Source organism: Streptomyces sp. NPDC127100, assembly GCF_042724095.1.
In the GTDB taxonomy this organism is placed as follows: Bacteria; Actinomycetota; Actinomycetes; order Streptomycetales; family Streptomycetaceae; genus Streptomyces.
Map to the genome: position 1 here is coordinate 1 of NZ_JBHXFL010000033.1, position 80,979 is coordinate 80,979.

Annotated in this window: 70 protein-coding genes, 1 tRNA gene and 1 pseudogene; 29 read left to right on the top strand and 43 right to left on the bottom strand. The window is 72.2% G+C overall.

From position 1 onward, the window contains the following. A partial coding sequence (polA, locus tag ACFWJB_RS25455; protein ID WP_386925068.1) for a DNA polymerase I occupies window positions 1-2,716 on the bottom strand: 2,716 nt, incomplete at its 3' end. Window positions 2,717-2,966: 250 nt separating this feature from the next. Between polA and ACFWJB_RS25460 the strand changes: the two genes are divergently transcribed. From ACFWJB_RS25460 to ACFWJB_RS25500, 9 genes are all read left to right on the top strand, one after another. Beyond that, complete coding sequence (locus tag ACFWJB_RS25460) at window positions 2,967-5,246, top strand: FdhF/YdeP family oxidoreductase (protein ID WP_385462120.1); 2,280 nt, start codon at window positions 2,967-2,969, stop codon at window positions 5,244-5,246. Window positions 5,247-5,312: 66 nt separating this feature from the next. Continuing rightward, a complete protein-coding gene (locus ACFWJB_RS25465) occupies window positions 5,313-5,801 on the top strand; it encodes a hotdog fold thioesterase (RefSeq protein ID WP_385462117.1) in 489 nt (162 codons plus the stop codon). A 65-nt stretch (window positions 5,802-5,866) separates the two neighbouring features. Further along, window positions 5,867-6,298 carry a hypothetical protein gene (locus ACFWJB_RS25470; protein ID WP_386925071.1) on the top strand — a complete coding sequence of 144 codons (432 nt, stop codon included), beginning with the start codon at window positions 5,867-5,869 and terminating at the stop codon, window positions 6,296-6,298. Beyond that, a complete protein-coding gene (locus ACFWJB_RS25475) occupies window positions 6,295-6,918 on the top strand; it encodes a Tat pathway signal sequence domain protein (protein ID WP_386925073.1) in 624 nt (207 codons plus the stop codon). The genes ACFWJB_RS25470 and ACFWJB_RS25475 overlap by 4 nt, the downstream gene beginning before the upstream one ends. Window positions 6,919-7,205: 287 nt before the next feature. Further along, window positions 7,206-8,447, top strand: a complete 1,242-nt coding sequence (locus tag ACFWJB_RS25480) for a branched-chain amino acid ABC transporter substrate-binding protein (protein ID WP_386925075.1) — start codon at window positions 7,206-7,208, stop codon at window positions 8,445-8,447. Window positions 8,448-8,565: 118 nt separating this feature from the next. Further along, window positions 8,566-9,498, top strand: a complete 933-nt coding sequence (locus tag ACFWJB_RS25485) for a branched-chain amino acid ABC transporter permease (protein WP_385462106.1) — start codon at window positions 8,566-8,568, stop codon at window positions 9,496-9,498. Window positions 9,499-9,503: 5 nt separating this feature from the next. Further along, complete coding sequence (locus tag ACFWJB_RS25490; protein ID WP_385462103.1) at window positions 9,504-11,330, top strand: branched-chain amino acid ABC transporter permease; 1,827 nt, start codon at window positions 9,504-9,506, stop codon at window positions 11,328-11,330. 5 nt (window positions 11,331-11,335) lie between these two features. Then, a complete protein-coding gene (locus ACFWJB_RS25495; protein ID WP_385462100.1) occupies window positions 11,336-12,250 on the top strand; it encodes an ABC transporter ATP-binding protein in 915 nt (304 codons plus the stop codon). After that, window positions 12,247-12,963 carry an ABC transporter ATP-binding protein gene (locus ACFWJB_RS25500; protein ID WP_386925078.1) on the top strand — a complete coding sequence of 239 codons (717 nt, stop codon included), beginning with the start codon at window positions 12,247-12,249 and terminating at the stop codon, window positions 12,961-12,963. The genes ACFWJB_RS25495 and ACFWJB_RS25500 overlap by 4 nt, the downstream gene beginning before the upstream one ends. A 137-nt stretch (window positions 12,964-13,100) precedes the next feature. Here the strand turns inward: ACFWJB_RS25500 and ACFWJB_RS25505 are convergent, their stop codons facing one another. From ACFWJB_RS25505 to ACFWJB_RS25545, 9 genes are all read right to left on the bottom strand, one after another. Next, complete coding sequence (locus tag ACFWJB_RS25505; protein ID WP_385462094.1) at window positions 13,101-13,226, bottom strand: hypothetical protein; 126 nt, start codon at window positions 13,224-13,226, stop codon at window positions 13,101-13,103. Between the two features lie 104 nt (window positions 13,227-13,330). Then, the gene (locus tag ACFWJB_RS25510; protein WP_385462091.1) at window positions 13,331-13,627 is read right to left on the bottom strand and encodes a hypothetical protein; all 297 of its coding nucleotides are present in this window, start codon (window positions 13,625-13,627) and stop codon (window positions 13,331-13,333) included. A 141-nt stretch (window positions 13,628-13,768) separates the two neighbouring features. Next, window positions 13,769-14,089: a hypothetical protein gene (locus ACFWJB_RS25515; RefSeq protein ID WP_385462088.1), complete on the bottom strand. Its 321-nt coding sequence runs from the start codon at window positions 14,087-14,089 to the stop codon at window positions 13,769-13,771. A 38-nt stretch (window positions 14,090-14,127) separates the two neighbouring features. Continuing rightward, window positions 14,128-14,361: a hypothetical protein gene (locus ACFWJB_RS25520; RefSeq protein WP_386925081.1), complete on the bottom strand. Its 234-nt coding sequence runs from the start codon at window positions 14,359-14,361 to the stop codon at window positions 14,128-14,130. Beyond that, the gene (locus ACFWJB_RS25525; RefSeq protein ID WP_386925083.1) at window positions 14,358-14,714 is read right to left on the bottom strand and encodes a hypothetical protein; all 357 of its coding nucleotides are present in this window, start codon (window positions 14,712-14,714) and stop codon (window positions 14,358-14,360) included. The genes ACFWJB_RS25520 and ACFWJB_RS25525 overlap by 4 nt, the downstream gene beginning before the upstream one ends. 12 nt (window positions 14,715-14,726) lie before the next feature. Continuing rightward, the gene (locus ACFWJB_RS25530; protein WP_386925085.1) at window positions 14,727-19,484 is read right to left on the bottom strand and encodes a putative T7SS-secreted protein; all 4,758 of its coding nucleotides are present in this window, start codon (window positions 19,482-19,484) and stop codon (window positions 14,727-14,729) included. Window positions 19,485-19,486: 2 nt separating this feature from the next. After that, on the bottom strand, window positions 19,487-20,143 hold the full coding sequence (locus ACFWJB_RS25535) for a hypothetical protein (RefSeq protein WP_385462076.1): 657 nt from the start codon (window positions 20,141-20,143) through the stop codon (window positions 19,487-19,489). Beyond that, window positions 20,140-20,547 (bottom strand): hypothetical protein, encoded by a 408-nt coding sequence (locus ACFWJB_RS25540; protein ID WP_385462073.1) that lies wholly within the window; start codon window positions 20,545-20,547, stop codon window positions 20,140-20,142. Before ACFWJB_RS25540 ends, ACFWJB_RS25535 begins: the two co-directional genes overlap by 4 nt. A 152-nt stretch (window positions 20,548-20,699) precedes the next feature. Then, window positions 20,700-21,356, bottom strand: a complete 657-nt coding sequence (locus ACFWJB_RS25545) for an ANTAR domain-containing response regulator (RefSeq protein WP_385462070.1) — start codon at window positions 21,354-21,356, stop codon at window positions 20,700-20,702. A gap of 102 nt (window positions 21,357-21,458) precedes the next feature. Here ACFWJB_RS25545 and ACFWJB_RS25550 point away from each other — a divergent pair. After that, window positions 21,459-21,542: transfer RNA gene (locus tag ACFWJB_RS25550), tRNA-Leu, on the top strand. A gap of 82 nt (window positions 21,543-21,624) precedes the next feature. Further along, a complete protein-coding gene (locus ACFWJB_RS25555; protein WP_386925088.1) occupies window positions 21,625-22,413 on the top strand; it encodes a helix-turn-helix domain-containing protein in 789 nt (262 codons plus the stop codon). A gap of 1 nt (window position 22,414) precedes the next feature. Here the strand turns inward: ACFWJB_RS25555 and pyk are convergent, their stop codons facing one another. Next, window positions 22,415-23,851 carry a pyruvate kinase gene (gene pyk / locus ACFWJB_RS25560; protein WP_385462064.1) on the bottom strand — a complete coding sequence of 479 codons (1,437 nt, stop codon included), beginning with the start codon at window positions 23,849-23,851 and terminating at the stop codon, window positions 22,415-22,417. A 213-nt stretch (window positions 23,852-24,064) separates the two neighbouring features. Here pyk and ACFWJB_RS25565 point away from each other — a divergent pair, with 213 nt between their 5' ends. Then, window positions 24,065-25,870, top strand: coding sequence for a bifunctional metallophosphatase/5'-nucleotidase (locus ACFWJB_RS25565; protein ID WP_386925091.1), 1,806 nt, complete (start codon window positions 24,065-24,067; stop codon window positions 25,868-25,870). A gap of 23 nt (window positions 25,871-25,893) precedes the next feature. Here the strand turns inward: ACFWJB_RS25565 and ACFWJB_RS25570 are convergent, their stop codons facing one another. From ACFWJB_RS25570 to ACFWJB_RS25585, 4 genes are all read right to left on the bottom strand, one after another. Further along, window positions 25,894-27,306, bottom strand: a complete 1,413-nt coding sequence (locus ACFWJB_RS25570) for a lysine N(6)-hydroxylase/L-ornithine N(5)-oxygenase family protein (protein WP_386925093.1) — start codon at window positions 27,304-27,306, stop codon at window positions 25,894-25,896. Then, complete coding sequence (locus tag ACFWJB_RS25575; protein WP_385462055.1) at window positions 27,303-28,661, bottom strand: pyridoxal phosphate-dependent decarboxylase family protein; 1,359 nt, start codon at window positions 28,659-28,661, stop codon at window positions 27,303-27,305. Before ACFWJB_RS25575 ends, ACFWJB_RS25570 begins: the two co-directional genes overlap by 4 nt. Window positions 28,662-28,834: 173 nt before the next feature. Beyond that, window positions 28,835-31,363 (bottom strand): aminopeptidase N, encoded by a 2,529-nt coding sequence (pepN, locus tag ACFWJB_RS25580; RefSeq protein ID WP_385462053.1) that lies wholly within the window; start codon window positions 31,361-31,363, stop codon window positions 28,835-28,837. 175 nt (window positions 31,364-31,538) lie between these two features. Then, window positions 31,539-31,877 carry a chorismate mutase gene (locus ACFWJB_RS25585; protein WP_385462050.1) on the bottom strand — a complete coding sequence of 113 codons (339 nt, stop codon included), beginning with the start codon at window positions 31,875-31,877 and terminating at the stop codon, window positions 31,539-31,541. Between the two features lie 115 nt (window positions 31,878-31,992). Here ACFWJB_RS25585 and ACFWJB_RS25590 point away from each other — a divergent pair, with 115 nt between their 5' ends. The 3 genes from ACFWJB_RS25590 (at window position 31,993) to ACFWJB_RS25600 (ending at window position 34,900) form a co-directional block, all read left to right on the top strand. Continuing rightward, window positions 31,993-32,886 carry a hypothetical protein gene (locus ACFWJB_RS25590; protein WP_385462047.1) on the top strand — a complete coding sequence of 298 codons (894 nt, stop codon included), beginning with the start codon at window positions 31,993-31,995 and terminating at the stop codon, window positions 32,884-32,886. Between the two features lie 185 nt (window positions 32,887-33,071). Continuing rightward, window positions 33,072-34,001, top strand: coding sequence for a rhomboid family intramembrane serine protease (locus ACFWJB_RS25595; protein ID WP_386925096.1), 930 nt, complete (start codon window positions 33,072-33,074; stop codon window positions 33,999-34,001). Further along, window positions 33,998-34,900, top strand: a complete 903-nt coding sequence (locus ACFWJB_RS25600) for a chitosanase (protein WP_385462041.1) — start codon at window positions 33,998-34,000, stop codon at window positions 34,898-34,900. Before ACFWJB_RS25595 ends, ACFWJB_RS25600 begins: the two co-directional genes overlap by 4 nt. A 100-nt stretch (window positions 34,901-35,000) precedes the next feature. Here ACFWJB_RS25600 and ACFWJB_RS25605 read toward each other — a convergent pair whose 3' ends face one another. The 3 genes from ACFWJB_RS25605 to ACFWJB_RS25615 form a co-directional block, all read right to left on the bottom strand. Continuing rightward, the gene (locus ACFWJB_RS25605; protein ID WP_385462038.1) at window positions 35,001-36,464 is read right to left on the bottom strand and encodes a glutamate synthase subunit beta; all 1,464 of its coding nucleotides are present in this window, start codon (window positions 36,462-36,464) and stop codon (window positions 35,001-35,003) included. Then, window positions 36,457-41,001, bottom strand: a complete 4,545-nt coding sequence (gltB, locus tag ACFWJB_RS25610) for a glutamate synthase large subunit (RefSeq protein WP_386925128.1) — start codon at window positions 40,999-41,001, stop codon at window positions 36,457-36,459. Before gltB ends, ACFWJB_RS25605 begins: the two co-directional genes overlap by 8 nt. A 436-nt stretch (window positions 41,002-41,437) precedes the next feature. Then, window positions 41,438-42,169: a VIT1/CCC1 transporter family protein gene (locus tag ACFWJB_RS25615; RefSeq protein WP_386925099.1), complete on the bottom strand. Its 732-nt coding sequence runs from the start codon at window positions 42,167-42,169 to the stop codon at window positions 41,438-41,440. 256 nt (window positions 42,170-42,425) lie between these two features. Between ACFWJB_RS25615 and ACFWJB_RS25620 the strand changes: the two genes are divergently transcribed. From ACFWJB_RS25620 to ACFWJB_RS25645, 6 genes are all read left to right on the top strand, one after another. Then, window positions 42,426-43,550, top strand: coding sequence for an ADP-ribosylglycohydrolase family protein (locus tag ACFWJB_RS25620; RefSeq protein WP_385462031.1), 1,125 nt, complete (start codon window positions 42,426-42,428; stop codon window positions 43,548-43,550). Between the two features lie 158 nt (window positions 43,551-43,708). Next, window positions 43,709-44,815: an ADP-ribosylglycohydrolase family protein gene (locus ACFWJB_RS25625; RefSeq protein WP_386925130.1), complete on the top strand. Its 1,107-nt coding sequence runs from the start codon at window positions 43,709-43,711 to the stop codon at window positions 44,813-44,815. Then, the gene (locus ACFWJB_RS25630) at window positions 44,812-45,987 is read left to right on the top strand and encodes an ADP-ribosylglycohydrolase family protein (RefSeq protein ID WP_385462025.1); all 1,176 of its coding nucleotides are present in this window, start codon (window positions 44,812-44,814) and stop codon (window positions 45,985-45,987) included. Before ACFWJB_RS25625 ends, ACFWJB_RS25630 begins: the two co-directional genes overlap by 4 nt. After that, a complete protein-coding gene (locus tag ACFWJB_RS25635; protein ID WP_386925101.1) occupies window positions 45,975-47,357 on the top strand; it encodes an ADP-ribosylglycohydrolase family protein in 1,383 nt (460 codons plus the stop codon). The genes ACFWJB_RS25630 and ACFWJB_RS25635 overlap by 13 nt, the downstream gene beginning before the upstream one ends. Further along, complete coding sequence (locus tag ACFWJB_RS25640; RefSeq protein WP_385462019.1) at window positions 47,339-48,565, top strand: CaiB/BaiF CoA transferase family protein; 1,227 nt, start codon at window positions 47,339-47,341, stop codon at window positions 48,563-48,565. Before ACFWJB_RS25635 ends, ACFWJB_RS25640 begins: the two co-directional genes overlap by 19 nt. After that, complete coding sequence (locus ACFWJB_RS25645) at window positions 48,562-49,386, top strand: HpcH/HpaI aldolase/citrate lyase family protein (RefSeq protein WP_386925104.1); 825 nt, start codon at window positions 48,562-48,564, stop codon at window positions 49,384-49,386. Before ACFWJB_RS25640 ends, ACFWJB_RS25645 begins: the two co-directional genes overlap by 4 nt. Before the next feature lie 57 nt (window positions 49,387-49,443). Here the strand turns inward: ACFWJB_RS25645 and lgt are convergent, their stop codons facing one another. The 11 genes from lgt to hisI all read right to left on the bottom strand — a co-directional run bounded on the left by lgt (window position 49,444) and on the right by hisI (window position 58,396). Then, window positions 49,444-50,508 carry a prolipoprotein diacylglyceryl transferase gene (gene lgt / locus ACFWJB_RS25650; protein WP_386925106.1) on the bottom strand — a complete coding sequence of 355 codons (1,065 nt, stop codon included), beginning with the start codon at window positions 50,506-50,508 and terminating at the stop codon, window positions 49,444-49,446. An 85-nt stretch (window positions 50,509-50,593) separates the two neighbouring features. Continuing rightward, a complete protein-coding gene (locus ACFWJB_RS25655; protein WP_385462010.1) occupies window positions 50,594-51,367 on the bottom strand; it encodes a DsbA family protein in 774 nt (257 codons plus the stop codon). An 87-nt stretch (window positions 51,368-51,454) separates the two neighbouring features. Further along, the gene (trpA, locus tag ACFWJB_RS25660; protein WP_386925109.1) at window positions 51,455-52,270 is read right to left on the bottom strand and encodes a tryptophan synthase subunit alpha; all 816 of its coding nucleotides are present in this window, start codon (window positions 52,268-52,270) and stop codon (window positions 51,455-51,457) included. Further along, window positions 52,267-53,553 (bottom strand): tryptophan synthase subunit beta, encoded by a 1,287-nt coding sequence (gene trpB / locus ACFWJB_RS25665; protein ID WP_386925111.1) that lies wholly within the window; start codon window positions 53,551-53,553, stop codon window positions 52,267-52,269. The genes trpA and trpB overlap by 4 nt, the downstream gene beginning before the upstream one ends. A gap of 106 nt (window positions 53,554-53,659) precedes the next feature. Then, window positions 53,660-53,833 carry a tryptophan biosynthesis modulator TrpM gene (gene trpM / locus ACFWJB_RS25670; RefSeq protein WP_385467688.1) on the bottom strand — a complete coding sequence of 58 codons (174 nt, stop codon included), beginning with the start codon at window positions 53,831-53,833 and terminating at the stop codon, window positions 53,660-53,662. Between the two features lie 21 nt (window positions 53,834-53,854). Beyond that, window positions 53,855-54,664 carry an indole-3-glycerol phosphate synthase TrpC gene (gene trpC, locus ACFWJB_RS25675; protein WP_385467691.1) on the bottom strand — a complete coding sequence of 270 codons (810 nt, stop codon included), beginning with the start codon at window positions 54,662-54,664 and terminating at the stop codon, window positions 53,855-53,857. 117 nt (window positions 54,665-54,781) lie between these two features. Continuing rightward, a complete protein-coding gene (locus ACFWJB_RS25680) occupies window positions 54,782-55,243 on the bottom strand; it encodes a DUF2752 domain-containing protein (protein ID WP_385467764.1) in 462 nt (153 codons plus the stop codon). Between the two features lie 93 nt (window positions 55,244-55,336). Next, entirely contained in the window at window positions 55,337-55,582 is a 246-nt protein-coding gene (locus ACFWJB_RS25685; protein ID WP_385467694.1) for an HGxxPAAW family protein, read from the bottom strand. A 197-nt stretch (window positions 55,583-55,779) separates the two neighbouring features. Beyond that, a complete protein-coding gene (locus ACFWJB_RS25690; protein ID WP_385467697.1) occupies window positions 55,780-56,421 on the bottom strand; it encodes a TIGR02234 family membrane protein in 642 nt (213 codons plus the stop codon). A gap of 62 nt (window positions 56,422-56,483) precedes the next feature. Next, entirely contained in the window at window positions 56,484-57,974 is a 1,491-nt protein-coding gene (locus ACFWJB_RS25695) for an anthranilate synthase component I (protein ID WP_385467766.1), read from the bottom strand. 20 nt (window positions 57,975-57,994) lie between these two features. Beyond that, complete coding sequence (hisI, locus tag ACFWJB_RS25700) at window positions 57,995-58,396, bottom strand: phosphoribosyl-AMP cyclohydrolase (RefSeq protein WP_385467700.1); 402 nt, start codon at window positions 58,394-58,396, stop codon at window positions 57,995-57,997. A gap of 81 nt (window positions 58,397-58,477) precedes the next feature. On the opposite strand from hisI, the gene ACFWJB_RS25705 reads away from it, so the two are divergent. Further along, window positions 58,478-59,113, top strand: a complete 636-nt coding sequence (locus ACFWJB_RS25705) for a TIGR03085 family metal-binding protein (RefSeq protein ID WP_385467703.1) — start codon at window positions 58,478-58,480, stop codon at window positions 59,111-59,113. 11 nt (window positions 59,114-59,124) lie between these two features. Here ACFWJB_RS25705 and ACFWJB_RS25710 read toward each other — a convergent pair whose 3' ends face one another. From ACFWJB_RS25710 to hisD, 9 genes are all read right to left on the bottom strand, one after another. Continuing rightward, window positions 59,125-60,378 (bottom strand): MFS transporter, encoded by a 1,254-nt coding sequence (locus ACFWJB_RS25710; protein ID WP_385467706.1) that lies wholly within the window; start codon window positions 60,376-60,378, stop codon window positions 59,125-59,127. Between the two features lie 135 nt (window positions 60,379-60,513). Continuing rightward, window positions 60,514-61,269: an imidazole glycerol phosphate synthase subunit HisF gene (gene hisF / locus ACFWJB_RS25715; RefSeq protein WP_385467709.1), complete on the bottom strand. Its 756-nt coding sequence runs from the start codon at window positions 61,267-61,269 to the stop codon at window positions 60,514-60,516. 25 nt (window positions 61,270-61,294) lie between these two features. Then, entirely contained in the window at window positions 61,295-61,690 is a 396-nt protein-coding gene (locus tag ACFWJB_RS25720) for a RidA family protein (protein WP_385467713.1), read from the bottom strand. After that, entirely contained in the window at window positions 61,687-62,412 is a 726-nt protein-coding gene (gene priA, locus ACFWJB_RS25725; RefSeq protein WP_385467716.1) for a bifunctional 1-(5-phosphoribosyl)-5-((5-phosphoribosylamino)methylideneamino)imidazole-4-carboxamide isomerase/phosphoribosylanthranilate isomerase PriA, read from the bottom strand. The genes ACFWJB_RS25720 and priA overlap by 4 nt, the downstream gene beginning before the upstream one ends. A gap of 2 nt (window positions 62,413-62,414) precedes the next feature. Next, window positions 62,415-63,059 (bottom strand): imidazole glycerol phosphate synthase subunit HisH, encoded by a 645-nt coding sequence (gene hisH / locus ACFWJB_RS25730; RefSeq protein WP_385467719.1) that lies wholly within the window; start codon window positions 63,057-63,059, stop codon window positions 62,415-62,417. Next, on the bottom strand, window positions 63,056-63,220 hold the full coding sequence (locus ACFWJB_RS25735; RefSeq protein ID WP_385467722.1) for a hypothetical protein: 165 nt from the start codon (window positions 63,218-63,220) through the stop codon (window positions 63,056-63,058). The genes hisH and ACFWJB_RS25735 overlap by 4 nt, the downstream gene beginning before the upstream one ends. Then, window positions 63,217-63,810: an imidazoleglycerol-phosphate dehydratase HisB gene (gene hisB / locus ACFWJB_RS25740; RefSeq protein WP_386925117.1), complete on the bottom strand. Its 594-nt coding sequence runs from the start codon at window positions 63,808-63,810 to the stop codon at window positions 63,217-63,219. The genes ACFWJB_RS25735 and hisB overlap by 4 nt, the downstream gene beginning before the upstream one ends. Next, the gene (locus ACFWJB_RS25745) at window positions 63,807-64,919 is read right to left on the bottom strand and encodes a histidinol-phosphate transaminase (RefSeq protein WP_385467727.1); all 1,113 of its coding nucleotides are present in this window, start codon (window positions 64,917-64,919) and stop codon (window positions 63,807-63,809) included. Before ACFWJB_RS25745 ends, hisB begins: the two co-directional genes overlap by 4 nt. Next, the gene (gene hisD, locus ACFWJB_RS25750) at window positions 64,916-66,268 is read right to left on the bottom strand and encodes a histidinol dehydrogenase (protein ID WP_385467730.1); all 1,353 of its coding nucleotides are present in this window, start codon (window positions 66,266-66,268) and stop codon (window positions 64,916-64,918) included. The genes ACFWJB_RS25745 and hisD overlap by 4 nt, the downstream gene beginning before the upstream one ends. 199 nt (window positions 66,269-66,467) lie before the next feature. Here hisD and ACFWJB_RS25755 point away from each other — a divergent pair, with 199 nt between their 5' ends. The 4 genes and pseudogenes from ACFWJB_RS25755 (at window position 66,468) to ybaK (ending at window position 70,563) form a co-directional block, all read left to right on the top strand. Then, on the top strand, window positions 66,468-68,045 hold the full coding sequence (locus ACFWJB_RS25755) for an oxidoreductase (protein WP_385467733.1): 1,578 nt from the start codon (window positions 66,468-66,470) through the stop codon (window positions 68,043-68,045). A 212-nt stretch (window positions 68,046-68,257) separates the two neighbouring features. Then, window positions 68,258-69,297, top strand: a pseudogene (locus tag ACFWJB_RS25760) (hypothetical protein). 11 nt (window positions 69,298-69,308) lie between these two features. Beyond that, entirely contained in the window at window positions 69,309-70,049 is a 741-nt protein-coding gene (locus ACFWJB_RS25765; protein WP_385467736.1) for an LON peptidase substrate-binding domain-containing protein, read from the top strand. Window positions 70,050-70,062: 13 nt separating this feature from the next. Beyond that, entirely contained in the window at window positions 70,063-70,563 is a 501-nt protein-coding gene (gene ybaK, locus ACFWJB_RS25770) for a Cys-tRNA(Pro) deacylase (protein WP_385467740.1), read from the top strand. 79 nt (window positions 70,564-70,642) lie between these two features. On the opposite strand, the gene ACFWJB_RS25775 is transcribed toward ybaK, so the two are convergent. From ACFWJB_RS25775 to ACFWJB_RS25790, 4 genes are all read right to left on the bottom strand, one after another. Next, entirely contained in the window at window positions 70,643-71,341 is a 699-nt protein-coding gene (locus ACFWJB_RS25775) for an AAA family ATPase (RefSeq protein WP_386925121.1), read from the bottom strand. Window positions 71,342-71,375: 34 nt separating this feature from the next. Then, on the bottom strand, window positions 71,376-72,191 hold the full coding sequence (locus ACFWJB_RS25780; RefSeq protein WP_385467746.1) for an ABC transporter permease: 816 nt from the start codon (window positions 72,189-72,191) through the stop codon (window positions 71,376-71,378). Window positions 72,192-72,310: 119 nt separating this feature from the next. Beyond that, window positions 72,311-73,285 carry an ABC transporter ATP-binding protein gene (locus tag ACFWJB_RS25785; protein ID WP_386925132.1) on the bottom strand — a complete coding sequence of 325 codons (975 nt, stop codon included), beginning with the start codon at window positions 73,283-73,285 and terminating at the stop codon, window positions 72,311-72,313. Window positions 73,286-73,405: 120 nt separating this feature from the next. Next, window positions 73,406-74,620 carry an NYN domain-containing protein gene (locus tag ACFWJB_RS25790; protein ID WP_385467749.1) on the bottom strand — a complete coding sequence of 405 codons (1,215 nt, stop codon included), beginning with the start codon at window positions 74,618-74,620 and terminating at the stop codon, window positions 73,406-73,408. Between the two features lie 225 nt (window positions 74,621-74,845). On the opposite strand from ACFWJB_RS25790, the gene ACFWJB_RS25795 reads away from it, so the two are divergent. Then, window positions 74,846-75,010 (top strand): hypothetical protein, encoded by a 165-nt coding sequence (locus ACFWJB_RS25795; protein ID WP_385467752.1) that lies wholly within the window; start codon window positions 74,846-74,848, stop codon window positions 75,008-75,010. Window positions 75,011-75,094: 84 nt separating this feature from the next. Here the strand turns inward: ACFWJB_RS25795 and dnaE are convergent, their stop codons facing one another. Then, window positions 75,095-78,634, bottom strand: a complete 3,540-nt coding sequence (gene dnaE, locus ACFWJB_RS25800) for a DNA polymerase III subunit alpha (protein ID WP_385467755.1) — start codon at window positions 78,632-78,634, stop codon at window positions 75,095-75,097. Window positions 78,635-78,869: 235 nt separating this feature from the next. Here dnaE and ACFWJB_RS25805 point away from each other — a divergent pair, with 235 nt between their 5' ends. Both ACFWJB_RS25805 and ACFWJB_RS25810 read left to right on the top strand, forming a co-directional pair. Next, a complete protein-coding gene (locus ACFWJB_RS25805) occupies window positions 78,870-80,231 on the top strand; it encodes a DUF2252 domain-containing protein (protein WP_386925124.1) in 1,362 nt (453 codons plus the stop codon). A 69-nt stretch (window positions 80,232-80,300) separates the two neighbouring features. Then, window positions 80,301-80,978, top strand: coding sequence for a hypothetical protein (locus ACFWJB_RS25810; RefSeq protein ID WP_386925126.1), 678 nt, complete (start codon window positions 80,301-80,303; stop codon window positions 80,976-80,978). The last annotated feature ends 1 nt before the right edge of the window (window position 80,979 follow it).

The following is an 80,979-nucleotide window of genomic DNA, read 5'->3' on the forward strand; positions in this document are numbered from 1 at the left end:
CCGATTCCCAGTCCGCGCCCGAGCCGACCGAGACGCCCAGGGGAACCCTGAGGTCCACGGCGTTCGCCATCTCGCGGCGGACCAGTTCCTCCGCCGCGGCCCGCTCGCCGGGGGCGATCTCCAGGACGATTTCGTCATGGACCTGGAGCAGCATGCGGGACGCGAGGCCGGCCTCGCGCAGCGCCCGGTCCACGTTGAGCATGGCGATCTTGACGATGTCGGCCGCCGTGCCCTGGATCGGGGCGTTCAGCGCCATCCGCTCGGCCGCCTCGCGGCGCTGGCGGTTGTCGCTGTTGAGGTCGGGCAGGTAGCGGCGGCGGCCGAAGATCGTCGCCGTGTAGCCGGTGGCCCGGGCCTCGTCGACGACCCGGCGCAGATAGTCGCGGACACCGCCGAACCGCTCGAAGTAGGCGTCCATCAGGCCCCGGGCCTCGGCCGCCTCGATGTTCAGCTGCTGGGAGAGACCGAAGGCAGACAGCCCGTACGCCAGGCCGTAGGACATCGCCTTGATCTTGCGGCGCATCTCCGCGTCCACCGCGGACCGCTCGACGGAGAACACCTGCGCGGCGGCGGTGGTGTGCAGGTCCTCGCCGGAGGTGAACGCCTCGATCAGACCCGCGTCCTCGGACAGGTGGGCCATCACGCGCAGTTCGATCTGGCTGTAGTCCGCCGTCATCAGGGACTCGAAGCCCTCGCCGACGACGAAGCCGCGGCGGATCGCCCGGCCCTCGTCGGTGCGGACCGGGATGTTCTGCAGGTTCGGGTCGGTCGAGGACAGACGCCCGGTCGCGGCGACCGTCTGGTTGAACGTGGTGTGGATGCGGCCGTCCGCGGCGATCGTCTTGATCAGGCCCTCGACGGTGACGCGCAGCTTGGCCTGCTCGCGGTGGCGGAGCATGATCACCGGCAGTTCGTTGTCCGTCTGCGTCGCGAGCCACGCCAGCGCGTCGGCGTCCGTGGTGTAGCCGGTCTTGGTCTTCTTCGTCTTGGGCAGGTTCAGCTCGCCGAAGAGGACTTCCTGGAGCTGCTTGGGCGAGCCCAGGTTGAACTCGCGTCCGGCCGCCTCGTGGGCCTCCTTCACGGCCTGCTGGACCGCGCCCGCGAACATCTGCTCCATGGCCCGCAGGTGGTCGCGGTCGGCCGCGATGCCGTGCCGCTCCATGCGGGCCAGCAGGGCGGACGTGGGCAGTTCCATGTCGCGCAGCAGGTCCGCGGCGCCGACCTCCGCCAGGCGGCCCTCGAAGGCCTCGCCCAGGTCGAGGATCGCGCGGGCCTGCACCATGAGCGCCTCGGCCTCGGCGGCGTCGTCCGCGCCGAAGGCCAGCTGTCCGTCGGCCGCCGCGGCCGGGGCCAGCTCGCGGTGCAGGTACTCCAGGGAGAGCGCGTCCAGGTCGAAGGAGCGGCGGCCGGGCTTGACCAGGTAGGCGGCGAGCGCGGTGTCCATGCCGACGCCGGCGACGCTCCAGCCGTGCTCGGCGAGGACGCGCATCGCGCTCTTGGCGTTGTGCAGGACCTTCGGCCGGTCCGGGTCGGACAGCCAGGCGGCGAACGCCGTCTCGTCGGCCTCGTCCAGCTGGGACGGGTCGAACCAGGCGGCCTTCCCGTCGGACGCGGACAGCGCGACCTCGGCGACCGAGCCGGTGCCCAGCGCCCAGGTGCCCACCGTCGCGACGCCGAGGGGACTGGTGCCGTGCTCGCCGAGCCAGCCGGCCAGCTCACCGGTGCCCAGTACCGTGCCGTCCAGCTCCACGCCGTCCGTGACGACCGGCGTCGCCTCGGCCTCCTCGGCTCCGGGGTCGACGGCGAAGAGCCGCTCGCGCAGCGAGGGGTTGCGGATCTCCAGGGTGTCCAGCAGCATCGCGACGCCCTTGCGGTCGTACGCCGGGCGCTCCAGGTCGGTGACCGTGCCGGGCAGTTCGACCCGCCGCTCCAGCTCGGTGAGCCGGCGGTTGAGCTTCACGGACTCCAGGTGGTCGCGCAGATTCTGCCCGGCCTTGCCCTTGACCTCGTCGACGCGCTCGACCAGTTCGGCGAAGGACCCGAACTGGTTGATCCACTTCGCGGCCGTCTTCTCGCCGACGCCCGGGATGCCCGGCAGGTTGTCCGACGGGTCGCCGCGCAGGGCCGCGAAGTCGGGGTACTGGGCGGGCGTCAGTCCGTACTTCTCGACGACCTTCTCCGGGGTGAACCGGGTGAGCTCGGAGACGCCCTTGGTCGGATACAGCACCGTGGTGTGCTCGCTGACCAGCTGGAACGAGTCCCGGTCGCCGGTGACGATCAGTACCTCGAAGCCCTCGGCCTCGGCCTGGGTGGCGAGCGTGGCGATCACGTCGTCCGCCTCGAAGCCCTCGACGGCGAAGCGGGTCACGTGCATCGCGTCGAGCAGCTCGCCGATCAGCTGGACCTGGCCCTTGAACTCGTCCGGCGTCTTGGAGCGGTTCGCCTTGTACTCCGTGAACTCCTCGGAGCGCCAGGTCTTGCGGGAGACGTCGAACGCCACCGCGAAGTGCGTGGGCGCCTCGTCACGCAGCGTGTTGGCCAGCATCGACGCGAAACCGTAGATCGCGTTGGTCGGCTGGCCCGTCGCGGTCGTGAAGTTCTCCGCGGGCAGCGCGAAGAACGCGCGGTACGCCAGCGAGTGCCCGTCCATGAGCATCAGGCGCGGGCGGCTGCCGCCGGTGGGGGTCTCGGTCTTCTTCGATGCTGTGTCTGCCACGTTCACGATCCTGCCACGTGCCACTGACAGCCCGCTCCGCGCTTCGCCGGTGCCGGGCGCGCGCCGACGCAACCGCGCGGCCGGCCGCGCGGTTGCCGGTACCCCTCGTGCGCACCGCGGCGGCGGTGGAGGAGCCGCGGCCACCGCAGCCGTCGCTCCCTCCATCCGTTCCCGCCCGGCCTCCCTCGGTGCCGGTGGCGCATGCGAGGATCGGAGACGTACCTCACACGTGCAGGCGAAGGAGCGCGCGATGGCCACGAAGCCGCCCAAGGGTGATCCGGTTCAGGACGCGCCGCAGGTCACCGGACCCCAGCATGCGGCGGCGGGCATTCCGGCCATCGGCCACACCCTGCGCATCGCGCAGCGGCAGATGGGGGTGCGGCGGACCGCGCTGACGCTGCTGAGCGTCAACCAGAAGGACGGCTTCGACTGCCCGGGCTGCGCCTGGCCGGAGCCGGACCACCGGCACAGGGCCGAGTTCTGCGAGAACGGCGCGAAGGCCGTGGCCGAGGAGGCGACCCTGCGCCGGGTCACCCCGGAGTTCTTCGCCGCGCACTCCGTGGCCGACCTGGCGACCCGCAGCGGCTACTGGCTGGGCCAGCAGGGGCGGCTCACCCGTCCCGTGTACCTCCCGGAGGGCGGCGAGCACTACGAGCCGGTCACCTGGGAGCGCGCCTTCGGCATCGTCGCCGAGGAGATCGCCGCCCTGGACTCGCCCGACGAGGCGGTCTTCTACACCTCGGGGCGCACCAGCAACGAGGCGGCGTTCCTCTACCAGCTCTTCGCGCGCGAGCTGGGCACCAACAACCTGCCGGACTGCTCCAACATGTGCCACGAGTCGTCCGGCTCGGCCCTGTCCGAGACCATCGGGGTCGGCAAGGGCAGCGTGCTGCTGGAGGACCTCCACAAGGCCGACCTGATCATCGTGGCCGGCCAGAATCCGGGCACCAACCACCCGCGCATGCTCACCGCCCTGGAGAAGGCCAAGGCGAACGGCGCGAGGATCATCAGCGTCAATCCGCTGCCCGAGGCGGGCCTGGAGCGCTTCAAGAACCCGCAGACGCCGAAGGGGCTCACCACCGGGGCCGCGCTGACCGACCTGTTCCTCCAGATCCGCCTCGGCGGCGACCAGGCGCTGTTCCGGCTCCTCAACAAGCTGATCCTCGAGACCGAGGGCGCGGTCGACGAGGCGTTCGTCGCCGAACACACGCACGGCTTCGAGGAGTTCGCGGAGGCCGCGCGGGCCGCCGACTGGGCGGAGACGCTCGCGGCGACCGGGCTGACCCGCGCGGAGATCGAGGAGGCGCTGCGCCTGGTCCTCGCCTCGGAGCGCACCATCGTGTGCTGGGCGATGGGCCTGACCCAGCACAAGCACTCGGTGCCCACCATCCGCGAGGTCGTCAACTTCCTCCTGCTGCGCGGCAACATCGGCCGGCCGGGCGCCGGCGTCTGCCCGGTGCGCGGCCACTCCAACGTGCAGGGCGACCGCACGATGGGCATCTTCGAACGTCCGGCGCCCGCGTTCCTGGACGCCCTGGAGAAGGAGTTCGGCTTCGCCCCGCCCCGCGAGCACGGCTACGACGTCGTGCGGGCCATCCGCGCGCTGCGCGACGGCGAGGCGAAGGTCTTCTTCGCCATGGGCGGCAACTTCGTCTCCGCGTCCCCCGACACCGAGGTGACCGAGGCGGCGATGCGCCGCGCCCGCCTCACCGTGCACGTGTCGACGAAGCTGAACCGCTCGCACGCCGTCACGGGCGCGCGGGCCCTGATCCTGCCGACGCTGGGGCGCACCGAGCGCGATCTCCAGGCCGGCGGCGAGCAGTTCGTCACCGTCGAGGACTCGATGGGCATGGTGCACGCCTCGCGGGGACGGCTCGAGCCCGCGAGCCGCCACCTGCTGTCCGAGCCCGCCATCGTGTGCCGGCTGGCGCGCCGGGTGCTCGGGGAGGACAGCAGGGTGCCGTGGGAGGAGTTCGAGAAGGACTACGCGGCGATCCGCGACCGCATCGGGCGGGTGATCCCCGGCTTCGAGGACTTCAACGCGCGCGTGGCGGCCCCGGGCGGCTTCGCCCTCCCCCACGCCCCGCGCGACGAGCGCCGCTTCCCGACGGCCACCGGGAAGGCCAACTTCACCGCCGCGCCCGTCGAGTACCCCGAACTGCCCGAGGGCCGGCTGCTGCTGCAGACGCTGCGCTCGCACGACCAGTACAACACCACGATCTACGGCCTGGACGACCGCTACCGCGGCATCAGGAACGGCCGCCGGGTGGTCCTCGTCAACCCGGAGGACGCCGAGAGGCTGAACGTCGCGGACGGCTCCTACGTCGACCTGGTCGGCGAGTGGTCGGACGGCGTGGAGCGCCGGGCACCCGGTTTCCGTGTCGTGCACTACCCGACGGCCCGTGGCTGCGCCGCCGCCTACTACCCGGAGACCAACGTCCTGGTGCCGCTGGACGCCACGGCGGACACCAGCAACACCCCGGCCAGCAAGTCGGTCGTCGTCCGTCTGGAACAATCGGCGACCGACTGAGCGTTCGCTCAGCCGAGCCGACAGGCGCATCGGACCGACGGATCGCGACGAACGGAGCAGGGCCCCATGGGTGAGCAGCAGCAGGTGCGGTTCCCGCAGGAGATCATCGACGAGTACGCCGCCATGGGCGTCGACCTTCCCGCGCTGTTCTCCGCGGGGCACCTGGGGGCGCGGATGGGCGTCCAGGTCCTGGAGGCGGCGCCCGAGCGGGTCGTCGGCACCATGCCGGTGGAGGGCAACACCCAGCCGTACGGGCTGCTGCACGGCGGCGCCTCGGCGGTGCTGGCCGAGACGCTGGGGTCGGTGGGCTCGATGCTGCACGGCGGCAGCTCCAAGATCGCCGTCGGCGTCGACCTGAACTGCACCCACCACCGCGGGGTCCGCTCCGGACTGGTCACCGGTGTGGCCACGCCCGTGCACCGGGGCCGGACGACGGCGACGTACGAGATCGTGATCAGCGACGAGCAGGAGCGGCGGGTGTGCACCGCCCGTCTGACCTGCCTGCTGCGCGACGTGGACCCCGGCGAGGGCGCCCGGGCGGGCGCGGCGGCCTGAGCGAGGCGGACCGGACTGCCGTCGTCCCCGTTGTCCCCCTCGCCCCGGCGCCTTAGCGTCGGGGCATGGAACGGGGCGGGGGCGGAGTCCCCAGGCCGGCGGCCGCCGGGGGCGGGATCCGGCGTGCGGTCCCCCTGGCGCTGCTGACGGCCGTACTGACGACCGCGTGTGGCGGCGGATCCGGCACCGGTGGGGCGCATCCGGCCACCGCCGTCCCGCCGCCGTCGCCGACGCCCGTGTCCGATGCCGAGTTGTGCGTGCGCGTCGTCGCCCACTGGTCGCGCGAGGTGCTGGACGGCGGCACCTACGGCGACTACCAGTCGATGGGGCTGTCGAACCGGCAGTACGACATCCTGCGGGAGGTCGTGGCCGCCGCGCGGCCCGTCCTGCGCACACAGGGCGCCCTCGCCGCAGCCGAGTTGATCGACCGCCGGACGCGGGCCCGGTGCGCCGGACGCCCACCCGGCGGGGACGCGGACGGGGGGCCGTGGCGGTGAGCGGCACCGGCCCCGTCGAGCCGGGCGAGGGCACGCACGTGCGGGAGACCACGCCGCGCGCCCGCCGTCGCCCCGGCCGGCCGCGCGGACGCCTGGGCCGCCTCCACGCACGCCACCGCCGGGCGGTCCGCGCGACGGTCGCGGCCCTCGCCGTCCTGGCGGTCGGCGGCTATCTGTACGCCGGCCGGCCGCAGGAGCAGCCGCCGCCTCCGGCGCCTGCGCCGCCCTATCCCTCCCAGGCCGTCGACCTGGTCTATCTGGACCCGGTGGCCGGTCCCGGCGACGCCCCGGCCGGCGACTTCAGCTTCGCGGTGCTGCTCAGCGTGCGGTCCGGACCACCCGTCACGGTGACGCGGGTGACCCAGCCCTACGCCGGGCTTTCGGCGACCTCGGCCCCCGCGCCACCTTTCCAGACAAAGCCGCATTCCGCCCTCAAGATCATCGTCACTCTGCGGGTGACGGAATGCGAAAAAGCACCACGGAACCCCGGACTCCCTTTCCTGGATGTAACGCTGCGTAATACGCGCGCAATAGAGGAGCACAGTTTCATCCTCGGGACGCGCTATGCGGGGCACCTCTCGCAGGCGCTGCAGGTCGCCTGCGGCAACGTTTCCCGGTAATCACCAAAACGACTTACACGCCTGAACCAGCCCCGTCGGTCCTGCGGGTTCTCAGCATGCGGACGGAGCAAACCGGCCTGAATTCCGCCCTTCTTCCCAGCCAGTACCGCTCTGCATTACCGCGTGTCATAACAAGAGCGTCACAGCATGAGTCAGACCCTCCTCCACGTTCCCCACACACGCTTAGAGTCACGGCCAGTCACCGCGCCGTCGGATTGTCACTTCGGCCCAGCGCTCGACTCGGCCGTCTCCACAGGGAAACGGCTGCGCCAGGGAAAGGACTGATCGTGCGTCAACGTTCGCTCATCGCCATCACCGCCGCTCTGGCGGCGGGAGCGCTCACCCTCACCGCCTGCGGCTCGCGCGACGACGACGGCGGCTCCGACTCCGGGAACGGCGGCAGCGGTGGCGGCACCACCGTCGTCATCGGTGTCGACGCCCCGCTGACCGGCGACCTGTCCGCGCTCGGCCTCGGCATCAAGAACTCGGTGGACCTCGCGGCGAAGACCGCCAACAAGCAGAAGACCGTCGACGGCGTCACCTTCAAGGTCGAGGCCCTCGACGACCAGGGCCAGCCCTCCGTCGGCCAGCAGAACGCCACCAAGTTCGTCGCCGACAAGGACGTCCTCGGCGTCGTCGGCCCGCTGAACTCCTCCGTCGGCGAGTCGATGCAGAAGGTGTTCGACACGGCCAAGCTGGTCGAGGTCTCCCCGGCCAACACCAACCCGTCGCTCACCCAGGGCGTGGACTGGCAGACCAAGAAGGTCCGGTCCTACAAGTCGTACTTCCGCACCGCGACCACGGACGCCGTCCAGGGCCCGTTCGCCGCGCAGTACGTCTACAACGACTCCAAGAAGAAGAAGGTCTTCGTCATCGACGACAAGAAGACCTACGGCGCCGGCCTCGCCGGCACCTTCACCGAGGAGTTCAAGAAGCTCGGCGGCCAGGTGGTCGGCACCGAGCACATCAACCCGGACACCAAGGACTTCAACGCGGTCGCCACCAAGGTCAAGAACTCCGGCGCCGACGTCGTCTACTACGGCGGCGAATACCCGCAGGCCGGCCCGCTCAGCAAGCAGATCAAGGAAGCGGGCGCCAAGATTCCGGTCGTCGGCGGCGACGGCATCTACAGCGCCGACTTCATCAAGCTCGCCGGCGCCAGCGGCACCGGCGACCTCGCCACCTCCGTCGGCGCGCCGGTCGAGGAGCTCCCCTCCGCCAAGGAGTTCGTCGCCAACTACAAGGCCGAGGGTTACAAGGAGGCCTACGAGGCGTACGGCGGCTACTCCTACGACTCCGCCTGGGCGATCATCGAGGCCGTCAAGAAGGTCGTCGAGGACAACGGCGGCAAGCTGCCCTCCGACGCCCGCGCCAAGGTCGTGGACGCCATGCAGAACGTCTCCTTCGACGGTGTGACCGGCAAGGTCTCCTTCGACGAGTTCGGTGACGCCACCAACAAGCAGCTCACCGTGTACGCCGTCGAGAACGGTGCGTGGAAGGCCGTGAAGTCCGGCACCTACACCGGCTGACCCACCCGCACCACACCACTGCCCACGAGCCGCGCGGGGCGCTGTTCCACAGGCGCCCCGCGCGGACTCGCATCCGGGCCACATCCGTCGAACATCCGAAAGTCTCGGAGGACATGCGGTGAACGAACTGCCGCAGCAGCTGGTCAACGGCCTGCTACTGGGATCCATGTACGGGCTGATCGCCATCGGCTACACAATGGTCTACGGCATTGTCCAGCTCATCAACTTCGCCCACGGCGAGATCTTCATGGTCGGCGCCTTCGGCGCGCTCACGGTCCACTTGTACATCCTGCCCGACGGCACCACCATGTGGGTCGCCCTGCCTCTGATGCTGCTCGGTGCCGTGATCGTCTCCGTCGCCGTCGCCATCGGGGCGGAACGGTTCGCCTACCGCCCGCTGCGCGGCGCCCCCCGCCTCGCGCCGCTCATCACCGCCATCGGCCTCTCCCTCGCCCTCCAGCAGGCCGTGTGGGCGCTGTACCCGAACGCCAAGTCGAAGCTCCCCTTCCCCCAGATCGAGGGCGGGCCCTTCCACATCGGCAGCGCCACCATCCAGACCGGCGACATCTTCCTCCTCGTCGCCGCACCGGTCAGCATGGCCATCCTCGCCTTCTTCGTGATGCGCACCCGCACCGGACGGGGCATGCAGGCGACCGCCCAGGACCCGGACACGGCCAAGCTCATGGGCATCAACACCGACCGCATCATCGTGGTCGCCTTCGCCCTCGGTGCCGTCTTCGCCGCCGTCGGCGCCGTCGCCAACGGCCTCAAGTACGGCCAGATCGACTTCAAGATGGGCTTCATCCTCGGCCTGAAGGCCTTCACCGCGGCGGTGCTGGGCGGCATCGGCAACATCTACGGCGCCATGATCGGCGGCGTCGTCCTCGGCGTCGCCGAGACCCTGGCCACCGCCTACATCGCCGACATCCCCGGCCTGGACAAGTTCGGCAGCCAGTCCTGGGCCGACGTCTGGGCGTTCATCCTCCTCATCCTCGTGCTGCTGTTCAGGCCACAGGGCCTGCTCGGCGAACGCGTTGCGGACAGGGCGTGACACCGATGACCACACAGACCACCGCTCCGAAGACCCCGGACACCCCCACCACGGGTGCCCCCACCGGCCTCATCGGCATACCCGCGCACATCGGACGAGCCCTCGCCACCGGCGGCGGCGTCCTCACCGTCCTGTCCACCTTCCTCGCCTGGACCTGGACCGCCGAGTTCCCCGGCGACCTCACCGTCTACGGCTACCCGGGCGGCCTGCAGGTCCTGGTGCTGATCGGCGGCGCCCTCACCGCCCTCTTCGGCCTCGCCTCGTACGGCGTCAGGGGACTGGGCTGGCTCGCACCCGCCGGCGCCGACGCGGCCGTCAAGGTCGCCGCGCTCGCCACCTTCGCCACCGCCTGGTACACGGTCGTCGCGATCAGTACCCAGCTCGGCGGCGTGGTGAACCTGGAGCCCGGCGGCTACGTCGTGGCGGCCGCCACCCTGATCGCCCTGCTCGGCTCGCTCGCCCTGCCGTTCGAGCGTCCGGAACCGGACCCGGTCGACCCCGACGACACCGGCTGGGAGCAGTTCAAGCACACCAGCGCCCACAACTGGCAGATCGTCAGGGCCGCCTTCGCCTCCGGCACCCCGCGCCCCCTGCGCCCGCTGCCCTCCTACGCCGAGCTCCTGATCATCGTCGCCGTCCTCGCCGTCGCCCTGCTCGTCTTCACCTACGGCATCGGCACCGAGTACGACGAACTGTTCGTCGGCTTCCTGATCATGGCCGGCTTCGGTTTCGCCGCCCTCAACAAGTCCGGACTGATCGGCCACATCACGCAGATCACCGCCCGGCACCAGAACATCACCGTCTGCGGCGCCTTCGTCGCGGCGGCCTGCTTCCCCTTCACGCAGACCGACGACCAGTACGCCACCCTCGGCGTCTACATCCTCATCTTCGCCACGGTCGCCCTCGGCCTGAACATCGTCGTCGGCCTCGCCGGCCTGCTCGACCTCGGCTACGTCGCCTTCCTCGGCGTCGGCGCCTACGCCGCGGCCCTGGTCTCCGGCTCGCCCAGCTCGCCCTTCGGCGTCCACTTCCCCTTCTGGGCAGCGGTGCTCGTCGGCGCCGCCGCCTCCCTGGTCTTCGGCGTCCTCATCGGCGCCCCGACCCTGCGGCTGCGCGGCGACTACCTCGCCATCGTCACCCTGGGCTTCGGAGAGATCTTCCGCATCGCGGCCAACAACACCGACGGCACGTCGGGCCCGGACCTCACCAACGGCTCCAACGGCGTCTCGTCGATCCCCGACCTCAAGATCCTCGGCTTCGACCTCGGCATCCAGCACGACATCGCCGGCTTCACCATCGGCCGGTTCGCCAACTACTTCTTCCTGATGCTGATCATCACGGCCGTCGTCGTCCTCGTCTTCCGGCGCAGCGGCGACTCCCGCATCGGCCGTGCCTGGGTCGCCATCCGCGAGGACGAGACCGCCGCGCTCGCCATGGGCATCAACGGCTTCCGCGTCAAGCTCATCGCCTTCGCCGTCGGCGCCACCCTCGCCGGCCTCGCCGGCACGGTGCAGGCACACGTCACCTACACCGTCACCCCCGAGCAGTACCTCTTCGCCGGCACCACGCCGCCCAACTCCGCCTTCCTGCTCGCCGCGGTCGTCCTCGGCGGCATGGGCACCATCGCCGGTCCGCTCATCGGCGCCGCACTGCTCTTCCTCATCCCCAACAAGCTCCAGTTCCTCGGCGACTACCAGCTCCTCGCCTTCGGACTCGCACTCGTGCTGCTGATGCGCTTCCGCCCCGAGGGCCTCATCCCCAACCGGCGCCGCCAGCTGGAGTTCCACGAAGAGGCCGAAGCGCCCGCAGTCCTGAGCAAGACAGGGGCCTGACCACCATGACCACCGACACCACCACCAAGGACACCACCGCGGGCGCCCCCGCCCCCGGCACCCCCGTCCTCGACGCACGCGGCGTCACCATGCGCTTCGGCGGCCTGACCGCCGTACGCGGCGTCGACCTCACCGTCAACAGCGGCGAGATCGTCGGCCTCATCGGCCCCAACGGCGCCGGCAAGACCACCTTCTTCAACTGCCTGACCGGCCTGTACATCCCGACCGAGGGCGAGGTCCGCTACAAGGACAAGGTCCTGCCGCCCAAGTCCTTCAAGGTCACCGCCGCCGGCATCGCCCGCACCTTCCAGAACATCCGGCTGTTCGCCAACATGACGGTCCTCGAGAACGTCCTCGTCGGCCGCCACACCCGCACCAAGGAAGGCTTCTGGTCCGCCGTCCTGCGCGGCCCCGGCTTCCACAAGGCCGAGGCGGCCTCCCGGACACGCGCCATGGAACTCCTGGAGTTCGTCGGCCTCGCCGACAAGGCCGAGCACCTCGCCCGCAACCTCCCCTACGGCGAGCAGCGCAAGCTGGAGATCGCCCGCGCCCTCGCCAGCGAACCGGGCCTGCTGCTCCTGGACGAGCCCACGGCCGGCATGAACCCCCAGGAGACCCGGACCACCGAGGAACTCGTCTTCGCCATCCGCGACAAGGGCATCGCCGTCCTCGTCATCGAGCACGACATGCGCTTCATCTTCAACCTCTGCGACCGCGTCGCCGTCCTCGTCCAGGGCGAGAAACTGGTCGAGGGCGACAGCGCCACCGTCCAGGGGGACGAACGCGTCGTCGCCGCCTACCTCGGCGAACCCCTCGAGAACGACCCCGGCGCCGCGGAAGCCGCCGAGGTCGAGGCCGCCGAGGCCGCACAGGCCGACACCACCACGGACACCTCGGCCGGCAAGGAGAACGACCGATGACCGCACTGCTCGAGGTCGAGGACCTCCGCGTCGCCTACGGCAAGATCGAGGCCGTCAAGGGCATCTCGTTCAAGGTCGACGCGGGCGAGGTGGTCACCCTCATCGGCACCAACGGTGCCGGCAAGACCACCACCCTGCGGACCCTGTCGGGGCTCCTCAAGCCGGTCGGCGGCCAGATCAAGTTCGGCGGCAAGTCGCTCAAGAAGGTCCCCGCCCACCAGATCGTCTCCCTCGGCCTCGCCCACTCCCCCGAGGGCCGGCACATCTTCCCCCGCATGAGCATCGAGGACAACCTGCGCCTCGGCGCCTTCCTCCGCGACGACAAGCCGGGCGTCGAGAAGGACATCCAGCGGGCCTACGACCTCTTCCCGATCCTCGGCGAACGCCGCAAGCAGGCCGCGGGCACCCTGTCCGGCGGCGAGCAGCAGATGCTCGCCATGGGACGCGCCCTGATGTCCCAGCCGAAGCTGCTCATGCTGGACGAGCCCTCCATGGGCCTCTCCCCCATCATGATGCAGAAGATCATGTCCACGATCGCCGAGCTGAAGTCGCAGGGCACCACCATCCTGCTCGTCGAGCAGAACGCCCAGGCCGCCCTGTCCCTGGCCGACCACGGCCACGTCATGGAGGTCGGCAACATCGTCCTGTCCGGCAGCGGCCGGGACCTCCTCCACGACGAGTCCGTCCGCAAGGCGTACCTCGGCGAGGACTGAGCCGACGGCACCCGGCACGCGAGGGCCGCCACCGGAGTGCGGTGGCGGCCCTCGCGCGTCGGTGCCGTGGCGTCACCTCGTCGAACACCGCATGGTGACCAGGCCCGGGCACCGTGCGTAAGCCACGTGCCGGAGGACTACTGTTCCAGCTCCGCCGCGCGTCGCTTGAGGTCCTCCGCCTCCGCGTCCCAGTCGGGACCGAAGCACAGCAGGTCGGCGGCGGTGAACACCCCACTCGTGCCGCTCCCGCCAGGTGGCGTCACTCATCGACCCAACCTCGCCTCACTACTGGAACAGAAGGCGGTCCCTCACCGACAGAGCCGGTGTCACCCGGATGTCCGTAGCACCATCTGATGGTGCCTTCACTTCACCCCTCCAGAAGATCGGTGACGTAGTCGCGGAGCTGAGGAGGAAGGTCGTCGACGGCGATCTCCCGCAGAGGCGAGAGGTGATCGACCTGGACATGGCCGGTGGAGGTGAGTTCGATGATCGCGTGCAACTCGGCTTCCAGGGCGGATTCCTCCCCCTCCGAGGCCGCGGTCGCCGCCAGCAGGGTCGCCAGAGCGGAAGCCTGAGCAGACGTGTACACACCCACGCGGTCCGACACTTCGTCGGCCGCGCGCTCTCGCACCGTTGCGTCGACGTCCAGAATCGTCCGCGCCATGCCGATGAAATCGTGAGACCTCACTGTGAAACACCCCTTCCGGTTCGGAAGCAGCAGTTCCGTCCTTGTCGTGCACCCGCAGACGGACCTTGTCACGTACGTCATCATGGTCGTCCCACCGGAGCCGAGCCTGCCGGAGGGCTACTGCTCCAGCTCCGCCGCGCGCCGCTTGAGGCCCTCCGCCTCCGCGTCCCAGTCGGGGCCGAAGCACAGCAGGTCGGCGGCGGCCTCGCGCAGCAGCTCCGGGTCGTCCGGACGCTGGAGGCAGGCCAGCCGGTAGGCCAGGTTGCGAGCCCACGGCGGCAGCGCCGTCCAGTCCTCGGCGAGCACGTCCCGCAGCATCGCCCGGATCTCGTCCGCACTCGCGAACGTGACCGTCTCGACGAACTCCCGGACGGCGTCCCGGACTTCCCGGCTCTCGGCACCGGCCCTGTCCAGAGCCCTGCCGAGGTTCCTGGCCACGGAGGCCGGGCCGCCTTCGCCTGATCCGACGCCCGGTGTCATCGGTCCCCGTAGTCCTCCAGCCGGGAGCCGAACAGCGCGTCGGCCCGGTGCCGGTGCGGCGCGAACGCGGGCCGAATCCTCGGCATCTGCGGCCTCAGAGGGCAGTTGGCAGCCGGCGCCCACCCGTTCGGCGATGCGTACACCTTGGCCGGGAAGTCGAAGCGCGGCGTGCTGCGCAGCGGATGGCCCGTCACCGTCGCCGTCCAGTCGTCGTCGGAGGTGAGTCTCATTGGAACAGAAGGCGGTCCCTCACCGACAGGGCCGGTGTCACCTGGATGTCCATGGCGCCCGCGCACTCGCCCATGTGAAAGTCGACGGAGATGTGGGCCCCCGCCCCCCCACCGGAGCCGGAGACGGACAGGCGCGTTGCGCCCTCACGGTAGACATCCGTCAACTCCATGCCCTGCTCGTTCACCCAGCGAACCCGGACCGACCTCGACAACACGTCGTAGGAGAAAACGAGACTCTGTCCGGAAGCGTCCTGAAGAGTGACCGTCCGCACCCCGTCTTCATCCGAGTCCGGCCATTCACCGAGGGCTTCATAGACTTCTTCGTCCTCAGGGGTGAGGAATTCTCGATACATAGGGTGGTGCCTTCACTTTCCACTGTACGGCGGCCAGTGGTCCAGACTGCCGTGGATACTCACGTTCGGGCCACTACCACGGAAGATGACCGTCGAGAGTCTACTCCCGCCCTCGGGAAGGATCTCCCAGGTACTTTCGACGCCGAGTGCTCCGTGCGGGCCGTGCAGGACGGACTCCGTCACGCCGAATTCGCCGCTGCCACCGGGCCACTCCTTGGTGAACGTCCGCCCGAACGGCTGCTGGGCGGCCTGGGTCAGGTGATTGCTGACATACTGCCGCATCTCCGGTGTGTCCGGTATGCCGATCCGGTTGAGTTGCAGCTCGTTCTGGAGAGCCCTCGGCGAATTGTGCGAGTCCGGCTTGATGTTCTTGTTGAACAGATAGTCCAGTTTCCGGGGGTCGACCTCCGCGTTCCCTCCTTTCCCTTCTTTGTAGGGAGAAAGACCGAGAGGATCCGCCCAGGTGTGCGGATTGTAGACGTAGGCGGCCGGATTAGGTGCGGGAGTCAGGCCCAGCGGATCCGGGGTGAGATAGCGTGCCGTCTCGGGGTCGTAATGCCGGAAAAGGTTGTAATGGAGGCCGGTTTCGGGGTCGTAATACTGGCCGGGAAAGCGGAGAGGCGTGTAGGCGCTGCTGTTCCGGTTCCAGGCGGTGGTGCCCCAGAGGGTGGTACGGGTGCGCCATGCGATGCCCCCTCTCTCGTCGACCAGCTCGGTGGGCGTCCCGACGAGGTCCGTGACGATGGCGAAGAACCGGTGGTCCATCTCCCCTTGAGTCGCGTCGCGTCCGAGGATGCGCTCGGTCTGTGCGAGAGGGAACGAGCCCCGGTGGTCCCAAGTGAGGGCGACGGCATGCGGAAGATCACTGGAGGTGGTCGTCTGTTCGCACAGCGTCATGCCGTCCCAGGTGAACCGGGTCTCCTCCAGGACGGTCACGCCGTCGTCGGCGAGACGCTGTTTGGCGGTGCGCCGGCCCAGCGGGTCGTAGCGGTAGTTCCAGCGCGTGCCGTCCGGTGTGACGATCGAATCGAGACGGTTCTCCGGGTCCCACGAGTACCGCCACGTCTCCGGTTTGCGCGACAGGCGCGTCCGCCGCCGAAGAACCACGCGACCGAGAGGGTCGTGCTCGAAGCGGCTGTCGCCGGCGCGGATGAGGGCGGTACCCACGTAGGCACGAGGGCCCGTCGACTCATGCCCAGGATGCGCGGAGGGCCACGAGGCTTCCGTCTGGTTGCCGGTGGGATCGTAGGCGTAGCGTTCGGTCCAGTCGAGGGCGTGAACGGCGGTCACGCGCCCGGACCCGTCGAGTTCGAACGTCCGCGTACCGGACAACCGGTCAGCCACGGAAGTCAGGTGCCCGTCGCCACGGTAGGTGTAGGTGCGACTGTTGAGCGCGAGTTCGCCGACTGCGAGGCTCTGGGCGGACAGCCTGCCGGCCGCGTCCCAGGACGACGACAACGTCATCGCCTCCCCGTAGGAGCGCAGCACTTCGCGGTCGGCGGCGTCGTGGGTGAAGCCGACCCGGTGGCCGCCGGCGGCCATCGAGACGAGCCGGCCCGCCGCATCATGGGCGTACGTGGTGGCATGCCCGGCAGGAGTCACCCGCCGGGTACGGCGACCGAGTGCGTCGTACGTGTACGTGATGGCGCGGCCGTCGACGAGTTCGGCCTTGAGCAGGCCACGCCGGTCGTACTGACGGACCAGACCGCCGCCCGGACCGTTCGCCTCCAGGAGACGCCCCGCCGGGTCGTACACGTACGTGGTGATCCGGCCCGCCGCGTCCTTACGGGCCAGCCGGCCCAGTGCGTCGTACTCGAAGGAGACGACACCACCGAGCGCGTCGGCCCGCGCCGTCAACTGGCCCGCCGCATCCAACCGGTAACCGACCGTGCGACCGTCGAAATCGGTCTCCGCGACCAGGCGACCCGCCGCGTCGTACTCGTAGGTCCAGCTGAGGCCCTGCGGGTCGGTGACCCGCGTGAGACGCAGGCCGGCATCGTGCTCGAACTCGTAGCGGGCGCCGTCCGGGCCGGTACGGGCGGCGAGAAGGTCGAAGTGGGTGTACTGGAACCGGGTCGTCCCCCCGGCCGCGTCGGTGTGGGTGAGGCAGTTGCCCTCACCATCGTAGGTCCACGACTCGGTGGCCCCGTCCGGGCCGGTGCGGCGGACCAGGTGGCCGTCCTCGCTCCAGACGAGGCGGGTGACCCCGCCCACCGGGTCGATGACACGCACCACTCTGCCGAGAACGTCACGTTCCAGGCGGGTGGTTCCGCCGATCTGGTCGGTGACCTGCACGGGCAGCCCCATGAGATCGCAGCGCATCGTGGTGGTCGCACCGAGAGGGTCCGTGACGGAAGCCGAGCGGCCGTGCGCATCGTAGGCATAACGCGTGGTGTGACCGGCCGGATCCGTGACCGCGATCCGGTTGCCGTGCTCGTCGAACCGCTGGAGCCACCGCGCACCGTCGGGCTCGGTGAGTTCCGTCGGCATCCCGGACGGTCCGCGTACCAGGCTCAGCTCGGAGCCGTCCGGGCGGACCATGCGGACCAGTCGACCGCTCTCGTCGTAGGCGAAGGCGGTGGTGCGGCCGAGCGGGTCGGTACGGCTCAGGAGGTGGCCCTGCGCGTCGTAGCCGAAACGCGTGGTGTGGCCCAGCGGATCGGTAGTGGCGATCACCCGGCAGCACTGGTCGATGAGGTGCCGGGTGACCGCGCCGTCCGCCGTGGTCAGCGTCGTCGTGCGGTGGCCGGTCTCCGGGTCCGGGTCCGTGTACGCCAGGGTGATCTGGACGTGGCCCGCCTCGCCGCCCTCGGCGACGACGCGGTCACGGTCGTCGTAGGCGTAGTCGTAGCGGCTCCCGTTGGAGTCGATCCAGGCGGTCACGCGGCGGCGCTCGTCGTAGACGAACCTGGTCGTGGCACCGGACGGCTTGGTGACGGCGGTCAGATTGCCGTCCTCGTAGCCGTACGACATCAGGGGCAGGCCGGTTCCGTCCTGGCCCACGAGGGACAGCCCCGTGATCCGGCCGTCCGCGCACGTCACCCGCACCTCGCGGCCCGCCGAGTGGACCAGCGCCAGCGGCAGACCGTCATGGGCCCGGTCGACTTCGACGCTGTGACCGTTGCGTTCGGTGATGCGCGACAGCCAGCAGGTGGCGTCACCGCCCGGTTCCGTGCCCACCGGGGCGGCGAAGCGGCGCACCAGGCCGCTGTCCGGCTCGGTGACCGTGTAATCGCCGTCGGCGTCACGCGCCAGCAGCGTCCGTGCCGTGCCCGACTCCGGGCGGGTCGGGGCCCCGGGCACCGGATGCGGATACGTGACCAGCAGACCGTCGGCCGTGACGTGGACGACGCCCACCGGATCGACGACGAGGCGCTCGTCGGCCGTGGAGGACCACGACGGGCCCAGGAACCTGCCCGAGGTGAGGCCCGACTCCGTACGCCGCGTGAACGTCAACGGCAGGATGCCCGGGATCACGACGTCCGACTGGGGCAGGAACATCCGCCCCGAGGCGAGGTCCACCGGGTCCGTACCGTCCGTGACACGCTCACCGTCGGGACGGTTGTGCGTACCGTCCGGCGCGTCGTCCACCAGCCGGCGCAGCCGCGCCGCGTCGGCCGCCTCCTCCGCGACCCGCACCCCCTTCACCGCCGCACCGCCACCACCCGTGGCCACGGTCAGCGCCAGGTCCGGGATCAGACGGCCGAAACCCTCCGCCGGGTCCTTCATGAAGTCGCTGACCATCTGCTTGCCCGTGCCGACCGGGTCGTTGGCCGCCACCACCAGCCCCGCCGCCAGACTGTTGAGCGACGTCGCGTACTCCGCCGGGTGCGTCAGGTTGTACGGGTCCATCGGATTGACACTGCGGACGAAGTTAAGCAGCCCCGCGGTGCCCTTGATGATCCCACCGCCGACATGGTCACCCATGATCTGCATCTCCTGCAGACCGTCACCCAGCTGATCCGCGTACGACGGCTTCTCCGGAGCCTTGTCCCGCGCCGCGCGGACCGCACTGCGCGCCGTCTCCGCAGCGGAGTTGCGCTGCTTGCGCGCCTCCGTCAGCAGATCCTGCGCGTCCTGCATCAGCTTCTTGCCCGGGTCGTCGAACGTCGGCGCCGGACACGGCGGCAGCGTGGACGGGTCCCGCTTGTCCGGCGCCTGCGCGTTGTAGCGGTCGACGGCCTTGTTGTAGTCGTCGACCTTCTTGCGATGGGCGTCCGCCGCGTCCTCCGACGCCTTGACGCCCTCCTTCCACTTGTCGATCGCCGTCTGCGCCTGGCCCTGCGCCCACTCCACGGTCCCCGCGAACGACTCCAGCGCCCCCGCCGCCTCCTCACAGGCGTCCGCACCCTTGAACCACTTCGGCGGCTGCGTCCGCACCGCCTTCCGCAGCGCCTCGGCGGCCTCGCCCTTCAACTCCGAGGAGTCCAGCCCCTTCAGACCGTCGCCGACCCCGTCGAACGACGACTGAAATCCCCGCAACCGCTCGGCCGTCGACCGGATCTTCGACGCGCTGCCGTAGATCAGCTTCGTCTTGTCCTCGGTCTGCCCGAGATCCATCTCGTCGACCTCGGCACCCATCCGGTTCGCCACCGAGCGGGACTGCTCCCGCACCCAGTCCGCACCGGACTCCCAGCCGACGTCGTCCAGCCGGTCCGCCGTCCAGTTACCGGCGTCCTCGACCCGGTTGCCGACCCACTCGACACCGTCCTCGACCGCGTTCTCCACCGAGTCCGGAGTGATGTCGCTGATGAAACCGCCGATACCCACGCTCAGTTCCCCCCGGAGTCACCCTGCTGTGCCTGCTGCTGCGCGCGTTCCTCGGGCGACGGACCGAACGTGTCGTCCAGCGCCTGGTCGAACTGCTCGTCCGAGATCCCGAGCGCCTGGTTGAGCAGGTCCGCCCGGCGCCCGCCCTCACCCTCGGTCAGGACCGTGCGGCCGGTGTCCTTCCACGTCTGCGAGATGTCCTGCCCCGCCTGCTCGAACGACTGCGCACTCCAGTCCGGATCCAGATAGTCCGGCGTGAACACGTCGCCCCAGCCCTGCTGGGTGATCTCCTCCTCCGACGCGTGCGGATTGCCGCCCATCACCGAGTTCACACCGACCTTCAGCGCGCCCTCGACGTACTGGTCGTGCTCCCACTGCGTGCCCGCGGCCAGACCCAGGCGGTCGGCGATCTCGCTCGCGTCGTGGACCAAGGCGCGCACGCCCCACTCCCAGCGCTCGCAGAAGTCCTCGAAGTCGGTCGACAGACCGTGGTGCCCGGCCTCCATACCGGTCATCGCCAGCTCGGAGAAACCCTTGCCCATCACCGAGCCCGTGGAGTCACCGATCTCACCGAGCTGGTCGATCGTGCCGCCCAGCCCCTTGGTGAACTTCGCGACCGCCGCCTTGTCGAACTGCAGGTCGGGTCCGTCCCCGCTCATGCCCGAACCCCCTCGCCCGCGTCGACGGCAGCCCCGTCCGGAACGATGCCCACGACCGGCGGGAAGAACATCGACCCGTCCTCCGTCGCGATGTCCACCGCGAGCCCCGCCGGCTCACCCAGCGACGGCACGATCTCGTCGACGATGCGGGCACCGAGCAGCACCGCGTACTCCATGGGCCGCCCGCCCGGCGCGTGCAGCAGGGCGAAGCGGGCCAGCGCGGCCTCGTCGGTGAAGGCGCAGACCCAGCGCACCCCGCCCGAACGCGCGCTCCACAGACCGCCGTCGGCCAGCGGCACCAGCAACGCCGATCTCCGCATCTCGCCCACCAACGCCCGCGGATCACCGACTCCCGCCCGCCGCTCGGCGATACGCCCGGCGAGCACCGTCCCTGCCTGCTCCACGGCTCCTCCCCCGTCCTCCGGTGCCTGGCGGCACCCTAGGACAGGACGCGGTGGGCGAGGCGGACGGTTCTGTGCAGGATCGGTGTGAACCGCACGACGAGGCCCGCGCCCCCTGCCGCACAGGGAACACGGGCCTCGTGAGGTACCGGGCGTCAGCCCTTGGACGCCTTCTTCTCCTCGGCGTCCTGGATGACCGCCTCGGCCACCTGCTGCATCGACATCCGCCGGTCCATCGACGTCTTCTGGATCCACCGGAACGCGGCCGGCTCGGTGAGCCCGTACTGCGTCTGCAGCACCGACTTCGCCCGATCCACCAGCTTCCGCGTCTCCAGCCGCTGCGAGAGGTCCGCGACCTCCTGCTCCAGCGCCTTCAGCTCCGTGAAGCGCGAGACGGCCATCTCGATCGCCGGAACGACATCGCTCTTGCTGAACGGCTTCACCAGGTACGCCATCGCACCGGCGTCCCGCGCCCGCTCCACGAGGTCGCGCTGCGAGAACGCGGTCAGCATCAGCACCGGCGCGATGCTCTCCTCGGCGATCTTCTCGGCCGCGGAGATACCGTCCAGCTTGGGCATCTTCACGTCGAGGATCACGAGATCGGGCTTGTGCTCCCGGGCCAGCTCCACGGCCTGCTCGCCGTCACCGGCCTCACCGACGACGGAGTACCCCTCCTCCTCCAGCATCTCTTTGAGATCCAGCCGGATGAGCGCCTCGTCCTCGGCGATGACGACGCGGGTCGTCAGCGGAGGCACGTGCGACTTCTCGTCTTCGGGCACGTCAGCGGGCTGGGGCGACTCGGGGGCGGTCACGTGGGCGCTCCTTGTTCGGGGCAGGCGGTACTGCTGACAAGAGCCTACCTAGCTGCGACGGATCGAAGTGAACCGGTACACTTCCGAGCGATCACCAATCTTGCCCGGTTGGAGGAACTGGTCAGACTCGCGGCACTCAAAATGCCGTGCCCTTTGGGCATGTGGGTTCGAATCCCACACCGGGCACATTCCCGAGCGGAGGCTCACGTTCTCGTGAACCTCCGCTTTTTGCTGCCCACGGCGCCTCCTGGTGACGCACGGTGAGCGCATGAGTATCCACAGCACTGACGTACGACAGAAGGCCCTGACCCTGCTGCGCGGCGGCGCGAAGAACGCGGATGTGGCCCGGGCGCTGAACGTCCCGATGGGCACGATCGGCTACTGGAAACACCTCGATCGCGCCAAGCGGGGCGAAAGTCCGGGCAGACACGATCCACGCTGTCCCAGGTGTGACGGGCGGGAACTGGACGAAGCCGCATACAGCTATCTGCTGGGCCTCTACCTCGGCGACGGCCACATCAGCCATTACTCCGAACACCGTGTGCCCAACCTCATGGTCACCTGTGCCGACTCGTGGCCCGGCCTCATCGAGGACTGCGAAGAGGCCATGCGTGCGGTCTTCCCCGACAACGCGACCTGTCGGGTCCGCAAGACCGGCTGTCACAATGTGAAGGTCTACTCGAAGCACCTGCCGTGCCTCTTTCCCCAGCACGGCCCCGGGAAGAAGCACGATCGCCGGATCGCCCTCCACCCCTGGCAACAGGCGATCGTGAAGGTTCACTCCTGGAGCTTCATCCGCGGCCTGATCCACTCCGACGGCTGCCGGATCACCAACTGGACCACCCGACTCGTCGGCGGCGTCCGCAAGCGCTACGAGTACCCCCGGTACCTTTTCGCCAACAAGTCCGACGACATCCGGAAGCTCTTCACCGACACCCTCGACACGGTCGGTGTCGAGTGGACGACCCTCGCACGCGGCAGCGACCCCTTCAACATCTCCGTCGCCCGCAGAGCCTCCGTCGCGCTCATGGACGCCCACGTCGGACCCAAGTACTGACCTACCGGGGACCGTCGTCCTCGCCGATGTGGTGGACGCGGACCAGGTTCGTCGTGCCCGAGACGCCCGGCGGGGAGCCGGCCGTGATGATCACCACGTCGCCCTTCCGGCAGCGGCCGTACTCCGTCAGGAGTTCGTCCACCTGGTCGACCATCGCGTCCGTGGAGTCCACGTGCGGGCCGAGGAAGGTCTCCACGCCCCAGGTCAGGTTCAGCTGGGAGCGGGTCGCCGGTTCCGGGGTGAAGGCGAGCAGCGGGATGGGTGAGCGGTAGCGGGACAGGCGGCGGGCGGTGTCGCCCGACTGGGTGAAGGCGACCAGGTACTTGGCGCCGAGGAAGTCGCCGATCTCCGCCGCCGCGCGGGCGACGGCGCCGCCCTGGGTGCGGGGCTTGTTGCGGTCGGTCAGCGGGGGCAGGCCCTTGGCGAGGATGTCCTCCTCGGCCGCCTCGACGATGCGGGCCATCGTGCGCACCGTGTCGGCCGCGTGCTTGCCGACGCTGGTCTCGCCGGAGAGCATCACGGCGTCCGTGCCGTCGATGACCGCGTTGGCCACGTCGGAGGCCTCCGCGCGGGTCGGACGGGCATTGTCGATCATGGAGTCGAGCATCTGGGTGGCGACGATGACCGGCTTGGCGTTGCGCTTGGCCAGCTTGATCGCGCGCTTCTGGACGATTGGGACCTGTTCGAGGGGCATTTCGACGCCGAGGTCGCCCCGGGCGACCATGATGCCGTCGAAGGCGGCGACGATGTCGTCGATGTTCTCGACGGCCTGGGGCTTCTCGACCTTGGCGATGACGGGGAGGCGGCGGCCCTCCTCGTCCATGATGCGGTGGACGTCGAGGACGTCCCGGCCGCTGCGCACGAAGGACAGGGCGACGACGTCGAAGCCGTTGCGCAGGGCCCAGCGCAGGTCGTCCTCGTCCTTCTTGGACAGGGCGGGGACGGAGACGGCGACGCCGGGGAGGTTGAGGCCCTTGTGGTCGGAGACCACGCCGCCCTCGATCACGGTGGTGTGCACGCGGGGGCCGTCGACGGCGGTGACCTCGAGGCAGACCTTGCCGTCGTCGACGAGGACGCGTTCGCCCGGGGTGACGTCGTCGGCGAGGCCGGCGTAGGTGGTGCCGCAGATGTGGCGGTCGCCGCCGACGCCCTCCTCGACGGTGATGGTGAAGGTGTCGCCGCGTTCAAGGAGTACGGGGCCCTCGGTGAAGTGGCCGAGCCGGATCTTCGGGCCCTGAAGGTCGGCGAGGGTGCCCACGCTGCGGCCGGTCTCGTCGGAGGCCTTCCGGACGCGGTGGTATCGCTCTTCGTGTTCGGCGTGGGTGCCGTGACTGAAATTGAAGCGGGCGATGTCCATTCCGGCGTCGACCAGGCTCTTGATCTGGTCGTACGAGTCGGTGGCGGGCCCCAGTGTGCAGACGATCTTCGCTCGGCGCATGGGTCGAGCCTATGACCTACCGCCGGGTAGTGAATTGGCCACACATGACGACTCAACAACCTCTGAGTAAAGGGTCATTGACAAGTGTTGAATTGTGCACCGGTTCGCTCCGATGAGCGTGTCTACCGGCGCCCACTCTTGACAGGTGTCATGCCCAGGACAGAATCTACGCGCGTTGTTGATGATGTGACGGGTCACCGAGGAGAGTCAGTCATGCCGTTGAACCGCCGGAAGTTCCTGAGCAGGTCCGCCGTGACGGGGGCGGGGGTGGCGCTGGCCGGCGCGGTGGCGGCTCCGGCGGCCGAGGCGGCCCCCGCGCACCGGGGTCCCAAGAAGCCGAAGCGGTACGCGCTGACGGTGCTCGGCACGACCGACCTGCACGGGCACGTCTTCAACTGGGACTACTTCAAGGACGCGGAGTACACGGACGCGGCGGGCAACGCCCAGGGCCTGGCCCGGATCTCGACGCTGGTGAACCGGATCCGTGAGGAGCGGGGCCAGCAGAACACGCTGCTGCTGGACGCGGGTGACACCATCCAGGGCACGCCGCTGACGTACTACTACGCGAAGGTGGACCCGATCACCGCCGAGGGCGGCCCGGTCCATCCGATGGCGCAGGCGATGAACGCGATCGGGTACGACGCGGTGGCGCTGGGCAATCACGAGTTCAACTACGGCATCGAGACGCTGCGGAAGTTCGAGGAGCAGTGCGACTTCCCGCTGCTCGGTGCAAACGCGGTGGACGCGAAGACGCTGAAGCCGGCCTTCCCCCCGTACTTCATGAAGACGTTCCGGGTGAAGGGCGCGCCGCCGGTGAAGGTGGCGGTGCTGGGGCTGACGAACCCCGGCATCGCGATCTGGGACAAGGCGTACGTGCAGGGGAAGCTGGCGTTCCCGGGGCTGGAGGAGCAGGCGGCGAAGTGGGTGCCGAAGCTGCGTTCGATGGGTGCGGACGTGGTGGTCGTCTCGGCGCACTCGGGTTCGTCGGGCACGTCGTCCTACGGTGACCAGGTGCCGTACGTGGAGAACGCCGCGGCGAACGTGGCCCGGCAGGTGCCGGGGATCGACGCGATTCTCGTCGGGCACGCGCACGTGGAGATCCCGGAGCTGAAGGTCGTCAACGAGAAGACGGGGAAGACGGTCGTGCTGTCGGAGCCGCTGTGCTACGCCGAGCGGCTCACCCTGTTCGACTTCGATCTGGTATTCGAGCGCGGCCGGTGGCAGGTCGAGTCGGTGCGGGCGTCGCTGCGTGATTCCAGCACGGTGGAGGACGACCCGCGGATCGGCAGGCTGCTGGCGGACGAGCACGCGCAGGTCGTGGCGTACGTCAATCAGGTGGTCGGCACGGCGACCGAGACGCTGACGACGGTGGAGGCGCGGTACAAGGACGCCCCGATCATCGACCTGATCACCAAGGTGCAGGAGGACGTGGTCAGGGAGGCGCTGGCGGGCACGGAGTACGCGTCGCTGCCGGTGCTGGCGCAGGCGTCGCCGTTCTCGCGGACGTCGGAGATCCCGGCCGGCGAGGTGACGATCCGGGACCTGTCGAGCCTTTACGTGTACGACAACACGCTGGTGGCGAAGCTGATGACGGGGGCGCAGCTGCGGGCGTACCTGGAGTACTCGGCGGAGTACTACGTGCGGACGGCGGCGGGTGCGCCGGTGGACGTGGAGAAGCTGACGAACGCCAACGGCCGCCCGGACTACAACTACGACTACGTGTCGGGGCTGACGTACGAGATCGACGTCGCTCAGGCGGCCGGTTCGCGGATCAGGAATCTGTCCTTCGGGGGTGCTCCGCTGGACGACGCGCAGCAGTTCGTGCTGGCGGTGAACAACTACCGGGCCAATGGCGGGGGTGCGTTCCCGCACGTGGCGTCGGCCAAGGAGCTGTGGTCGGAGTCGACGGAGATCCGTACGCGGATCGCCGAGTGGGTGACGGCGAGGGGTGTGCTGGACCCGAAGGACTTCGCGTCGGTGGACTGGTCGCTGACGCGGGAGGGTACGCCGGTGTTCTGACGCGCCGATCGCGGTTCGCGGCCTCAGATTCCGTCCGCCAGCGGGGTGAGTTCCCGGTAGTGGCGTGCGGACGGGATCTGGGGCCGTCCGCGTTCCAGGCCGAAGGTGGTGAAGGCGGTGCGGCCGGGCAGGGGGTAGGGCTCCTGCCCGGTGAGGTCGTTGAGGATGGTGGCGCTGCGCCAGGCGGCGAGTCCGAGGTCGGGTGCGCCGACGCCGTGGGTGTGGGTCTCGGCGTTCTGGACGTAGACGGAGCCGGTGACGCGGGGGTCGAGGGAGAGGCGGAAGCGTTCGTCGACGCGGGGGCGTTCGCGGTTGTCGCGGTGCAGGTACGGGTCGAGGCCGGCGAGGATGCGGCCGAGGGGGCGTTCGCGGTAGCCGGTGGCGAGGACGACGGCGCCGGTGGTGAGGCGGGAGCGGGTGTTCTGCTGGGTGTGTTCCAGGTGGAGTTCGATCCGGGTGGCGGTGACGCGGCCGGCGGTGCGGACGCGGACGCCGGGGGTGAGCACGGTGTCGGGCCAGCCGCCGTCGAGGGTGCGGCGGTAGAGCTCGTCGTGGATGGCGGCGCTGGTGTCGGCGTCGATGCCCTTGTGGAGCTGCCACTGTGCGGCGACGAGGCGGTCGCGTACGGGTTCGGGCAGGGTGTGGAAGTAGCGGGTGTGGTCGGGGGTGAAGTGCTCCAGACCGAGCTTGGAGTACTCCATGGGGGCGAATGCCTCGGTGCGGCCGAGCCAGTGGAGGCGTTCGCGGCCGGCGGGGCGGTGGCGGAGCAGGTCGAGGAAGATCTCCGCGCCGGACTGGCCGGTGCCGATGACGGTGACGTGTTCGGCGGCGAGGAGCGCGTCGCGGTGGTCGAGGTAGTCGGCGGAGTGGATCACGGGCACGCCGGGGGCGTCGGCGAGGGGTCTGAGCGCGTCGGGGACGTGCGGTTCGGTGCCGATGCCGAGGACGACGTTGCGGGTGTGGGTGCGGCCGACGGCGTCGGCCTCTCCGTCGGCGTCGAGTCGGGTGTAGTCGACCTCGAAGAGCTCCCGCTCGGGGTTCCAGCGGACGGCGTCGACCTGGTGGTGGAAGCGGAGGGTGGGCAGGTGTTCGGCGACCCAGCGGCAGTAGGCGTCGTATTCGGCGCGCTGGATGTGGAAGCGTTCCGCGAAGTAGAAGGGGTAGAGGCGTTCGCGGGCGCGGAGGTGGTTGAGGAACGTCCAGGGGCTGGCGGGGTCGACCAGGGTGACGAGGTCGGCGAGGAACGGGACCTGGATGCGGGCGCCGTCGATGAGCTGGCCGGGGTGCCAGCGGAAGGCGGGGCGCTGGTCGTAGAAGACGGCGTCGAGTGCCGGGAGGGGGTCGGCTAGGGCGGCGAGGGAGAGGTTGAAGGGGCCGATGCCGATGCCGACGAGGTCGCGGGGTGTCGCCGGGGTGTGGGGGGTGGGGGCGCTCATCGCGGGGTGTGTCCTTCCACGAGGCTGAGGAGGCCGGCCAGGTCGTCGGGCCGGGTGTGGGGGTTGAGGAGGGTGGCCTTGAGCCAGAGCCGGCCGTCGGCGCGGGCGCGGCCGAGGACGGCGCGGCCGGCGGTGAGCAGGTCGCGGCGTACGGCGGCGACGTCGGTGTCGGTGGCGTGTGCGGGCCGGAACAGGACCGTGCTGATGGTGGGCGGGGCGTGGAGGGTGAACCCCGGGTGGCTGTCGACGAGGGCGGCGAACTCGTGGGCGCGGGCGCAGACTTCGTCGACGAGGGCGCCGAGGCCGGTGCGGCCGAGGGTCTTGAGGGTGACGGCGATCTTGAGGATGTCGGGCCGGCGGCTCGTGCGTGGGGAGCGGCTCAGCAGGTCGGGCAGTCCGGCGTCGGTGTCGTCGTCGGCGCAGAGGTAGTCGGCGCGCTGGCGCAGTGCGGTGAGGTCGTCGGGGTTCTTGACGGCGAGGAGGCCGGTGGCGATGGGCTGCCAGCCGAGTTTGTGCAGGTCGAGGGTGACGGTGTCGGCGGCGTCGAGGCCGGCGAGGCGGGCGCGGTGGCGGTCGCTGAAGAGGAGACCCGCGCCGTAGGCGGCGTCGACGTGCAGGCGGGCGCCGTGGGCGGCGCAGAGGGCGGCGATGTCGGGCAGGGGGTCGATGAGGCCGGCGTCGGTGGTGCCGGCGGTGGCGGCGACGAGGTGGGGGCCGGGGAGGGTGGTGAGGGCGTCGTCGAGGGCGGCGGGGTCGAGGGTGCCGGCCGGGGCGGGGATGCCGACGGGTTCGGGGAGTCCGAGGAGCCAGGCGGCGCGGGGCAGGGAGTGGTGGGCGTTGGTCCCGTGGAGGAGCCGGAGGCCGGCGCCGCGGGTCTCGCGGGCGAGCAGGACGGCGAGCTGGTTGGATTCGGTGCCGCCGGTGGTGACGAGGGCGTCGGCGGCGCCTGCCTGCTCGGCGAGGGCGCGGGTGACCAGGGTTTCCAGGGTGGAGGCTGCGGGTGCCTGGTCCCAGGAGTCGAGGGAGGGGTTGAGGGCGCTCGCGGCGAGGTCGGCGGCGGCCGCGACGGCGAGGGGCGGGCCGTGCAGGTGGGCGGCGCACAGGGGGTGGGCGGGGTCGGCGGCGCCTTCGGCGAGTGCGGTGACGAGGACGCGCAGCGCGTCGGGGTCGCCCCGTTCGGGCAGGACCTCTCCGAGGGCGTCGCGCAGTCCGGTGGTGACGGCGTCGGGTCCGCCGGCGGGCAGTGGTCCGCCGCGGGCGGCGGCGCCGGCGCGCAGTGCGTCGAGCACGGTGTCGCACAGCGGCCGCAGGGCGTCGGGGCCGTGCGGGCCCGAGGCGAGGGGCGGCATGCCCATGGGCTGTCCTCCGGGCGCGGGGACGGGATCTACAGGGTGTACGCGGTTGCGTGTCCGCGCCCGGAAAGCCGAACGATCAGAACCCGAAAGGGGGTAATTCGGCGGGAGTGGGTGTGCCGGGGCGGCGGTGCGGCCGGCCTCCGCGGGGTCGGGAGGCCGGCCGCGTCGCCGGGTCAGCCGGCCGGGGTGCCGCGCACCCGCAGGGCGCGGGCGAGGTCGTCGAGCTGGTCGACGAGCTTGCGGCGCAGGGCGGGGACGGGGTCGGCGGTGGCGAGGCATTCCTGGCCGAGGCGCAGGGTCTTGGCGTCGACGGCGTGCGCGGGGAAGGCCCAGCGGCCGACGGCTTCGGCGATGGCGGGGCCGCGGCGGGCGGCGACGGCGACGGCTTCGGCGTAGTAGCGGGGGACGTAGCCGGCGACGAGGTCGGCCTGTTCGGGCTGCCAGAAGCCCTGGGCGGTGGCGGTGAACAGGTAGTTGGACAGGTCGTCGGAGGCGAACATCGCGGCCCAGGCGCTGCTCTTGGCCTCGGCGTCGGGCAGTGCGGCGCGGCAGCGGGCGGCGCCCTCCTGGCCGGTGGCGCTGGGGTCGCGTTCGAGTTCGGCGGCGATCGCCGTCTCGTCGGTGGCGCCGAGGACGGCGAGGCGGGTGAGGATGCGCCAGCGCAGTTCGGGGTCGAGTTCCGGGCCGCCGGGGACGGTGCCGTCGGCGAGCCAGGCGGCGATGGTGTCCGGGTGGGCGGCGGCGTCGATGTAGTGGCGTACGGCGATCAGGCGCAGGCCGGGGTGGTCGCCGTCCTCGGTGCGGCGGATGAGGTCGCGGCACAGGTCGGAGAGGGTCGCCAGGGCGGCGGGCCGCTGCTCGGGGGTGAGGTGGCGGTCGGCGATCTGGGTGGCGGCGAAGGCGAGGACGCCCGCGACGAGGGCGAGGTCGGTCTCGTGCGGGAGGTGGGCGCGGGCGGTGTCGAGGTAGGCGGTGGCGGGGAGTTCGCCGTCGCGGACGGCGTCGCGCAGGGCGTTCCAGACGACGGCGCGGGTGAGGGGGTCGGGCAGGCCGGACAGGGCGGTGCTCAGGGTCCGGAAGGAGTCGGCGTCGAAGCGGATCTTGGCGTAGGTGAGGTCGCCGTCGTTCAGGACGACGAGTGCGGGCCGGGCGCCCGCGGTGCTGAGGGCGATGTTCCCGTCGGCGGGGACGTCCGCCTCGAGGCGTTGGCGCAGGGTGAGGCGGCCGGCGTCGTGCAGGTCGTGGTCGTAGGCGCCGATGGTGACGCGGTGGGGGCGGGTGCCTCCGGTGCTGCCCCGGTGCTCGATGTCGAGGTGCCAGGTGCCGTTCTCGGCGCGCAGTTCCGGCACGAGGGTGTCGACGCCGGTGGTGCGCAGCCAGGCGTCGGCCCAGGCGTGGACGTCGCGTTCGGTGGCGGAGGCGAGGGAGTCGATGAAGTCGGCGAGGGTGGCGTTGGCGAACTTGTGCCGGTCGAAGTGGGTGTTGATGCCGGCGAGGAAGTCCTTCTCGCCGAGCCAGGCGACGAGCTGGCGCAGGGCGGAGGCGCCCTTGGCGTAGGAGATGCCGTCGAAGTTGAGGAGCGCGGAGGCGGTGTCCTCGACGTTCTCGGGGGCGACGGGGTGGGTGGAGGGGCGCTGGTCGGCGTCGTAGCCCCAGGGCTTGCGGGTGACTCCGAAGTCGGTCCAGCTGCCGGTGAAGCGGGTGGCCTCGGCACAGGTCTGGTAGCCCATGTACTCGGCGAAGGACTCGTTCAGCCAGATGTCGTCCCACCACCTGAGGGTGACGAGGTCGCCGAACCACATGTGGGCCATCTCGTGGGCGATGACCATGGCGCGGGTCTGCCGTTCGGTGTCGGTGACGGCGGAGCGGAAGACGAACTCGTCGCGGAAGGTGACCAGTCCCGGGTTCTCCATGGCGCCGGCGTTGAACTCGGGGACGAACGCCTGGTCGTAGGAGTCGAAGGGGTAGGGCTCGGCGAACTTCTCGTGGTAGCGGTCGAAGCAGGCGCGGGTGACGTCGAGGAGCTCGTCGGTGTCGGCGTCGAGGTGGGGGGCGAGCGAGCGGCGGCAGTGGAGGCCGAAGGGCAGGCCGCGGTGTTCGGTGCGCACGGAGTGCCAGGGGCCCGCGGCGACGGCGACGAGGTAGGTGGAGATGAGCGGGGTGGTGGCGGCCTTCCAGTGGCCGTCGCCGGTGTGTTCGGTGATGCCGTTGGCGAGGACGGTCCAGCCCTCGGGCGCGGTGACGGCGAGGTCGAAGACGGCCTTGAGGTCGGGCTGGTCGAAGGCGGCGAAGACGCGCTGCACGTCGTCCATGAACAGCTGGGTGTAGACGTAGGTCTCGTCGTCGGTGGGGTCGGTGAAGCGGTGCATGCCCTCGCCGGTGCGGGAGTAGCGCATGGCCGCGTCGACGCGCAGTTCGTGCTCGCCGGGGGCGAGGTTCTTCAGCGGCAGGCGGTTCTCGTCCAGGGTGTCCGGGTCGAGGGGGTGTCCGTCCAGGGTGACGCTGCGCAGCTCGGCGGGCTTGACCTCGACGAAGGTGTCCGTGCTGTCCGTCCCGGCGCGGACGGTGAACCGGATGACGGTACGGGAGTCGAAGGTCTCGTCGCCACCGGTCAGATCGAGGTCGATCGCGTAGTGGTGGACGTCGAGGAGCTGGGCACGGGTCTGCGCTTCGTCGCGCGTCAGTACGGACATGCAGGACATGCTGCCTGATGCGGTGGGCGGGGCACAGGGGCGGATCGGTACGCGGGGTTTATCCGGTCCGCGCCGGGTCCGCGCCGGGCGCGGGGTGCCCGGGGCGGGTGCGGGGCGGAGGGGGTGCGCGGTCGGGCGCCGTCGTGGTGCCGCCGCGCCCGCCCTCTGCCCGCGGGGGCGTGGGTCAGCCGGCCCCGTTGCCGGTGTCCTCCGCGATGCGCTCGTGGTGGTGGATGACCTCGGCGATGATGAAGTTGAGAAACTTCTCGGCGAACGCCGGGTCGAGTTTGGCGCTCTCGGCGAGGGCGCGCAGCCGGGCGATCTGCTTGGCCTCGCGGGCGGGGTCGGCGGGCGGCAGCTGGTGGTGGGCCTTGAGGTGGCCGACCTGCTGGGTGCACTTGAAGCGCTCGGCGAGCATGTGGACGACGGCCGCGTCGATGTTGTCGATGCTGTCCCGCAGCCGGGCCAGTTCCTCGCGGACGGCGGGGTCGGCGGCACCGGTACCGGTGTTGCTGGTGGTCATGGCCGACCACCCTAAGGGCGCCGCGCCGGCCGCCGCAGACCGTCTCAGGCCGTGAGCGGCGCCGGGGCCCGGCTCGTACAGTGGAGGCACGGTCAGGCGTCTTGGGGGTGCGGGCGTGGCGAACGGTGGTCCGGTGGAGCACGGCTTCCCGCACCTGGACACGGTGCGGGCCGCCATCACGGCGCTGTACAGGCGTCTGTCGTACGACACCGTCCGGACGTTCTCGGCCAGTGTGGCCCCGGCCGACGTGGCGTTCTGCGACACGGACGACCTGTATCTGGGCGCGCAGCGGGTGGCGAGCGAGCTGGTGCGCCACTACCGGCTGCCGGACGCCCGGCTGATCGTCTCCTTCCGTGGGATGACGCATGCGGCGAACGTCGAGCTGGCGGCGGGCCCGGAGTACTTCGTCGAGCTGAACGACCGCTTCCGCACGCACCGCCGGGACATCGGCGCGGCCCTCGCCCACGAGGTGATGCACGTCTACCTGCACCGGATGGACCTGTCCTTCCCGGGGACGCGGGACAACGAGATCCTCACGGACACGGCGGCGGCGTACCTGGGCGCGGGGTGGCTGCTGCTGGACGCCTTCCGGGAGGACGCGACGTCGTCGCAGAAGCTGGGGTACCTGACGCCGGAGGAGTTCGGGTACGTGCTCGCCAAGCGGGCGCTGCTGTTCGGGGAGGATCCGGCGGTGTGGTTCACCAGTCCGCAGGCCTACAGGGCGTACGTCGAGGGCAGGGCGCGGGCCCTGCGGGACGAGCAGCAGCCGCCGCTGACGGCGGCCGGGTGGGCGGGGCGCCGCCGGTACGCCCGGGACCGGCGGCGCGCGTCGGACCCGCATGCCGCCCCCGTGACGGACGCGCCCTACTCCTTCCTGCCGGACGCGCGCGGGCCGCTGCGGGTGTCGTTCCCCTGCCCGACGTGCCACCAGCGGATCGGGGTGCCGGTGCAGGGGCGGGTGCGGGCGCGGTGCGGGCTGTGCCGGACGGTGCTGGAGTGCGACACGTAGGGGCGGCGGCTCGCCCTCCCGCACCCCGGTGAGGGTGACCGCGGCCGTGCGGACTCGCCCGCGCGCGCCGGCGGCCGGGCGTACGGCACTGCGGACCCCGCCTCTCGGCGACCTCACAGTGTTTCGATATTTTGTTCGCCGCCGTCCCCACCGGCTCACCGTCCGCCCGTCCCGAGGAGCCGGCCGTGGATTCCGAGTCCACCGTCACCACCTGCTACCGCCATCCCGCGGTGGAGTGTCATGTCCGCTGCACGCGCTGCGACCGTTTCATCTGCCCGGACTGCATGCACGAGGCCGCGGTGGGCCACCACTGCCCGGAGTGCGTGAAGGACGGTGCCCGGTCCGTGCGGCAGGCCCGCACGATCGTCGGCGGCCGGATCTCGGCGACGCCCTTCGTGACGTACGTACTGATCGGGCTCAACGTCCTCGCGTACCTGGGTGAGCTGGTGCGGCCGGGGATCGTGGACCGGTTCTCGATGGTCGGCGCGCGCCTGGCCGGGCCGGACGGCGGCCACTACGTCTACCAGAGCGTGTTCCCGGCGGACTTCCGTGCCGAGGGTGTCGTGGCCGGCGAGTGGGAGCGGATGCTCACCGGCGCCTTCCTGCACCTGGAGCCCACCGAGGGCGTGTTCGGCATCCTGCACATCGTGATGAACATGGCCGCGCTGTGGCAGCTCGGCCGCGTGGTGGAGCCGATGCTCGGCCGCGTCCGGTACGCCGTCCTGTACCTGCTGTCGGCGCTCGGCGGTTCCGTGCTGTGCCTGCTCCTCGCCGATCCCGCCCAGCCCTCTGTCGGCGCGTCGGGCGCGGTCTTCGGCCTCGGAGCCGCGTACTACGTCCTGGCCCGGCGGCTGGGCGCGGACATGGCGCCGGTCAACCGCTTCATGGGCTTCCTGCTGCTGTGGCTGCTGATCTCCGCGGGGCTCACCTCGTGGCAGGGCCACCTGGGCGGTCTGCTGACGGGCGGTGCGGTGGCCGCGGCGTACGCGTACGCGCCCCGCGACGGACGCCGGGTGCTGGTGCAGGCGGGCGCCTGCGCGGGTGTGGTGGTGCTGCTGGCGGTGTCGGCGGCGGTCAAGGTCTCGGAACTGTCAGGTGGAGGTATCCCCCAGTGAAACGTGCCGGTGTGCTGCTCCTCGCGGCCGTCCCCGTGGTCGCCACGGGGGTGTACTTCCTGATGCCGGCGGACTCGGCCGACGCCCCGGCCACTCCGCCGGCCACCACCGCCCAGTCGGCCCGCGACGACGCCAAGGACCGGGCCGAGCAGGAGCGGAACGCGGACGACGAGCTGATCGCCGACCTGCCGCCGGGGCTCGCCGCCCCGGCGAAGAAGGAACTGGCGCAGCAACTGGTGTCCAGCGCCGAGAACTCGACCACCGACTGGCGCAGCGCCTACGGCACCATCGAGGACCTCGGTCAGGGCGACGGCTACACCGCGGGCATCATCGGCTTCTGCACCGGCACCCACGACCTGCTCGCCCTGGTCGAGCACTACACCGAGGAGCACCCGGACAACGGCCTGGCGAAGTACCTGCCGGCCCTGCGCGAGGTGGACGGCACCGACTCCCACGAGGGCCTCGACCCCGGCTTCACGGCCGCCTGGGAGGCGGAGGCGCGGCTCCCCGCGTTCCGCACGGCCCAGGAGCAGGAGCGCGACCGCGTCTACTTCCAGCCGTCGGTGCGCCTGGCCAAGCTGGACGGGCTCGGCACGCTGGGCCAGTTCGTCTACTTCGACGCGATGGTCTTCCACGGCCCCGACAGCGACGCGGACGGCTTCTACAGCCTGCGCGAGCGTGCCATGGAGAAGGCGAGGACCCCGGGCGAGGGCGGGTCCGAGAAGGCCTACCTGGACGCTTTCCTCGACGTCCGGCGCGACGCCATGCTGGCCAAGCGGCCGGACATCGACACCTCACGCGTCGACACGGCCCAGCGCCGGTTCCTGAGGGCGGGGAACCTGGCCCTGGACACGCCGCTGGTGTGGGAGATGTACGGGGACACCTACAAGCTGCCCTGAACATGCGACGGCGCCTGCCCGTTCGTCCGGTCGGGGACAGGGCAGGCGCCGTCAGTGTTCCGCACGCCTTTGTGCGGGACGACTGGTGGGGCTTCCGGCGTCAGACCGCCAGTGCGCGGTCCGTCGGGCGGATCGGGGCCGGCAGGTCGCTGGCTCCGGTCAGGAAGCGGTCCGCGCCGCGTGCGGCGGAGCGGCCCTCGGCGATCGCCCAGACGATGAGCGACTGGCCGCGGCCGGCGTCACCGGCGACGAACACACCCGGCACATTGGTCTGGAAGTCGGCGTCCCGGGCGATGTTACCCCGTTCGTCGAGCTCCAGGCCGAACTGGTCGACCAGGCCGTTCTCCCGGTCGGTGCCGGTGAAGCCCATGGCGAGGGTGACGAGCTGGGCCGGGATCTTGCGCTCGGTGCCCGGCTTCGGGGTCAGCCTGCCCTCGACGAACTCGACCTCGCTCATGTGCAGCCACTGGACGTTGCCGTCCTCGTCGCCCTCGAAGTGGGTCGTGGAGACGGCGTAGACCCGCTCGCCGCCCTCCTCGTGGGCGCTGGTGACCTTGTAGAGCATCGGGAAGGTCGGCCACGGCTGCGCGACCGGGTTCCGCTCCTCGCCCGGCCGGGGCATGATCTCCAGCTGGGTGACGGAGGCCGCGCCCTGACGGTGGGCGGTGCCCACGCAGTCGGCGCCGGTGTCGCCGCCGCCGATGACGACGACGTGCTTGCCCTCGGCGGAGATCGGCGGGGCGACGTAGTCGCCCTCCTGCACCTTGTTGGCCAGGGGCAGGTACTCCATGGCCTGGTGGATGCCGTTCAGCTCGCGGCCGGGGACCGGCAGGTCGCGGGCGGTGGTGGCGCCGGCGGCGATGACGACGGCGTCGTAGCGCTTCTTCAGGTCGGTCGCCTTGAGGTCGCGGCCGATCTCGACGCCGGTGCGGAAGCGGGTGCCCTCCGCGCGCATCTGCTCTATGCGGCGGTTGATGTGCCGCTTCTCCATCTTGAACTCGGGGATGCCGTACCGGAGGAGGCCTCCGACGCGGTCCGCGCGCTCGTAGACGGCGACGGTGTGGCCGGCCCGGGTCAGCTGCTGGGCGGCGGCCAGGCCCGCGGGGCCCGAGCCGATGACCGCGACGGTCTTGCCGGACAGGCGCTCCGGGATCTGCGGGGCGACGTCCCCGGTCTCCCACGCCTTGTCGATGATCGAGACCTCGACGTTCTTGATGGTCACCGGCGGCTGGTTGATGCCGAGCACGCACGCCGACTCGCACGGAGCCGGGCACAGGCGGCCGGTGAACTCCGGGAAGTTGTTGGTGGCGTGCAGGCGCTCCTGCGCGGCCGACCAGTCCTCGCGGTAGGCGTAGTCGTTCCACTCGGGGATCAGGTTCCCGAGCGGGCAGCCGTTGTGGCAGAACGGGATGCCGCAGTCCATGCACCGGCTGGCCTGCTTGCTGATGATCGGCAGCAGGGAGCCGGGGACGTAGACCTCGTTCCAGTCCTTGACGCGTTCCGTGACGGGCCGGGTCTTGGCGACCTCGCGGCCGTGGTTCAGGAAGCCCTTGGGATCAGCCATTGGTCGCCGCCTCCATCATCTTCTCGGTGATCTCGGTCTCGGAGAGACCGGCTCGCTCGGCGGCGTCCTTGGCGGCGAGCACTGCCTTGTACGTACGGGGAATGATCTTGCTGAAGCGCTCCGCAGCGGCCGGCCAGTCGGCGAGCAGCTTCCGGGCGACCGTGGACCCGGTCTCCTCGGCGTGGCGGCGCACCACGTCGTGCAGCCACTCCTTGTCCGCGTCGTCCAGTGCCTCGACCGCGTCGAGGTTGCCGGCGTTGACGTTGTCCGGGTCGAGGTCGACGACGTAGGCGGTGCCGCCGGACATGCCGGCCGCGAAGTTGCGCCCGGTCTCGCCGAGGACGACCGCCTGGCCGCCGGTCATGTACTCGCAGCCGTGGTCGCCGACGCCCTCGGAGACGACCAGCGCGCCGGAGTTGCGGACGCAGAAGCGCTCGCCGACCTTGCCGCGCAGGAACATCTCGCCGCCGGTGGCGCCGTAGCCGATGGTGTTGCCGGCGATGGTGGAGTACTCGGCGAGGTGGTCGGCGCCCCGGTCGGGGCGGACGATCAGCCGGCCGCCGGAGAGGCCCTTGCCGACGTAGTCGTTGGCGTCGCCCTCCAGGCGCAGCGTGATGCCGCGCGGGACGAAGGCGCCGAAGGACTGGCCGGCGGAACCGGTGAAGGTGATGTCGACGGTGTCGTCGGGCAGGCCCGCGCCGCCGAACTTCTTCGTCACCTCGTGGCCGAGCATGGTGCCGACCGTGCGGTTGATGTTGCGGATGGCGACCTGGGCTCGCACCGGTGCGGCACCGGTGGCGTCCGTGGCGCCCAGCGCGTCCGAGGCGAGCTTGATCAGCTCGTTGTCGAGGGCCTTCTCCAGGCCGTGGTCCTGGCCGACGGCCTGGTGGCGGACCGCGCCCTCGGGCAGCTCGGGCACGTGGAAGAGCGGGGCCAGGTCCAGGCCCTGCGCCTTCCAGTGGTTCACGGCGCGGGTGACGTCGAGGGCCTCGGCGTGGCCGACGGCCTCCTCGATGGAGCGGAAGCCCAGCTCGGCGAGGATCTCGCGGACCTCCTCGGCGATGAACCGGAAGAAGTTCACGATGTACTCGGCCTTGCCGGCGAACCGGTCGCGCAGCACCGGGTTCTGGGTGGCGATGCCGACCGGGCAGGTGTCCAGGTGGCAGACGCGCATCATGACGCAGCCGGAGACGACGAGCGGCGCGGTGGCGAAGCCGAACTCCTCGGCGCCCAGCAGCGCGGCGATGACGACGTCGCGGCCGGTCTTGAGCTGGCCGTCGGTCTGGACGACGATCCGGTCGCGCAGACCGTTGAGCAGCAGGGTCTGCTGGGTCTCGGCGAGGCCGAGCTCCCAGGGGCCGCCCGCGTGCTTGAGCGAGGTGAGCGGGGAGGCGCCGGTGCCGCCGTCGTGGCCGGAGATGAGCACGACGTCCGCGTGGGCCTTGGACACGCCCGCCGCGACCGTGCCGACGCCGACCTCGGAGACCAGCTTGACGTGGATCCGCGCCTGCGGATTCGCGTTCTTCAGGTCGTGGATCAGCTGGGCGAGGTCCTCGATGGAGTAGATGTCGTGGTGCGGCGGCGGGGAGATCAGGCCGACGCCGGGGGTGGAGTGCCGGGTCTTGGCGACCCAGGGGTACACCTTGTGGCCGGGGAGCTGGCCGCCCTCGCCGGGCTTGGCGCCCTGGGCCATCTTGATCTGGATGTCGTCCGCGTTGACCAGGTACTCGGAGGTGACGCCGAAGCGGCCGGAGGCGACCTGCTTGATCGCCGACCGGCGGGCCGGGTCGTACAGGCGCTCCGGGTCCTCGCCGCCCTCACCGGTGTTGGACTTGCCGCCCAGCTGGTTCATGGCGACGGCGAGCGTCTCGTGCGCCTCCTGGGAGATGGAGCCGTACGACATGGCGCCGGTGGAGAAGCGCTTGACGATCTCGGAGACGGGCTCGACCTCGTCGAGGGGCACCGGCTGCCGGCCGGAGGTGAAGCCGAAGAGGCCGCGCAGCGTCATCAGGCGCTCGGACTGCTCGTTCACGCGGTCGGTGTACTTCTTGAAGATGTCGTACCGGCCGGAGCGCGTGGAGTGCTGGAGTCGGAAGACCGTCTCCGGGTCGAACAGGTGCGGCTCGCCCTCGCGGCGCCACTGGTACTCGCCGCCGATCTCCAGCGCCCGGTGCGCGGGCGCGATGCCGCTGGCCGGGTAGGCCTTCGCGTGGCGGGCGGCGACCTCCTTGGCGACGACGTCGATGCCGACACCGCCGATCTTGGTGGCGGTGCCGTTGAAGTACTTCTCCACGAAGCCCTCGTCGAGGCCGACGGCCTCGAAGACCTGGGCGCCGCGGTAGGAGGCGACGGTGGAGATGCCCATCTTGGACATGACCTTGAGGACGCCCTTGCCGAGGGCGTGGATCAGGTTGCGGATGGCCTGCTCGGGCTCGCCGTCCTCGGTCTGCAGGAAGGTGCCGGCGCGGACCAGGTCCTCGACGGACTCCATGGCCAGGTAGGGGTTGACGGCCGCGGCGCCGTAGCCGATGAGCAGGGCGACGTGGTGGACCTCGCGGACGTCGCCGGCCTCGACCAGCAGGCCCACCTGGGTGCGCTGCTTGGTGCGGATGAGGTGGTGGTGGACGGCCGCGGTGAGCAGCAGCGACGGGATCGGGGCGTGCTCGGCGTCCGAGTGGCGGTCCGACAGGACGATCAGCCGGGCGCCGTTCTCGATGGCGGCGTCGGCCTCGGCGCAGATCTCCTCTATGCGCGCGGCGAGCGCTTCGCCGCCGCCGTGCACCCGGTACAGGCCGGAGAGGGTCGCGGCCTTGAAACCGGGCATGTCGCCGTCGGCGTTGATGTGGATGAGCTTGGCCAGCTCGTCGTTGTCGATGACCGGGAAGGGCAGGACGACGCTGCGGCAGGAGGCGGCCGTCGGGTCGAGCAGGTTGCCCTGCGGGCCGAGCGAGCTGCGCAGGGAGGTGACCAGTTCCTCGCGGATCGCGTCCAGCGGCGGGTTGGTGACCTGCGCGAAGAGCTGGGTGAAGTAGTCGAAGAGCAGCCGGGGGCGCTCGGACAGCGCGGCGATCGGCGAGTCGGTGCCCATGGAGCCGATCGGCTCGGCACCGGCCTTGGCCATCGGCGCGAGGATGACGCGCAGCTCCTCCTCGGTGTACCCGAAGGTCTGCTGGCGCCGGGTGACCGAGGCGTGGGTGTGCACGATGTGCTCGCGCTCGGGCAGGTCGGACAGCTCGATCTCGCCGGCCTCGAGCCACTCGGCGTACGGCATCTCCGCCGCGAGCTGGGCCTTGATCTCGTCGTCCTCGATGATGCGGTGCTCGGCGGTGTCCACGAGGAACATGCGGCCGGGCTGGAGGCGGCCCTTGCGGACGACCTTCGCCGGGTCGATGTCGAGGACGCCGACCTCGGAGCCGAGGACGACGAGGCCGTCGTCGGTGACCCAGTAGCGGCCGGGGCGCAGACCGTTGCGGTCCAGGACGGCGCCGACCTGGGTGCCGTCGGTGAAGGTGACGCAGGCGGGGCCGTCCCAGGGCTCCATCATCGTGGAGTGGAACTGGTAGAAGGCGCGCCGGGCCGGCTCCATGGAGTCGTGGTTCTCCCACGCCTCCGGGATCATCATCAGCACGGAGTGCGGCAGTGACCGCCCGCCCAGGTGCAGCAGCTCGAGGACCTCGTCGAAGGAGGCGGAGTCCGAGGCGTCGGGCGTACAGATCGGGAACAGCCGCTCCAGGTCCGGGGAGGCGCCGAAGACGTCGGAGACGAGCTGGGACTCGCGGGCGACCATCCAGTTGCGGTTGCCCTTGACCGTGTTGATCTCGCCGTTGTGCGCGACGAAGCGGTACGGGTGGGCGAGCGGCCACGACGGGAAGGTGTTCGTGGAGAACCGGGAGTGCACGAGCGCGATCGCGGACGCGAAGCGGCGGTCGGACAGGTCCGGGAAGAAGGGCTCGAGCTGGCCGGTGGTCAGCATGCCCTTGTAGACGATGGTCCGCGCGGACAGCGACGGGAAGTAGACGCCCACCTCGCGCTCGGCGCGCTTGCGGAGCGCGAAGGCGCGGCGGTCGAGGGCGATGCCCCGCGAGGCGCCGTCAGTCACGAAGACCTGGCGGAAGACCGGCATGGTCGAGCGGGCGGTGGCGCCGAGCATCTGCGGGGCGACCGGGACCTCGCGCCAGCCGAGGACGGTGAGGCCCTCCTCGGCCGCGATCGTCCCGATCCGCGTGACGGCGTCCTCGGTGCCGTCCGCCGGCAGGAAGGCGATGCCCACGGCGTACGCCCCGGCCTCGGGCAGCTCGAATTCGGCCACCTCGCGGAAGAAGGCGTCCGGCACCTGGGAGAGGATGCCCGCGCCGTCGCCCGAGTCGGGCTCGGAGCCGGTGGCACCGCGGTGCTCCAGGTTGCGCAGGACGGTCAGGGCCTGGTCGACAAGGGTGTGGGAGGCCTCGCCCGTGAGGGTGGCGACGAAGCCGACGCCGCAGGCGTCGTGCTCGTTGCGGGGGTCGTACATACCCTGCGCAGCAGGGCGAGCATCCATGAAGGACCAGTTCTGGCCATTCGCGGAGTGCTGGGACGGCTGGCGCGGCGTACGCATCGGCTCTCCCGTCGTCGTCAGGTGGCATGTGGCAAGTTGCCGAGGGACGACGTTGGCCCTCTGCGGTGGGTGCAAAATTTGATGCAGATTACATGATGGAGCGGTTCTCGGTAACCGGGATAATCCGTTCCATCATGCGGACATCGGCGGGTCTTCCGGCGGGGTACCGGATCCCGGCGACGGAAGCCTTGGAGACCGCTGCGGACAGATCGGTGTCCGTCGGGGCCCTGGGGGGCGGGGGGAGCGTCGTCGCCCACTCCGCGAGTACACGTCGGGCGTCGTTGCCCGCAGCGCTTACGGCTCATGCCCGATGGTCATGCACTCGAAACCAGCGAGTAACGACTACTTATGCGGTCCGACGCATAAGTTCGAGGCCTGGCTATCCTACGGCCGTTCCGAACAGGCTGCCCAGGAGATATGTCACACCCGCCGCGGCGCCACCGAGCGCGAGCTGCCGCAGTCCGCTGTACCACCAGCTGCGCGCCGTCACCTTGGCCACCACCGCGCCGCACAGGAACAGACCGGCCAGCGCCAGCAGGACGGCGGGCCACAGCGCACTGGCGCCGAGCAGGAAGGGCAGGACCGGCAGCAGGGCGCCCAGGGCGAACGAACCGAACGACGACACGGCCGCGACCAGCGGGGACGGCAGGTCGCCGGGGTCGATGCCCAGCTCCTCGCGGGCGTGTATCTCCAGGGCCTGCTCGGGGTCCCGGGACAGCTGTCGGGCCACCTCGCGGGCGAGCTCCGGCTCGACGCCCCGCGCCTCATAGAGGGCGGCCAGCTCGGCCTCCTCGTCCTGCGGGTGCTTCCTCAGCTCCCGGCGCTCCACGTCCAGCTCGGCCTCGACGAGCTCGCGCTGGGAGGCGACGGAGGTGTACTCGCCGGCCGCCATGGAGAAGGCACCGGCGGCGAGACCGGCGAGGCCGCTGAGCACGACGGTCTGCTGGCCGGCCGCCCCGCCGGCGACGCCGGTCATGAGGGCGAGGTTGGAGACCAGGCCGTCCATGGCGCCGAAGACGGCGGGGCGCAGCCAGCCGCCGTTCACGTCCCGGTGGGTGTGGTTGTCGCGGTGCGCCTCGTGCAGCGACGCCTCGGTCTCGATGATGGCCACGGGTCCCCCAGAGGTCTTTTTGGACGAGTTCTACTTTTCGACAACACCAAACGTACGTCGGTCATGCCCGTCCCGCCAGCAAGGAAAGGCTGGGCTTACCTGCGCTTTCGTGCCCGCGCGGACTCGCGTGATCCCTTCTGCCCCCATGCCGACCGGGTGACGCTGGGGCGTGTGAGGCTGCGCGGCGAGCCGCACCGGGGACAGTTCCGCAAAGGGCTGTGCGCCTCTTCGGGCGCCGCCTGAGAGGAGAGGCCGCATGGCATCCACCGCCTGCATTCCCTCGGTCCCCGCCCCGGGGGACGCCGCCGGGCTCCGTGAACGGGCGCGCGGCGCGCTGCTCGGTCTGGCCGTCGGGGACGCCCTCGGGGCGCCGGCCGAGAACATGAAGCCCTCCGAGATCCGCGCCCGCTGGGGCCGCATCACCGGATACGTGGCGGAGCGGCCGTCCGGCACGGACGACACGGAGTACGCGATCTTCTCGGGTCTGCTGCTGGCCCGGCACGGTGCCGCGCTCACCCCGGCCCACGTGGAGGCGGCCTGGCACGAGTGGATCGCGGACCGGGAGGAGGGGCCCTTCCGGGGCGCGGGCTTCAGCGAGCGCGGCACCCTGGAGAACCTGCGCCGCGGGCTGGCCGCCCCCATCTCCGCCCAGCACCGCCACGCCTGGAGCGACGGGCTGGCCATGCGGGCCGCGCCGCACGGTGTGTTCGCGGCCGGCCGTCCCGCCGAGGCGGCCCGCCTGGTGGCGGTCGACGGTTCGGTCAGCCACGACGGCGAGGGCATCTACGGCGGGCAGGCGGTGGCCGCGGGTGTCGCGGCGGCGATGACGGGGGCGCCGCCCGTGGCGGTCGTGGCCTCGGCCCTGGCCGTCGTCCCGGACGACTCCTGGACGGCCCGCTGTCTGCGCCGCGCGATGACGGCGGCCCACCTCGGGGAACGCGCGGTCCGCTCCGCGGTGGTCATCGGCGGCTACCCGTGGACGGATCTCGCCCCCGAGGCGGTCGCCCTCGCCTTCGGCGCGTTCGCGGCGGCCGACGGGGACTTCACCGACGCCGTGCTGACGGCCGTGAACATGGGCCGCGACGCCGACACCACGGCGGCGGTGGCCGGCGCGCTGGCCGGGGCGAGCCGCGGGGTGGCCGCCATCCCGACCGAGTGGGCCTCGGCCATCGGCCCGGCCCGCGGCTCCTGCCTGCCGGCGATGGCCGGGCACCATGTGCTGGAGATCGCGGACCTGCTGGTGCCGGGCGTCCGGCCGGCGGGAGGTGGGGTCGCGGGAGGACCAGGGCCCGCGGAGCGCCGCGCCCCGGCGCCCGGGCACGAGCCCGCCGCGCTCGTGGCACGGGTGCCGGACGGCGGAGCGGCGGAGGTGTGGCCGTGACCCGCTCCCGCCCCGCCGACGAGGAAGCGGCCACCACGGCGTACGTGGCCCACCCCGACGACGACACCGCCCGGCCCGCCGTCGGCGGTGCCGCCTCGCCGGTCGCCGACGGCGGACCTCGCCCCTCGCCCGGGAAGGCGCCCCGGCGGGTCGAGGGGCTGCTGCTCGGCCTCGCCGCCGGGGACGCGGCCGGCTGGCCCGCCGCCCGGCACCGGGCCGCCCGGATGCCCGAGTGGACCCGCCGTCTCACCCGCGAGCTGGACACCTTCGCCGAGCAGAACGCGACGACCACCCTCCCCGTCCCCATCGCCCTGAACCAGCCCCCGGAGCCTCTGCGCCTCGGCCCGTCGGACGACGCCGAGTGGGCGGCGTTCGCCGCGGAGGCCCTGCTGCGCGCCGGGGACGACAGCGCGCTCGGCGACCTCAGCCGGGAGCGCCGGACGCGCGCCGCGATCGACCTCACCTGGAACGCCGTCGCCAGCGAGGTCGCCGCGGCGGCGGACCGCGCCCCCGAGATCGAGTCGGCCGTACTGCCCCTGCGCGCCCGCATCTCGGTACGGGCCGGGCTCGGCAACCTCGCCACCGGCCTGCGCCCGCCCGCCACCGGTCACGACAACCCGCACTACTTCGACGACGCCGCCTGCGTCCGGGCCTGCGTCCTGGCCGTCGCCCACCCCGGCGCCCCGCGGCTCGCCGCCGACCTCGCCGAGTTCGACGCCCGCTACACCCAGGACGGCGACGGCGTGCACGGTGCCCGGGCCATGGCCGCGGCACTGGCGTGCGCCCTCGGCGGCAGCGACGTGGAGGCCTGTGTGGCCGCCGCGCTCGCCGAGCTCCCCGAGGAGACCGAGATCGGCCGCAACACCCGGCAGGCCCTCGCCCTCACGGCCGAGGCCGACGGCGCCTTCGCCCTGGTCCCCCTGCTGGAGCACCAGATCGTCGACCACGTCTACAGCTACGGCGTCGCCGCCGCCGAGACCGTCCCGGTCGCCCTCGCCCTGGCCCGGGCCGCCCGGGGCCGGATCGCCGAGGCGGTACCGGCGGCGGCCTGCCTGTCCCGCGTCGCGGACTCCGCCCCGGCGCTGGCGGGCGCCCTCACCGGCGCCCTCGGCGGCGGCGCGTCCGTCCCCGCTCCCTGGCGCGACGCCTGCCGCACGCTCCCCGGCTGCGTTCTGCCCCGGCTCACCGGCACGGACCTGGTGGAACTCGCCGGGCTCCTGCACGCCGCGCAACCGCCCCGACCCGAAGGAGGACGCACACCATGACGGCCCGCACATCGGAGAACGGCACGGCGAGCCTGGAGGAGCGCGTCACCGGCGCCCTCGTCGGCGCGGCCGTCGGCGACGCGCTCGGCGGCCCGGTCGAGGGCTACTCCCCCGAGCAGATCCTCGAGCGCCACGGCGGCCGGATCCACGGCGTCGTCGGCCCCTGGAACGGCGACGCCTGGCGCACCGCCCGCCCCGTCGCCCCGTACCACAAGGGCGACGGCCACGTCACCGACGACACCCTGATGACCCACGCGCTGGTCCGGGTCTACGCCGGCGTCCGCGACCACCTCGACGCGTACGCCGTCGCCGAGCACCTGGTCCCGGACCTGATGACGGTGCCCCGCTGGATCCCGGAACTGGAGGCGGAGGCCCTCCCGCTCCAGCGGATCTTCCTCGCCGAGAAGTGGCTGGTGGCGAGGATCCACTACGGCCACGCGGACCCGCGCGAGGCCGGCACCGGCAACATCGTCAACTGCGGCGCGGCGATGTACATGGCCCCGGTGGGCCTGGTCAACGCGGCCGGCCCGGCGGCCGCCTACGCCGAGGCGCTGGACGTCGCGGGCGCGCACCAGTCGTCGTACGGCCGTGAGGCGGCCGGCGTCTTCGCGGCGGCGGTCGCGGCGGCCTGCGCTCCCGGCGCGACGCCGGACTCGGTGCTGTCGGCGTGCCTGTCCCTGGCGAAGGACGGCACGCGGGCGGCGATCGAGGCGGTCGCCGAGGCGGCCTCGCGGCACTCGGACTACGAGTCGGCTCTCGCGCCGCTGCGGGAGGCGGTGGCGCCGTACGACACGGTCGGCCCGGACTACCGCGCTCCCGGTCTCGGCGCCCGCCGTCCGTCCCGGCTGCACTCGATCGAGGAACTCCCCGTCGCCCTCGGCATGCTGCTGGTGTCCGGCGGCGACTACCGCCACGCGGTCCTCGGCGCGGTCAACTACGGCCGCGACTGCGACTCCATCGCCACGATGGCGGGCGCGCTGGCCGGGGCACTGGGCTCGCCCGTCCCTGAGGACTGGGCCAAGACGGTCGCGGAGGCGAGCCGCCTGGACCTGTGGCAGCCGGCGGCGACACTCACCGAGGTGGCCCGGGAGGTCTTCGAGCGGGACGTCGCGCGACGCCGCGCCCACGAACGGGCGTTCGCCGCGATCGGAGGCGCGGGATGCTCCGACTGACCTGGGTCCAGCCGGAGGACCTGATCGGCCACGAACTGCGCCAGGCCGCGCTGGACGGCCGCGACGCGTCGGCGGTCGCCGCCCGGTGGCGCTCGGCGGGCGGCTGCGACGCGCCGTCCCGGGCGGGCGCGTCCCCCCAGCCGGCCTCCCCCGGCGTACGCCTGCTGGCCGAGGAGCTGCTGGACGAACTGGCCGCCCTGCCGAACCCGTCGGCGGAGCGGGAACCGACGGACCTGGAGGCCATCAGGGCCCGGTGCCCGGACTGGCCGGCGCCACGCACCGCCACTCCCCCGGCCGTGTCCGCCGGACGGCTGGAGGCCGCCTGGCTGGGCCGGGCCGCCGGCTGCCTCCTCGGCAAGCCCGTCGAGAAGCTCCCCCTGACCGGCATCCGCCGCCTCGCCCGGGCCACCGGGAACTGGCCCCTGACGTCGTACTTCACGGCCCGGGGCGTGCCCCCGGAGCTCGCCGCCGACCACCCCTGGAACCGCCGCTCCGCGTCCACCTCCCTCGCCGAGAACATCGACGGCATGCCGGAGGACGACGACCTCGACTACCCCCTCCTCAATCTCCTGCTCCTCCAGCGCCACGGCCGGGCCTTCACCACCGCCGACGTCGCCCGCGTCTGGCTCGACGAACTCCCCGCCGGCCGCGCCTTCACCGCCGAACGGGTCGCCTACCGCAATCTGCTCACCGGTCTCGAGCCCCCGCTCACGGCAAGCCACCGCAACCCCTTCCGCGAGTGGATCGGCGCCCTGATCCGCGCCGACGTGCACGGCTGGACCAATCCCGGCGACCCGGCCGCCGCCGCCGAGCAGGCGCATCGCGACGCGACGCTCACCCACACCGCGAGCGGTGTCCACGCGGCGATGTTCGCGGCGGCGGTCCTCGCCGAGGCCGGCACCGGGACCCGCGACGTCCACGCCTGCCTGCGCACCGGCCTCACGGTCGTCCCGTCCGGCTCACGCCTCGCCGAGGCGGTGCGGCACGCCGTCCGGCTCGCGCGGACGCACGACGACTTCGACACGGTCGTGGACGCGCTCCACGCCACCCACTCCCCCGCCCACCACTGGGTCCACGCCGTCCCCAACACCGCCCTGATCGCCGCCGCCCTCGCCCACGCGGACGGCGACTTCCACGGCTCGGTCTGCCGGGCCGTGTCGGGAGGCTGGGACACCGACTCCAACGGGGCCACCGCGGGCAGCGTCGCCGGCCTGCTCGCCGGTTCCCCGGCCGCCCTGCCCGAGCAGTGGACCGCCCCGCTGAAGAACCGTCTGGCCACCTCGGTCGGCGGCTTCGACGGCATCGGCTTCGACACCCTCGCCCACCTCACCCACACGGAGGCCACCCGCTCATGCCCCGGCCCGTCGTGACTCCCCCCGCGCCCCTGCCCGTACCGGCCCCCCTGGCCGGCCTGCGCGTCCTCGATCTCGCCACCCTCTTCGCGGGTCCCCTCGCCGCCACCATGCTCGGCGACTTCGGCGCCGAGGTCGTCAAGGTCGAGCACCCGACCCGCCCCGACCCCTCCCGCGGCCACGGACCGTCCAAGGACGGCATCGGCCTGTGGTGGAAACTGCTGGGCCGCAACAAGCGCACGATCACCCTCGACCTGTCGAAGCCCGCCGGCCGGACCACCCTGCTGCGTCTCGCCGCGACCGCGGACGTCGTCGTCGAGAACTTCCGCCCGGGCACCCTGGAGAAGTGGGACCTGGGCTGGGACGAACTGTCCGCGGTCAACCCGCGCCTGGTCCTCACCCGGGTCACCGGCTTCGGCCAGTTCGGCCCGTACGCGCGCCGCCCCGGGTTCGGCACGCTCGCCGAGGCCATGAGCGGCTTCGCCGCGATGACCGGCGAGCCGGACGCGCCGCCGACGCTGCCGCCGTTCGGGCTGGCGGACTCGATCGCCGCGCTGGCGACGGCGTACGCCGTGATGACGGCCCTGTCCGCCCGCGACCTCACCGGCGAGGGCCAGGTGGTGGACATGGCGATCATCGAGCCCATCCTGACCGTGCTGGGCCCGCAGCCGATCTGGTACGACCAGCTCGGCCACGTCCAGCCGCGCACCGGCAACCGCTCCCAGAACAACGCCCCGCGCAACACCTACCGGACCGCCGACGGCACCTGGGTCGCCGTCTCCACCTCCGCCCAGTCGGTCGCCGAGCGCGTGATGTGCCTGGTGGGCCGCCCGGAGCTGGTCGACGAGCCGTGGTTCGCGACGGGCGCCGACCGGGCCCGGCACGCCGACGTGCTGGACGCGGCGGTCGGCGACTGGATCGCCCGGCACACCCGTGCCGACGTGATCGCCGCCTTCGAGAAGGCGGAGGCGGCCGTCGCCCCGGTCCAGGACGTGCGGGACGTGATGACCGACCCGCAGTACCAGGCCCTCGACACGGTCACCACGGTCGACGATCCCGAGCTGGGGCCGCTGCGCATGCAGAACGTGCTGTTCCGGCTCTCCGCCACCCCCGGAGCGATCCGCTGGGCCGGCCGGCCGCACGGCGCGGACACCGAGGAGGTGCTGACCGAACTGGGTCTGACCCCGGCGGACGTGAAGGAGCTGCGCGAGGCGGGGGTCGTATGACGCCCCCCGCGCTGACCTGGCTGTACGCCCCCGGGGACCGGCCCCGGGTGGTCGCCAAGGCCCTCGCCGCCGGGGCCGACGTGGTCGTGATCGACCTGGAGGACGCGGTCGCCCCGGACCGCAAGGAGTACGCCCGCGCCTGCACCGCCGAGCTGCTCACCGAACCGCAGCCGGTGCCGGTGCACGTGCGGGTGAACGCCCTGGCCGGGCCGCTGGGCGCGGCGGACCTGGCGGCGGTGGCCGCGCTGCCGGGGCTGTCCGGGCTGCGCCTGCCCAAGGTGACGTCCCCCGGGCAGGTCGCCGCCGTCGCCGAGGCGACCGGCGGGCCGCCCCTGTACGCGCTGCTGGAGACGGCCCTGGGCGTGGAGCGGGCCTACGCGATCGCCGCGGCCCACCCGGCGCTGCGCGGCATCGCCCTCGGCGAGGCGGACCTCCGAGCCGACCTGGGCGTACGGGGTGACGCGGGCCTGGACTGGTCGCGTGCGCGGGTGGTGGTGGCCGCACGGGCGGCGGGGCTGGCGCCGCCGTCGCAGACGGTGCATCCGGACACCCGGGACCTGGAGGGCCTGGCCGCGTCCTGCGCCCACGGCCGCGCCCTGGGTTTCCTGGGCCGCGCCGCCATCCATCCCCGTCAGCTGCCGATCATCGAGCGGGCGTATCTGCCCACCGAGCGGGAGCTGGAGGAGGCGGAGACGATCGTCAAGGCGGCCACCGCGCAGCCGGGTGCCCAGGCGCTGCCGGACGGCCGGTTCATCGACGCGGCGGTGGTGGCGACGGCCCGGCGCACCCTGTCCCTGGCCCGGCGGCCCGTCCTGGCCTGACACACGGCGAGGGCGCCCGGATCGCTCCGGGCGCCCTCGCTGACGTACGGCGGGCGGTCAGCCCTTCCGGGCCGGGTCGGCCCCGTCCTTCACGTCCTTCGCGGTGCCGGCCCCGGCGTCCTCGTCACGCGGGCTGTCCTCGGCGCTCTCGGCCCTCCCGGGAGCCTCGGCGTCCTTCGCGGCCCCGGTGTCCTTGGGGGGCACGGAGTCCTTCGCGGCCCCGGTCTCAGGGGTGGCGGCGTCCTTGGAGGACTTGGCGTCCGTGTCCGCCTCCGCGTCGTCCCCGGCGTCCTTGCCGGAGCCCTCCGCGGCCGGCTCCACCACGGCCTCCCGGCCCGGCCGCATCCGCGCCGAGACCACCATGTAGACGACCGCCAGCAGGAACACGAAGAGCGCGGTCCAGTTGTTCAGCCGCAGGCCCAGGATGTGGTGGGCGTCGTCGACGCGCATGTACTCGATCCAGAAGCGGCCCGCGCAGTACGCGGCGACGTACAGCGCGAACGCCCGCCCGTGCCCGAGCTTGAAGCGGCGGTCGGCCCAGATGACGAGCAGGGCGACGCCGATGCACCACAGCGACTCGTACAGGAACGTCGGGTGGTACGTGCCCGGCACCCGCCCGTCGGCCGACGACGTGATCTTCAGCGCCCAGGGCAGGTCGGTGGCCCTGCCGTAGAGCTCCTGGTTGAACCAGTTGCCCCAGCGGCCGAGGGCCTGGGCGAGGGCGATGCCGGGGGCGACGGCGTCGGCGTACGCGGGCATCGGGATGCCCCGGCGCCGGGCTCCGATCCAGGCGCCGAGCGCGCCCAGCGCGATCGCGCCCCAGATGCCGAGGCCGCCCTCCCAGATCTTGAAGGCGTCCACCCAGTCACGGCCGTCGCTGAAGTACAGCTCGTAGTCCGTGATCACGTGGTAGAGCCGGCCGCCGATCAGGCCGAACGGAACGGCCCAGACCGCGATGTCGGCCACCGTGCCGGCCCGCCCGCCGCGGGCGATCCAGCGCTTGTTGCCGAGCCAGACGGCAACGAAGACGCCGATGATGATGCAGAACGCATAGCCGCGCAGCGGGATGGGACCGAGGTGCAGCACCCCGCGCGACGGGCTGGGAATGAAGGCAAGTTCCATGGCAGGGTCGACGCTACCGTGTGGGACGGGGGGTGCGGCGGGCAGCCCGGCTACGGGTCCGTAACGGGCGGGGGTCCGACCGGGCCTACTTGTCGGCCTCCTGCACGAGCTGCTTCAGCTTCGCCGGGGTCATCGACTCCTCCTTGTAGATGTTCCTGCCGTTCAGCAGCACGGTCGGCGTGCCGCTGAAGCCGGCCTTCAGGAAGGCCTTGTTCGACTTGTCGACCCAGCCGTCGTGCGTGCCGTCCTTCACGCACTTCTGGAAGGCGGGGGTGTCCAGGCCGTCCACCTTGCCGGCCAGCCCGATCAGCTTGCCGTTGCCGGCGAAGGCGTCGTCGGTCTCCTCGGGCTGGTTGTCGTACAGCACGTCGTGGTAGGCCGGGAACCTGCCGGCGTCCTGGGCGCAGGCGGCGGCGTTGGCCGCCTTGCGGGAGCCGCTGCCCCCCATGTTGCCGTCGATGATCGTCGCCAGGTGGTACTCGACCTTGAGCTGCCCGGTCTTGGTCAGCTCGTGGATCGTGTCGCGGTACGTCAGCTCGAAGGCCTTGCAGGCCGGGCAGCGGAAGTCCTCCCAGACGGTGAGCGTCGACCCGGCGCTCTCCTTGCCGACGGGGATGGCGAGGCTGTCCTTGCCCTGCGCGCCCGAGGGCGCCACGACCGGGCCCGCCGACTCGCTGCCGTCGTCCTTGCCGGCGTTCGCGGCGATCACGCCGATCACCGCGGCCAGGCCCATGACGCAGACCACGGACGCGCCCACGATCAGCGCGCGCCGGCGCTTGTCCCTGGACCTCTGCTTCTCGCGCTGGGCCGCCAGCTTCTCTCGGGCGGTGCGCTTTCCGTCTCGGTTCTTCTCGCTCACACCCCGCAGAACGAACCGGGGAGGCGCACAGCGCCTCCCCGGTCCCAGGTCCACCCGTACGAGGGACCCCCTGTCATGTGCTTGCCGTCACGCCTGCCGGCGCACGCCCTTCGCCAGGTCGGCGGCGAGCGTGCGGACGCCCTCCAGGCCGGCCGCGTCGTCGGGGGCGTCCAGCATCCGCTTGACGAAGGCGGAGCCGACGATCACACCGTCGGCGAAGCCGGCCACCTCGGCGGCCTGCGCCGCGTTGGAGACGCCGAGTCCGACGCAGACCGGGGTGTCGGTGGTGGCGCGGGTGCGCCGCACCAGGTCCTCGGCCTGCGCGCCGACCGACTCGCGGGTGCCGGTGACGCCCATGAGGGAGGCGGCGTAGACGAAGCCGCTGCCGGCCGCGGTGATCTCGGCGAGCCGCGCGTCCTTGCTGCTCGGCGCGACCACGAAGACCGTGGCGAGACCGTGCTTGTGGGCGTGCTCCCGCCACAGCGCCGACTCCTGCACGGGCAGGTCGGGCAGGATGCACCCGGCGCCGCCCGCGTCGGCGAGCTCGGCGGTGAAGCGCTCGACGCCGTAGCGGTCGATGGGGTTCCAGTACGTCATGACGAGGATCGGCTTGCCGGTGGCCTCGTGCGCCTCGCGGACCGTGCGCATCACGTCGGCGATCCGCACGCCGCCGCGCAGGGCGATGTCGTCGGCGGTCTGGATGACCGGGCCGTCGAGGACGGGGTCGCTGTGCGGCAGGCCCACCTCGACGACGTCGGCGCCGCCGTCGAGCGCCGCCTTGACCGCCTCGATGCCGCCGTCCACGGAGGGGAACCCGGCCGGGAGGTAGGCGATCAGGGCGGCGCGGCCCTCGGCCTTCGCCGCGGCGAGGGTGTCGTTCAGAAGCTGCACGTTCCCGCTCACTTGGCGTCCCCCTCGATCTCGGCGGTGGTGCCGGCCTCGTCGGCGGCGACCTCGGCGTCGGTGTCGTACAGCCCGAAGTAGCGGGCGGCGGTGTCCATGTCCTTGTCGCCGCGGCCGGACAGGTTGACCACGATCAGCCCGTCCGGGCCCAGCTCCCTGCCGACCTCCAGGGCGCCGGCCAGCGCGTGGGCGCTCTCGATGGCCGGGATGATGCCCTCGGTGCGCGACAGCAGGCGCAGGGCCTGCATGGCGGCGTCGTCGGTGACCGCGCGGTACTCGCCGCGGCCGGAGTCCTTGAGGTGGGCGTGCTCGGGTCCGATGCCCGGGTAGTCGAGGCCGGCCGAGATGGAGTACGGCTCGGTGATCTGGCCCTCGTCGTCCTGGAGGACGTAGGACCGGGAGCCGTGCAGGATGCCGGGCTCGCCCGCGGTCAGGGTGGCCGCGTGCTCGCCGGTCTCGACGCCGTGCCCGGCGGGCTCGCAGCCGATCAGGCGGACGTCGGTGTCCGGGATGAAGGCGTGGAAGAGGCCGATGGCGTTGGAGCCGCCGCCGACGCAGGCGATGGCGGCGTCGGGGAGGCGTCCGGCCTGCTCGAGGAGCTGGCGGCGGGCCTCGACGCCGATGACGCGGTGGAAGTCGCGCACCATCGCCGGGAAGGGGTGCGGGCCGGCGACGGTGCCGAACAGGTAGTGGGTGCGGTCGACGTTGGCGACCCAGTCCCGGAAGGCCTCGTTGATGGCGTCCTTCAGGGTGCGGCTGCCGGACTTCACGGCGATGACCTCGGCGCCGAGCATCCGCATCCGGGCGACGTTGAGCGCCTGGCGCTGCGTGTCGATCTCGCCCATGTAGATGGTGCAGTCCAGGCCGAACAGCGCGCAGGCCGTGGCCGTCGCCACGCCGTGCTGGCCGGCGCCGGTCTCGGCGATCACGCGGGTCTTGCCCATGCGCTTGGTGAGCAGGGCCTGGCCGAGCACGTTGTTGATCTTGTGTGAGCCGGTGTGGTTCAGGTCCTCGCGCTTGAGGAAGACGCGGGCTCCGCCGGCGTGCTCGGCGAAGCGGGGGACCTCGGTGAGGGACGAGGGACGGCCGGTGTAGTGGACGAGCAGGTCGTCGAGCTCGCGGGCGAACTCGGGGTCCGACTTGGCCTTGTCGTACTCGACGGCGACCTCGTCCACGGCGGCGACGAGGGCCTCCGGGATGAACTTGCCGCCGAACGCGCCGAAGTAGCCCTCGGCGTTCGGGATCCGGCCCTCGGGGTCGGGGATGAAGAAGTTGCTGGGCATGCGTGAACCTCACGGTGAGTGTCCGGTGTGACCAATCGCCGTGGGGGCGAGGACTCGTTGTCGGCTGCCGGCCGTCGTGGGCCGGTCGCGCAGTTTCCCCGCGCCCCTATGGGGCGCGTTGCCATCGACGGCCGTTGACCTGGCCGGGCTCGTCTCCGATCACGTACCGCACCCGGCGCCCGTGCACCCGGCGTGCGGGCGCGCGACAGCCTCGGGGCCGGCAGCCGCGCGCGAGGCGGGCGTACGGGTCCCGGGGGGCCGGGGCGAGGGTGAGCGTCATCGGGGTCAGCCTACCGGCGGGTCAGCCGCGGCCGTGTCGCAGTGCCGGGTGCTCGCCCGCGGCCACCAGGTCGGAGACGGCGGTCCTGGGGTCGCGGCCGGTGACCAGGGACTCGCCGACCAGGACCGCGTCCGCGCCCTCGTTGGCGTAGGCGATGAGGTCGTGCGGGCCGCGGACGCCGGATTCGGCGACCTTGACGATGTGCGCGGGGATCTCGGGGGCGACCCGTTCGAACGTGCCGCGGTCGACCTCGAGCGTCTTCAGGTTGCGCGCGTTGACACCGATGATCTTTGCGCCGGCGTCCACCGCCCGCTCGACCTCGTCCTCGTCGTGCACCTCGACGAGCGGGCTGAGTCCGATGGACTCGGCGCGCTCGATCAGCGACTCCAGGGCCGGCTGGTCGAGGGCCGCGACGATCAGCAGTACGAGGTCGGCGCCGTGCGCCCGGGCCTCCCACAGCTGGTACGACGTGACGATGAAGTCCTTGCGCAGCACGGGAATGTCCACGCGCGCGCGGACGGAGTCCAGGTCGGCCAGCGAGCCGCCGAAGCGGCGCTGTTCGGTGAGGACGGAGATGACGGCCGCGCCGCCCGCCTCGTAGTCCGCGGCGAGTCCGGCCGGGTCGGCGATGGCGGCCAGCGCGCCCTTGGACGGGCTGGAGCGCTTGACCTCGCAGATGACCTTGACGCCGTCGCCCCGCAGGGCGCTGACGCCGTCCTTGGCGGGGCGGGCCTTGGCCGCGCGCTCCTTGAGCTCGTCGAGGCCGACGCGCGCCTGCCGTTCCGCGAGGTCGGCACGGACTCCGTCGATGATCTCGTCGAGCACACTCACGCGAGCGGCCCCCTTTCAGACGGCGAAACGTGTGGTCACTGCGATGGTATCCGGAGGAGCGCGCAGGCCCCGCATCCGGTGGACGGCGGTCTTGCCACCTGGACGTTCCCCCGGCGGTCAGGGGTGGAGCCAGCCGCCGAACGGCAGGTTGCGGACCACGGTGAAGACCAGCAGCAACGTGCCCAGCGTCCACAGGTGCGCCGGGCCCAGGTCGATCCGGACGGGCCGGCCGCGCGCCGCGCGCACCACCCAGACGGTCCACAGCACGGCGAAGGCCGCGTAGCCGAGGACGGCCGGGGCGTTGGCGTGCAGCGCGGTCAGGACGTCACCGTGGACGAACGCGTGGGCGCTGCGCAGGCCGCCGCAGCCGGGGCAGTAGACGCCGGTGAAGCGCAGCAGCGGGCAGGTGGGGTAGTGGCCGGGTTCGTTGGGGTCGACGCTCCCCACGTAGGCGAAGGCGCCGGCGACGGCCGCCAGGACCCCGGCCGGTACGGCCACGCGGGCCGCGGCGGCCGCCCCGCCGGGGCGGGGCAGGGTGCTGCTCGGCGTCGGTCTCGGGCTCTCGTCCACGCCCCGCATTCTGCCCGGCACGGCCCCCGCGCGCACGTGAGGGGCGGCCCCGGCACCGAGTGCCGGTCCACCCCTCAGGGAGTACTGCGCGACCGCGGCGGGTCAGCCCTTGGCGCCGGCCGGCTCGCGGCTGACCTGGTGCACCGGGTGGTCCTCCTTCGGCTGGCCGAGGCCCATCGCGCGCATGATGAAGCCCACGACGCCGCCGAGGAGCACGACCGCGATGCCGGCCCAGAAGCCCGCCGGCTGGGCCGCCACCATGAACACGCCCGCGATGCAGAAACCGATGAAGGTGATGATGACACCCGCCCAGGCGGCCGGGGTGTGACCGTGGCTGCTGCCCGCCATTGCTTGCTCCTCGTTGCTGTGTACGTGTCTGAGCAGGACGCTCGCGCCCATTGTCCCGCACGGGTGCGCGCGTCGTGACCGGGGGTGGCCCTCCACGCGCGCGTGGCGGTGACCGGACGCCCCGGAGGTGCGTGGCGGGTGTACGGGTGCCCCTCGGCGCACGGCCGAACCGCGCCGTCGCGCCGGGTGCGCGCGGGTCAGGCGCCGGTCGGGTCCTCGCCCCGGTCCAGGGCCTTCCACAGGTCCTCGGGACGGTCGGGGTCCACTGCCTTGGCCGTGCGGCGCGGACGCGGGGTGCCGTCGCGTTCGTAGCGCCCGGACATGGCGGGCCACAGCCGGCCGTAGCGCAGGGCCAGCAGCCCGGCCAGCAGGAGCAGGACGCCGCCGGCAGCGGCGACGTAGGGCCAGGCGGTGTGGGAGAGGGCGTCCACGGTGGCCGACGTGTCGCCGGCGGCCTCGGCGGCCCTGTCGTCCAGGGCGGAGCCGTCGGAGGCACCGGCCAGGGCCGCGGCGACGGTTCCCGCGCCGCTCAGCGCGAGCAGGGCGGCGACGGCGAACCGGCCGGCGCGGCGGACGGCGAAGACGGCGACGAGCGCGGCGAGGCCCACTATCGCGAGCGCCGCGGGGACGCCCGTGACGTCGCTGCCCTTGGCGGTCAGGGGGAACGCGCCGCCGGCCACGGTCGCGGTGCCCTCCGCCCACTCCTGCCGGGTGGCGAGCAGGACGACGGCCGCGCCGAGCGCGCCGCACAGCAGGGCGGCGGCGAGGCTCCGGCGGCCGGCCCGGGCGGGTCCTGCGGCGGGGGTACGGGGGTGAGGAACAGCTGTCACGTACTCCACTATCGCCCGAACCCCGGGCGATACGTCACCCGGGGTTCGGAATGCGGGGCGTGAGAATGGCCCTATTGCCCGAGCCGGTTGGCCGTGTGCACGGCCCGCAGCACCGCCGCCGCCTTGTTGCGGCACTCGGTGTCCTCGGCGACCGGGTCGGAGTCGGCGACGATTCCGGCGCCCGCCTGCACGTAGGCCGTGCCGTCGCGCAGCAGGGCCGTGCGGATGGCGATGGCTGTGTCGGAGTCGCCCGCGAAGTCGAGGTAGCCGACGCAGCCTCCGTACAGGCCGCGGCGCGACGGTTCGAGTTCGTCGATGATCTGCAGGGCGCGCGGCTTCGGGGCGCCGGAGAGGGTGCCGGCCGGGAAGCACGCCGTGAGGACGTCGAAGGCGGTGCGGTCGGGGGCGACCCGTCCGGTGACCGTCGAGACGATGTGCATGACGTGCGAGTAGCGCTCGACGGACATGAAGTCGACCACCTCGACCGACCCGGGTTCGCAGACGCGCCCCAGGTCGTTGCGCCCGAGATCGACGAGCATGAGGTGCTCGGCGCGCTCCTTGGGGTCGGCGAGCAGCTCGTCGGCGAGGGCCTGGTCCTCCTGCGGGGTGGCGCCGCGGGGCCGGGTGCCGGCGATGGGGTGGACCATGGCCCGCCCGTCCTCGACCTTGACCAGCGCCTCGGGGGACGAGCCGACGACGTCGAAGCCGTCGAGGCGCAGCAGGTACATGTAGGGGGACGGGTTGGTGGCCCGCAGCACCCGGTACACGTCCAGGGCGCTCGCCGTGCACGGCGTCTCGAACCGCTGCGAGGGGACGACCTGGAAGGCCTCGCCCGCGCGGATGCGCTCCTTGATGTCCTCGACGGCGTCCTGGAAGTCGGGGCCGCCCCACTGCGCGGTGTACTCGGGCAGCTCGGAGGGCGGCAGCGCGGCCGGGGGCTGGGCCACCGCGCGCGTGAGGTCGGCCTGCATGGCGTCCAGGCGGGCGACCGCGTCGGCGTAGGCCTCGTCGACGCCCGTCTCGAGGTCGTTGTGGTTGATCGCGTTGGCGATCAGCAGGACCGAGCCCTCCCAGTGGTCCATGACCGCGAGGTCGCTGGTGAGCAGCATGGTCAGCTCGGGGAGCCGCAGGTCGTCGCGCTCCCCCGGGCCGACCTTCTCCAGCCGGCGCACGACGTCGTAGCCGAGGTAGCCGACCATGCCGCCGGTGAACGGCGGCAGGCCCAGGTCGTGGGCAAGGTCTCGGGGAGTGTGCAGGGCCTCGACGGTGGCGCGCAGGGCGGCGAGCGGGTCGCCGCCGGTGGGGACGCCGACGGGCGGGGTGCCCTGCCAGTGGGCCTCGCCGTCCCGCTCGGTGAGGGTGGCGGCACTGCGGACGCCGACGAAGGAGTACCGCGACCAGGACCGTCCGTTCTCCGCGGACTCCAGCAGGAACGTGCCGGGGCGCTCGGCGGCGAGCTTGCGGTACAGGGCGACCGGGGTGTCGCCGTCGGCGAGGAGCTTGCGGCAGACCGGGACGACCCGGCGGTCGGCGGCCAGCTTGCGGAAGGTGTCGAGGTCCATGACGTCCATGGCGGCGAACCCTACTGACCCGTGCCGGCCGCGTCGGCACCCGCGCCGTCCGCGAGCAGCACGTCGGCGTCGAAGCAGGTGCGGGTTCCGGTGTGGCAGGCGGCGCCGACCTGGTCGACCTTGACCAGGACGGTGTCGGCGTCGCAGTCGAGGGCGACGGACTTGACCCACTGGAAGTGCCCGGAGGTGTCGCCCTTCACCCAGTACTCCCCGCGGCTGCGCGACCAGTAGGTGCAGCGGCCCGTGGTCAGCGTGCGGTGCAGTGCCTCGTCGTCCATCCAGCCGAGCATCAGCACCTCCCCGGTGTCGTACTGCTGGGCGATGGCGGGCAGGAGGCCGTCGGAGCTGCGCTTGAGGCGCGCGGCGATCTCCGGGGCGAGCGGGCTGGGGCGCCGGGAGGAGCTGCTGGTCATGACGCCATTGTGCCGCGCACGGGTGACACGCCCCGGCGCCGTCCACTGGGCGGACCCGGCCGGCGGCCGTAGGCTGACTCCATGTCGACATTCGCCAAGCGTGAACGGCTCCTGCTGGCCGACCTGTTGGAGACGGCGGGTCCGGACGCCCCCACCCTCTGCGACGGCTGGCGGACCCGGGACCTCGCCGCGCACGTCGTGGTCCGCGAGCGCCGTCCGGACGCCGCCGGCGGCACCCTGATCAAACAGCTGGCGTCCCGTCTGGACCGGGTGATGGAGGAGTACGGCGCGAAGCCGTACGAGGAGCTGATCCAGCTGATCCGCACCGGGCCTCCCCGGTTCTCGCCCTTCCAGCTCAAGCAGGTCGACGAGGCCGCGAACACGGTGGAGTTCTACGTCCACACCGAGGACGTCCGCCGCGCCCAGCCGGACTGGTCGCCTCGCGAGCTGGATCCGGTCTTCCAGGACGCCCTGTGGTCCCGGCTGGAGCGCACCGCCCGGCTGGTGGGCCGGGGCATCCCGACGGGGCTGGTGCTGCGCCGCCCCAACGGCCAGACGACGGTCGCGCACCGGGGCACGCCGGTGGTGACGGCGACGGGCGAGCCGTCCGAGCTGCTGCTGTTCGCGTACGGCCGGCAGAGCGCGGCGAAGGTGGAGCTGGAGGGCGAGAAGGACGCGATCGTACGGCTGGGCGAGACGAAGCAGCTCGGGATCTGAGCGCCCGGCCGTCACGCGGGGAGTTCGGCGCGCCGCAGGGCCGGCGCGCCGAGGGCGACCAGCCCGCCGAGGCCGCACACCACGGCGCTGACCGAGAAGACCGGGCCGGTGCCCCAGACGCCGATGGCGGCCGCGGTCACCGGCATGCTCAGCGGCGCCACCCCCAGGCTGACGATGCCGGCGACGGCGGTGACCCGGCCCAGGTAGGCGGGCTCCGACTGGGTCTGCAGCAGCGCCCCGCACACGGCGCCGCTGAGTCCCGTGAGGAGTCCGACGAGCACCGCCGTGCCGACGGCCCCGGCGAGGGCGGGCACGTGGGCCAGGACGGCGATCGCGCCGGCGCCGGGGACGATGGTGCCGGCGGCGACCAGTCCGGCGTACGGCACGCGTCCGCGGACGGTCAGCAGCAGGGCGGCCGCCCCGGCCCCGGTGCCGAACCCGGCGAGGACCCAGCCCATCCCGGAGGCGCCCCAGCCCCGCTCGTCCGCGAGCAGGGTGAGGCCCACGTTGAGGGGGCCGACGAAGCCGAGGTCGCCGAGGGCGATGGCCACCATCAGCGGGGCGAGGACACGGTGGCGGCGGATGTAGCGCAGTCCGGCCCGCAGGTCCCGCCAGGCGGTGGTGTCCGGGGCGGCGTCCGTGGTGCCGTCGGAGGGCAGTTCCCGCATCCGTACGGACACCAGGAGCGGCAGCGACGCGGCGATGAGCAGCCCGGCCAGCGCGAAGGCGGCGGCCGATCCGCCGACGGCGACGCCGAGCCCGCCCAGCGGGGCGCCCACGACGGCCGCGAAGCGGACCGCCAGCCCGCGCATGCCCTGGACGCGGGCGAGCTGGTCCCTGGCGGTGATCCGGGCGGGCAGCGCGCCGACGGCGGGCATGAACACGGCGTCGACGGTACCGAAGACGAGGGCGAGCAGCGCCAGCAGCCACAGGCCGGGGTCGGTCGCGAAGAGCACGGCGGCGACCGCCAGGACGGTGACGCACCGTACGGCGTCGCTGCCGATGACGACCCGGCGGGGGCCTAGCCGGTCGGCGACCACGCCGCCGCCGAGCATGAGCAGCGCCCGGGGGACCGCGCTCACGGCGGTGACGACGCCTGCCTGGGCGGGGGTGCCGTTCTGGACGGCGGCCCAGGACAGCGCCAGGAAGAAGACGGTGTCGCCGAGCATGGAGGCGGTGTAGGCGGCGATCCAGCGCAGGACGTTGCGGTCGCGGTGGGCCGGGACGGGAGCGGCGGCGGCCTGCGGTGTCAGCGTGTTCGCCACGGACGTGGGTCCTCTCGGAGGTGGTCCTCTCGGACACGGAACGACGACCTGTGCCCGTGCGGCGTTCGCGGGCCCCTCTGGTGCGGGCGCGGGAAAGCCCCGGCCGTGCGGCGGCCGGGGCTGACGGGCGGGGTGCTAGCGGACGGGGTGGCCGGCCTCCCGCAGCGTGTCCTTCACCTCGCCGATCCGCAGGTCGCCGAAGTGGAAGACGGACGCCGCGAGCACCGCGTCGGCGCCCGCCGCGACGGCGGGCGGGAAGTCGGCGAGGCGTCCGGCACCGCCGGAGGCGATCACCGGGACGGTGACGTGCTTGCGGACCGCCGCGATCATCTCCAGGTCGTAGCCGTCCTTCGTGCCGTCCGCGTCCATCGAGTTGAGCAGGATCTCCCCCGCGCCCAGCTCGGCGGCCCGGTGCGCCCACTCGACCGCGTCGATGCCGGTGCCGCGCCGGCCGCCGTGGGTCGTCACCTCGAAGGTGCCCGCCTCGGTGCGGCGCGCGTCCACCGACAGCACGAGGACCTGGCGGCCGAAGCGCTCGGCGATCTCGCGGATCAGGTCGGGGCGGGCGATGGCGGCGGTGTTGACGCCGACCTTGTCCGCGCCGGCCCGCAGCAGTTTGTCGACGTCCTCGGCGGTGCGTACGCCGCCGCCCACGGTCAGCGGGATGAACACCTGCTCGGCGGTGCGGCGCACCACGTCGTAGGTCGTCTCGCGGTTGCCCGACGAGGCGGTGATGTCCAGGAACGTCAGCTCGTCGGCGCCCTCGGCGTCGTACACCTTGGCCATCTCGACGGGGTCGCCCGCGTCGCGCAGGTTCTGGAAGTTGACGCCCTTGACGACCCGGCCGTTGTCCACGTCCAGGCAGGGGATGACTCGGACCGCCAGGGTCATGAATCCACGGCTCCTTCGATGCCTCTTACTGCTCTCTGAATGCTTCCAGCTCCACCGACACCAGGACCCGGGAGTCGACGAAGCCCTCCACGACCAGCACGGTCGTGGCCGGGCGCACGGAGGCGAACAGCTCCTTGTGGGCCCGGCCAGCGGCGTCGACGTCCCGCGAGTGGGCGAGGTACACCCGGGTGCGGATCACGGACTCGATGCCCAGTCCGAACTCGCCGATCGCCTCGAGGGCGGTGGCGAAGGCCACCCTGGTCTGTTCGTAGGGGTCGCCCTCGCCGTACAGCACGTCGCCCTTGAAGGCGGTCGTGCCCGCCACGACGACACGGTCGCCCGCCGCGACGGCCCGTGCGAAACCGAAGGACTCTTCCCAGGGACTTCCGCTCTGCACGCGCCGTACGGCTTCGGACGTCATGTCGCCACTGCCTCCAGGGCCTCTTCGAGGGTGAACGCCTTCGCGTAGAGGGCCTTCCCTACGATGGCGCCCTCGACACCGGACGGGACGAGACCGGCGATGGCGCGCAGGTCGTCCAGGGAGGACACGCCGCCGGAGGCCACGACCGGGCGGTCGGTGGCCGCGCAGACGTTCCTCAGGAGCTCCAGGTTGGGGCCCTGGAGGGTGCCGTCCTTGGCGATGTCGGTGACGACGTACCGGGCGCAGCCCTCCTTGTCGAGGCGGGCCAGCGTCTCGTAGAGGTCGCCGCCGTCGCGGGTCCAGCCGCGGCCGCGCAGCGTGGTGCCCCGGACGTCGAGACCGACCGCGATCCTGTCGCCGTGCTCGGCGATGACCTTGGCGACCCACTCGGGGGTCTCCAGGGCGGCGGTGCCCAGGTTGACGCGGGTGCAGCCGGTGGCGAGCGCGGCGGCGAGGGTGCTGTCGTCGCGGATGCCGCCGGAGAGCTCGACCTTGATGTCCATGGCCTTCGCGACCTCGGCGATCAGCTCGCGGTTGTCCCCGGTGCCGAACGCGGCGTCCAGGTCGACCAGGTGCAGCCACTCGGCGCCGGAGCGCTGCCAGGCGAGGGCGGCCTCCAGCGGGGAGCCGTAGGAGGTCTCGGAACCGGACTCGCCGTGCACGAGGCGGACGGCCTGTCCGTCGCGGACGTCGACGGCGGGGAGGAGTTCGAGCTTGCTCATCTCTACAGGGTCTCGATCCAGTTGGTGAGGAGCTGGGCTCCGGCGTCGCCGGACTTCTCGGGGTGGAACTGGGTGGCCCACAGGGCGCCGTTCTCGACGGCCGCCACGAAGGGCTTGCCGTGGGTGGACCAGGTGACCCTGGGCGCGGCGATCAGCGGGTTGTGCGACTCCAGCGACCAGTCGTGGACGGCGTAGGAGTGCACGAAGTAGAAGCGGGCGTCCGCGTCCAGGCCGGCGAAGAGCTGGGAGTCGGCGGGTGCCTCGACCGTGTTCCAGCCCATGTGGGGCACGACGTCGGCCTGCACGGGGCCGACCGTGCCGGGCCACTCGTCCAGGCCCTCGGCCTCGACGCCGTGCTCGATGCCGCGCGTGAAGAGGATCTGCATGCCGACGCAGATGCCCATGACGGGGCGCCCGCCGGACAGCCGGCGGTCCACGATCCAGTCGCCGCGGGCGGCCCGCAGGCCCTCCATGCAGGCGGCGAAGGCGCCGACGCCGGGGACGAGCAGCCCGTCCGCGTTCATCGCCTTGTCGAAGTCACGGGTGATCTCGACGTCGGCGCCCGCGCGCGCGAGGGCGCGCTCGGCGGAGCGGACGTTGCCGAAGCCGTAGTCGAAGACGACGACCCGCTTGGCGGGAGCGGTCAATTCCACACCTCCAGCCTCATGACGCCCGCGACGAGGCACATCGCGGCGCCGACGGACAGCAGGACGATGAGCTGCGTGGGCATCTTCTGCTTGACGAAGGAGATGATGCCGCCGACCAGGATCAGGCCGACGAAGATCAGCGCGGTCGAGGACCCGTTCACAGTGCGCCCTTCGTGGAGGGGAGGATGCCGGCCGCGCGCGCGTCGCGCTCGGAGGCGTAGCGCAGGGCCCGGGCGAGCGCCTTGAACTGGCACTCCACGATGTGGTGCGCGTTGCGCCCGTAGGGGACGTGCACGTGCAGCGCGATCTGCGCCTGCGCGACGAAGGACTCCAGGATGTGCCGGGTCATCGTGGTGTCGTACTCGCCGATCATCGGCGCCATCTTCTCGGGCTCGGTGTGCACGAGGTAGGGGCGGCCGGACAGGTCCACGGTGACCTGGGCGAGGGACTCGTCCAGCGGGACCGTGCAGTTGCCGAAACGGTAGATGCCCACCTTGTCGCCGAGGGCCTGCCTGAAGGCGGCGCCCAGGGCGAGCGCGGTGTCCTCGATGGTGTGGTGGGAGTCGATGTGCAGGTCGCCGTCGGTCTTCACGGTCAGGTCGAACAGACCGTGCCGGCCGAGCTGGTCGAGCATGTGGTCGTAGAAACCGACGCCGGTGGCGATGTCGGTCCTGCCGGTGCCGTCGAGGTCGATCTCGACGAGGACCGACGTCTCCTTGGTGGTGCGCTCCACGCGCCCGACGCGGCTCATCCGCTCTGCTCCTGTTCCTTGAGATCGCGTACCGCAGCGAGGAACGCGTCGTTCTCCTCCGGGGTGCCGGCGGTGACCCGCAGCCACCCCGGTACACCGTTGTCCCGGACCAGGACGCCCCGGTCGAGGATCTTCCGCCAGGTGGCGTGCGCGTCCGCGAACCGCCCGAACTGGACGAAGTTCGCGTCGGACTCGGTCACCGCGTAGCCGGTCGCGCGCAGTTCGGTGACGAGCCGGTCCCGCTCGGCCTTCAGCTGCTCGACGTACTTCAGCAGCGTGTCCGTGTGCTCCAGGGCGGCCAGCGCGGTCGCCTGGGTCACGGCCGAGAGGTGGTACGGCAGTCGGACGAGCTGCACGGCGTCCACGACGGCCGGGTGCGCGGCGAGGTAGCCGAGGCGCAGGCCCGCCGCGCCGAACGCCTTCGACATCGTGCGGGAGATCACGAGGTGCGGCCGTCCGTCGAGCAGCGGCAGCAGCGAGGCGCCGTGGCTGAACTCGACGTAGGCCTCGTCCACGACCACCATGGTCGGCTTCACCGCCTGCGCGGCCTCGTACAGGGCGAGGACCGTCTCGGCCGGGACCGCGTTGCCGGTGGGGTTGTTGGGGGTCGTGATGAACACGACGTCCGGGCGGTGCTCGGCGACGGCCTTCTCGGCGGCCGTCACGTCGATGGTGAAGTCGTCGCGGCGCGGCCCGGAGATCCAGCCCGTGCCGGTGCCGCGGGCGATGAGCCCGTGCATCGAGTACGACGGCTCGAAGCCGATCGCCGTGCGGCCGGGTCCGCCGAAGGTCTGCAGCAGCTGCTGGATGACCTCGTTGGAACCGTTGGCCGCCCAGACGTTGCTCACGTCGAGGGGGTGTCCGGAGGTCCGCGTCAGGTAGTCGGCCAGCCCGGTGCGCAGCTCGACCGCGTCCCGGTCGGGGTAGCGGTTGAGGTGGCGGGCGGCCTCGCGGACCCGCTCGGTGATCCGCTCGACCAGCTCCTCGGGCAGCGGGTAGGGGTTCTCGTTGGTGTTCAGCCGTACGGGCACGTCCAGCTGGGGGGCGCCGTAGGGGGACTTGCCGCGCAGCTCGTCCCGTACGGGGAGATCGTCGATTCCGAACGTCACTTGCTCTCGGGGACCTTCCACTCACTGTGCCCGTTCTGCTCGCCTCCGGCGAAACGCGCCTTGATCGCCGCGCCGTGCGCGGGCAGGTCCTCCGCCTCCGCCAGCGTCACCACGTGGTGCGCGACCTCGGCCAGCGCGTCCCGCGTGTAGTCGACGACGTGGATGCCGCGCAGGAAGGACTGGACCGACAGGCCCGAGGAGTGGCAGGCGCAGCCACCGGTGGGCAGGACGTGGTTGGAGCCGGCCGCGTAGTCGCCGAGGGAGACGGGCGCCCAGGGGCCGACGAAGACGGCGCCGGCGTTCCGCACGCGATCGGCGACGGCAGCGGCGTCGGCGGTCTGGATCTCCAGGTGCTCGGCGCCGTACGCGTCGACCACCCGCAGGCCCTCGTCGATGCCGTCGACCAGCACGATCGCGGACTGGCGGCCCTTGAGCGCGGGGACGATCCGGTCGTCGACGTGCTTGGTGGCCGCGACCTGCGGCTCCAGCTCCCGCTCGACCGCGTCGGCCAGCTCCGGGGAGTCGGTGACGAGGACGGCGGCCGCCAGTGGGTCGTGCTCGGCCTGGCTGATCAGGTCGGCGGCGACGTGCACCGGGTCGGCCGTGGCGTCCGCGAGGACCGCGATCTCGGTCGGGCCGGCCTCGGCGTCGATGCCGATCCGGCCGGTGAAGTACCGCTTGGCGGCGGCGACCCAGATGTTGCCGGGGCCGGTGACCATGTTGGCGGGCGGGCAGGACTCGGTGCCGTACGCGAACATCGCGACGGCGGTGGCGCCGCCGGCCGCGTACACCTCGTCGACGCCGAGCAGGGCGCAGGCGGCGAGGATCGTCGGGTGGGGCAGCCCGCCGAACTCGGCCTGGGGAGGCGAGGCGAGCGCGATCGACCCGACGCCGGCCTCCTGCGCGGGCACGACGTTCATGACCACGGACGACGGATAGACGGAGCGGCCACCGGGCGCGTACAGACCGACCCGGTCGACCGGCACCCACTTCTCGGTGACCGTGCCACCGGGCACCACCTGGGTGGTGTGGGTCGTACGGCGCTGCGCGCGGTGGACGAGCCGGGCGCGGCGGACGGACTCCTCGAGGGCCGCGCGCACGGCCGGGTCGAGCTCCTCGAGCGCGCGCGTGAGCGCGGCGGCCGGGACCCGCACCTGGTCGAGCCGGACGCCGTCGAACTGCTCGGCGAAGTCGATCAGCGCCGCGTCGCCACGATGATGCACGGCCTCGCAGATCGGACGCACCTTCTCCAGGGCGGCCGAGACGTCGAAGTCGGCTCGGGGCAGCAGGTCGCGCAGGGCGGGGCCCTCGGGGAGGGCGTCGCCGCGCAGATCGATTCGGGAGATCACGGAACCAATTCTCTCAGACCCGCGTCGGAGCCCGTTCGCGCGTATCAATGGCTGATACAGAAAGCGACCGCTCGTCACGGCCGGCCGCGGAACCGGCAGATCATCCTCACTTTGAGTGTTCAGGGCATCACCCAGCGGGCATGAACGGTTGTACGAAGCGTGTGTGACCCGCGAGTAGCCGGGGAGGGAGTGAAGCGACATGACCGGAGGGGACGGCCGCCGTGACGGAGAGCTGCCGGACGACCTGACCGCCGCCGAGGCGGGCATGTGGCAGGCCTTCCGCAACGGCAGCGTGTACGACCTCAGCAGCGGGGACGCGCTCGTCGACGATCCGCACGGCGGGCAGCCCTGGGGCCCCGAGCGGACCGTGCGGGCCCGCATCGTGTGCTGGCTGCTCCTCGACGGCCCGCCGGCGCTCGCGGGCCGCGTGTCCTCGCTGCAGCTCGTGGGGGTGCGGATCAGCGACCGGATGGACCTGGCGGGCGGCACGGTGGTGCCGTACGTCGAGCTGCGGGGCTGCCGCTTCGATCGGGAGGTCCTGCTGCCCGAGACCCGCTTCACGACCCTGCGGCTGGTGGACTGCTCCGTGCCGCGGCTGGAGGCGGCCCGGCTGCACACCGAGGGCGACCTGCACCTGCCGCGCTGCCGGATCCCGGGCGGGATCCGGCTCACCGACGCCCAGATAGGCACCGACCTGCTGCTGAGCCAGGCCGTCGTGCACCGGGACCGCAGCGGCCGTTCCATCGCCGCGGACGGCATGACCGTCGGCCAGGACCTGCAGGCCGAGATGCTGGAGTCGTACGGCGAGGTGAGCCTGCGCAGCGCCCAGGTCGGGGTCTCGCTGAGCCTGCGCGGCGCCCGGCTGCTCAACCCGTACACGCGGCACGCGCTGAACGCCCCGCGGCTGGCGGTGGAGCGCACCCTGTACCTGACGCCGGCGGGCCTGGGCAGCCCGATGGTGCCGGGCACCACTCCGGCGCAGGGGACGCGGATCCAGCGGTTCGAGTGCGAGGGCGGGGTGCGGCTGGACGACGGGCGGTTCGGCGACGCCGTCGACTTCGAGCACGCCCGGTTCACCTTCACCGACGACCAGGAGCTGTCGCTGCGCCGGGTGCAGACGCCCGAGCTGCGGTTCCTCGGGGAGCGGCCGGCGCGGGGGCGGGTGGTGCTGTCGGGGGCCCGGGTGGTCAACCTGATGGACCGGGCGGCCAGCTGGCCCGGCCCCGGCCGGCTGCAGATGGGCGGCTTCTCCTACGAGAACCTGGTGCCGCGGGGGCCGTTCCCGCTGGAGAAGCGGCTGCGGTGGGTGGGCGCCGCGACCGCCGAGTACCACCCGGAGCCGTACGAGCGCCTCGCCGCCGTGCTGCGGGCCGGCGGCGAGGACGAGGACGCCCGCGAGGTGCTGCTCGCCAAGCACCGCCGGCGCCGCGAGAGCCTGCCGCTCGCCGCGAAGCTGGTGGGGTACGCGCAGGACTGGACGGTGGCCTACGGCTACCGGCCGGGACGGGCCGCGGTGTGGATGGCGGTGCTGTGGGCGGCGGGCTCGTTCGCCTTCTCGCGCACCGACCATCCGCCGCTGAAGAGCGGCGAGCATCCCGACTGGAACCCGGCCCTGTTCGCCCTCGACCTGCTGCTGCCGGTCATCGACCTGGGCCAGGTGGGCTACTGGCAGCTGCGCGGCGGCTGGCAGTGGCTGGCGACGGCGATGATCCTGCTCGGCTGGATCCTCGCCACGACGGTCGCGGCCGGCGCGACCCGACTGCTGCGCCGCCACTGACCCCGCCGCCCCCGCCCCGCCCCGCCCCGCCCACGGGGCCACGCCACGGACAGGGCGGGCGCGGCAGGACCACAGCAGCCACCCGCGCACGACGGCGTCATCCGGACAGGTGGACACGGCGTGTGGTCCGGGTGGGTGAACCCGCGGGCCGAAGGCGAAGCCGGGGCCGCCCGGCGCACAACCATCGCGCACCGTGGGCCGTCGTACTGGCCATGCTGCGCGCGTTCCTCCGTACGTCGCGGCCCGCCGCCGCACCGACCGACGACGACGGGGCCGACGTGCTCCTCGACGCCCCCGACCACCGCCTCGCCCCCGCCCTGGTCGCCGCGGCCCGCGGCGAGTACGGGCCCGCGGCCGGTCTGCTCGCCGGCACCCGGAAGAACGCGGAGTGGGAGCACCGCGACCGCTACGCGACCCGCCTGGCCGCCTTCGCCCGCTCCCGCTCCGAATGGCTCGAGCGCTGGCACGGCGCCGCCCCGGACGACCCCGGTGCCCTGCTGGTCCGGGCGCGGCTGGCCGTGGACCGCTGCTGGGACTCACCGGCCCGCGCCGAACTCCTGCCTCAAGTGGGCCCGGCGGTCACGGCGGCCACCGACGACGGCGGGCCCGACCCGGTGCCGTGGCACGTCGCGCTGGACGCCGCCCGGGGCGCGCACGCGGGCCACGCCGAGTTCGAACGGCTGTGGGAGCAGGCGGTCCGCCGCTCCCCGCACCACTACGGCTGCCACGTCGCCGCCCTGGAGTACCTGGCGGCCACCTCGCCCCGCGCCCACCGCGAGTGCCTCGACTTCGCCGAGACGGCCGCGCAGGACGCCCCCGAGGACGCACTCGTACGGGCGCTGCCGCTGCGGGCGGTCTTCGCCTGCCTGGTGGCCCCCGGCGGCGCGGCACGGGCACCCGGACACGACCCCGTGCCCGGCGTGGGCCGGGCCCGGCTCGACGAAGCGGCCGACCGCGCGATCGCCCTCTCGGCCGCGCACCCCGCCGCGGACCCCTGGCCGGCGGAGCTGCGCAACCTGCTGGCGTACGTCCTGGTGCGCCTGGAGCGCACGCGGGACGCGGCGGAACAGCTGCGGCTGACCGGCCCGTACGTCACGTCCTTCCCGTGGGACCGGGACGCGGACGACCCGCTCGGCCGCTTCCTCCAGGTGCGCGGAAACCTCCGCGCGGCGGTGCGGTCACGGCGGTGACGGCGGGTTCGCGCCATCCACGAAGTGGGCACGGCGGTCGCGTCCGCCCCGGCGCCCATTAGGCTTCTGCGTCGTGACCACCGTCCGGCTCCCCCTCTTCCCCCTGAACACGGTGCTGTTCCCGGGGCTGGTGCTCCCGCTCAACGTCTTCGAGGAGCGCTATCGCGCCATGATGCGCGAGTTGCTGAAGACCTCCGAGGAAGAACCGCGCCGGTTCGCCGTCGTGGCGATCCGCGACGGTTACGAGGTCGCGCCCAGCGCCCCCGGCATGCCCGACCCGACGGCCGCGCCCGAGCGCGGGCCCGCGGCCGGCTTCGGCACCGACCCGGCCAGGGCCTTCCACAAGGTGGCCTGCATCGCGGACGCCGCCACGATCCGGGAGCGGGCCGACGGCACCTTCGAGGTTCTGGCGACCGGGACGAACCGGGTGCGCGTGCTGTCGGTGGACGCCTCGGGACCGTTCCTGACGGCCGAACTCGAGCCGCTGTCCGAGGAGCCCGGAGACGAGGCGGGAGCGCTGGCCGAGGGCGTGCTGCGGTCGTTCCGCCAGTACCAGAAGCGGCTGGCGGGGGCCCGCGAGCGCTCCCTGGCGACGGGCGCGGACCTGCCGGACGAACCGGGTGTGGTCTCGTACCTGGTCGCCGCCGCGATGATGCTGGACACGCCGACCAAGCAGCGGCTGCTCCAGGCACCGGACACCGCGTCCCGGCTGCGCGACGAGCTGAAGCTCCTTCGCACCGAGACCGCGATCATCCGTACGCTGCCGTCCCTGCCGGCGTCCGACCTGACGCGCGGCCCGACGAGTTTCAACTGAGGTACTGGCCCGGATGGCGAAGAAGTCGAAGAAGCAGCAGCCGGGGGGAACGCCCGCGACGGTGGCCCTCACGGCGGCCGGGGTGACGTACACGGTCCACGCCTACGACCACGACCCGGCCCATCCGTCCTACGGCGAGGAGGCCGCCGAGGCGATGGGGGTGGCGCCGGAGCGCGTCTTCAAGACGCTGGTGGCGGACGTCGACGGCGCGCTGACGGTCGCGGTGGTCCCGGTGGCGGGCCAGCTGGACCTGAAGGCGCTGGCGTCCGCGGTCGGCGGCAAGCGGGCGGCGATGGCCGACCCGGCCCTGGCGGAGCGCACCACGGGCTACGTGCGGGGCGGCATCTCCCCCCTCGGCCAGCGCAAGCGGCTCCCGACGGTCCTGGACGCGTCCGCCTCCGGCCACGCCACGATCTGCGTGTCGGCGGGCCGCCGCGGCCTGGAGGTCGAGCTGGCACCCGCCGACCTGGCGAAGCTGACGGCCGCGGTCCTCGCCCCCATCGGCCGCGCCTGACCGGTCGGGGGACGTCGCGTCCGGCCGTCGTGCCGGGCATCACGCCCGGCGCCCGGCACGGCGGCACGGGACAGGGGCCCTACGCGGACTTGCCGCCGTGGGACCCCTGCGGGTACTGCGGCGGGTACGGCTGCTGGGCGTACGGGTCGGGGTCCCGGGGGCCGAACAGGCCCGTCAGCCCGAGGTGCACCGCGAGCGCGGCGAACGGCCAGGCCAGCCACGCCCCCTTCGCGCCCAGCTTCAGCGGCGCCGGGAAGGTCGTGCCCCTGCCCACCTCCCGCGCGTGGGCGATCACGTCCTGTCCGGGGCCCAGCCACACCCCGACCTTCCAGGCCAGCAGCGAGCCGAGGAAGGCACCGACGCCCAGCGCCACCACCAGCGGCACGCCCCCGCGCCGCCGCAGCAGGAAGACGACCAGCGCGCTGAGCACGCCGAACCCCAGCGCGAGCAGCGTGAACGTACCGTCGACGCCGATCGCCTGCTCGCCCTCGGAGTCCTTCAGGTAGACCACCCAGTTGCCGTCCACCAGGTCACCGACCAGCGGCACGCTCGGTGCCAGCCACCACCACAGCACGCCCAGCAGGGCGCCGGAGAGGGCCACCGCCACCAGGGTCACGGCTGCCTGCCGCACTTCGGTCAGCATCCCGGGGCCGTCCTGTTCGCCGTGGTGGTCGTACGCGGTGCCCACCGCATGCGCGCCCACGGGCGGAGGCACCGGCCCGTCCGGGGACGACGAGTGCTCGTTCGGCGGCGGAGGGGGAGTCAGAGGTGCGGTCACCCCGCCATCGTGCCAAACGCGGCTGTGCGCCGCGTCACCGGACGGCGGCCCGGCGGTACGCCCAGGTGGCGACGGCCAGCGAGATCACACCGACCGACGCGCACACCGCGAGGTCGCCGAGGACGAAGGCCCAGTCGGGATGCGGCCCGAAGGTGCGCGCGAAGGCCTCCACGCCGTACGTCGAGGGCAGCAGGTCGCGGGCCAGCCGGACCGCCTCCGGCATCCGCTCGGCGGGCAGCACGCCCAGCAGCAGCGCCGCCGACATGCCGAGCTGGCCCAGCAGGGTGGCGAGCTCCGGCCGGGGCGCGAGCAGGCCCAACGCCGCGCCCAGCCCGGCGAGCGCGGCGCCCGCCAGCGGGATGACGGCCACCAGCACCCACAGGTGCGTCATCGGCAGCCCGAACAGCAGGCACCCGACCACCGCCGTCACCACGGTCCCGGGCACGGTGAAGGACGCGTACGCGCCCGCCGCGCCCAGCACCACCGCGGCCGGCGGCACCGGCAGCGTCGCGTAGTGGTCGAGGCCGCCGCTCGCGCGCAGCTGGCCGAAGTACTGGGCCAGGAGGTTCAGCGCGACGAAGGCCACGACGAGCACCGCCGACCCGGCGACCACGGCCTGCGCCTCGCCGCCGCCGTCCACGACGCCACGCATGAGGATCATGATGCCGACCGACTGGAACGTGGCCACGAACAGCAGCGGGATCCGCGCGACCCGCGCCCGGGACAGCTGCGCCCGGTACACGGCCGCCAGGGAGGGCCACAGCCGCGCCCGGGGCCCGAGCGGTGCCGTGCCCCGCTCCTCGGGGGCCACGGCACCGTCGGGCAGGACTTCGGCGGGTACGACACTCACGTCGCGCTGCTCCCCTTCACCACTCGTCGCTGAGCCAGTCTGCACTTAGCCGGTCCTCACGCAGGCGCTCGCCCCGTCCGGTACGGAGGCGGCGGCGCGCGGTCCCGTCGCTCGCGGGTTCACGTCCTGACCAGCCCCTGCCGTGCGGCGCCGCCCAGCGCCAGGTACACGTCCTCCAGGCTGGGCGTGGCCAGGGTGAAGTCGTCCAGCGCGGCGAACGCGGCCCCGCCGGTGACGGTGGCGACGACCGTGCGGGCCTCCTCCGGGGCGAGCCGCAGCGTCCAGCGGCGTCCGGACTCGGCGGCCCGGTCCCGCAGCGCGGCGACCTCGGGCACGCCCAGCGGTGCGCTCTCCCGCCACACCAGGTCGACGCGGACCTCGCCGGCCACCTGCTCCTTGAGCCCGGCCGGGGTGTCGCAGGCGATCACGCGGCCGCGGTCGAGGACGGCGACCCGGTCGAGGACGGTCTCGGCCTCGATGACGTTGTGGGTGACGAGCAGCACGGTCGTGCCGCGCTCGGCCCGCCGGCGGTCGACGGCGGCCCAGACCGCGCGCCGTGCCACCGGGTCCATGCCGGTGGTCGGCTCGTCCAGGACGAGCAGCGGGCGCTCCCCCACCAGGGCGGCGGCGAAGCAGGCCAGGCGCCGCTGGCCGCCGGAGAGCTTCTTGAGCGGGCGCGAGGCGATGGGGGTCAGGCCCAGTTCGTCGAGGACGGCGTCCCGTTCGGCGCGCGCGTCGGCGGCGTCCAGGCCGCGCAGCCGCCCGGTGGTCTCGGCGGCGAGGGAGACGGTCAGCTCGTCCAGGGCGCTGGACTCCTGACCGAGGTAGGCGAGGATGCGCGCCGCCCGCTCGGGGTGGCGCACGATGTCGTGGCCGAGGATCTCCACGCTGCCGCCGTCGGGCCGCATCAGCCCGGTGAGCTGGCGGACCAGGGTGGACTTGCCCGCGCCGTTCGGCCCGAGCAGCCCGAAGATCTCACCGCGGCGGATCTCCAGCGTCACGTCGTCGGTGGCCCGGACCTCGGGGGCGGCGGGAACGCCGCGCCGGCCGCGTACCGCCGCATAGGTCTTGGTCAGTCCGCGCGCCACGCACACGGCATCGCCACCGGGTCGAAGTGCCTGGGGCGCGCGCGTGTTCACAAAGGACGAGAGTACGTGGTCGTGAACCCCGCCTCGTCCCGGGGTCCGCCCATAAGCATCAATTCGGCCAGGGCGTCACTCCCCGGCGGGAGCACGCTCGGTGGCGGTCCGCACGTCGACCTCCCGCCAGAACCCGGCCCTGATCGCGTACCGGTCGTGCTCGTCGATCTGGTCGTCCTTGTGGGCCAGCAGCCCGAAGCGCGCGGCGTACCGCAGCAGCTCCCCGTCGACCCGGTGCGGGATGCGGGGGTACATGCCCGACAGCTTCTGCAGGTGGCCGTGGTCACCGAGGCGTTCCACCCAGCGGCGGGCGAAGACCTGCCCGACCTCGTAGGGGTCGCCGCCGACCGTGGTGATGTCCTCCTCGCGGTCGGCCCAGCGCTGCTCGGCCGTGGTGAGCTGGGCCAGGGTCGGCAGGGAGACGGCCTCGGCCTGCTCGGCGGCGGGCCGGTCGACCCAGCCCTTGTCGGAGGACCAGCGCAGGGTGGCGGTCGGCGGGTGGGCGGCGGGCTGGGCGCCGGGGGCGCGAAGGGCGGCCAGGTCCTTGGGGGTGGGCACGCCCCGGGCCGGCGCCGGGCGCTCCTCGGTGCCGTTGCGCGCGGCGGAGTCCGCCGTGGGGTGCTCCGGCTCCGGGGCGGGCCGTTCGGCCGCGGCGGACAGGGCGGACTCGGGCAGCGGCGCGGACAGGATCGCGGCGATCTCGGGCCGGGGCACGGGGGGCGGGGCGCAGATGCCGCCGACCTCCTTGGCCCGCACCGCCTTGGTGATCCAGGCACGGTCCAGCACGCGGCGCTCGTCGGCCTCGGCGACCAGGTCCTCGGACTGGTTGTAGTCGCCGTCGGCGGCCTGCACGGCCCACAGGTGGACGGCGACGCCGTGCTCCTTGGCGGCCATCATGCCGGGCAGCAGGTCACCGTCGCCGGTCACCAGGACGACGTCGGAACAGGCCCGGTTGCGGGCCAGCTCCGTCAGCTCGGCGTGCATGGCCGCGTCCACGCCCTTCTGCGCCCAGCGGCCGTCACTGCGCGTGAGGGCTCCGAGTCGCACGGTGACCCGGGGCATCACGCGCAGCCGGCGGTGCTCGGGCTGCGGGACGCGGTCGGGGGCGCCGTCGAACCAGTAGATGCGCAGCAGGGGCTGCTGCGTGTCGGACTCGGCGCGGTCGCGCAACCCCTGGACGAGGGCGGCGTGGTCGACGGTGATGCGCGAGCGCGAGGGCTCCCCGGCGAGGAGACTTGCGGCCGCCCCCAGCAGGTACCCGGCGTCCACCAGGACGATGCAGCGGTCCACGCGGTCCACCCTCTTTCCGGGAGGTTTGCTTCGGGCTTCCTTCGAGTCTGCCCGACGGCGCGGAGGTTAACGGCCCGAACTCGATCTTCGGCGTGGCGTTTCGGCGGCCCGCCGCCCGTCGAGCCGCGTCACGCACGGTAATTACCCGATATGCGTTCTTTTTCAGCCTATGTGAATCTGATGCGGAACCTGGCCCGACAGATCCCCCTCAGGAGGTAGATCACCATGGCCAAGAACAAGAACAACCGTGAACGTAAGCAGTCCCAGTCCGCCCGTGCCCCGCAGACCGCCGAGGCGGCCGTGCTGGACCGCGAGGAGCAGCACGCCCCGCAGATGCCGTCCGGCGACCTGGCCTCCCGCAAGCGGCAGAAGCGCTTCGGCCACAACTGACGTCCGGCGCACGGGCCGTTGCGCCCGCCGTGACCCGAAGGGGCGCACCCGGTACCGGGTGCGCCCCTTCGCCGCTCTCCTCGGTCAGCCCGCCAGGCAGGACGGGCCGAGCAGCACCTTCAGGTCGCCGAACAGCGCCGGGTCGGGCTTCACCCGGTGCCGGTCCAGGCGCAGCACCGTGGTCTTCGTCGGCCCCTGGAGCTTGATCCGCACCTCGCTGTCGCCCCGGTGGTGCGTGAGGATCTCCCCGAGGCGGCTGACCATGGGCGGCGTGACCCGGGTCGCCGGGATGGTGAGGACCACGGGCGCGTTGGCGCCCGCGTTGGACAGGTCCGGGATCATCAGCTCCATCGCGACCAGCCGCGGCACGTCCTCCCGCTTGTCGAGGCGGCCCTTGACGAACACCACGGCGTCCTCGACGAGTTGGGTGGACACCAGCTGGTAGGTCGCGGGGAAGAACATGCACTCGATGGAGCCGGCCAGGTCCTCGACGGTGGCGATGGCCCAGGCGTTGCCCTGCTTGGTCATCTTGCGCTGGAGACCGGAGATGATGCCGCCGATGGTGACGACCGCCCCGTCGCCGAAGTCGCCGCCGGTGAGCTGGGAGATGCCCGCGTCGGCCTTGTCGGACAGCACGTGCTCCAGGCCGAAGAGCGGGTGGTCGGAGACGTACAGACCGAGCATCTCCCGCTCCTGGGCGAGCAGATAGGTCTTGTCCCACTCCTCGTCGCCGAAGGTGACGTCGAGTCCGAAGCCGGGTTCGTCGCTCTGCTCCTCGCCCATGCCGCCGAAGAGGTCGAACTGGCCCTCGGCCTCCTTGCGCTTGACCGCGACGACGTTGTCGATCATCGGTTCGTACTGCGCGGTGAGGCCCTTGCGGGTGTGCCCCATCTCGTCGAAGGCGCCGGCCTTGATCAGCGACTCCGTCGTCCGCTTGTTGCAGACGACCGCCTCCACCTTGTCCAGGTAGTCGGGGAAGGACACGTACTTCCCCTTGGCCTTGCGGCACCTGATGATCGATTCCACGACGTTGGTGCCGACGTTGCGCACGGCGGAGAGGCCGAAGAGGATCACGTCGTCGCCCTGCGCGGCGAAGTTCGACATCGACTCGTTGACGTTGGGCGGCAGCACCTTGATGCCCATCCGCCGGCACTCGTTCAGATAGACGGCCGACTTGTCCTTGTCGTCCTTGACCGAGGTGAGCAGCGCGGCCATGTACTCGGCCGGGTAGTTCGCCTTCAGGTATCCGGTCCAGTACGAGACCAGTCCGTACGCGGCCGAGTGCGCCTTGTTGAAGGCGTAGCCGGCGAAGGGGACCAGCACGTCCCACAGTGCCTGGATCGCCTCGTCGCTGTAGCCGTTCTTCCTGGCGCCGGCCTGGAAGAGGACGAAGTTCTTCGCCAGCTCGTCGGGCTTCTTCTTGCCCATCACGCGGCGCAGGATGTCGGCCTCGCCGAGCGAGTAGCCCGCGATGATCTGGGCGGCCTTCTGCACCTGCTCCTGGTAGACGATCAGGCCGTAGGTGACCGACAGGACCTCCTGGAGGGGTTCCTCCAGCTCCTTGTGGATCGGCGTGATCTCCTGGAGGCCGTTCTTGCGCAGCGCGTAGTTGGTGTGCGAGTCCATGCCCATGGGGCCGGGCCGGTACAGCGCGGAGACGGCGGAGATGTCCTCGAAGTTGTCGGGCTTCATCAGCCGCAGCAGGGAGCGCATCGGGCCGCCGTCGAACTGGAACACGCCAAGGGTGTCGCCGCGCTGGAGCAGTTCGAAGGTCTTGGGATCGTCCAGCGGCAGCGACAGCAGGTCGAGCTCGACGCCCTTGTTGGACTTCACCATCTTGACGGCGTCGTCCATGATCGTGAGGTTGCGCAGGCCGAGGAAGTCCATCTTCAGCAGGCCGAGCGACTCGCACTGCGGGTAGTCCCACTGCGTGATGGTCACGCCGTCGGTGTGCCGCACCCAGATGGGGGCGTGGTCGACGATGGGCTCGCTGGACATGATCACGCCGGCGGCGTGCACGCCCATCTGCCGGACCAGGCCCTCGACGCCCTTGGCGGTGTCGATGACCTTCTTCACGTCCGGCTCGTTCTCGTACATCGAGCGGATCTCGCCGGCCTCGCTGTACCGCGGGTGCGTCGGGTCCGTGATGCCGTTGAGGTCGATGCCCTTGCCGAGGACGTCGGCGGGCATGGCCTTGGTGAGCCGGTCGCCCATCGCGTACGGGTAGCCCAGCACGCGCGCGGAGTCCTTGATGGCGTTCTTCGCCTTGATCTTGCCGTAGGTGCCGATCATGGCGACCTTGTCGGCGCCGTACTTCTCCGTCACGTACCGGATCACCTCGACGCGCCGGCGCTCGTCGAAGTCGATGTCGACGTCGGGCATGGAGACGCGCTCGGGGTTGAGGAACCGCTCGAAGATCAGGCCGTGCGGGATCGGGTCGAGGTCGGTGATGCCCATCGCGTACGCCACGATCGAGCCGGCCGCGGAGCCTCGGCCGGGGCCGACGGCGATGCCCTGGTTCTTGGCCCACATGATGAAGTCGGCGACCACGAGGAAGTAGCCCGGGAACCCCATCTGGATGATGACGTCCATCTCGTACTCGGCCTGCTTCTGGCGGTCCTCGGGCACGCCGCCGGGGAAGCGGCGCTCCATGCCGCGGCGGACCTCCTCCTGGAACCAGGTGATCTCGGTGTAGCCCTCGGGGATGTCGAACTTCGGCATGAGGTCGCGCTTCTCGAACATGCCGTCGGTGTCGATCATCTCCGCGACCAGGAGCGTGTTGGCGCAGCCCTCCTGCCAGGCGTCCGAGGAGTCGATGGCGTACATCTCGTCCGTGGACTTCAGGTAGTAGCCGGTGCCGTCGAAGCGGAAGCGGTCCGGGTCGGAGAGGTTCTTGCCGGTCTGGATGCACAGCAGGGCGTCGTGGGCGGTCGCCTCGTGCGCGTAGGTGTAGTGCGAGTCGTTCGTCACCAGCGGCGGGATGCCGAGCTTCCTGCCGATCTCGAGCAGGCCGTCGCGGACCCGGTGCTCGATGTCGATGCCGTGGTCCATCAGCTCCAGGAAGTAGCGGTCCTTGCCGAAGATGTCCTGGTAGTCGGCGGCGGCCTTGAGGGCCTCGTCGAAGTGGCCGAGGCGCAGCCGGGTCTGCACCTCGCCGGAGGGGCAGCCGGTGGAGGCGACGATCCCCTCGGACCACTGGGAGATGGTCTCCTTGTCCATCCGGGGCCACTTCTGCAGCCAGCCCTCGGCGTACGCGTCGGAGGAGAGGCGGAAGAGGTTGTGCAGCCCCGTCTTGTTCGTCGCCCACATCGTCTTGTGGGTGTAGCCGCCGGAACCGGAGACGTCGTCCCGCTTCTGGTGCGGCTGGCCCCACTGGATCTTGCGCTTGTTGCGGCGCGACTCGGGGGCGACATAGGCCTCGATGCCGATGATCGGGGTGATTCCGGCCTTCTTCGCGGAGTGGAAGAAGTCGTACGCCCCGTGCAGGTTGCCGTGGTCGGACATGGCGATGTGCGTCATGCCCATCTCGTTGCACGCGTCGAACATGTCCTTCAGCCGCGCGGCACCGTCCAGCAGCGAGTACTGGGTGTGGACGTGCAGGTGCGTGAACGGCGGCTTGGACACGTGCGGCCTCCTGGGAAAACAATGGGCGACGGGCTGCGGTCAGTCCGGGGGGTCAGCGTCGAAGTCTATGCCCCGGGACTGACACTCCGGGGCTCCGGCCGCGTACCTTCGTGCGGGGCCCCGCGCGTCGGGCCGGCCCCGGCCGCGGGCACTCCCGCGTGCCCTCGAACGTTGGTCCGAGTGGAGTTTTCCGCTCCGCCCGCCACGCACCACCCGTACCAGGAGGCACCCAGCGATGTCGGTTTCGCAGCTCAGCGACGAGCACCGCGGCGAGGAGATCCTCGCCGTCTTCGACACCGCGTTCGGCGAGCTCCTGGCCGCCGACCCGGCCGCGTTCCGGGTGAAGTTCCGCAAGATGGCGGCCTCGGCCTTCGCCTTCTACCGGGGCACGGCGTGCCTCTTCTACCACGACCTGGACGCGGAGAGCGGCGGAGGGAACGCGGCGCGGGACGGCGGGAGGACGTACAGCGGCCCGTACCTGGACGAGCGGACCTCCCGGGTGTGGATCCACGGCGACCTGCACGCGGAGAACTTCGGCACGTACATGGACTCCACCGGCCGCCTGATCTTCAACGTCAACGACTTCGACGAGGCCTACGTCGGCCCCTTCACCTGGGACCTCAAGCGCTTCGCGGCCTCCGTCGCGCTGATCGGGTACGCGAAGGCGCTCGGCGACGAGCAGATCACCGAGCTGGTGCGGGTGTACGCGGGCGCCTACCGCGAGCGGATCCACTCGCTGGCCACGGGCGCCAAGAGCGACGAGGTACCGCCGTTCACGCTGGACACCGCGGAGGGCCCGCTGCTGGGCGCGCTGCGCCTCGCCCGTTCGCTGACCCGGTTCGGGCTGCTGGAGTCGATGACGGAGATCCGCGACTTCGAGCGCCGCTTCGCCGCCGGCGGCGGCTCCGTCGAGCTGGACGCGGCCACGCGGTACAAGGTGCTGGCCGCCTTCGACGGCTATCTGGAGACGCTCCCTGAGTCGTCGCTGACCCGCCCGGACTCCTACCGCGTGAAGGACGTCGTCGGCCGCCGGGGCATCGGCATCGGCTCCGCCGGTCTGCCGTCGTACAACATCCTCCTCGAGGGCAACAGCGACGCCCTGGAGAACGACGTCGTGATCTACGTCAAGCAGGCCCAGACCCCGGCGGTCTCCCGGCACGTCACCGACCAGGCGATCCGGGACTACTTCCAGCACGAGGGCCACCGCACGGTGATCTCCCAGCGCGCCCTCCAGGCGCACGCCGACCCGTGGCTCGGCTGGACCGAGCTGGACGGCGCCGGACAGCTGGTCGCCGAGGTCTCGCCGTACGCGGTCGACCTGGACTGGGGCGACATCGACGACCCCGAGGAGATCGCCGAGGTCGTCGCCGACCTGGGCCGGGCCACGGCCGCGATGCACGCGGCGGCGGACGACCAGTCCGGGGAGTCCCTGGTGCCGTTCTCCACCGAGCGGGCCATCGACGCGGCGATCGCGGCCGACGAGGAGGGCTTCGCGCCCCTGCTGGTCGACTTCGCCCACACCTACGGGGCACGCGCCCGCGCCGACCACCAGACCTTCGTCGACCTCTTCCGCAACGGCCGGATCCCGGGTCTGTGACCGCCGCACTCCTCACAGGGACCCTTTAGGGGGCTCTTACCGGCCCCCATGACAGACTCTTCTCTCGCTATGGACATATCCGGAACCCCGCTCAGAGCCGTGCGCGCGGCGCTGTTCACGGCCCTCGTCGTGACGCTCAGCACCGCGTCGCACGTGCTGCTGTCCGGGGTGCCGCTGCCGCTGCCCACGGTGGCCGCCGTCGCGGCCGCCGTCTTCCTGATCGCGTACGCCCTGGCCGGGCGGCGCGAGCGCGGCTTCGGGCGGATCGCCGCCCTGCTGATCCCGCTGGAGCTGGCCGCGGACACGGTCTTCACCACGGGCCAGCACGTCTGCTACGGCAGGGCGGGCGGCCCCGTCGCCGGCCCCCTGCGCTCCGTGGGCTTCGACGTGCTGTGCGGCGACGGCATGGGCGTCCAGGCGGGTGTCGCCGCCCCGCTGACCCGGGTCACCGGCGCCGACGGCGACCGGCTGGCGGCCACCCTGGCCCACGCCGACCCCGCGACCGCCTGGCTGCTGCTGGGCGCGCACGTGGGCGTCGGCCTGATCGCGGCGGCCTGGCTGCGGCGCGGCGAGCGCGCGCTGGCCCAGCTGCTGAGCGCGGTGACGGCGACGACCTTCCGGCCCCTGCTGCTCGCCGTCGCGGCCGTGACCGTCCGGCGGGCACCGGCGGGGGGGCGGGCCCCCCCCCCGGGGGGGCGGCCCCCCCCCGCCCCCCCCGCGCGCGACCCACACAACCGGCGAGGATGAA

Coding starts and splice junctions, on each gene's coding strand:
- ACFWJB_RS25460 (WP_385462120.1), top strand. CDS start 2,967: ATGGCCACGAAGCCGCCCAAGGGTGATCCGGTTCAGGACGCGCCGCAG.
- ACFWJB_RS25465 (WP_385462117.1), top strand. CDS start 5,313: ATGGGTGAGCAGCAGCAGGTGCGGTTCCCGCAGGAGATCATCGACGAG.
- ACFWJB_RS25470 (WP_386925071.1), top strand. CDS start 5,867: ATGGAACGGGGCGGGGGCGGAGTCCCCAGGCCGGCGGCCGCCGGGGGC.
- ACFWJB_RS25490 (WP_385462103.1), top strand. CDS start 9,504: ATGACCACACAGACCACCGCTCCGAAGACCCCGGACACCCCCACCACG.
- ACFWJB_RS25495 (WP_385462100.1), top strand. CDS start 11,336: ATGACCACCGACACCACCACCAAGGACACCACCGCGGGCGCCCCCGCC.
- ACFWJB_RS25500 (WP_386925078.1), top strand. CDS start 12,247: ATGACCGCACTGCTCGAGGTCGAGGACCTCCGCGTCGCCTACGGCAAG.
- ACFWJB_RS25510 (WP_385462091.1), bottom strand. CDS start 13,627: ATGGCGCGGACGATTCTGGACGTCGACGCAACGGTGCGAGAGCGCGCG.
- ACFWJB_RS25520 (WP_386925081.1), bottom strand. CDS start 14,361: ATGAGACTCACCTCCGACGACGACTGGACGGCGACGGTGACGGGCCAT.
- ACFWJB_RS25525 (WP_386925083.1), bottom strand. CDS start 14,714: ATGTATCGAGAATTCCTCACCCCTGAGGACGAAGAAGTCTATGAAGCC.
- ACFWJB_RS25535 (WP_385462076.1), bottom strand. CDS start 20,143: ATGAGCGGGGACGGACCCGACCTGCAGTTCGACAAGGCGGCGGTCGCG.
- ACFWJB_RS25555 (WP_386925088.1), top strand. CDS start 21,625: ATGAGTATCCACAGCACTGACGTACGACAGAAGGCCCTGACCCTGCTG.
- pyk (WP_385462064.1), bottom strand. CDS start 23,851: ATGCGCCGAGCGAAGATCGTCTGCACACTGGGGCCCGCCACCGACTCG.
- ACFWJB_RS25565 (WP_386925091.1), top strand. CDS start 24,065: ATGCCGTTGAACCGCCGGAAGTTCCTGAGCAGGTCCGCCGTGACGGGG.
- ACFWJB_RS25570 (WP_386925093.1), bottom strand. CDS start 27,306: ATGAGCGCCCCCACCCCCCACACCCCGGCGACACCCCGCGACCTCGTC.
- ACFWJB_RS25575 (WP_385462055.1), bottom strand. CDS start 28,661: ATGGGCATGCCGCCCCTCGCCTCGGGCCCGCACGGCCCCGACGCCCTG.
- pepN (WP_385462053.1), bottom strand. CDS start 31,363: ATGTCCTGCATGTCCGTACTGACGCGCGACGAAGCGCAGACCCGTGCC.
- ACFWJB_RS25585 (WP_385462050.1), bottom strand. CDS start 31,877: ATGACCACCAGCAACACCGGTACCGGTGCCGCCGACCCCGCCGTCCGC.
- ACFWJB_RS25605 (WP_385462038.1), bottom strand. CDS start 36,464: ATGGCTGATCCCAAGGGCTTCCTGAACCACGGCCGCGAGGTCGCCAAG.
- gltB (WP_386925128.1), bottom strand. CDS start 41,001: ATGGATGCTCGCCCTGCTGCGCAGGGTATGTACGACCCCCGCAACGAG.
- ACFWJB_RS25620 (WP_385462031.1), top strand. CDS start 42,426: ATGGCATCCACCGCCTGCATTCCCTCGGTCCCCGCCCCGGGGGACGCC.
- ACFWJB_RS25630 (WP_385462025.1), top strand. CDS start 44,812: ATGACGGCCCGCACATCGGAGAACGGCACGGCGAGCCTGGAGGAGCGC.
- ACFWJB_RS25635 (WP_386925101.1), top strand. CDS start 45,975: ATGCTCCGACTGACCTGGGTCCAGCCGGAGGACCTGATCGGCCACGAA.
- ACFWJB_RS25640 (WP_385462019.1), top strand. CDS start 47,339: ATGCCCCGGCCCGTCGTGACTCCCCCCGCGCCCCTGCCCGTACCGGCC.
- ACFWJB_RS25645 (WP_386925104.1), top strand. CDS start 48,562: ATGACGCCCCCCGCGCTGACCTGGCTGTACGCCCCCGGGGACCGGCCC.
- lgt (WP_386925106.1), bottom strand. CDS start 50,508: ATGGAACTTGCCTTCATTCCCAGCCCGTCGCGCGGGGTGCTGCACCTC.
- trpB (WP_386925111.1), bottom strand. CDS start 53,553: ATGCCCAGCAACTTCTTCATCCCCGACCCCGAGGGCCGGATCCCGAAC.
- trpM (WP_385467688.1), bottom strand. CDS start 53,833: ATGACGCTCACCCTCGCCCCGGCCCCCCGGGACCCGTACGCCCGCCTC.
- ACFWJB_RS25680 (WP_385467764.1), bottom strand. CDS start 55,243: ATGCGGGGCGTGGACGAGAGCCCGAGACCGACGCCGAGCAGCACCCTG.
- ACFWJB_RS25685 (WP_385467694.1), bottom strand. CDS start 55,582: ATGGCGGGCAGCAGCCACGGTCACACCCCGGCCGCCTGGGCGGGTGTC.
- ACFWJB_RS25695 (WP_385467766.1), bottom strand. CDS start 57,974: ATGGACCTCGACACCTTCCGCAAGCTGGCCGCCGACCGCCGGGTCGTC.
- hisI (WP_385467700.1), bottom strand. CDS start 58,396: ATGACCAGCAGCTCCTCCCGGCGCCCCAGCCCGCTCGCCCCGGAGATC.
- ACFWJB_RS25705 (WP_385467703.1), top strand. CDS start 58,478: ATGTCGACATTCGCCAAGCGTGAACGGCTCCTGCTGGCCGACCTGTTG.
- hisF (WP_385467709.1), bottom strand. CDS start 61,269: ATGACCCTGGCGGTCCGAGTCATCCCCTGCCTGGACGTGGACAACGGC.
- ACFWJB_RS25720 (WP_385467713.1), bottom strand. CDS start 61,690: ATGACGTCCGAAGCCGTACGGCGCGTGCAGAGCGGAAGTCCCTGGGAA.
- priA (WP_385467716.1), bottom strand. CDS start 62,412: ATGAGCAAGCTCGAACTCCTCCCCGCCGTCGACGTCCGCGACGGACAG.
- hisB (WP_386925117.1), bottom strand. CDS start 63,810: ATGAGCCGCGTCGGGCGCGTGGAGCGCACCACCAAGGAGACGTCGGTC.
- ACFWJB_RS25755 (WP_385467733.1), top strand. CDS start 66,468: ATGACCGGAGGGGACGGCCGCCGTGACGGAGAGCTGCCGGACGACCTG.
- ybaK (WP_385467740.1), top strand. CDS start 70,063: ATGGCGAAGAAGTCGAAGAAGCAGCAGCCGGGGGGAACGCCCGCGACG.
- ACFWJB_RS25795 (WP_385467752.1), top strand. CDS start 74,846: ATGGCCAAGAACAAGAACAACCGTGAACGTAAGCAGTCCCAGTCCGCC.
- ACFWJB_RS25805 (WP_386925124.1), top strand. CDS start 78,870: ATGTCGGTTTCGCAGCTCAGCGACGAGCACCGCGGCGAGGAGATCCTC.
- ACFWJB_RS25810 (WP_386925126.1), top strand. CDS start 80,301: ATGGACATATCCGGAACCCCGCTCAGAGCCGTGCGCGCGGCGCTGTTC.